Below are 112,105 nucleotides of genomic sequence, written 5' to 3' on the forward strand. Positions count from 1 at the left end.
GCGCACGATTTTAAGGATAAAGCGCACCAGCGGATCGAACAGACCGGCATCGATCATGATACCGAAGTAGAGAATAGAAAAGGTCAGCATCACGCCGGTCGGTGCCAGCGCTTTCACGCCGGTGAGCATCATGTCGCCCAGACCATGATAAAAACCGCCAATCAGCGCAAACACGGTCGGTACAATGATCAGAGCAATCAGCGCCGACATCCGCTTGGTCATGATCAGGTACATGAAACAGGTCACCATGGTAAAACCCAATATGGTCAGCACAGGGCACTCCTTACAGCGTTAGCAGGCTCACAACAGAGGCACACCTTCCATTCCAGTGGGTTATCAAAAGATCGCTTAACCGCACCAGAATCTATAGGCATTTTTGCCAAATGGTTGTTTTATGGTTTATTTGTTAATTAAGCTAACAATAAAATTTAACAATTATGCATCTTTTGAGCGAAAAAGTGATGGTCTTCAAGCTTTCGATTTTTGCACGGGAGATTTTGTGATGAATATCGTGTTACCGGTATCCGTTACAACCAGTCATTATCAGAGTGAGTTAAGGAAGAGGCAGGAATAAGGGAGAAAGCAGAACGGCGGCACGGGTGTACCGCCGGAAAACATTTACATAATGCCAGCAACCGACTTTGCCAGTTGCGCTTCCAGTACCGGTTTCGCCTCTTCAAACTTAAGGTTAACCTTGTTGGCATTGGAGACCACACGCGTCTGGTACTTGATGCGGTTGCCCTCTTCGCTGCTGGTTTGCAATTTCACGCTTGCGGTGCCCTGACGCAAGGCCGAAACGCTGTCCGTGGTGACGCTGGCTTTGCTGCGCTCGGAAATTTGCAGATCGGTGACCATGGTGAAATTAACATCTTCAACCAGCGCATCTGCCGCCAGCCCGGCCAAGCCTGCCGCTAAGCCAATGCCCAACACCGCACCGCCGGAATTACCGTTATAGGCGCTAATGCCTGCACCAAGCGCTGCACCGGTTGCCGCGCCTTCATAGCCTCCGCCCAGCATGCCCTGTGCAGTGCGCAGATCCATTTTCTCCGCTTTTAACACGTTGGCCTGGATCCAGTAATAGGCGCTGTCCGGCGAGGAGGTAATGGTAAAGCCTTTTGCCCGCAGATCGTTCGCCAACAGCGTCTGCAAATCGCTCATATCTTTATCGGAGGTGTTACGCACCTGCAAATAGACGGTTTTTTCGCTGGATGGCTCAAGCCAGATGGTTTGGCTCATTTGCGTTTTGACATCGAGGTTACGTTTTTTAATCGCGGTGCCCATGGCGCTACAGCCTGAAAGCACAAGGCACGCAGCAACCAGGGTTGCCAGAAGAGTATTACGGGTATTCATGTGGGGTTTCATTGTCAAATTCGTTCAGGGCCAACCTGCCCCCGGCGCGCTCAGTGACTGAATGCCTGCGAAAAGAGAAGCTTTCCGTAGCGGCGCCGCTTTCGTTATCGGATAGCACCTGCGAAACTTGAATGATTTTAATCAATGGCTTGGCGTCGTCAGGCGTGAGGTTGAGCGTCCGCCTCGCTTTTTCGTCAGCCATGACGCTTAGCGCTACACGTCAGCCATTAACTGGTTTACAGTGCTCGCCTGCGCGTTTGGGCGGAAGCCGGAGCGTCACCACACAACAATAGAAAACCGTAAGGATCCTCACATGACACCTGTAACAGCACTGCTGGGTTTAATGGCAGGCGCATGGTCAGTACGCAGCATCTGCATCAAAACGCAGAGCACGCCAAAAAAAGTGATCAAATCGATCGTTGCCGCCGGTTTCTTTTTAGGTCTGGGTGGTCTCGGGGCGGAAGAAGATAAGTTTGTACCGGTAATGATCTTATTAGCGGTGGGCGCCGTTATTCAGCTTATTGCCAATAAAAGAGATAAATCCGCCGCAGAAAAGAATAATAAAATCTAATCGCGGCGCAGCTGCACTATGACTCTGTTATCCCAGCCACCTGCGCGCCTGCTTAATACACACGCATTTATAAACCAGGCGATGGATAACGACGCCACAACGGCATTCGGCGTGAAGATAGATACTGGGATAGGCGCGCCCATCCGGCGCTGTTGCGGTAGTGTGTTGCCAGCTGATAATACGCCAGCGATGCCAGTGCGGGATCACGGCAGGCTCCGGTTATTTAGCGTGGCGCGATTCTGAAGTAATTTTTAGCGGCGTCCGTTGATGAATATCAATTAACGCGCCAAGCCTGGGCGGCGATGATTAAAAAGCGTAAAAATGCCCATCAGAATCATATTTAGTGATTACCCTGGCTTTGTGTGAAATAACTCATTTGATGGTGTGAGGAAGGGTTCTATTCAGTAATATGACCGGAACGGTATTCCGGTCATATTCAGCATTATTACTTGTCACACAACTGTTGTGCGCGATCAATAAACGGCTGCAGGCTCATTTTTTGCTGCGGATCTTTAGGATCGTTAAGGCGAATCACGTCAATTGACTGGCCGCGTGCTTCACCGCTGTTCACTTTCGCCTTAGCACGATCGTTCAGCGGATAAGGCATCAGCGTGCTGGGATTAATAGCAAACAAGGAGCCATCTTTCTCACAGGTCAGCATCACTTCTTCACGGTTAAATGCCCACTTTTCTTTGCCCACTTCAAAACGGCTGACGGTGATGATTTGTGCCGCCATGGCGTTGGCGCAAAAGCCCAGCGCCAGCAGCAGGGAAATGCTCTTTTTCATGCTTAACTCACTGTATCTGCGGCGCCCACGGCGCCATTTGTCGATATCAAACCGGCGACAGCGTGGCAAAAATGCTGACCAGCGCCACCACCAGTAAGGCTAAAATCAATTCTGCCTGCGTCAGACGAATAAACTGTTGCTGTGCCCTGTCGCCCGCCGTGCGAAAACGTGGCACCAATACATAGCGATTGATCAACGCAATCGCGATCATCAGCATCACCAGCACTACTTTGGCCACCAGCAGCTGATAATAAAGCACCCATGCGGGCAGTTGCCAGTCAGCAATAAACAGGCTGTTCATTACGCCGGTGAGCACGGCCAGCGCCACCGCCAGATGCCCATAGCGCGAGAAGCGCATCATGGTGCGGATCGCTTCCTGACGTAAGGCCGTCTGCCGGGCATGGCGCATCAACAGGCACATCGGCAGCAGCCCGCCAGCCCAAAAACTGGTGGCGATCAGATGAATCGCCTGGTTGAGCCGGTGTGCGCTGCCGATGACGCCGTCGTGCATCGCCGCATGCCCCACCAGCGACAACGTCGCCAGTTGCAGCAGGCCACTCACCAGCAAAGCGGGCTGGCACAGGCGATGACGCATCAGCAACAACATGCAACCGATCAGCCCTAACAGCAGCTGCCAGCACCAGGCGCGACCAAAGCCGGTGGTTAATACCGCCTGCCAGACCGACGGCACCGCGATGTTATGCCAGTCACCGCTCATCAGCCCGGTTTGCACCGCCAGCATCGCCACCGCGCTAAGCAGTGCGATGATCACGCCAGCGCTAACCGGCATGGAGAGCGCCAGTGCCAGCCGCGGTCGATAGCGGCGCGGTGCCAGCCAGACCGAAAAAAACAGGCTGCCGGTCATCAACATCAAACTGCTAAAATGCAGGCCGCGCAGCACAATATAAAAGGTTGCCAGCGTCATCTTACTTTACGCTAAAGCTATATTTTCCCTGCGTCTTATGGCCATCAACCGAGAGCACATGCCAGTCGACCTGATACTCTCCGCCAGGCAGCGGCTTCTCAAGCGGCACAATCATCTGGTTATGTTTGGCGGCGGTACGCCCGACTTTACCGGTTGGCATTGGCTGCTGTTTTTCGTTGGTCAGGGTGGCACCGCTGAACGCGGGTTCAATATCCTCAGAGAAGGTCAGCGTCAGCGCCTGAGGCGAGGCCTCAACCTTCGCGTTAGCCGCAGGATATTGATTTTTAAGATGAGCGTGAGCCAAAGCCGCCGGTGAGACGAACAGCGCGGTGGCTAACGCCGAGGCCGTTAATAGCGGCCAGCAAGTGATTTTCAGCATCGTATTATCCTGTTGTGTGCAGGCAATCTGCAATCTGGCGCAAGGATACTCCGCAGCAGGAAAGCTGTCGAGGCGCCGGGGTGCTATCCGCCACCTTGCTAATCAATGCTTTCTGCATTATTTTTGCCGCTGCTTCAGAGGAGAACAGCATGAGTCACAATCTCGCTCGCCTGGAAAAGGCAGAGAAAGATAAAATTAACGTCGAGTTGGCCGCGGCCGGTGTAGCGTTCAAAGAGCGTTACAATATGCCGGTGATCCCTGAGATGGTTGAGCGTGAACAGCCTGAAGCGCTGCGTGATTGGTTTCGCCAGCGCCTGATGCATTATCGTCAGGCATCGCTCGCCTTCTCACGCCTGCCCTATGAACCTAAGCAGAAATAAGCATGACATTGCTACGCGTTATTGATACCGAAACCTGTGGCCTGCAGGGCGGCATTGTCGAAGTCGCCTCAGTTGACGTGGTCGACGGACAGATCGTTAATCCGATGAGCGATTTGATCTCTCCCGACCGGCCAATCAGCCGTCAGGCCATGGCGATTCACCGCATCACGCCCGCCATGGTGCGCGGCAAACCGACCATTGAAGAGGCGATCGCCCGCTATCACGGCAGTAGCCATTACGTGGCGCACAACGCCAGCTTTGATCGCCGCATGCTGCCAGCGATGCCCGGCGAATGGATTTGCACCATGACGCTGGCGCGGCAGGTTTGGCCGGGTCGCAAATATGGCAACCAGGCGCTGCGTGAGAGTTTGCAGTTGCAGGTGGAGCCGCCTGAAGATCTGTATGCGCACCGGGCGCTGTACGATTGCTACGTCACCGCCGCGCTGCTGATTCGCATTATGGAAACCTCCGGCTGGGACGCGGCCGAAATGGTAACCCGCATGCAGCCCGCCAGCGGCAGCGAACACCTGCCGTTCGGCAAGTATCGCGGTCAGCGCATCGCCGACATCGCTGAGCGCGATCCTGGCTATCTGCGCTGGCTGCTCGATAACGTGGCGGATTTGCGCCGCGATCTGCGCAGCGCCCTGATCAAACACCTTGGCTGACGCCCCTATGCCGGGGCGCCGAGTGTGCCCTGCATCAGCGCGATCAGGAAGGTGTACTCCAGCGCCACGCCCTCATACGATTTGAATCGTCCCGATTTACCGCCGTGGCCGGAATCCATGTCCGTACACAGCAACAGCAGATGATCGTCAGTTTTTAGCTCCCGCAGTTTTGCTACCCATTTAGCCGGTTCCCAATATTGCACCTGCGAATCGTGCAGGCCGGTGGTCACCAGCAGATGCGGATAGGCCTGCGCGCTGACGTTGTCATAAGGGCTGTACTGTTTGATGTAATGATAGAACGCGGCATCCTGCGGATTGCCCCATTCATCATATTCGCCGGTAGTCAGCGGAATCGACTCATCCAACATGGTGGTAACCACATCCACAAACGGCACCTGCGCCACCACGCCGTGAAACAACTGCGGCGCCATGTTGATTACCGCGCCCATTAACAGGCCGCCAGCGCTGCCGCCCATGGCGTAGAGCCGCTGTGCATTTCCGTAACGCTTCTGCACCAGCGCTTCTGCAACATCGATAAAGTCGTGGAAGGTATTGAGCTTGTTCATCAGACGGCCATCGTCGTACCACTGCTGGCCCATTTCGCCGCCGCCGCGCACGTGAGCCAGCGCAAAGACAAAACCCCGATCGAGCAGGCTCAGGCGGCTGGCGCTGAAATCGGCGTCCATGCTTGAACCGTAAGAACCGTAGCCGTAAAGCAGCAGCGGATTAGCGCCAGGCTGAAAGTGTTCGCGGTGATAGACCAGCGAAACCGGCACCTCCACACCATCGCGCACGGTGATCCAGATATGCTCGCTTTTATACTTGCTGGCCTCAAAGCCTTTAACCTGTGACTGCTTCAACACCAGTCGATCGCCGGTCTCCATATCCAGTTCAAACAGCGTGGCGGGCGTGGTCATTGACGAGTAGCCGTAGCGCAGCTTGTTGGTCTCCGGCGTCGGGTTCCAGCCCAGCCAGGTGACATAGGCTGGATCGTCAAAGGCGATACCAAAGCTTTCGCCGGTTTTACGGCAAATTTGCCGCAGGCTGGTCAGGCCGCGCTGACGCTCTTCGACCACCAGCCAGTCACGGAACAGCTGAAAATCTTCCAGCACAACATGTTCGCGTGGCGCGATCAGCGGCTGCCATGCAGATTCCTGTAGCCGCTCGCTGCGGTAAAGACCAAAGTTTTTGCCTTCACGGTTTGAGCGAATATAGAAATGATGCTGATAGTGATCGAGGGTGTATTCGTGATCGGTACGACGGGGAATAAACAGCTGCGGCTGCGCATCAGCGTATTCGGCATCAACCAGATGAATTTCGCTGGTGGTGCTGCTTTGCAAGGCAATCAGAATGAAATGCTGGGAAGTGGTTTTATGCACGCTGACGTAAAACGTATCATCCTGTTCTTCATAAACCAGTTCGTCGTCCTGCTGCGGCGTACCCAGCCGATGGCGCCACACCTGCCAGGGTAGCAGCGTCTGTTTGTCCTTGCGCACGTAATAAATGGTTTTGGCATCGTTTGCCCAGGCAAAGCTGGAAGAGACGTTATCCAGTAATTCCGGATACCAGCCACCGGTCTCAAGATTGCGAAAACGAATGCCATATTGCCGACGGGAGAGAAAATCTTCGGCCAGGGCCATTACCTTGTTATCCGGACTGACTTCCAGCCCGCCCATGGTGTAAAAATCGCTGTGTGCGGCGCGCTGGTTAGCATCCAGCAGCAGCTCCCACTCTTCATCCGGACTGCGATCCTCCGGCTGACGGCGATAAATCGCGTATTCGTTGCCCGGCTCATAGAAGCTCTGATAGCGATAGCCGTTTCGCACGTAGGGCACGCTGTGATCCTGCTGGGGAATGCGACCAATCATCTCTTCCAGCAGCTGATCCTGCAGCGCCTGCTGGCTGGACATGATCTGCTGGCCGTAGCGGTTCTCCGCGCGTAAATAGTCCAGCACCTCCGGATCGGCACGCTGATCGTCACGCAGCCAGAAATAGTTGTCGATACGCGTGTCACCGTGCAGCGTAAGGGCATGCGGTTTTTTAGAAGCAACAGGTGGAGTCATGGCAATTGAACCTTAAGTGAAACATATCCTAAGGTTGGCAGGTGCCATGATGAATGCCAAGGATTAACCAGGAAAAATCTCATGAAAAGCAGGCCAGCGAACGCTGGCCAGATCGGTCAGGCGGAAAGTTGTTTTTTCTCCGCCCGGATATCATTTTCAATGCCGTCCCGCACGTCCTGCGGAATTTTCAGGGCGTCACCCAGCGCATTGAGGTAGCTACGCTCCATAAAGTGATCAACATCGATAGCCGCGCAGCTGAGGAAGTAAAGTTCCAGCGCCTCTTCCTCATTTTTAATGCCCTGCGCCAGCCATTGCGGATCAAGCGGGCGATCAATCGCCTGCTGAATCAGTTGTTCACCCGCGGCACCAATACCCGCTTCCTGCATACTGCGTTCAATCGCTTTACGCTCGTCACTATCGATGTGACCATCGCTTTTGGCGGCAAACACCAGCGCCGCAATCAGTCGCTCGGCACGCTGATCAACCGGCGTGGCGCTCTGCCCAAACTGCGGATCGTCACGATGGGTTTCGCTGACGCGCTGTTTGTATTTGTTCCACAACACCGCACCCGCTGCCGCACCGCCGCCAATGATCAGCGCGTTTTTGCCATACTTTGCCAGCAGCTTACGCGACGAACCGTTTGCCACCAGCAGGCCAGCCAGGCCACCCAGCGCACCGGGCGACAACATCTTGCCCAGCCCTTCGATTCCGCCTTTTCCACCGCTGCTGCTGTTACCCAACACCGACTGCAGTTGTTTTAACCAGTTATTCATATTTTTTATTCCTGAGTTGCATCGCGGAATAAGCGTAGAACATTCGGTGTCAAGAACCGTCAGCGCAGGAAAAGACCGGAAAACATCAGCTTATCGGCAGGTTGCCAACAAATTACGCGGCATCAACCGCACGGATTTTCGCCGTGCTTTTGCCTTTGGTCGCTTTCTCGGCGGACTCGCTCTCATCAGCCTGCGCAGCGGCATCCGGCTGCTTGCCGGTGCGCAGAATGTGCTGCAGCGCATCTTTATTTTCCGCCAACCACAATCCCAGCCCTTCGTGCTGCGCTTCATCAAGCGGCAGGCTGCTGCTTTCAAACCATCCGGTGAAGGCCTCAGCAAGGTCCAGCATTTTGTCGTAAGCATCAGCCTCTTTTTTGCTGGCAAAAGTCATTTTCTCGGCACCCTTTCTGACAACCACATATTGAATTTCTACGGCCATAACCTGCTCCAGGTAACTGTGTTTATATACAGTATATCAGCGATGGGGTTTAAAGCAAGCCTGACAACAGATGCCTGCGCAATCGTTTTCGTTTACACTGTGCGCGGTTTTTTTTATCCCTTTCAGGTGGTGCTTATGAAAAATTTTGGAACGGCTCTGCGTCCGGCGGCCACTCGCGTCATGCTGCTGGGTTCAGGCGAACTCGGTAAGGAAGTGGCAATTGAGTGTCAACGGCTCGGCATTGAGGTGATCGCGGTCGATCGCTACGCCGATGCCCCGGCGATGCACGTAGCGCATCGCAGCCATGTGATTAACATGCTGGACGGCGCGGCGCTGCAAAAGCTGGTTGCCGAAGAACGCCCTGATTTTATCGTGCCGGAAATTGAAGCGATCGCTACCGATATGCTGGTTGAGCTGGAAAAAAATGGACAGCATGTGGTGCCCACCGCCCGTGCCGCACGGCTCACCATGAATCGTGAAGGCATTCGCCGCCTGGCGGCTGAAGAGCTGGCGTTGCCGACGTCGAGCTATCGCTTTGCCGACAGTCAGGCTGATTTTGTTCAGGCGGCAGAGGCGATCGGCTTCCCTTGCATCGTCAAGCCGGTGATGAGCTCATCAGGTAAAGGGCAGAGTTTTGTGCGTGATGCCACGGCGCTTGATCACGCCTGGGAATACGCACAGCAAGGCGGACGTGCTGGTGCGGGCCGCGTTATCGTTGAAGGCGTGGTGAAATTTGACTTTGAAATCACTCTGCTAACCATCAGTGCGGTCGATGGCATCCATTTCTGCGCGCCGATTGGCCATCGTCAGGAAGAAGGCGACTATCGGGAATCCTGGCAGCCGCAGCAGATGAGCGAGCTGGCATTGCAGCGCGCGCAGCAGATTGCCGAACGCGTGGTAAAAGCGCTGGGTGGCTACGGTTTGTTTGGCGTTGAGCTGTTTGTCTGCGGTGATGAAGTGATTTTCAGTGAAGTTTCTCCGCGTCCACACGACACCGGTATGGTGACGCTGATTTCGCAGGATTTATCGGAGTTTGCGCTGCACGTGCGCGCTTTCCTCGGCCTGCCGATAGGCGGCATTCGCCAGTTTGGTCCCGCCGCTTCGGCGGTCATTTTACCCGAACTGCACAGCAGCAACGTACAGTTCAGCGGCCTTGCCGACGCTATCGGTGCCGGTTTACAGCTGCGGCTGTTTGGCAAACCTGACATCGCTGGCAGACGCCGCTTAGGCGTGGCGCTGGCCACCGGTGAGGATTGCGAACAGGCCGTAGCGCGGGCCATTGCCTGCGCCTCCGCGGTCAGGGTCAGCGGCTAAATCCAGTGGCATAAAAAAAGGCGCATTGATCTGCGCCTTTTTTGTGTCTGCATCGCGTAACTTAACGGGCGCCGGCTACCGCCTCACGCGCCAGTTCAGTGATGCGGTTCCAGTCGCCCTGCTCCAGCGCATCGGCTGGCACCAGCCAGGAGCCGCCAATGCAGAGCACGCTTTTCAGCGCCAGATAGTCACGGTAGTTAGCTGGCGTGATGCCGCCGGTTGGGCAGAAGCGCACCTGTGGGAAAGGTCCGGCAATCGCCTGCAGCGCTTTCACACCGCCGTTGGCCTCAGCCGGGAAAAATTTGAATTCACGCAGGCCATAATCCATACCGGTCATCAGTTCAGAAACGGTGCTGATGCCAGGAATCAGGGGGATCGGGCCGTCGGTTGCCGCTTTCAACAAGGATTCAGTGATACCAGGGCTGATCACAAACTGCGCGCCCGCTTCCGTCACTTCATGCAGCTGCTGGGTATTCAACACCGTGCCAGCGCCAACAATCGCTTCCGGCACCTCTTTAATGATGGCGCGCAAGGCCTCCATGGCAACCGGCGTCCGCAGCGTCACTTCCAGCACGCGCACGCCGCCAGCAACCAGCGCTTTCGCCATGGGAACGGCATGCTTCAGATCGTTGACCACAATTACCGGCACAACCGGGCCTGTTTTTAACACCGTTTCCGCGCTGACTTTCCAGTTTTTCATCGTGTGACTTCTCCTCGCTGGCCGGATCGATACCGGCTGATTGATGCGGTCAGTGGCCGCATGCTGTCGCAATTCCGGGAACTACCATACATGATAGCTTTGTCTGACGTCCAGATAGCACATGAGCAAATTGAAACTGTGGTTCATTTTTTTGCCCTAACCTACAGGCGTAAAAAAACCCGCCGTGGCGGGTTTTGTTTTAAGCGTTACTCAAACTCATTCCATGAGCGGCCATCGCGGGTGATCATCGCAACAGAGGCCACCGGCCCCCAGGTACCTGCCTGATAAGGCTTAGGCACGTCGTTGTCGTTTGACCATGCATCGATAATGGAATCAACCCATGTCCATGCCGCCTCAACTTCGTCACGGCGCACAAACAATGCCTGAATGCCGCGCATGGTTTCCAGCAGCAGACGCTCGTAGGCATCGGCAAGGTGCGATTGGTTGAAGGTCTCGGAGTAGCTCAGGTCAAGCTTGGTGGTTTGCAGATTGTGTTTGTGATCGAGGCCCGGCACTTTGTTGAGGATCTCGATATCCACACCTTCATCCGGCTGCAGGCGAATAGTCAGTTTGTTCGGCGGCAGCTCTTTCCATGACTCTTTAAACAGGTTCATTTCCGGATTTTTAAAGTAGACCACCACTTCTGAGCATTTGGTTGGCAGGCGTTTGCCGGTACGCAGGTAGAACGGCACGCCAGCCCAGCGCCAGTTATCGATATCAACCCGAATCGAGACAAAGGTTTCGGTGCTGCTCGATTTATCGGCGCCCTCTTCATCGAGATAGCCTGGTACTTTGTGGCCCTGCACAAAGCCGCCGGTGTACTGACCGCGAACGGTTTTTTCACGCACGTTGCTGTGATCGATGCGGCGCAGGGATTTCAGCACCTTCACTTTTTCGTCACGAATGCTGTCAGCGCTGAGATCGGATGGCGGCGACATGGCGATCATGGTCAGCACCTGCAGCAGGTGGTTCTGAATCATGTCGCGCATCTGGCCCGCTTTGTCGAAATAGCCCCAGCGGCCTTCGATACCCACTTCTTCGGCCACGGTAATCTGCACATGATCGATGGTACGATTATCCCAGTTGTTGGCGAACAGCGCATTGGCGAAACGCAGCGCCAGCAGGTTGAGCACCGTTTCTTTACCGAGATAATGGTCGATGCGGAACACCTGGCTTTCGTCAAAGTATTCGCCGACCTGGTCGTTGATTTCACGCGAGGTTTCCAGCGAGGTGCCCAGCGGTTTTTCCATCACTACGCGCGCCGGCTTTTCATTCAGCTTTGCTTTGCCTAAGCCTTTGCAAATCGCGCCAAAGGTACTTGGCGGCATGGCAAAATAGTTGATGGTGGCGCGGTTTTTCTGGTCCAGCATTTTACCCAGGCGGGGAAAGTGTGAGGTTTCATTGACATCAAGGTTGCAGAAATCGAGTCGGCTACTGAGTTTATCCCACAGCGCTTCGTCAATTTTCTCCTTCATGAAGGTTTCCAGCGCTTCACGCACCACCTTGGTGTAAGCGGCTTTGTCCCAGTCGGCGCGGCCAACGCCAATCACGCGCGTCTCTTCATGAATCTGCCCGGCTTTTTCCAGCTGGTATAGCGAAGGCAGCAGTTTCCGGCGAGCAAGATCGCCTTTGGCACCGAAAATCACCAGATCGCATGCCTGGGCTGTTTGAGTTACCGCCATTTTCCTCTCCTCGTTGCAGGATAGGCCGGACTGCAAAAATCCTTCGCAGGTCAGACCTTTATTGTAATTTCTAACGACACAATGTACTGCTTTTCGCGGTTCCGGGTAAACCAGCGTGGCACGTCAGGCCAAATAAGGGCATAACGTCCGCTGCCGCGTGCTGTCCTTTTTCCGTCAACTGCTGAAAAATGTGACAAACGGGTCGGCGCTGGCGTAACGTGAGCGCGGGCTATCTTCGCAAAAAAGCGGCATTGAAATCACCTGTAAATGAAATCGCCCAAACCAGCCGGTTTTTGTGCGGCGATTATGCTGGACGAAATCGGGCACCGTGCCGATAACCTTAGCAAATCAGTCAGGCTTGTCGCAGCAGTAATTGTTGTCTTATCGTAACCCGATTGCTGTCGCGTTGACGTTCGACGCGTCGCGGAGGGAGTTTTACGCTCTTCCAGCCGTGAAATAGCGGCGTAACCTGCCGTGCGTCAAAGACGCTCTGTGGGGATAGCGGGTAGAGTAAGGCGCCCTTTTGTTATGCGGGCTGAAATTTTTTTAACATCAGGTTTACAATGTGAGTCGAATCACGATGCCGCTATGCGTTAAGATAAGCGAAGCATCACCAGGTCATGCCTCGCATCGTCACGTTTACCATATAATATGGAGTCTTACATGTCTCGACGTCTCAGAAGAACCAAGATCGTAACAACGCTGGGTCCGGCAACCGATCGTGATAATAATCTCGAAAAAATCATCGCCGCCGGCGCTAACGTTGTTCGACTTAACTTCTCGCATGGCACCCCGGAAGATCATCAGATGCGCGCCGACAAAGTGCGTGAGATTGCCGCCAAGCTGGGCCGCCACGTTGCGATCCTCGGCGACCTGCAGGGGCCTAAAATTCGCGTCTCCACCTTTAAAGAGGGCAAAGTATTCCTCAGCATTGGCGACCGCTTCCTGCTGGATGCGTCGCTGGGCAAAGGTGAAGGCGATAAAGAAAAAGTCGGCATCGATTATAAAAATCTGCCGTCTGATGTGGTTCCGGGCGACATTCTGCTGCTCGACGACGGTCGCGTTCAGCTGAAAGTGCTGTCGGTTGACGGCAGCAAAGTCTTTACCGAAGTGACCGTGGGCGGCCCGCTGTCCAACAACAAAGGCATTAACAAGCTCGGCGGCGGCCTGTCAGCCGAAGCGCTGACCGAAAAAGATAAAGCGGACATCCTGACCGCAGCCAAAATCAACGTCGATTTCCTGGCGGTCTCCTTCCCGCGCAACGGCGAAGACCTGAACTATGCGCGCCGTCTGGCTCGTGAAGCGGGCTGCGAAGCGAAAATTGTCGCTAAAGTTGAGCGTGCAGAAGCAGTTGCCACGCAGGAAGCGATGGATGAAATTATCCTCGCCTGCGACGTGGTGATGGTGGCACGCGGCGATTTAGGCGTTGAAATTGGCGATCCGGAACTGGTCGGCATTCAGAAAGCGTTGATTCGTCGTGCCCGTCAGCTTAACCGCACCAGCATTACCGCCACGCAGATGATGGAATCGATGATTACTAATCCGATGCCAACCCGCGCAGAAGTGATGGACGTCGCCAACGCCGTGCTCGACGGCACCGATGCGGTGATGCTGTCAGCGGAAACCGCAGCGGGTCAATATCCGGCTGAAACCGTCAGTGCGATGGCGAAAGTCTGTCTTGGCGCGGAAAAAATTCCCAGCGTTAACGTCTCGAAACACCGTTTGGATGTGCAGTTCGACAATATCGAAGAAGCGATTGCCATGTCGGCGATGTATGCCGCCAACCATCTGCAGGGCGTAACGGCGATCATCACCATGACGGAATCGGGCCGCACGGCGCTGATGACCTCACGCATCACGTCCGGCCTGCCGATTTTCGCTATGTCGCGTCATGAGCGTACGCTGAATCTCACCGCGCTCTACCGCGGCGTGACGCCAGTTTACTTTGACAGCAACAACGACGGCGTGGTTGCCGCGCATGATGCGATCAACCTGCTGCGCGACAAAGGCTTCCTGGTTTCTGGCGATCTGGTGATCGTCACCCAGGGCGATGTGATGGGCGCCACCGGCACCACCAACACCAGCCGTGTGCTGCGTGTTGACTAAGCATCAGCCTTAAATAAAAAACGCGACCCTCAGGTCGCGTTTTTTTATCACTTCGGATAGATATCCTTGCGCTTGTAGGGTTCGATATCTCCGTCCTTGCGCGTCTTCAGCAATTTGAGGATCCAGGCGTACTGCTCCGGATGCGGCGCAACAAATTTCTCCACCTCTTCGTTCATGCGCCTTGCCAGCGTGATGTCGTCCGCTTCCACCAGATCGTTCATCGGCTGGCCAAAAATCATGGTGACGCCGTGGGTTTCGCTGTTGTAGACCGGAAACAGCGGAATCACGCGGGCGCGACTCACTTTCATCAAGCGTCCCAGCGCGGGCAGCGTCGCCTTATACGTTGCGAAGAAATCCACAAACTCGCTGTGCTCAGGACCGTGATCCTGATCGGGCAGATAGTAACCGCAGAAGCCTTTGCGAATTGAGCTGATGAACGGCTTGATGCCGTTGTCGCGCGCATGCAGGCGGCCGTTGTAGCGCAGGCGGACTGAATTCCAGACGTAATCAATCACCGGATCGCTTTGATGATTGAACATCGCCGCCACTTTTTCGCCTTCATGCGCTAACAGCATGGCGGGAATATCCACGCCCCAGCCGTGCGGCACCAGCAAAATCACGTTCTCTTTTTCAGCGCGCAGGCGGTCAAACACTTCGCGGCCCTGCCACTGGATACGCTGGCCCATCTTAGCCGGATTACGCAGCGCCAGCTCGGCCATAAACACGATGGTTTGCGGCGCGGTGGCAAACATGCGATCGACGATGGCCTCACGCTGGGCTTCAGACAGTTCGGGGAAACAGTACAACAGGTTGATTTGGGCTCGACGGCGGGCGCTCTTTGCCAGCTTACCGACTTTGCGGCCCAGCGTGCCCAGTAAAGGATCGCGTAATTTAGCCGGAATCAGCGCCATCGCGGCGCAGGCACCTATCGCCAGCCAGGTTCCCCAGTGTTTGGGTTTCAGAAATGACCGCTTAAAAACGGGGATAAACTCACTGTTACTGTTCTTGCTGGTTTCCATGCACTCGCCTCAATCAATGACCGGCTAATGATAGTGGCCGCGTAATATTTTGCAATGCCTGTGCTGGCACCATAAAAAAACCGACGGCCTTGACCGTCGGTTTTGCGCAGCCACTGGAAGATTAATTGATCTTCAGCTGCGGCAGGACTTCTTTCACCTGCGCCAGATAGCTGCTGCGATCTTTACCGGTCAATCCTTCGGTACGCGGCAACTTCGCGGTCAGCGGGTTCACTGCCTGGTTGTTGATCCAGATTTCAAAGTGCAGATGCGGTCCGGTTGAGCGACCGGTGTTCCCGGAGATGGCGATACGATCGCCGCGCTTCACGCGCTGTCCTGGTTTCACCAGCAGTCGGCTCAGGTGCATATAGCGCGTCATGTACTGGCGACCATGGCGAATCGCCACGTAGTTACCGGCGCCACCGCCATGTTTAGCCACCACCACTTCCCCGTCGCCCACCGCCAGCACCGGCGTACCGATTGGCATCGCAAAGTCAGCACCGTTGTGTGGTGCTACACGACCTGTCACCGGGTTCAGACGGCGCGGATTGAAGTTAGAGGATACGCGATACTGCTTAACGGTTGGAAAGCGCATAAAGCCACGAGCCAGACCGGACGCATTGCGATCGTAGTACTTGCCATCTTCGGCACGAATCGCGTAATAATCTTTGCCGCCGGTACGCAGGCGCACGCCCAGCAGTTGGCTCTGCTCACTTTTACCATTCAGCATTTCACGCGACATTAGCACGCTGAATTTGTCGCCGGCACGCAGCTTGCGAAAATCCATCTGCCACTGCAGCGCTTTAATGACGTTGCTGACTTCGCCACTGCTGAGGCCTGCTTTACGTGCGCTGGTGACGAAGCTGCCCTGCACGACGCCGGTCATGACATTATTCTGCCATTCGCCTTTTTGCAGCGCGCTGCTCGATTTAAAGCCATTGCCGCTGCGATCGTAAGTGCGGGTTTCGCGGCGCGAAATGTCCCAGCTTACGCGTTGCAGCTGCCCATCATCGTTAAGCGTCCAGGAGAGCTGTTGACCGACCTTAAGATTACGCAAATCGCCGTCGGCTTTTACCAGCGCGTTAATGTCAGACATATCGATGCCGAACTGATTAAGGGCGCTGCTCAGCGTATCGCCAGAGGAGATGGTGTAATCGTGAATGCCCGCTTCGACCGGCACATCCTCATCAATCTCATCTTTTGGGATATCTTCTTCCGGCGCAGGGGTCGGCTGGTCGATGGGCTCGCTGGCTTCAGGCAGCAGCGTGCGGAGTTCATTTTTCTCCAGCTCGATATGCCTGACAATTGGCATGCTTTCACTGGGATGGTAGATGTAAGGCCGCCAGATGGCGACGGCCAGAGTAATCACCGTCAGCGACCCCAACATTACGCGATGGGGGCGCGGCAAACTGTTAAATGTCATGGCGACAGAGCGGGCTATCTGCTGCACGTTGTACTTATCCTCTAGGCTCCATTCAGGCAGCTCGCATACTGGCTCGACAGTTGTGAGAGGAATTTCACATAGCTGTCTTTGGTTAAGCTGATGTTCATGCCCAGTGGATCGAGCGTGCCTTTACGTACGCTGGTTCCCCGGGCCACGGCATCGATGACGGCCGGCCTGAACTGTGGTTCAGCAAAGACGCAGACCGCCTTATGCTCAACCAACTCTGTTCTGATTTGATGTAACCGCTGCGCGCCAGGCTGAATTTCCGGGTTGACGGTAAAATGCCCCAATGGTGACAAACCGTAATGTTTTTCAAAGTAGCTGTACGCATCATGAAAAACGAAATAGCCCTTACTTTTCACCGGCGTCAGCGCGGCGTTGATATCGTGGTCTGTTTTGGTCAAACCCGCTTCAAACTGCTGCAGGTTTGCGTCAAGTTTGTCTCTGCTTTGCGGCATAAGTTCCAATAATTTCCCATGGATTGCAACCGCAGATTGTCTTGCTATATCAGGTGATAACCACAGGTGCATGTTATATTGACCATGCTCATGGTGGGCATGAGACCCGTCTTGATGTTCGGAATTTTCGTGTGTGGCATGACCCGCTTCTTCATCATCGTCTTCACCCCCGCTAATGAGTTGTGACTTCACACCCGGCAACTGGCTTATTTCGATATTTTTTTGTGCAGGAATGGTGGCGGCTGACTTAGTGAGAAACGCTTCCATTTCCGGTCCCACCCATACCAGTAAGTCTGCGTTTTTTAAGCGTTTTATATCCGAAGGACGCAATGCGTAATCGTGCTCTGAAGCGCCATCCGGCAGCAGTACTTCCACTGGCGTCACACCGTCAGCAATGGCTGAAGCGATAAAACCCAACGGCTTGATGGAGGTAACAACCGCAGCGCTGGCGCCAGAGGTGATAAAAGGGGTAAAAATCAGAGGAATGAGCAACGACAATAGTGACTTTTTATTATGTAACATAATGATACTTTCCATCGTGAGCGGCTGATGGATTGTGATATTATAACATTATAAATCTTCTGCAACCTGTAATCATTTATGCCTTCATTAGTCACTCTGAACAACATTTCGGTCAGGTTTGGCGAACGCCGCGTGCTCAGCGATATTTCGCTGACCCTGCAACCGGGTCGCATTCTGACGCTGCTCGGGCCAAACGGTGCGGGCAAGTCAACGCTGGTGCGCGTGGTGCTTGGGCTGCTGCCGGTGAGCGGCGGCACGGTTGAGCGCGATCGCGATCTGCGCATCGGCTACGTGCCGCAAAAACTGCATATCGATGCCACGCTGCCGCTCAGCGTTGAACGCTTTATGCGCCTGCGTCCCGGCGTGCGTAAGGCCGACGTGCTGCCCGCGCTGAAACGCGTTCAGGCGGGTCATCTGCTTAACTCACCGCTGCAGAAGCTCTCCGGCGGTGAAACCCAGCGCGTGCTGCTGGCCCGAGCGCTGCTGAATCAGCCGCAGCTGCTGGTGCTGGATGAGCCCACCCAAGGCGTTGACGTCAATGGACAGGTCGCGCTGTATGACCTGATTAACCAACTGCGTAACGAACTCAACTGCGCGGTGCTGATGGTTTCTCACGACCTGCATCTGGTTATGGCAAAGACCGACGACGTCCTGTGTCTTAATCACCATATCTGCTGTTCAGGCACGCCAGAAGTGGTGTCGCAACATCCGGAATTCATTGCGATGTTTGGCCCACGCGGCGCTGAGCAGCTGGCGATTTATCGTCATAATCACAACCACCGTCACGACCTACAGGGACGTATCGTTTTACGCAGAGGACAAGGTCCGTCATGATTGAATTACTGCTTCCCGGCTGGCTGGCCGGCATGCTGCTGGCGCTCGCCGCCGGGCCGCTGGGCTCGTTTGTGGTCTGGCGAAGAATGTCCTATTTCGGCGATACGCTGGCGCACGCATCGCTGCTCGGCGTGGCGTTTGGCCTGCTGCTGAACATCAATCCTTTCTATGCGGTAGTGGCGGTTACGCTGCTGCTGGCGCTGGCGCTGGTCTGGCTGGAGCGTCGGCCACAGCTCGCCATCGATACGCTGTTGGGGATTCTGGCGCACAGCGCGCTGTCACTGGGTTTGGTGGTGGTCAGCCTGATGGCCGACGTCCGCGTCGATTTAATGGCCTATCTGTTTGGTGATTTGCTGGCGGTGACGCCGCAGGATCTCTGGACGCTGGGCATTGGCGTCGCCTGCGTGCTGGCGGTGCTGGCGTGGCAGTGGCAGGCGTTGCTGTCCATTACCATTAGCCCAGAGCTGGCGCAGGTAGATGGCGTAAATATGCAGCGCTCACGCCTGCTGCTGATGCTGGTCACCGCGTTAACCATCGGCGTGGCAATGAAGTTTGTCGGCGCGTTGATCATCACTTCGCTGTTGATCATTCCGGCTGCCACCGCACGCCGTTTTGCCCCATCGCCGGAGCGCATGGCGGGCCTGGCAGTGGTGATGGGTATGTTGGCGGTCAGCGGCGGGCTCTGCCTGTCGGCATTCTACGATACACCCGCGGGCCCGTCGGTGGTGCTCTGCGCCGCGGCGTTGTTTATGGTCAGCATGATGAAACGTCCTGCGGTCTGAGCCGCGGGGCAGACAAAAAAAGAGCCGCACACGTGCGGCTCTTTTTTTAGGGTTGCGCAGCGGCTTACTCTTCGCGAGTGATACCAAAATGCTTGTACGCATGTTGAGTAGCAATTCGCCCGCGTGGCGTACGCTGAATGAACCCCTGCTGAATCAGATAAGGTTCCAGCACATCTTCAATGGTTTCTCGCTCTTCGCCGATGGCTGCCGCCAGGTTGTCCAGACCAACCGGACCGCCGGTGAATTTATCGATAATCGCCAGCAGCAGCTTGCGGTCCATATAGTCAAACCCTTCGGTATCGACGTTCAGCAGATTCAGCGCTTTGATCGCCACCTCGCCACTCAGCTCACCGGAATGGCGCACCTCTGAGAAGTCACGCACCCGGCGCAGCAGGCGGTTAGCGATACGCGGCGTACCGCGTGCGCGGCGGGCCACTTCCAGCGCGCCCTCTTCACTCAGCGGCAAACCCAGACGCGATGCGCTGCGGCTGACAATGTGCTGTAAATCCTCAACGCGATAGAACTCCAGCCGCTGCACAATGCCAAAACGATCGCGCAGCGGTGAGGTCAGCGAGCCAGCACGCGTGGTGGCGCCGATCAGGGTAAACGGCGGCAGATCGAGCTTGATCGAGCGCGCGGCTGGCCCTTCGCCAATCATGATATCGAGCTGGTAATCTTCCATGGCGGGATAGAGCACTTCTTCCACCACCGGCGACAGGCGATGGATCTCATCGATAAACAGCACGTCGTGCGGTTCAAGATTGGTCAGCATCGCCGCCAGATCGCCCGCCTTTTCCAGCACCGGACCCGACGTGGTGCGCAGATTAACGCCCATTTCGTTGGCAACGATGTTAGCCAGCGTGGTTTTACCCAGGCCCGGCGGGCCGAAAATCAGCAGATGATCCAGCGCATCGCCACGCATTTTCGCCGCCTGGATGAAGATTTCCATCTGCTCGCGCACCTGTGGCTGCCCGACATACTCTTCCAGCAGCTTCGGCCGAATAGCGCGGTCGATGCTCTCTTCTTCGTTCAGGGTGCCAGGCGAGACCAGGCGATCGGCTTCAATCATTATTTACCTCAGAGGGCTGCACGAAGGGCTTCGCGGATCAGCGTTTCGCAGTCGGCATCTTTACGGCCTACTTTGCTGATCATGCGGCTCGCTTCCTGCGGTTTATAACCCAGCGCCACCAGCGCCGCTACCGCTTCGCCTTCCGCATCGTTCGCCGCAGGCTGTTCGCCCGGCGCAGTAAGCGTAAAGGCGGAGTCGCTGCCGAACAGATCGCCATGCATGCCCTTAAAGCGATCTTTCATTTCCACCACCAGACGTTCAGCGGTTTTCTTGCCAACGCCCGGGAGTTTGATCAGCGTGGCGACTTCTTCACGCTCAACGGCGGTCACAAACTGCTGGCCGGACATGCCGGAGAGGATTGCCAGCGCCAGCTTAGGCCCGACGCCAATCACTTTAATCAGCTCGCGGAACAGCGCGCGCTCCTGTTTGGTGTTAAAGCCAAACAACAGCTGAGCATCTTCTCTGACCACAAAATGGGTAAAAATCACCGCTTCTTGATGCAGCTCAGGCAGCTCGTAGAAACAGGTCATCGGCATGTGAACTTCGTAGCCCACGCCGTTTGCTTCGATCAGCACCTGCGGCGGCTGCTTCTCCAGAATATTGCCTCGTAAACGACCTATCACAGCATTGCTTCCTGTAAAATTATGCGCATATGCGGCTGTTTATAACATAAAAAAAGCTGGATGAATATCCAGCTCAGGAGGAACGTAAGCGGCCGCGCGCCAGGCTAAGTCGGTTTTCACTCATTTTCGCGGCGTTCTGCGTAATGTGGCAGTGCGTAATGGCGATGGCCAGCGCATCCGCCGCATCCGCCTGGGGATTGGCGGCCAGTTTCAGCAACGTGCGCACCATGTGCGCCACCTGGCTTTTCTCTGCGCTACCGATGCCAACCACCGTTTGCTTCACCTGGCGTGCGGCGTATTCAAACACCGGCAAATCCTGGTTCACCGCGGCAACAATCGCCGCGCCGCGTGCCTGGCCAAGCTTAAGCGCCGAGTCGGCATTTTTCGCCATAAAGACCTGCTCAATGGCGAAAAAGTCAGGCTGGAACTGGGTGATGATTTCACTGACGCCCGCATAAATCAGCTTCAGTCGCGTGGGTAAATCATCCACCCCGGTGCGAATACAGCCGCTACCGAGATAGGTCAGCTGGCGGCCGGTTTGACGAATAACGCCGTAGCCGGTGATGCGTGAGCCGGGATCAATGCCAAGAATAATCGCCATCACGCCTCTCCGCTAAGTGCTGCAGGCAACGTCATCAAAGCGTCGCCGCCACCTCGTCAGAAATTTCACCGTTATGGTAAACCTCCTGCACGTCGTCGCAATCTTCCAGCATATCGATCAGGCGCATCAATTTTGGCGCAGTTTCCGCATCCATATCCGCTTTGGTGGATGGGATCATCGCCACTTCAGCGCTTTCTGGCTGCAGGCCAGCGGCAATCAGCTGATCTTTTACTTCGCCGAGGTTTTCCCAGGCGGTAAAGATATCGATGGTGCCATCGTCGTAGGTCACAACATCTTCCGCGCCCGCTTCCAGCGCCGCTTCCATCACCTGATCTTCATCCAGGCCCGGCTCAAACGAGATCACGCCTTTTTTGCTGAACAGGTAAGCCACGGAACCATCGGTGCCGAGGTTGCCGCCGGTTTTGGTAAATGCGTGGCGCACTTCAGAAACGGTACGGTTGCGGTTATCGCTCAGACACTCAATCATCACCGCTGAGCCGCCTGGGCCGTAACCTTCATAAATGATGGTTTCCATGTTGGCGTTATCATCGCCACCGACGCCGCGCGCAATAGCACGATCCATGGTGTCACGCGTCATGTTGTTGGATAACGCTTTATCCATCGCCGCACGCAGACGCGGGTTTGAAGCAGGATCGCCGCCGCCCAGTTTCGCTGCCGTCACCAGCTCACGAATGATTTTGGTAAAGATTTTACCGCGTTTGGCATCCTGCGCCGCTTTGCGGTGCTTGGTGTTTGCCCATTTACTGTGTCCAGCCATTACTTCATCTCTCTTTGTAATCACTTGCCAGGCTATCTGACTGGCGATCGTATTCCCCGGCGATGCACACTTTCCCTGGCGCGATGCGCTGTGGTTGCGGCGTGCTGGCGGTCAATACCTCGCTGCGACGATAACGCCTGTAGGTTGACAAGGTATCCCTGAACGCCCGGTCAGGCTTCAGAGGTTTGCTGTTAACTTAACGATATCGCTAACGGCGCGCTTGTAAGCCGATCGTTCACGCTGCCGTTAGCCAATAAACTCTTCAATTGCCTGGCGATTGCTCCAGGACTTAGTCAGCTGAGCGGCATCACGCGGCGCAAGCCACTGCGATGCCAGATGCTCACTGACGATAACGTTCCGCTCAGCGGGCAACGCCAGCAAAAACCAGTGCTCGCGGTTATGCGTCACGTCTGGCGCATAACGATGACGAAAATGGGCGAAGATTTCGAATTCTATCTCACGGTGGCAGTCAACAACCTTGAGCTGCTCCGCATCAATATCAATCTCCACCTCTTCCTGCACTTCCCTTCGCGCCGCCTGCACGGGCGATTCACCCGCTTCGAGGCTACCGGTCACCGACTGCCAGAAAGTGGGATCATCGCGCCGCTGCAGCATCAGCACCCGTCCCGTATCCACAGCATAGATAACCACCAGGACCGATACGGGATGCTTGAACGCCATTATTTGTTCTCTGCGCTCTCAGGCTTCTCTTTCTTCACTACCTGAATCGCCAGCTCGTTCAGCGCCGCCGGGCTGGCGAAGCTTGGCGCTTCGGTCATCAGGCAGGCTGCCGCGGTGGTTTTCGGGAACGCAATCACATCACGGATGTTATCGGTGCCGGTCAGCAGCATCACCAGACGATCCAGACCAAAGGCCAGGCCGGCGTGCGGCGGCGTACCGAATTTCAGCGCATCCAGCAGGAAGCCAAACTTCTCACGCTGTTCTTCAGCGGTGATACCCAGCAGGCTGAACACTGCCTGTTGCATCTCACCGTGGTGAATACGCACCGAACCGCCGCCCACTTCATAGCCGTTGATCACCATGTCATAAGCGTTGGCAATGGCGTTTTCCGGCGAGTGCGTCAGCTGCTCTGGCGTCATCGCTTTTGGTGCGGTGAACGGATGGTGCATCGCTGCCAGGCCGCCTTCGCCATCTTCCTCGAACATTGGGAAGTCGATAACCCACAGCGGTGCCCAGCTGTCGGTGCGGGTGATGTTCAGATCGCGGCCCACTTTCAGGCGCAGCGCACCCAGCGCATCGGCCACCACTTTCGCGCTGTCAGCGCCGAAGAAGATCAGATCGCCATCTTCTGCAGCGGTGCGCTGTAGCATGGTTTCAACGATTTCAGCGGTGAGGAACTTGGCGATCGGGCTCTGTACGCCTTCTGCACCCGCGGCACGGCTGTTGACCTTCATCCAGGCCAGGCCTTTCGCGCCATAAATTTCTACAAACTTGCCGTAGTCGTCAATCTGTTTGCGGCTCAGCTGTGCGCCGCCCGGCACGCGCAGTGCGGCAACACGGCCTTTGGCATCGTTCGCTGGGCCAGAGAACACCTTGAACTCCACCGCTTTCAGCAGATCGCCGACGTCCACCAGCTCCATCGGGTTACGCAGATCGGGCTTGTCAGAGCCGTAACGCGTCATCGCTTCAGCAAAGGTCATCTGCGGAAACTCGCCAAGGTCTTCGCCTTTGATTTCCAGCCATAAGTTGCGGATCAGACGCTCCATCAGCTCGCGCACCTGTGGCGCGGTCAGGAACGAGGTTTCCACATCGATCTGGGTAAATTCAGGCTGACGATCGGCACGCAAATCTTCATCACGGAAACATTTCACGATCTGATAATAGCGGTCAAAACCGGACATCATCAGCAGCTGTTTAAACAGCTGTGGCGACTGCGGCAGCGCATAAAACTTGCCTTTGTGCACGCGGCTTGGCACCAGATAGTCACGCGCGCCTTCCGGCGTGGCCTTGGTCAGCATCGGCGTTTCGATATCCAGAAAGCCGTTGTCATCCATAAAGCGACGCACAAAGCTGCTAATTTTAGCGCGCGCTTTCAGGCGCTGGGCCATTTCCGGGCGACGCAGATCGAGATAACGATATTTCAGACGCGCTTCTTCGCTGTTGGTCTGATTGGAATCGAGCGGCAGCGGATCGGCACGATTGATGATATTCAGCGCGGTCGCGAACACTTCCACTTCGCCGGTCGCCATGTCGCTGTTTTTGTTCTTCTCGTCGCGCGCTTTTACCGTACCGGTCAGCTGAATGCAGAATTCATTGCGCAGTTCAGACGCGAGCTGGAAAGCATCCTGATGATCCGGGTCGAAAAAGACCTGCACGATGCCTTCGCGGTCACGCATATCGATAAAGATCAGGCTGCCAAGATCACGGCGACGGTTAACCCAGCCGCAAAGTGTAACCTGCTGACCTACATGTGACAGGTTGAGCTGTCCGCAATATTCTGTACGCATAACGCATTCCTTTTAACTTCGCCGCTGCAGCATTGGTAACATCCCTGCGTGAGGTAAAGGGACGCTACCGCAAAAAAGGCGGCTATTATAATGGAAAATGGTGATAACGATAAGTGCTGCCGCGGCGATCTGGCGCTTTCGGCCGCAACTAAACCCTTAGCAGACATATTAATTCACAATAAGGGATAATTTTGCACACTCTTCCTTACCACAGCGACATAAATCCGTGGCAGGCTTAACCTTTTCCCTTTTTAACAGGATTCCAGCATGAAACTTAACACCGCAACCACCGCTCTGGTGTTGATCGATCTTCAGGAAGGCATTCTGCCTTTTGCAGGCGGACCGCACAGCGCGCAGGATGTGGTCAGTCGCGCCGCCACGTTAGCCGCGGCATTTCGCGCTCACAGTGCGCCGGTAGTGCTGGTGCGCGTTGGCTGGTCCGCCGATTTTGCCGATGCGCCGAAACAGGAAGTCGATGCACCCGCCCACGGCGCACTACCTGAAAACTGGTGGGATTATCCGGCGGCGCTGGGCAAACAGGAGAGCGACCTGCAGATCACGAAACATCAATGGGGCGCGTTTTATGGCACCGATCTGGAGCTGCAGCTGCGTCGTCGTGGCATCGATACCATTGTCCTTGGCGGCATCTCCACCAACATTGGCGTGGAATCCACCGCCCGCAATGCGTGGGAGCTGGGCTTTAACCTCGTGGTGGTCGAAGATATCTGTAGCGCCTTCAGTGCCGAACAGCACAACAGCAGCGTTGAGTGGATTTTCCCGCGCCTCGGCAAGGTTCGTCAGTCGGCGGATGTGATCGCGGCACTGTAATCATTTCGGGATGGCGAGCCATCCCCTTTTTTAAGTCAGGCTTATGCGCATCGGTTTACCACAGTGGCAGCACCCGCAATGGAAGAAAATGGGGCTGGAAACCCTGGCGGATTATGCCCGCTACTTTAATTGCGTCGAGGGCAACACCACGCTTTACGCGCTGCCAAAAGGTGAAACCGTGCTGCGCTGGCGTGATATGACCGATGACGCCTTTCGCTTTTGCTTTAAATTCCCGGCGACCATTACCCATCAGGCCGGATTGCGCCAGTGCGACGAACAGGTCGATACCTTTTTCCGTACGCTCGATCCGCTGGCGGCGCGCATTGGCCAATACTGGTTACAGATGCCAGCCAGCTTTGGCCCGGAGCATCTTTCCGCGCTGTGGCCGTTTCTCGATGCGCTGCCCGGCTGCTTCAGCTACGGCATCGAGGTGCGCCATGCGCAGTTTTTTGCCAAAGGCGAGGCGGAACAGGCGCTGAACCGCGGCCTGCATCAGCGCGGCGTTAACCGCGTGATCCTCGACAGCCGACCGGTTCATCTCTCTCCTTCTACCAGCCCGGCGTCGCTGGATGCCAAACAGAAAAAGCCGCAGGTGCCGGTGCATGCAGTGCGCACGGCAACCCAGCCGATGGTGCGTTTTATCGGGGGCGATGAGCTGGACGCCAACGAGCAGCTGTTCCAGCCGTGGCTGAAGAAACTGGCAGCGTGGCAGACGGAAGGCGAACCCTGGCTATTTCTGCATACGCCAGATATTGGCGAGGTGCTGCATCTGGTACAGCGGCTATGGCCTCAGCTGGCGCAGCATTTGTCGCTGACGCTGCCGCCGCCCGACTGGCCGCAACAGGATGCGCTGTTCTGAACGTCGCCACAGGTTAATGTGGCAGAAGAGGTGCAGCCCGCCTCACTTTCTGCCAAAATAGCGCCCTTTCCGTAGCTACCTGTCGGACTTACCGTTATGTCTAATCGCGATACGCTGTTCTCCGCCCCGATCGATAAGCTGGGCGACTGGACTTTTGACGAGCGCGTTGCTGAAGTTTTCCCGGATATGATCCAGCGCTCGGTGCCGGGTTATTCCAACATCATTTCCATGATCGGCATGCTGGCGGAGCGCTTTGTGCAACCCCACAGCCAGGTTTACGATCTCGGCTGTTCGCTCGGGGCCGCCACCTTGTCGGTACGCCGCAATATTCAGGTCGACGGCTGTAAAATTATCGCTATCGACAATTCACCGGCGATGGTCGAGCGCTGCCGTCGTCACATCGACGCCTTTCGCGCCGATACGCCGGTTGAGGTGATTGAAGCGGATATCCGTGCGGTGCCGATCGAAAACGCCTCGCTGGTGGTGCTTAATTTTACCCTGCAGTTTCTCGATCCCAACGAGCGCCTGGCGCTGCTGGAGCGCATCTGGCACGGCCTGAAACCCGGCGGTGCGCTGGTGGTTTCTGAGAAGTTCAGCTTTGACGATGCGGAAGTGGGCGAACTGCTGTTCAACATGCATCATGACTTTAAGCGCGCTAACGGTTACAGCGAGCTGGAAATCAGCCAGAAGCGCAGCATGCTGGAAAACGTGATGCTGACCGACAGCGTTAACACCCATAAAACGCGGCTGAAACAGGCGGGCTTTACCCATGCTGAACTCTGGTTTCAGTGTTTTAACTTCGGCTCGCTGGTGGCGTTGAAATGATCGACTTTGGAAATTTTTATCGTCACATCGCTACCGGTCCACTGGCCAGCTGGCTGGAAGTGCTGCCGGCGCAGATCGCCACCTGGCAGCGTGAAAATCTGCATGGCCACTTTCGCAACTGGGAAAAAGCGGTGGATTACCTGCCTGCGATGGTGCCGGAGCAGCTCGATCTGTTGCACAGCGTCAGCGCCGACAGCAGCCAGCTCACCGACCGCCAGCGTGCGGGCATTGAGAAACTGCTGCGCAACCTGATGCCGTGGCGTAAAGGCCCGTATCAGCTTTACGGCACCACCATCGATACCGAATGGCGCTCCGACTGGAAATGGCAGCGGGTGCTGCCGCATATCTCGTCGCTGGCCGGACGCACGGTGCTGGACGTGGGCTGCGGCAGCGGCTATCACATGTGGCGTATGCTGGGTGCCGGTGCTCACTTTGTGGTGGGTATCGACCCGATGCAGCTGTTTCTCTGCCAGTTTGAAGCGGTACGTAAACTGCTTGGCAACGATCAGCGTGCGCATCTGTTGCCGATTGGCATCGAGCAGTTACCAGAGCTGAAGGCGTTCGATACCGTGTTCTCTATGGGCGTGCTGTATCACCGCCGTTCCCCGCTGGATCATCTGTATCAGCTGAAAAATCAGCTGGTCAGCGGTGGCGAACTGGTGCTGGAAACGCTGGTCGTGGAAGGCGACGAGCACAGCTTGCTGGTGCCGGGCGAACGCTACGCGCAGATGCGCAATATTTACTTCCTGCCCTCGGCCGCCGCGCTGAAAAGCTGGCTGGAGAAGTGTGGATTTGAAGATGTGCGCATCGTCGATTATGCACTGACCTCAACCGACGAGCAGCGCCGCACCAGCTGGATGACCAGCGAATCCCTGGCGGAGTTCCTCGATCCCAACGACAGCAGCAAAACCGTTGAAGGTTATCCGGCGCCGCTGCGCGCGGTACTGGTCGCCCGTAAACCCTGACTTACACGGGCGGTACGCTGCCGCCCGTTTTCCCGCCTGTTTTCTTCTTGCTACGCATAATCAAAACCACATTGGCTCTCCTGTGCCAGGCTTAACCAGCTTATTTTCATCAACGTTAAGGAGTGCAGCACTATGAGCAGATTCATATTTTCCTCTCCACGTAAGTATGTTCAGGGCGCCGGCGTGATCGCTGAGCTGGGTACCTATGTTGCCGATCTGGGCAAACAGGCCTTTCTGGTCGCGGATGAAATCGTCTGGGGGCTGATTGGTCAGCAGGCGCAACAGGCGTTGCAGCAGGGAGGCGTCGAAAGCCACTATCAGCAGTTCAACGGCGAAGCCTCCAGCAATGAAATCTCGCGCCTCAGCCAGCTGGCACGGGAAAAAGGCAGCAATGTGATTGTCGGGCTTGGCGGCGGTAAAACGCTGGATACGGTCAAGGCGGTGGCCGATGAGCTGGCGCTGCCGGTGGTAATTGTACCGACCGTGGCCTCTACCGATGCGCCGTGCAGCGCCCTGTCGGTGATCTATTCCGATACCGGCGTATTTGAAACCTATCGTTTTTACAGCAAAAACCCCGATCTGGTGCTGGTGGATACCTTCGTCTGCGCGCAGGCACCGGTACGCCTGTTCGCCTCCGGCATTGCTGACGGACTCGCCACCTATGTTGAAGCGCAGGCGGTGCAGCGCTCTCACGCCAAATCGATGGTCAACGGCGATCCGACCATTGCCGGGATGGCAATCGCCCGCGCCTGTGAAGAGACGTTGTTAACCTGGGGCTTCAGCGCCTATCAGGCCGTTGCGCAAAAACTGGTGACACCGGCGGTGGAAGCGGTAGTGGAAGCCAATACGCTGCTGTCAGGACTGGGTTTCGAAAACGCCGGACTGGCGGGCGCGCACGCTATTCATAATGGCTTTACCGCCATTGACGGCGATATTCACCATCTGACGCACGGTGAAAAAGTGGCCTACGGCACGCTGACACAGATGGTGCTGGAACAGCGGCCTGATGAAGAGATCGCCCGCTATATTCGCTTTTATCGCTCCATCAATATGCCCACCACGCTGGCGGAATTGCATCTGGAAAACGAACGCTGGGAAAACCTGGTGAAAATCGGCGAGCTGGCTAACAGCGAAGGCGATACGTTGAAGAACCTCAACCCCAACCTGAGCGCGGAGACCATCGCCCATGCGATTCGTGCGGTTGATGCCTTCAGCAAAACGGTGAAGTAATGCAGCCTGCGGCGTCTGCGGACGCCGCTACTCCTTTTGCCCGTAATAGTCATAGCGATAAGCGGTGCCGAAGTTGCGCTGTAGCGTGCCGTTGGCATAGGTTTCCGTCTGACGGGAATAGCTGAGCGTACAGTTGCCAATCGCATCCCACAGCTGACACTCATCCAGCGTATCGAGCGTGCTGACTGCGGTCACGTGCGTGCCGTGAATCCGCAGTTCCCGCTGCAAATTATCGTAGCTGTAAAGATCCTTGCCCTTCTCCGAGCGCATTGCGGCGATCAATCCGCGCCGATCCCATTGGTAACGCATCACGCCGTTGGCCTCGTCATCGCTGCCGCGCGCCACGCTGTTTTGCAGGCGCAGCTGGCTATCGTGCTGATAGGTGGTTTCGGTAAAGCCTTTCTTGCCCATATTGGTAAAGCTATCGGTAGCGCTGAGAATGGTGCCCTGTTTGCCGACCTGCCAGCTGATGGTGCCCTGCCGGTTATCCACCACCGTTTGTTTACCCGCTTTTTCGACCTTTACCAGCCAGGCATATTCCGCCACCCAGCCGTGCGCCACGCGGGAAATATGCTGCTGCATGGTCAGCAGCACATTGTTTTCATTTTTGTCGTAGCTGATATCGGCCACGGTCAGGCTGCCGCAGGGATCGAACTGGCCAAGAATGCGCTTTTGCGAGTTAACGTCTTTGCCAAACTCTCCGCCGACAAACTGGCGAATCTGCCCCTTTGCCGTGCCGCCCAGCATAATGAGATTGTTGCTGTCAGCCACCTGCCTGCTGTGCGGGCTGCAGGTTTCATCTGCTAACAGCGAGGTCGAGAAAAAGCCTGCACAGATCAACACGTAACCACGATATTTCATCGCTGCGTCCGCCTGAAGAGAAGATAAGAAAAGGTAAACACCTTACGATGGGCTGGCAATATTTTTATTGGCAGAGAGGCAACGACAGAAGCGTGCAAAGCAGAAAAAGCAGAGGCATCCGGCACGGTGCGCCGGATGCCCGATCAACTAACTAACGGCTTATTTATAGATATCAGCGGTAGCGCTGAAGCGGCCATGTTCACGACCGGCAACCACCATGTAATAGGTTGCGCCTTTCTCATCGGCCATTTTTGACAGCTCGCGCTTGGCATCCATTGGCGAGGTAGTTTTAGCCGTGGTGTTCACGGTGCCAATTTTTTCCAGGTTCATTTTCTGCACTTCTTCTTTGGTCACTTCTTTTGCAGCAAACGCAGAGAAAGATACGGCACTAACAACCAGAGCAGTTACGACGGTTTTCATCATGTTCATCATCCATTCCTCATTTATTATTGATTTACCTGTGTTTACCGCCGCTCGCTCCACGAACCGGAAAACATCGTGAACGGTAGTAAAGGGGTACAAAGCGGTTGATCTACATGAAACAGTATTGTCGCGTAACTATATTTTGCCAGTGACCAGCAGAAGTTTTTGTAAACAACGCGTTGGCGGTGGGGTTTTGCATGAGAAATGGCTGAACACGGCAGATCGATTTGCCTGAATAACGGGCAAAAAAAACCCCAACAAGGCGCTGGGGTCTGGTACTTGCAAACATCACGTCGGTTAGGGCGTGCTGCGCGGCAAAATCGGTGATGATTCAGGCAACGCGCGCTCCGTTCATCTGGATTAACGCCTGCATCGCCTCAACCATATCGCCATCTACGCTGTAGCGGCTGAATTCTTCCGTTTCGGAGTCAGAACACATCGATACGCCCGCTTTACGGTAACGCATCGACGAGGATAATAACCGGCTGGCCGAGCTGTGCACCTCTCTGATGCCGCAATCGAGAAACTTCTGCAGATTGCTTAAACGGACCCCAGCACCAGCCATAACGATTGGACCTTCAGGCAGCTGATTAAGTTCCCGCAGCAGCGCAATTCCGTTTTCTGCACTTTGCTGCTGGCCTGAAGTCAGAATGCGCGCAATGCCGAGATCGGTCAACTCCTGATACGCGCGCTTCGGGCTGTGACACAGGTCAAAGGCACGGTGAAAGGTCACCGCCATATCGCCGGTCAGCGCCATCAGCTGCTGCATTCTCGCCCGGTCGATATGGCCATCCTGATCGAGCAGGCCAATCACTACGCCGGGAAAGCCCATTTCACGGATCAGGGTGACGTCAGACTTAATGGCGTCAAACTCCGCCTCGCCGTAGCAAAAATCGCCGCCGCGTGGCCGCACGATCGGGTGCACCGGAATCGAGACCCGTTCCCGCGCCTGTTGCAGCATGCCAAACGACGGCGTAATGCCGCCCTCTTTGGGCGCCGCACACAGCTCGATGCGGTCCGCACCGGCCCGCTGTGCAGTCACGGCGCAATCCACGCCATAGCAGCATATTTCCAGTATTGTCATTCTGCTCTCCTGTTTAATGACCGCTGGCTGGGCACCAGAATCTCAGTTAGTCTGCCATCAGCAGCTAAGTCTAACGGGAAACGCGCACATGACATTCAATTTTGACCAGGGTATAGACCGTCGTCACAGCGATAGCCTTAAATGGAATAAATATGGCGACGATGTGCTGCCTCTCTGGGTAGCAGATACCGACTTTCGTTCACCGGATTGCATCATTGATGCGTTAACCGCCCGCGTTCAGCACGGCGTATTTGGTTACGGCACCACACCGCACGATTTTATTGCCATTGCCTGCCAGCGCATGCAGCAGCGTTACGGCTGGCAAGTGCAACCGGAATGGCTGGTGGTGTTACCGGGGGTGGTCAGCGGCCTGAATCTGGCGGTGCGCGCCTTTACCGATGCGCAGCAGAGCACTATTGCGCCCACCCCCATTTATCCGCCATTCCGTCTTGCTGCGAAGCTGGCCGGTCGTCCGCAGCGCAATGCGCAGATGCGGCTGGAACAGGGCCGCTGGCTGATGGATCTTGATGCTTTGGCGCCGCAGCTTGACGGCAGTGAAAAGCTACTGATGCTCTGTCATCCGCACAATCCATGCGGCACCGTCTGGCGACGCGACGAGCTGGAGGCGCAGTTAGCGTTCGCCCGGCGTCACAATCTGATCGTCTGTTCCGATGAGATCCACAGCGATCTGATCCTCGAGCCCGATCTCAAACATATCCCTTTTGCCAGCCTGAGCGAAGACGCTGAGCAGCGCTCGATCACCCTGCTCTCGCCGTCGAAAACCTTTAACATCGCCGGTCTCGGCGCCTCACTGGCGATCATTCCCAACGCTGAACTGCGTGAGCGCTTTAATCAGACGCGCAAAGGCATCGTGCCCGAGGTGGATATTCTGGCGCTGGTAGCCGCCTGCGCCGCCTGGCGTGACGGACAGCCGTGGCTGGATGCGCAGCTCGATTACCTGCGCGGCAATCGTGACTGGCTGGTGAACGCGGTCAATCAACTGCCCGGCTTGCAGATGCAGTCGCCGGAAGCGACCTACCTCGGCTGGATCAACGCCCGGAAATTATCGGTAGCCAGCCCGGCGCTGTTCTTTGAAAAGCACGGGCTGGGTTTCTCTCCAGGCCGCGATTTTGGCGACGATGCGTTTATCCGCATTAACTTCGGCTGCACCCGCGCCACGCTGGAAGACGCACTGCAGCGCATGCAGCGCGCGCTGGCGACGCTGGCTTAACGCTGCTCGCTGGCCACAATCTCCTTCAGGCTCCACGGATGGAACTTGATGGTGGTTTGCCCGTCGCTCACCGCCAGCGTGGGATTGGGTAAACGCTCATTTTCGCCCTGTGGCGAACTGGTTTTGACGCTGATGCCCTGCTGGCTCAGCCCTTCATCACTCATCATCGACAGCGCGCGAGCCGCTACCGTCTCCGGATCGCCGCGCAGCACTATTTCAATGTGCTCCCAGCCTTCGTGCGGATAGCGTTTGTTGCCCGGCCACGGCAGTTCCACGACGTCAATCTGTAACGGGCCAATCTGCAGCGGCCGATCAAGCGCAAACAGACAAATCGGGCGGCCATTGATCATATTTTCTGAAAACATCTTACCGCAGCTTTTCAGCCCGGTTTTCCAGCGTTCCGCCGTGGTGTTCTGGTGACAACGCAGCGAAATGTGGTCCGCTTCCAGCCCCTCCAGAGCGAGCCCGAGTCGTTCGGCCAGCGCCAGCAGCGAAGCGGTAAAACGATCGATATCCTGTTCCAGATCGGCCAATAACGCAGAGTGAAAAGCTGATGCCACAACGTCTCCTTAAAGATGAAAAAATGATTACTCACGGGATTAAAACAGATGTTACTATCACAGCCGAAAATGAGATTTGTTGCGGCTTTTTACCAAAAACCACGTTTCTGTCTGCTTTTTCCTTTCAGACTCGGCTGAAAAATTGGACTTTAGTACCAGCAGTATGTTTATAAAAAACAGTTAACTCTTTGTTTTTTTAAGTCATTAATTATTCAATGGGATAACTCTCATTTGGTTGGTGATGAATTGCAGCGGTGACGGCTTTCTATTAAGTTTGTCACGACCATCATAAAAGGAATGGCTTATGTCTATGTTAATCGTTTCGGCAGTTCTCATCGCCCTGATGGGATTTGCAATTACTCGCCACTGGAAGATTCGTGCCGATAAAACTGTTAAGAACCCACGTCGTCATTTGCGTCGTCGTTAACACCCCGCTTTTACGGCGGAAACAGTGGCCGCCATGTTTCCGCCCATCTTAATGCAGGCTACTGACGCCTGAAAACAAATCACGTATACTTTTCCCCTTCTTTTTCCGCTTTGCGAACATTCTTTGTTCAGCTAAGGCGATGTTCCGGTGCGTTTTTTTCAAACGAACCGCTTAAGCGCATATAGGTAACTTGGTGAATATTCAGGCTCTTCTTTCCGAAAAAGTCAGTCAGGCAATGATCGCGGTCGGCGCACCAGCGGATTGCGAACCGCAGGTTCGTCAGTCGGCGAAGGCGCAGTTTGGCGATTATCAGGCTAACGGCATCATGGCAGTGGCGAAAAAACTGGGTCAGGCGCCGCGTCAGCTGGCCGAGCAGGTGCTGCAGCATCTTGATCTGCAAGGCATTGCCAGTAAGGTTGAGATTGCCGGTCCAGGTTTTATCAATATCTTTCTTGAGCGCGCCTGGCTGGGTCAGCAGGTGGCGGCCGCACTGACCGCGCCAAAACTGGGCGTTGCGTCGGTCACGCCGCAGACCATCGTGGTTGATTACTCCGCGCCCAACGTTGCCAAAGAGATGCACGTTGGCCATCTGCGTTCCACCATTATCGGCGACGCGGCCGTGCGCACGCTGGAATTTCTTGGCCACCATGTCATTCGCGCTAACCACGTCGGCGACTGGGGCACACAGTTCGGCATGCTGATCGCCTTTTTAGAAAAGCAGCAGAAAGAGCATCACGAAGAGATTGCGCTGGCCGATCTGGAAGCGTTCTACCGCGAAGCTAAGCGCACTTATGACGAAGATGCCGCCTTTGCCGAGCGCGCGCGCAGCTACGTGGTGAAGCTGCAGGGCGGCGATGAGTATTGCCGTAAAATGTGGCGTCGTCTGGTGGATGTCACCATGACGCAGAATCAGCACGGCTACGATCGCCTCAATGTCACCCTGACGCGTGACGATGTGATGGGCGAAAGCCTCTATAACGACATGTTGCCGGGCATCGTTGCCGACCTGAAAGCCAAAGGGCTGGCGGTGGAAAGCGAAGGCGCCACCGTGGTGTTCCTCGATGAATATAAAAACAAAGAGGGCGAACCGATGGGCGTCATCATCCAGAAAAAGGATGGCGGCTACCTCTACACCACCACGGATATCGCCTGCGCCAAATACCGCTACGAAACGCTGCATGCCGATCGCGTGCTCTATTACATCGATTCCCGTCAGCACCAGCATCTGATGCAGGCGTGGACCATCGTGCGTAAAGCGGGCTACGTGCCGGAATCGGTGCCGCTTGAGCACCATATGTTCGGCATGATGTTGGGTAAAGATGGCCGTCCGTTTAAGACGCGCAGCGGCGGCACCATCAAGCTGGCCGATCTGCTCGACGAAGCGCACGAGCGCGCGCTGACGTTGATCAAATCGAAAAACCCGGATATGGCTGACGATGAAGCGAATCGCATGGCGGAAGTGATTGGCATCGGCGCGGTGAAGTATGCCGATCTGTCGAAGAGCCGCACCACCGATTACGTATTTGACTGGGATAACATGCTGGCGTTTGATGGCAACACCGCGCCTTACATGCAGTATGCCTACACGCGTGTGCTGTCGGTGTTCCGCAAGGCGGGCATTGATCAAGCGAGCCTGTCAGGTGATGTGCTGGTCAGTGACGATCGCGAAGCGGCGCTGGCGGCGCGCCTGCTGCAGTTTGAAGAGACGATTACTCAGGTTGCGCGTGACGGAACGCCGCATGTGATGTGTGCTTATCTGTACGACCTGGCGGGTCTGTTCTCCAGCTTCTATGAGCACTGCCCGATTCTTAGCGCGGAAGATGACAACGTGCGCCAGAGTCGTCTGATGCTGGCCAGCCTCACCGCCAAAACACTGAAGCAAGGCCTGCAAACGCTGGGTATTGATACGGTAGACAGAATGTAAAACTGCCCTCCCCGTTTCTTCTGCGGAAACGGGGAAAGGTTATTGCGCGCCGCGATAGTTGACCATCACGTCGGCGTTGAGTACCCGTAACACCCTTTTCAACTGCCCCGATCCTTCCACACCAAAAATAAAACGTAACGGCTCATCGGCGCTGACGTTGGTTAATCCACGCGTCGCGCCGCTGGCGCCTTCCAGCGGGACACAGCGCTGGCTGGAACAGAGACGCGCCTGCAATCCGGCCGGTGCCGGACCATTCAGCTCATAACGCCAGTAAACCAGCGTCATGGTGCCGTTGATTTTCTCACTGGCGGTCAGCGGTTGTGATGAGGCCTGCACACCTGCGTTGCTTAACGCCGGGCCGCGCGCCGAGGCGCTCCACGCGCCATCATTGGCCTGTGCCATCAGCGGCAGCAGCGCTAATATCGCCATCACTCTGCGTTTCATCATTTGCCTCCAATGGTCGCGGTCATGCGAATCTGACGGGTATCGCTCAGTTCCATATTGGAGAGCACCACCAGCTGCGGCAGATTGCGGCGCAGGAAGCGCGACAGCAACGCACGCAGCGGATGATTGACCAGCAGCACCGGCGGAGCGCCCAACACTTCCTGACGCTGCAACGCGGCCTGCGCTTGATCCAGCAGACGATCGGCAAGGCCCGGTTCCAGCCCGCCGCCGCCTTGCAACGCCTGCAGCAGCAGACGTTCCAGCGTTGAGTCGAGACCAATCACCTGCACTTCGCCATTTCCCGGGAACCACTGTTGGGTGATCGCCCGGCCCAGCGCCACGCGGACTACCGTAGTCAGCTCCTGCGGATCGTTCTGTACCGGCGCATGTTCTGCCAGCGTTTCGATGATGGTGCGCATATCACGCATTGAGACGCGCTCCACCAGCAGGTTCTGCAACACTTTGTGCAGCGTGGTCAGCGTGATCACGCCAGGAATCAGATCTTCGGTCAGCTTCGGCATCTCCTGACTGACGCGATCCAACAGCTGCTGCGCTTCCTGACGACCAAACAGCTCGCTGGAATACTGGCCCAGCAGATGGTTGAGGTGCGTGGCAACCACGGTACTTGCTTCAACCACGGTGTAGCCCTGAATCTGTGCCTGCTCTTTCAGCGCGCTGTCGATCCAGATCGCCGCCAGCCCAAATGCCGGATCCACCGTGGCTTCGCCCGGCAAGGTGCCGGCGGCAGTGCCGGGGTTAATCGCCATCCAGCGGCCTGGGTAAGCGTCGCCGCTGCCAATCTCCACCCCTTTCATCAGGATGCGATAGCGTGCCGGAGGCAGATCCATGTTGTCGCGGATGTGCACCACCGGTGGCAGGAAGCCCACTTCCTGCGCAAATTTCTTACGAATACTGCGGATACGGCCCAGCAGCTCACCGTTTTGTTCATGATCGACCATCGGAATCAGGCGGTAGCCCACTTCCATGCCCAGTGAATCTTCCAGCTGCACGTCGGTCCACGACGCTTCCACCGACGCTGCCGTCTCCTGGGGTTTAATGCTGATGCTCTGCGCAGGTGTTTTCGTCTGCTGCATCTGGCGACCGCGTTGCCACCAGGCGAGGCCGAGTAGACCGGCGGTGAACAGCAGGAAAACAAAGTTTGGCATACCGGGCACCAGGCCGAGTAAACCGATCACGCCGCCGCTCAGCATCATGACGCGCGGGTTAGCAAACAGCTGGGTCACCATCTGCTCGCCGACATCCTGATCGGTGCCGACGCGGGTGACGATAACACCCGCAGCGGTGGAGATTACCAGCGCAGGAATCTGTGCCACCAGGCCGTCACCGATGGTCAGCAGCGTGTAGCTTTCTGCTGCATGGCCCATGTCCATGCCGTGCTGAATCACCCCCACCAGCAGGCCGCCGACCACGTTGATGATCATGATCATGATGCCGGCGATGGCGTCGCCACGAACGAACTTACTCGCACCGTCCATCGATCCGTAGAAGTCCGCTTCCTGGGTCACGTCGGAGCGGCGTTTTTTCGCCTCTTCTTCGCCAATCAAACCGGCGTTCAGGTCGGCGTCGATCGCCATCTGCTTACCGGGCATACCATCCAGCACAAAGCGCGCGCCCACTTCAGCGATACGGCCCGCACCTTTGGTGATAACCATAAAGTTGATGATCACGAGGATGATAAACACCACGATACCGATGGCGAAGTTACCGCCGACCAGAAAGTGGCCAAACGCTTCGACCACCTGACCCGCCGCGGCACCGCCGGTATGGCCCTCCATCAGGATGATACGCGTGGAGGCGACGTTCAGCGCCAGGCGCAGCAGCGTTGAGAACAGCAGAATGGTAGGAAACGCCGCGAACTCCAGCGTTTTCTGGGTAAACATCGCCACCAACAGCACCATAATCGACAGCGCAATGTTGAAGGTAAACAGCAGATCGAGGATGAACGGCGGTAACGGCAGCACCATCATCGACAGGATAATCAGGATCAGGATGGGCCCGGCCAGTACCTGCCACTGCGTATCTTTAAAGTTGCCCGGCAGACGGAGCATCGTGGACAGATTAGACATCGTTTTTCTTCTCTCCAGCAAAATCGAGTTCTGCCGGGACCGGCAGGTTATTTGGTTTCTTCGGAATCAGGCCGCCTTCACGCTTCCAGCGTCGCACCTGCCAGACCCAGGCCAGCACTTCCGCGACCGCGCCATACAACGTGCCGGGAATATGCTGTCCAATCTCACTGTGGCGATAAAGCGCACGCGCCAGCGGGGGTGCCTCCAGAATCGGAATGCGGTGCTCCATGCCCAGCTCGCGAATACGCAGCGCAATCTCTCCGGCGCCTTTTGCCAATACCTTTGGTGCGCTCATCTTCTTCTCGTTGTAGGCCAGCGCCACGGCGTAGTGCGTTGGGTTGGTCACAATCACGTCCGCCTTCGGCACATCAGCCATCATGCGGCGACGTGACGCGGCGCGCATCTGTTGGCGAATACGCCCTTTCACGTGCGGGTCGCCATCCTGTTCTTTGTGTTCGTCGCGAATCTCCTGGCGGGTCATGCGCAACCCTTTAAAGAAGCTGTAGAGCTGCCAGAAGACGTCAAAGCCCACCATCGGAATCAGCCCAAGCAGAATCAGCAGCCCGCAGACGGCGATCATATTCAGGCCGTGACCCAGCGCGTTGAACGGTGATTCGCTGATCAAACGCAGCATCTCCGGCCAGTGGCTGCGCAGGTAAAACCAGGTGACGCAGCCGACGATTATTGACTTCAGGATGCCCTTAAACAGTTCGGCCCACGCCTGGCCGGCCACAATACGCTTCAGGCCTTTCAGCGGGTTCATTTTACCCACGTCAAACTTGAGCGATTTCCCGCTGAGCACCACGCCACCGAGCAGCATCGGCGCGGCAATCGCCACCAGCACCAGCCCGGCAAATACCGGCACCAGCGCGCCAATCGCCTGACTAATCAGGTTGGCGATGTGGCGGATGATCAGCTTGTCGTCGTTGACCATACTGTGGTCAAAATTGAGTCCCGCCCGCAGCATTGCCGCCATCTGGCGCGCCATCGATTCGCCTCCAACCCAGAGGATCATCAGGCCCACCACCAGCATCAGCAGAGAAGTCAGCTCGCGCGAACGCGGTATCTGGCCTTCCTCTCGTGCTTTATCAAGTCGGTGAGCCGTGGGGGATTCTGTTTTTTCCTCTTCGCTATCTCCGGACACGGCGATAATTCTCAGGCGGGGAATGAGTGAGGATAGAGTGCCAGAGTCGCGCAAAAGCGATGGCAAGAGTAATGAGGCGAAATTGCGGTTATTTCAGGGATGGAATAGCAAAAAGGCCAGGCCGAAGAGCATCGGCCCGGTTACATCATGGGGCGACCAGCACGGCCGCCCAAAGGTCCAACATCAGAATCCGAGGCTGTCCAGCAGGTCATCAACCTGGTCCTGGTTCGCCACAACGCCTGGCGCTGCCGCATTGACCTGTGGGCCATTCAGCAGGCTGTCGTTGTCGCGCTTCTGCCGCGCGTTCGCTTCCGGCATGTTTTCCAACAGCACCATCAGCAGCTGACGCTCGATCTCCTGAATCACATCCATCATGCGCTTGATTACCTGACCGGTAAGGTCCTGGAAATCCTGCGCCATCATGATGTCGAGCAGCTGCGAGTTCGTAAATGACGTATGAGTGGGCACCTCGCCAAGATACGCACGCGTATCTGAAACCAGTGACCGGGCATCCGTCAGCTCAATAGGGTTCTCAAACCATTCATCCCAACGGCCTTGCAGCTGTTTCGCACCGTTTTCCAGCGCATCCTGATGAGGCTGTGCCGCTTCCACGCTGTTCAGTGCACGATCGGCAGCCTGCGCCGTCATCTGCACCACGTAGTCAAGACGGTCACGCGCATCAGGAATGGCTTCCGCCGCTTCAGCAATCGCCTGGTCCAGTCCCAACTCACGCAGGCTGTCGCGCAGCATGCGTGTTAATGAACCAATGCGGCCAATGATGTCTTGTGCAGACGCCGCATCGGTCGATGGTTTCTGAAGTTCACTCATCACGACTCCTTACATACCCAGTTTTTCGAAGATCTTGCCCAGCTTCTCTTCAAGGGTTGCAGCGGTAAAAGGTTTAACAACGTAGCCACTGGCGCCTGCCTGAGCGGCAGCAATGATATTTTCTTTCTTCGCTTCCGCGGTCACCATCAGCACCGGCAGCTTGTTCAGCGCGCTGTCTGCACGAATGGTTTGCAGCAGCTCAAGCCCATCCATGTTTGGCATGTTCCAGTCGGATACCACGAAATCAAAGCCGCCTGAGCGCAGTTTGTTCAACGCGTCAACGCCATCTTCAGCTTCTTCTACGTTGTTGAAGCCCAGCTCTTTCAGCAGGTTACGCACAATACGACGCATCGTATTGAAGTCGTCCACCACCAAAAAGCGCATATTCTTGTCAGCCATATCTACTCCTGAGTTATCTGCCTGACTCTGCTAAATACGCAGAGCCTGTCCGGCGCTAATTTTTGCCAGCATGTGCTGACTGATTTGGTGTAAGTCCACCACTTCACTGGCTCCCCCGAGAGCGATCGCTTCTCGCGGCATGCCGAATACCACACAACTCGCCTCATTCTGGGCGATGGTCCAGGCGCCAGCGCGATGCATTTCCAGCATGCCCGCCGCGCCGTCGTTACCCATGCCGGTGAGGATCACACCTACGGCGTTACGCCCCGCGTGGATCGCCACCGACTTAAACAGTACGTCGACTGACGGTTTGTGCCGGTTGACCGGCGGGCCATCGTTCAGCTTCACCTGATAGTTGGCGCCGCTGCGTGCCAGCTCCATGTGCATCGCACCCGGTGCGATGTAGGCGTGGCCGGGCAGAATACGTTCGCCATCCTCCGCCTCTTTCACCGTAATCTGGCACAGCTTGTTCAGCCGCTCGGCAAACGAGCGGGTAAAACCAGGCGGCATGTGCTGCGTAATCAGCAGCGCCGGGCTGGTAGCCGGCAGCGGCTGCAACACATGACGAATCGCCTCGGTGCCGCCGGTTGAGGAGCCGATAGCAATCAGCTTCTCGCTGCTGAGCATCGGTCCCGCTTTCAGCATCACCGTCGGCCCTTTCGGCGCGGGCATCTGCAAACGGGCACGGGCCGCGGCACGCACTTTATCGGCGATCATCTGGCTATAGGCGATCATGCCTTCGCGGATGCCCAGCGCCGGTTTGGTGACAAAATCCACCGCGCCCAGCTCCAGCGCCCGCAACGTAATTTCTGAACCTTTACCGGTCAGCGAGGAGACCATCACCACCGGCATCGGCCGCAAACGCATCAGTTTTTCAAGAAAATCGAGCCCATCCATGCGCGGCATTTCAACATCAAGCGTCAGCACCTGCGGGTTGAACTGCTTAATCAGATCCCGCGCCACCAGAGGATCTGGCGCGGTTGCCACCATTTCCATGTCCGGATGACTGTTAATGATCTCGGTCATCAGCTGACGCATCAGCGCAGAGTCATCAACACACATTACGGTGATTTTGCTCATTATCTTTCCTTAGTCAGCCCGTAAACCGTCTGGCCACGCAGCCAAAATTCTTTGCTGATCTGGCTGAAGTTTTCTGAGTGTCCGGCAAACAGCAAACCACCTGGTTTCAGCATGGGAACAAAACGCCGCAGGATCTTCTCTTGTGTCTCTTTGTCGAAATAGATCATCACGTTGCGGCAAAAAATTGCATCAAACGGGCCGGGCACCGCCCACTCATTGCCCAACAGGTTGAGCTGGCTAAAGTTAACCAGATTGGTCAGCTCCGGCCGGGCGCGCACCATGCCAGCGTGCGGGCCGGTGCCGCGCAGAAAAAAGCGCTGCATCTGCGGCTGCGACAGCGTACGCAGCTCTTCCTGACGGTAAACGCCTGATATCGCCTTCTCAAGCACCTGGGTGTCGATATCACTGGCGTGCACCTGAAACTTGCCAGGTCCACCGCCCAGCGTTTCGGCCAGCGTCATGGCGATAGAATAGGGCTCCTCACCGGTTGAGGCCGCCGTGCTCCAGACGCTATAGCTGCCGCCGCGTTTTTTCGCATGCTCAGCCAGAATCGGAAAATGGTGCGCCTCACGAAAAAATGCCGTCAGGTTGGTGGTCAGCGCATTGATAAACGCCTGCCACTCGGCGCTGTTCGGATCGGACTCCAGTAGCGCCAGGTAACGACCAAAGTCGTCGATGTTCAGCGTGCGCAGGCGACGCACCAGGCGGTTGTAAACCATCTCCCGCTTGTGGTCGGCCAGTACAATGCCGGCACGCTGGTAAATCAGCTGGCTGATACGACGAAAGTGCGTATCAGACAACGGTAGCCGCTGCACCATCTGTGAGAGCAGAGTGGTGTTCTCATTCTGATCCAGTAACGTTGATTTTTTCATGTATAGCCACCCGGCAAAGTACGGATTAAAGAGATAAAAAGGGTTCAGTTTCCCCGAATGCCAGCGTAGCGTCAGACTGAAGCGCCTTTTTGCGCCGCAACCCTGACAGGCCTTAGTCATTCGCCTGTCCAACGCCGTGGTGACCGGTACCGCTTTCAGGTATCAGCGCGGCCTTCTGTCGTAATCACTACGCTGATGGCTCTGCCTGAGCGCACCATCTTAAGTGACATTGTCACGTTTTATCAGTCTGTTCTTCTGTCAGTGCCGCCCTTGCGGGCGGCCTGCGATTCAGAAGGTTTCCCAGTTGTCGTTTGCATTCGCGGCGGACTTACCGCCAGCGGCTAAAACCGGCACAGTTAAGGGATTCTTACTTTCTCTAACTTGGTTAACGGCCTGGCCGCCGAATTCTTTACGGATATTGAACGCGGAGACCGCTTGTTTTAGTCGGCTTGCCTGATCTTCGAGCGATGCGGCCGCCGCAGCGGACTCCTGTACCAGCGAGGCGTTCTGCTGCGTCACCTGATCCATCTCGGTTACCGCAATGCCAATCTGGTCGATACCGCGGCTCTGCTCGTCCGACGCCGAGGCGATTTCGCCCATGATGTCGGTGACGCGCGTTACGGCATTAACGATATCGTTCATGGTTGCACCGGCGACGCTGACCTGGTTGGAGCCGCTGTCCACCCGGCTGACCGAATCCTGAATCAGCGATTTGATCTCTTTTGCTGCCTGAGCACTGCGCTGCGCCAGGTTACGGACTTCGCCTGCCACCACCGCAAAGCCACGACCCTGCTCACCGGCGCGCGCCGCTTCCACCGCGGCGTTGAGCGCGAGGATGTTGGTCTGGAAGGCGATGCCGTCGATCACGCTGATGATGTCAGCAATCTTTTTCGAGCTGCCGGCGATTTCGTTCATGGTTTTCACCACGCCCGCCACCACGCTGCCGCCCTTCTCGGCGGTTTCTGAGGCGCTGAGCGCCAGCTGAGAGGCCTGACGAGCGTTCTCGGCGTTCTGCTTCACCGTGGCGGTGAGCTGCTCCATGCTGGCTGCAGTCTCCTCCAGCGAGGCCGCCTGCTGCTCGGTACGGGCGGAAAGATCGTTGTTACCGGCGGCAATTTCACTGGCACCGGTGTAGATCGCATCGGATCCGTCACGTACCCGGCTCACGGTAGAGATCAGCTCCTGCTGCATGTGTTGCAGCGAGGCCAGCAATTCACCGATTTCGTTACGGCTTTCAACCTCAATCTTCTGCGTCAAATCACCGGCGGCAATATGGCGAATGTGGGCAATGCTGCTTTTCAGCGGCGCGACCAGTAGCTTCTGCATACCGCTCCACACCAGCAACATTACGCTCAGCGAGACGATCAGCACCAGGGTCAGCATCCAGATGGTACGCTGCCAGGCGCTTTCATTGGTCGCCACGCCGTCTGCCATCAGCTGATTGATCACCTTCTGCCAGTTGGCATAAGAGGCACCCATGCGATCCTGAAATCCCTGGGTAGGCTGATCGATAAACGCCTGAAACTGGTTGGTGGTAAAAAACACCGTCAGCTCATCCAGCGCCTGACGATAGGCTTTGTAATCGTTCAGCAACGCCTGTACATCCGGTGCTGTGCGGCCTTCGTCGCTCAGCGTGGCGTTGAACACCGCCATCGAACGATCGGCGGTTTCCAGCTCGCTTTTCGCCAGCGTGACCAATTTAGCCACCGCGGCGACGGATTCGGCTGAGGTTGCATCCTGCAAATGTTGAATACCGGCGCGGTTCAGCGTGTTACGCGCCTGTACCAGCGAGACCCATGAGGTGCCCATTGCGCGTTGCAGGTTGCTCATCTGTTGGCTAAAAGCAAAATTATCCTTATCCGCTTTTACGGTGTGAAAAAACATGCCGCCCATGGCAAGTTGAATAACAGCGAATAACACCAGCACGCCCAGCAGGCCGGTGACGATACGAATACGCTTTAGCATAGAAACCTCTTTTATTGTTGGTTCCTGAGTTATCGACCGATTCTGTTTGGGCTTTATCGCCTGCGCAGCGATCTCAGCTGTTTATCTGTACAGCCCGCATTTTTGACATAAAAAAGGCGGAGTTTCCTCCGCCTGTAGCAGATTATCCTGCTAATCAGAAAGTTTCCCAGTTATCCGTCGGCGGTGTGCCCGCCGCGGCACGCAGCACCGGCTGTGGCACTACCCGGCTCAGCGGCTGGCTGGTGCGTCCGCTACCGCTGTTGCTGATGCGGAACACCGATACTGCCTGACTCAGGCGGCTCGCCTGCGCTTCCAGCGACGAAGCCGCCGCAGCCGATTCCTGCACCAGCGAGGCGTTCTGCTGCGTCACCCGATCCATCTCGGTCACCGCCTGGCCGACCTGATCGATGCCGCGGCTCTGCTCATCCGACGCTGAGGCAATTTCGCCCATGATGTCGGTGACGCGCGTTACCGCGCTAACGATGTCGTTCATGGTGTCACCGGCGACGCTGACCTGCGCCGATCCGCTGTCCACCCGGCTGACCGAATCCTGGATCAGCGATTTGATCTCTTTTGCCGCCTGGGCACTGCGCTGGGCCAGGCTACGCACTTCGCCTGCCACCACCGCAAAGCCACGCCCCTGCTCCCCGGCACGCGCTGCTTCCACCGCGGCGTTCAGCGCCAGAATATTGGTCTGGAAGGCGATGCCGTCGATTACGCTGATGATGTCGGCAATCTTCTTCGAGCTGCCGGCGATATCGTTCATGGTTTTCACCACGCCCGCCACCACGTTGCCGCCCTTCTCGGCGGTGGCTGAGGCGCTGAGCGCCAGCTGTGATGCCTGACGGGCATTCTCAGCGTTCTGCTTCACCGTGGCGGTGAGCTGCTCCATGCTGGCCGCGGTCTCTTCCAGCGAGGCCGCCTGCTGCTCGGTACGGGCTGAGAGATCGTTGTTACCGGCGGAGATTTCGCTGGCGCCGGTAAAGATGGCATCTGAACCGGTGCGCACGTCGCTGACCGTGCGGACCAGCTCCTGCTGCATGTGTTGCAGGCTCGACGCCAGCTGGCTCATTTCGTTACGTCCTTCCACCGCGATCGACTGGGTTAAATCGCCCGCCGCAATGGCGCGGATGTTGCCGATGATCGCATTGAGCGGCAGAATCAGCACGCTACGCAGGCCAAACCAGCTGGCCAGGATTACCGCAAACACCACAGCCAGCACCAGGCCAATCACCCACATCATCTGCACAAAGGCCGCGTGATTCTTCGCTTCGCCTTTGGCCGCCATTGATGCCTGCGCCTCACGCCATTCGGTATAGGCTTTCTGCATCTCGCCCTGCTTCTGCTCAATGTTGAGTTTCAGCATGCCCTGCAGATCGTTGGCCTGCATCAATTGCAGCATCATCTTCAGTGCTTCGTTATAGCTGCCGTAACGGCTTTCCAGCTCATCGGTAATGCGGGTATCGAAATTCGGCAGCTCCGGCAGGTTGTAATAGATCTTGTAGTGCGCCTCGGCATCCGCCAGCAGCTGCTGCGTTTTGGCAATAACGCTGTCAAGATTACCGCCGTTCATGTTTTCCACCGCGCTGCTCTGCATACGTAGCATGCCGCGGTTAAGCTGAATGCGCGTCTGGTTCAGCGCAATCCACGCATCGGTCATTGAGGTGACGTTTTCCGTCGCCAGCTGTGAAACGGCAAAGCTCGCTTTGTCATTTTCCAGCGCCCGGAAACTGAGCCAGCTGGAGGAGAGCTGGATAATACCGAACAGGCAGAGCACCGCGACCAGGCTGGTCACGACTTTGATTCTTTTAAACATGGTTATCCCTGAATTTGGAAAAAAACTAACGAGGGCGTTATCGGCGCGAACGCCATAGCGATTAGGTATTTTGTGCGCTGCCTGGATCCGTATTACCGGCGCGTGGGTCAGTCCGACCCGGCGTGTTTTACGCGGCGCCCCTTGAGAAGGCACGCGTCAGGGCGACGTCAGACGCCGCCCTGGGTGTTTTAGAAGGTTTCCCAGTTGCTGTCACCAGCTGGCGCGCTGGCCGCTGCACGCAGCACCGGCTGCGGTGCCACACGGCTGGTCGGCTGGCTGGCGCGCACGCTGCCGCTGATGCGGAACACCGATACCGCCTGGCTGAGACGACTCGCCTGCTCTTCCAGCGAGGCCGCCGCCGCCGCTGACTCTTCCACCAGCGAGGCGTTCTGCTGCGTCACGCGATCCATCTCGGTTACCGCCTGGCCAACCTGATCGATACCGCGACTCTGCTCGTCCGACGCCGAGGCAATTTCACCCATGATGTCGGTAACGCGGGTTACCGCATTGACGATGTCGTTCATGGTGGCACCGGCGACGCTGACCTGGTTGGAACCGCTGTCGACGCGGCTGACCGAATCCTGAATCAATGATTTGATCTCTTTCGCCGCCTGGGCGCTGCGCTGCGCCAGGTTACGGACTTCACCCGCCACCACCGCAAAGCCTCGGCCCTGCTCACCGGCACGCGCCGCTTCCACCGCGGCGTTGAGCGCGAGGATGTTGGTCTGGAAGGCGATGCCGTCGATCACGCTGATGATGTCAGCAATTTTCTTCGAGCTGCCGGCGATTTCGTTCATGGTTTTCACCACGCCCGCGACCACCGTCCCGCCCTTCTCGGCGGTTTCCGAGGCGCTGAGCGCCAGCTGTGATGCCTGACGAGCGTTCTCGGCGTTCTGCTTCACCGTGGCGGTAAGCTGCTCCATGCTGGCTGCAGTTTCCTCCAGCGAGGCCGCCTGCTGCTCGGTACGCGCGGAAAGATCGTTGTTACCGGCGGAAATTTCGCTGGCGCCGGTAAAGATGGCGTCTGAGCCGGTACGCACGTCACTGACCGTACGGACCAGCTCCTGCTGCATGTGCTGCAGGCTGGATGCCAGCTGGCTCATTTCGTTCCGCCCTTCCACCGCGATCGGCTGGGTCAGGTCGCCCGCGGCGATGGCACGGATATTGCCGATGATTGCGTTCAGCGGCTGGATCAGCACGCTGCGCAGGCCAAACCAGCTGGCCAGAATCACCGCCAGCACCACCGCCATCACCAGACCAATTACCCACATCATCTGGGTAAAGGCTGCATGGTTTTTCGCTTCGCCTTCGGCTGAAATCACCGCCTGCGCTTCACGCCATTCGGTATAGGCAGCCTGCATCTCGCCCTGCTTCTGCTCAATGTTGAGCTTGAACATACCCTGCAGATCGTTGGCCTGCATCTGCTTCAGCATCGCTTTCAGCGCATCATCGTAGGTGGCATAGCTGGCTTCCAGCTTGTCGCGGACGCGGACATCAAAACCCGGCGTGGCGGGCAGGTTGTAGTAAACCGTGTAGTGCTTCTGCGCTTCGTCCAGCAGCTGCTGAGTCTGCGCAATAATACCGTCCAGCTGGCCGCCGTTAATCTTCGACGCCATATCGCTCTGCATGCGCAGCATGCCGCGGTTGAGCTGGATGCGCGTCTGGTTCAGCGCAATCCACGCGTCGGTCATTGAGGTCACGTTATCGGTGGCTATCTGTGAGACGGCGAAGCTGTTTTTATCGTTTTGCAGCGCCTGAACGCTCAGCCAGCCAGAGAACAGCTGAATAATGCCAAACAGGCACAGTACCGCGACCAGGCTGGTCACGACTTTAATTCGCTTAAACATGTTTACCCTTGGTGATTAATAGAAAACGGGAAATAGTAAAAAGACAACAACAGGCAGGTTATCGGCGAACGGCGGCGGGAGTTTAGAGAGCAACAGTCAGAAATGGCGAAAAAACGGGCAATTAACGCAATAAAACAGCAGCACGCGGCGGTGTAGCTGAATCGTGACAGGCGTCAGCGAGGCAGCGCGGATTGACGAAAAAAAAACAGCCCGGGCGATCGGTATCGCCGCGGGCTGTCAGGCAGGATTATGCGCTACGCAGTGTATCCACTAGCGCCATCTCGTCGCTGTTGAGCAGCTTCTCGATGTCGACCAGAATCAGCATACGCTCGCCGAGCGCACCGAGGCCGGTCATGTATTCGGTTGACATGGTCACCGCGAATTCCGGCGCCGGGCGGATCTGATCCTGGGTCAGCGACAGCACGTCAGAGACGCCATCAACCACGATACCCACCACGCGCTGTACCAGATTCAGGACGATCACCACGGTGTTGTCGTTGTACTCGACATCGGGCTGGTCGAACTTCAGACGCAGGTCGATGATCGGCACGATAACGCCGCGCAGGTTGGTCACGCCTTTGATAAACGACGGGGTGTTGGCGATACGCGTTACCTGATCGTAACCGCGAATCTCCTGCACTTTCAGGATGTCGATGCCGTACTCTTCATCACCTAAGGTGAATACCAGAAACTCCTGGCCTACGGTTTCGCCAGCCAGTTTCGTAACGGTTGCCATTCCACTCATTTTTTTACCCTTTTTGGTTTCGGTTACGCTGCGGCGCCGGCCACACGCTTCTCACGGTTCAAAGTTTGCAGTGCGGAGACATCAACAATCAGCGCAACACTGCCATCGCCAAGGATGGTGCCAGCGGAAATGCCCGGCACCTTGCGGTAGTTACTTTCGAGGTTTTTCACCACCACCTGATGCTGACCAATTAACTGGTCTACCAACAACGCATAGCGCTTGCCGGCGCTTTGCAGGATCACCACGATGCCCTGCGTCGCTTCGGTTTTCGCATTCTTCACGTCGAAGACGTTCCACAGCTCAACCAGCGGCAGATATTCGCCACGCACTTCCAGCACGCGCTCGCCACCGGCCAGCGGTTTCAGGTCGTCCGCCAGCGGCTGCAACGATTCCATTACGGCGTTCAGCGGCAGAATAAACACCTCATTCGCCACGCGCACCGACATGCCATCAAGGATAGCGAGCGTCAGCGGCAGCAGAATGCGAATGGTGGTGCCTTTGCCCTGCTTCGAGGAGATTTCGACGTGGCCGCCCATCTCCTGAATATTACGTTTCACCACGTCCATGCCGACGCCGCGTCCGGAGACGTCGGTGACCTGCTCAGCGGTGGAGAAGCCTGGGGCGAAGATCAGCATGCCAACGTCTTCGTCGCTCATGTTCTCGCTGACCGGCAGACCGGAAGAGAGCGCCTTGGCGAGAATACGTTCACGGTTCAGACCGGCACCGTCGTCAATCACTTCGATACAGATGTTGCCGCCCTGATGTTCCGCTGAAAGCGTCAGGTTGCCTACGGCATCTTTGCCGTTTTCCAGGCGTTTTTCCGGCGATTCAATCCCGTGGTCGAGGCTGTTACGCACCAGGTGCGTTAACGGATCGATAATGCGTTCAATCAGGCTCTTATCGAGTTCGGTTGAACTGCCCATCAGGGTCAGTTCCACTTCTTTGCCCAGTTTGCTGGCCAGATCGCGCACCAGACGCGGGAAGCGACTGAAGACATATTCCATCGGCATCATACGAATCGACATCACCGATTCCTGCAGATCGCGGGCGTTACGCTCAAGCTGACCCATGCTGTTCAGCAGGTCGCCGTGCGCCACCGGATCCAACTCGCCGGAACGCTGTGCCAGCATCGACTGGGTAATCACCAGCTCGCCGACCAGGTTGATCAGCTGATCCACTTTCTCTACCGCCACGCGAATACTGCTTGATTCGCTGGTTTTCGCCGGTGCAGCAGCGCGTTTCGCTTCGCGTTTGGCCGGAGGTGCAATCTCGGTGACGCTGGCCAGCGCAGGCGCGGGCTCGGCCTCTGGCGCGGCAGCAGCCGGTGCAGCTTCAGCGGCCGGCGCTGAGGCATCCGGGAAATGAATCTGCGACTCTTCGATCACGAAGCAGAGCACCGCCACGATGTCATCTTTACCGACGGAATCGATGTTAGCTTCCAGGGTGTTTTCCCCTTCCACCACGTTGCTCAGCGTGCCGAGGTTACCCAGCTCTTCGCGCATCAGCTTCACTTCGCCGCTTTTCAGCTCGGTGAGTTTCACGCGCAGGCCGCTGTTGGCAACCGCTGCGGCGGCCGTTGTCGGCGCGGCAGCAGCAGGTGCTACCGCTTCGCCTTTGGCTTCCAGCGCCAGCTGACGTAAAGCTTCACAGATGTACTTGAAGCTTTCCTCGTTCGGTTCCTGCCCGGTTTTATAGGCATCGAGCTGTTCCTGCATAATATCTTTGGTTTCCAAAAACAGGTTGATGATGTCGGTGCTGAGCTGCATTTCGCCGCGACGAGCACCATCCAGAATGTTTTCCAGAATGTGGGTAGTTTCCTGTAGTACACGGAAACCAAATGTTCCTGCACCGCCTTTAATGGAGTGGGCGGCACGGAAAATGGCATTGAGCTGCTCGGAGTCCGGCTCCTGCGGGTCGAGACCCAACAGGTGCTGCTCCATATCGGCCAGCAGCTCGTCTGCCTCGTCAAAAAACGTCTGGTAAAAATCGCTGATGTCCATACTCACGGGATCACCTCTGCTGTGAGGAGCGGTCTTGTTATTGCGTCGCGTTGGCAGGTGCCGCTACGGGAGCAGGCGCTGCTGGCGCAGTAATTTGTTCAATGCTGGCGACGTCATTGACCGCCATCGCATCACTTTCGGTATTCTCTTTTTCAATCGCGGCCTCAGTGTCATGGTTCAACACCAGCAGGCTCATACGCCGGTTCACGGCATCATCCCCGCCGCGATTTTTCAGTTTCATGGTGTCGGACATGCCCACCACGCGCAGCATCTTGTCAGAAGCCAGGCCACCGATAACCAGTTCCCGCCGCGAGGCGTTGGCACGATCGGTAGAAAGCTCCCAGTTGCTGTAACCACGCTGTCCGTTGGCATACTGAATGTCATCGGTATGGCCAGCGATACTGATTTTGTTCGGTATATCATTCAAAATCGGTGCAATGGCCCGCAGGATATCGCGCATATAAGGTTCCACATCCGCGCTGCCGGTTTTAAACATCGGCCGATTCTGGCTATCAATAATCTGAATACGCAGCCCCTGCTCCACCATGTTGATGATCAGGTGCGGACGGAGCGCCTTCAGTCGCGGATCCGCTTCGATCAGCTGATCGAGTTTTTCCCGTAACCGGTTAAGGCGAATATCGTCCAGCTTGCGTTTTTGCGCCTCCATATCAATCTTCGGCTGCTTGTTCACTTCACCCTGCTTTTGCGTGGGATCGTCACCGCCGCCTGGAATGGGGCTGGAGCTGTCACTGCTGCGCTGGCCACCGGTTACCGCCACTTTCAGCGGCGTCTTAAAGTAATCGGCAATTTGCACCAATTGCTGAGGGTTAGAGATCGAAATTAGCCACATCACCAAAAAGAAAGCCATCATGGCGGTCATAAAGTCGGCGTAAGCGATTTTCCATGAGCCGTGACTGCCCTCATGCTTTTTATGTTTGCGCCGTTTGACCAGCACGATCGGGTGATTATCGTGTTTCATCAGCAGTTATTCCGTTTTAGCCGGTGACTTGGCATTACGTACGTGTTCTTCCAGTTCAGTGAACGACGGGCGTTCGGTGGAATAGAGCGTTTTACGGCCAAATTCCACGGCGATCTGCGGCGCATAGCCGTTCAGGCTCGACAGCAGCGTCACCTTGATGCATTGCATCATCTTGGTGGTTTCCGCACATTTCTGCCGCAGCACGTTAGCCAGTGGCGAAATAAAGCCGTACGCCAGCAGGATGCCGAGGAAAGTTCCCACCATGGCGTGTGCAATCAGCGCGCCCAGCTCAGCGGCCGGACGGTCTGCTGACGCCAGCGCGTGCACCACGCCCATTACCGCCGCTACGATACCGAACGCCGGCAGGCCGTCGCCGATTTGCGCAATACTCTGCGCCGGGACGTCACACTCGTGTTCGTAGGTTTCGATCTCTTCGTCCATCAACGCTTCGATTTCAAAGGCGTTCATGTTGCCGCTGACCATCAGGCGCAAATAGTCGTTGATGAAATCCACCAGCCGGTTATCGGCCAAAATGCGCGGGTAATTAGCGAAAATTTCGCTCTCTTTTGGATTGTCGATATCGCTTTCTAGTGACAGCATGCCCTGCTGACGCGATTTAGCCATCAGCCGGTAAAGCAACGCCATCAGGTCCATATACACGGCTTTGTTGTATTTCGAACCGCGGAACAGCAGCGGTAACGCTTTGCCCGTGGCTTTGATCGCCTTGCCGTTGTTGCCAACCAGGAAAGCACCCAATCCGGCGCCGCCGATAATGATCAGCTCCGAAGGTTGATAGAGCGCGCCAAGATGGCCACCGACCATCATGTATCCGCCCAGTACTGAGCCCAGTACCACGATGTAGCCCAAGATAACCAGCACAATAAATCCTTACGTCTGTAACGTGTTGGTGGAAGTTAAGCCAGAGAGCCGAAGGTGTCGTTTCTGAACGCGGAGCAAAAAAAAAGCAGCGGTCAAAAACCGCTGCTGGATGCATCTCACGTAGCGAACAAACTTAAACGGCGTGTTTAACCTGTTCATCCAGCAGTTGTGAAATGTTATCGGCAGATTCTACCGAAAGTTTACGCCTTTTTACCGCACGAGATGGCGGCTGGCACAGGCTGCAGCAGAAGCTACCGACCGGCTGATGCGCATGATTAATAAAGCTTCCATGGCATGATTTACAGTCAGATAACTCCAGCATGCCGCTTTCAACGAATCGCACCAGGGTCCATGCACGCGTCAGCGCCAACAGGGGGCCCTCGTCCGATTGCGGACACTGTTCAAGGTAAAGACGGTAGGCTTTAATCACCGCATCCACGCCGCTGCACAGGCCGCTTTTCAGCAGGAACTGCCAGGCGTTACTGAAGATTGACGCGTGAATATTCTGTTCCCAGGTCATAAACCAGTCGGTAGAGAAAGGCAGCATGCCTTTTGGCGGTGGGCTGCCACGCAGTTCTTTATACAGCTTGATCAAACGACCACGGCTGAGCTGCGTTTCGCTCTCTAACATCTGGAGGCGTGCGCCTAAGGTAATAAGCTCCATCGCCAGCTGAATATCACGGGCTTCCTGAACGATACTTTTGTCGCTCATAATGCTGCCCTTTTCTTTGGTAACTCAGTGACTTTTGCTGATGCTTCACGCAGCAAACGGCTGGAGAGCAGGATGCCGGTATGGATCTGCTGTAAGTCATCCACGCGCGATTCTTGCGTCAGGCGGTTGATCAGGTTGTGATCGTTAAAGCGGAACTGACACACCAGCTGATTGGTTTCAGCTAATTTCACCATATCTGGAAGGGTCAGTTTTGCCAACGTGTCAGCCATGGCTTCATCAATACCCAGGCGAAACATTGCGGACGCTTTTTCCTGATTAATTAAACGTTGCGCTAACAGTAAATAAGACAAGTTGATGTCGTAAATATGCTTGAGTAATTCAGATGTACCCATTTTGTTTTCCATCCTGACTGACACGACTTTTAACGTTCGCGGCACTATCCCGCGCTTGAGTTTGTTGGTTGGTAAATCTAAAGATGGCAAAACGTTATTAGGTATAGAACCAAACATGCACTGTTATCTGTTCGCATCCCAGAGGGGTGCTGATGCAGTAATTAGTCATAACTCCAGGCCAATCTTTCTTTGAATCCTCGTCCTCTTCCGTGACGTTCGCTTACATCTTTTTAAGACTATTCCTAAAAACAACGCAACTCTAGCTGCTCTAATTTCTACATACAACGAATATTTTGCGAAATTTTAGATAAAGTGTGATCTCCATCACACTTTTAAGGCAAATTCTTTACCTGAACCATCAGCATAGCTTTTGAATAGGTCGATTTTTGACCTATTTTGGGTTTTTCTTTACAAAACTGGACACAACTACGCATTTCTGAATAGAAATGATTAGCTTTTAGACTCTCAGGATCGATACGTTGTCAAATCGCGGCTAGCGCCCTATTAAACGCTGGTTTTTTAATTTTATGCAGCGTTATTCACTGTTATGCCTGGGAATTTACCCCCTATAAATTAGTGACTTAGCGTTACAGTTCCCCTTATGGATAGCTGTACAAGGCAATAAAAGCGGCTTTTTGCGATCGGCAGAGATAAGCGGGTGTTAACAGAGTGAGGGTTATGTCAGCGGGGAAGAACCAGATGTAACAATGAGTTACATTAACAGCATAAATGTATTTCAGAAAAGCGCAGTCTGAGTGCAGTAAACATCGGCCGCAAAATGGCAAACTTTAGTGCTTTCCTTAAATTTGTCATCCGGCGCTCATCTTTTTTTATCGACCTTCAGGCCTGACGGTAAAAAGCATTACCGCTGTTGATGCACGGCGAAAAATTCAAGACCAATCAAAGGTAAAGTCCTGATAACCTGACTGCCAGCCCGCGAAATCAGCACGCATAATTACTGACTAAGATAATTCTTAGAGTCCGTCAGCATAAAATGCTCTTTGCTTACCCGGGCGACAGACATAAAAAAAGGACGCCGAAGCGTCCTTGTTTATTTCAGGGTGAGTCAGGCCAGCCTGGGCAAGCTGGTGACCTTGTTATCATCCTGCGTCGCATCATGACGCGCGTCGATCGCACGCAGATCTTTCAGGAAGCTTTCACGCCATGCGCTGATGTCATTTTTGCGCAGCACCGCCATCATGTCGTTGTAACGCGAAATGCGTTCGGTGCGCGGCATGGTCAACGCTGTGTTCAGCGCGGCGGCCACTTCATCGCGATCGTAAGGGTTAACGATCAGCGCCGAGGTCAGCTCGTTCGCCGCACCGGCAAAGCGCGACAGTACCAGCACACCCGGATCGTCCGGGTCCTGCGCCGCCACATACTCTTTCGCCACCAGGTTCATGCCGTCACGTAACGGCGTCACCAGACCCACATCGGTCAGGCGGAAGATTTTCATCAGCAGACGACGATCGAAGTGCTGGTTGAGATAATAGAGCGGGGTCCAGCCCAGCGTGCCGTACTTACCGTTAATACGCCCCGCTTCCGTCTCCAGCTGATGACGAATGTCCTGATAGGCCTGCACATCGCCACGCGACGTAGGAGCAATCTGCGAATAGCGGATTTTGCCACGGTGTTCCGGGAAGTTTTCCAGCAGCGCTTCATACGCCAGGAAACGTTCCGGCAAGCCTTTGGAATAATCGAGACGCTCACAGGCAATAATGTTTTTCGCATCGCCCAGCTCGCGCTTCATCGCGGCCATTTTTGGCGGCAGCGGGCCTTCAGCCATCTCTTTGATGCTGTCCGGCTCAATGCCAATCGGATAAACCTCGGTCGCGAAGGTGTGGCCAAACGCGTGATGCAGCTTATCGCCCGTGCTTTCCAGCTCAGTCAGCTGGGTCAGGCAATCAATGAACGCCACGCGATCGTTTTCGGTCTGGAAGCCCAGCAGATCATAGTCACACAGCATTTCCAGCAGCTCTTCGTGCGGCGGCAGCGCGTTGAAAATCTCTGGCGTCGGGAAAGGAATGTGCAGGAAGAAGCCGATGCGGTTAGTAATGCCCAGCTTGCGCAGCGCGGCAGCAAACGGCAGCAGATGGTAATCGTGGATCCACAGAATATCGTCCGGCTGAATCAGCGGCTGCAGGCGGCGAGCCAGCTTTTCATTGACGTCACAGTAACCTTCCCAGGCTTCGCGCTGGAACTGCACCAGATCGAGACGGTAATGGAAGGCGGGCCAGACTACCGTGTTGGAGAACTGGCAGTAGTAAAGATCGTATTCGTTCTGATCAAGAGGGAAAGAGGCATAGGTGATGCCATCGTGCTCGACGATGCCCAGCTCTTCATCTTCCTCTTCTGTGACGGCGCTGATTTCGCCATCCCAGCCAAACCACAATCCACCGGTAGTTTTTAACGCATCAAGTATGCCGACTGCGAGGCCACCGGCGCTCGCTTTTGAACCATCCGGGATAGCGATGCGGTTAGATACGACCACTAAACGACTCATAACCTTAACTCCTTACCGACGTTGTCTTGTCTTGCTCTAATTGTAATGTGATCTGCTCCAGCCAGGCGTAAACCTCGCTAACGCCTTTAAGGCGATAACCGGCCTGGCTGGCGCCTTCGCCGACCTTCACTGAAATTCCGTTCAACGCGTTGACGGCGAGGAATCCTTTCTCATCAGTTAAGTCGTCACCAATAAATATCGGGATGCGTCCGATAAAAGGCGCTTCCTGCATAAATGCGCCGATCGCCGCGCCCTTGTCGATGCCCAGCGGTTTAATTTCCACCACGCATTTGCCTGGCTGCAACGCCAGCGCCGGATACTGCTCCACCACCGACTGAGCCAGCGCGAGGATCGGCTGCTCATATTGCATCGCCTGGCGATAATGCAGTGCAAAAGCCATGCCTTTGCTCTCCAGCTGCGTGCCCGGCCAGCCGTTGATTTTCTCGGTCAGCATGGCGCGCAGAGTTTGCTCAACCTCAGCCGGCAATGTGGTGCGATGCATCTCGCCGCTGGCATCGCGGCGCTCTGCGCCGTGCACACCCGCCATCGGCGGCAGTAACGGTGCAGCCAGCTGCTCCAGCTCATGCACCGGACGGCCGGAAACCAGCGCCATGGCACCCTGCGTTAAGGTGGCGATCTGCTGCAAAGAGGCGATAACGGAATCGGGAATGAAAACATCTTCGGGACGAGGCTGAATAGCGGCTAACGTACCATCAACATCAAAAAAGAAGGCGTAACGTCCGCCGCTTAATGCGGGTAATGGTGCGTGTTCAATCAGTACGCTGGTCACTCCTTTCCTCCTGGTCGCGTGTGATGACAGGCATCATTCACGTCATTAAATTACTTGCTGCCAGCAGAAAGGGTAAAACCGTTGAAGTCAGACGTTTCTGACATAGAGTCGGTGAGGTGAAACGCGATGGTGTTAAGACGTTCTGTTTTCTCCTGAAAACCGGTTCAACACGTGTACTCGCAACTGCCTTTCTGCGGACATGAACAGCATTCAGTATAGCCACTCTTCGGGGGGTTGCCAGACGAAGCGGCAGCGCCACGCTGGTACTGACGCGGCCAGGCAGCTTTTTTCTCAAAAAATTGTTCTGCATCCCTGAACACTGGAAATCCTTACAGCACGGCCTCTTCCGACCGGTTTTTCTGTTTCTTCCTGTTAATAAACAAGCAGAAACCGCGCAAAATAGCGGCAACGCGTCAGCCGCCAGCAGCATGATATTCAGAAACATCCGAGCAGACACAGCGCATCATCAGGGGGATTTGCTTAATAACCAGACGATAACCGCCGGTCAATGCCGACACGCTGCTGATTATGCTAGCCAGCTTAGGGAACGATGGCTACTCCGCTGAGGTATGTGATTCAGGCGAAAGAGAGTGCAGGTAAAATAAAGCGGCTTGTTAGCCAGTCTCCTGGTGCACTCTGATAAGACCTCTTAACCGGTCTTATCAGAGGCAGAAATGGCTAATCTTATCCTTAGTGATACCAGCGCGAGTGTCAGCGAGCTGAAAAAAAACCCCATGGCTACCGTTGAAGCCGGTGCCGGCATGCCAGTGACGATTCTTAACCGAAACCAACCCGTATTCTATTGTGTGCCTGCGCATCTGTACGAAAAAATGCTTGAAATCATTGACGATCAGGAGCTGGCAACGCTAGTAAAAGCACGCGAAAATCAGCCTTTGCTTGATCTGGATTTGGATTTGGACTGAAGGATATGGGCTATACAATTAAAATCAGGGAAGAGGCGCTGAAAGAATGGAATGGGCTCGACAGCATCATTCGTGAGCAGTTTAAAAAGAAGCTCAAAAAGCCGCCTGAAAATCCGCACATCCCTGCAGCACGGTTAGCCGGTATGCCAGACTGCTATAAAATCAAGCTCAGGGCATCCGGCTTCAGGTTGGTTTATCAGGTGATGGATGATGTGCTGATTGTCGCCGTGGTCGCGGTAGGTAAACGAGAGCGTAGCCAGCCCTATAAGCTGGCGAGCGAAAGATTACGTTGATGGCCTGAAAGCGCATTGTTTACCCGACTTATTTAACCACGAGAAGTTCATCAAGACAGGTTGTATAGCGCGGGCTCAACATCTCCCGCTTCATCAGCCACGGGTTATCGGTGCCCTGACCGGCAAACCATACTTTACCCATGCCAGAGCGATTGATCTTATCCAGAGCAAACATCAACGCCTCTGCCCCCGGCTTAGGCTGGTTTTCACTGAACATATCCAGCTGAGCAATGCCCGTCTGATAGAAGTCACCCAACATGATGCCCGCCTTGGCATAGCGATATCCCTGACGCCAGATGGCCGCAAGGCCGCGATGAGCCAACCGGATAATGTCGCGGGTGTCACTGGTCGGATATTCACAGATCATCGATACCGAATTGGCATATTGCGGCTCATCGCCGTGACGCGCCGTGGCGATAAACACGCCAACGTGTCGACAGTTTGACCTCTGCTCACGCAGTTTCTCAGCCGCGCGTGTCGCATAGGTGACCACCGCATGCTGCATATCCTCCAGTTCAAGGATGCGTTTTCCAAAGCTTCTTGAGCAGATTATCTGTTGTTTGGGCGGCGGGGCCTCTTCAAGCGCAATGCACGATTCGCCATTGAGCTCCCGAACGGTTCGTTCGAGCACCACGTTAAAGTTTTTTCGAATCATCGCGGTGTTGCAGTTAGCCAGGTCGATAACTTTATTGACGCCGATTGACTGTAAACGCTTTTGTAGACGTCCGCCGACGCCCCACACTTCGCCAATATCGATCAGTGCCATCAGCTTTCGCTGACGCTGCGGGCAGGATAGATCAATAACACCCTGGGCTTTGGTCCACTTTTTGGCGGCGTAGTTAGCCAGCTTAGCCAGCGTTTTAGTGGGCGCGATGCCGACGCCCACCGTCAGTCCGGTATGGCGCAACACGGTGCTGCGCAGATGATGCCCAAACGTCTCCAGCACCAGGCAGCTGCTGACGCCGGTGAGATCCATAAAGGCCTCATCGATGGAATAGACCTCCAGCGCGGGGCCTTCGGCGCTTAACACGGTCATCATGCGATGGCTCATATCGGCATACAGCGTATAGTTTGAACTGAACACCACCACCCCCTGCCGCTGCAGTTGCTGCTTAATTTTAAAATAGGGTTCACCCATTTTTAAGCCCAGCGCTTTGGCTTCCGCGGAGCGCGAAATAATACAGCCATCGTTATTCGAGACCACCACAATGGGCCTTCCCGTTAAGTCAGGCCTGAATACCGTTTCGCAGGTGGTATAAAAATTATTCGCATCGATTAGCGCAAACATTTATTCCACGCCCGCGATATGTTGGCCGTCGCAATAATGACCACCAGGATGAAAGCGGTGGTGTAACACTGGCGCAGGCGGGCAGCGCGGCGTGAAACAGGGGGTGATGGCCATCGGCCATGTCAGGTGATAAGCAGGCTGCATGATTGCACCCTCAACAAATACTGTATTTACATACAGTATAGAGTGAGTTCTGCTAAATCAAGCCGCTTTCTGTAAAGGTTATCTTGCTGACGTGCCCAGCACCGCTTTTTATTAATGCGATTAAGGGGCAGACGTTATTATTTTCTGCGCGATGGCAGTCGGGAAATAGTGATGTTTATGATTGAATGACGCTGCGGATAAATAAGCACGATTAATGCCAGCGTCATTATTTCGTGCAGATCAGCAGAATGTGGAACGGGAATAGTGGCATGACATGGCGCGCGACGCAGAAGGTTGAAACCGCCCGGCGTCGCGCTCACCGCGCACTGATTAGCGCTTCAACAGACGCGGCAGCTGGTTTTCCAGCTCCAGCACACAGCTGTCCATCATCTTGCGGGTTTCTTCACTGACCTTCTGGTATTGATTAGCCCGCCAGTCACTTAACGCGGCGGTTTTTACCGCAGGCGCGCATTCAGAAATGATGTAGGCGCTGAATATATTGCCGCCTTCTGGACGCTTATAGAACAGCACGCGATAGGTTAAATCGTAGTTACTGTTGTCGGCGGACATATCGCTGTAGACCAGCGACCACTGCGCGGCACCGATATACAACGGCTGCGTGTAAGCGTAGCTGCTGCCCTGTTTGTCGAGCCACTGGCGAATCACCGTGCCCGCTTTCGGCGTCAGATAACTGGCGGTCGGTTCCGGCATTGCGTCAATGGCGTTGCCTTTGTAGTTGCTCTTATCAAAAGCGTTGCTGCTGATACCGCCGCCCAGCACCGCGGTCATCACCGACAGCCCCATGCCGACGCCGGACACTGCAGGCGTCACTTCGCGCAGTTTCGGATCGGCGTAGCGGTTATTGTTCATATCCGGTGGCGTAAAGAGGGTAGCAACCTCAAGGCTGCTGCCATTAGTCGATTTAACGACGGTGGGCTGCTGATGCGCGCATCCGCTTAACAGAGCCACGACGATGGCACCGGGAATAAACTTCTTGAATTTCACCTGTTATCCTTTTCTGGCTACAGCGGCAGCAGGCCGATCCACGGACCACAACATCGCTGATGAAGAGTGTGTGCAAGTAATAACGGACGCGGTGACGGAAACTTTATTTTTTGTTTGGCATGGCGCGCGAGTAAAAAGCCCGCAGGATGCGGGCCGGAGAAATTTTGTTGAACGGGCATCGCATCGCCGTAAGTCGCAGCGATAGCCGAGCGCGCGGTCAGTGCCTGCCGATCGCTTTGACCACCCAGGTCACTCGCCCAAACACCTGCAGCGTCTGTTCATCAGCGATAGCGATCGGCAGATACTTTTTATTGTGGGCCACCAGCTGCGTCACCGGCGTGGTGCACAGCTCCCTGATGGTGAAGGCACCGGCCACCGGCGCAATCACAATATCGCCGTGCGCAACCGGAACGGCGCGATCGACCACCACCATATCGCCATCGCTGAATCCGCGATCCTGCATGGCATCACCACGCAGCCGCATAAAATAGGTGGCGGTAGGATGGCCGACCATCAGCGCGTTGAGATCGATATCCGTTGCCAGACAGCCCGGCATCGCGTCCGCGCCTTCCCACGGTAGATGCGCAGCCTCGGACTGCCCTTTCGGCAGATGAACAGATGACATAATAACCCCCTTAATTACTGTATAAAAATACAGTATTATCCAGCGCCGGCGATTTACAAGCGCGCCGTGCGTAAAGTCAGGCATTGAGCGCGCAAGCGGCGCTTTTTAGCGCAGTCCGTTGAAAAAAAACGCGGTGCGCTTCTTAAGGTTGCCTTAATCTGTTTGCGCGACACTCGTGGCAATCAACGAGGAGAGCCCATGAAACGATTTATTTCCGCCCCGGTCAGCGAATATCTCAGCGTGATGTTTTGCATCGCCGTGATCCTCTGCTTTCTGCGCATCTGGTTTACCAGCTAACGCGCTACGCCGTATCGCCAAAAACAATGCGTGCCTGACAGCCCGCCTGCTGTGGACGGTTCTCCAGAAAGAACTGCGCCTGATGCAGCTGGACGATCCGCGTCACGATGCTCAACCCCAGCCCAATACCGCCGTAACGGCTGTCCATGCGGGTAAAGGCTTTGCTAAGCTCGCCGCGTTTGCTTTCATCTATTCCCGGCCCCTCATCCTGCACCATTAGCATCGGCAAGGCGCCGTGGCTGATGGTCAGCGAAATCACCGAATGCTCAGGGCTGTAGCGATGGGCGTTTTCCACCAGATTACGCAACAGCATTCTTAGCAGCGTGGCATCTCCGCGCACAATAACCTCATCGTGCATCGCCAGGCGCAGCGTCTGCTGGCGCGACAGCAGCATGGTGTGCAGCTCTGGCTCCATCGGCAGGATCACATCCTGTTTTAACGCCACGCTTTGATAGTTGCCCGAGGTAAACGACTGCCCGACGCGCGCCAGCTGCAGCAGTTGGGTAACGCTGAGCGTCATCTGATCCAGCCGCTGAATCAGCGGTTGCAGATCCAGAGCGTGTTTTCTTTCCAGCAGTTCAAGGTGCAGCCGCAATCCGGCCAGCGGCGTACGCAGCTCGTGCGCGACGTCGGCGGTGAACAGCCGCTCGCGTTCAATGCTGCCGGTCAGACGAGAGACCAGGCTGTTGATCGCCTGGGTCACCGCCTCAATTTCCAGCACCGATCCGGCGCAGTCTACCGGCGCCAGATCCTCTTCACTGCGATTTTCCAGCTGCTGTTGCAGCCTCGACAACGGTCGGGTAATCCACTTCACCGCCTGCAGGCAGAGCGCCAGCGCCAGCACAATCATCACCAGGCTCGGTACCGCCAGGCTGGCCACCGCCTCATGAATTTCACGTTCAACGTGCCGGTGCTGATCGTGCTTATAGAGCGCGGCATCCACCAGCAGCTGAATCTGCTCTTTGCTCTCATGCCACAGCCAGGCCACGCTGATCACCTGGCAGAACAGCAGAATCAGGCTGATGGCGATCAGCAGCCGAAAGCGCAGCGTGTTGCTGTAGCGCTGCAGCGCGCGTTTAGTCATGCGGGCTTCCTTCATCCTCAGGTTTGATCAGGGCGTAGCCGAAACCGCGCACCGTACGAATCGCCGCTTTGCCGATCTTGTCGCGCAGATTATGGATATGCACCTCCAGCGTATTGGTGGAGGGTTCGGTTTCCCAGTTATAGATGTCGTTATAGAGGATTTCGCGGTGCACCGGCTGCCCCGCCTTGAGCATCAGCCGTGACAAAATAGCGTACTCTTTGGGCGTTAACTCAAGCCGCTTGCCAGCGAGTTCGATTTGCCGGTGCGCCATATCCAGCGCCAGTGGCCCCACCCGCAGCTGGCTGTCGCCCTGATTCACATGACGGCGAATCAACGCCCGCACGCGCGCCAGCAGCTCATCCAGCGCAAAGGGCTTGATCAGGTAGTCGTCGGCACCGGCATCCAGCCCGGCGATGCGATCTTCAACGGTATCGCGCGCGGTAAGGATCAGCACTGGCTGCATCTTTTTCTGTCGACGCAGCCGCAGCAACAGCCGCAGGCCATCTTCATCAGGCAGGCCGAGATCGAGCACCAGCATGCTGTACAGCCCCGCGGCCAGATGCGCCTCGGCAGCCTGGCTGGTTGAGACGCCATCGCACACGTAGCCCTCGCCTTCCAGCGCCATGACCAGCCCCTGCAACAGCAACGCATCATCTTCCACAATCAGTATTTTCATCTACTTGCTGCTCCGACAGGCGCTGAGAATATCATCGCCGGACACATATTCGTGGGTTTGGGTGCCGGTTAATCCCAGCATGGTGGAGAACAGATTATCCTGCGAATAATCCAGCGTCGCCGCCTGTTTATTCAGGCAGTGCATATCAATGCCGTAACGCTGCCGGTAATCGGGCGAGAGCCAGATTACCATCGGCACATGCTTCTGCGCATCGGGCGCAATCGCATAGGGCATGCCATGCAGATACTCGCCGTTTTCACCCAGCGACTCGCCGTGATCGGAGAGATACACCAGGCTGGTGGTAAAACGGTCCTGATGTGACTTCAGCACGCCTATCGCCTTATCGACAATATAATCGACATACAGCAGCGTATTATCGTAGGTATTGACCAGCTGTGTTTGTGAACACTCCTGAATCTCGTTGGTGTCGCAGGTCGGCGTAAATTTGCGGAACTGCGGCGGATAACGATGATAATAGGTTGGCCCGTGGCTGCCGATAGTATGCAGCACAATCACGCCGTCTCCTTTCAGCTGCTGAATATAGGCTTCAAGTCCGTGAAACAGCACCTCGTCGTAGCATTCACCGTTGATGCACATACCCGGCAGGTCCAGACTGGTGATGTCCTGATGCGGTACCCGATCGCAGGCGCCTTTACAGCCGCCGTCGTTTTCATTCCACAGCACATTGATTCCGGCACGCTGTATGATATCCAGCACGCCTTCCTGATGGCTGGCCAGCGCTTCATCGTAATGTGCGCGTGGCATGTTAGAGAACATGCAGGGCACCGACACTGCCGTTGCGGTGCCGCAGGAGGTGGTATTGGGAAAGTAGGTCACGTCATCGTTGGCAAGCCGCGGATTGGTCAGCCGCGGGTATCCGGAGAGTGAGAAATTGCGGCCGCGCGAAGTTTCCCCCACGATCAGAATGGTCAGGTTCTTTTTGGCGCCGTTGAGCATCAGCGGATTGCGGTGCGCATCCTCACCGATTCTCACCAGCGGCTGATTCGTCAGGCGATGATGTTTGTACCACGACAGCGACGCCGCAATGCTGTTGGAAGGGCTTAAGCCTTTGATCAGCTCTTTGTTGTTGCGGAACAGCGAGGCGTAATCTTTATAGAAGCAGAGCGCCACCAGCAGGATCAACGCCACCGAAAGCAGCAGGCTGCCAGCACGCCAGGCCAGTGCTTTCCACCACGACGGCGCTTTTTTGATGCGGATCCAGAAAGCCACCGCCACCATCGCCACACCCGATACCAACAGGCTAAACAGCAGCTGCGGCGTCAGCAGCGCAAAGCTTTCTGATGCGGTGGTATCCAGCATATTCACAATCATTGAGCGATCGACCACGATGCCATAATTGTGAATGAAGTATTGTGCGCTCGCTGAAAGCATAATAAACAGCGCAATCAGCAGTTTATCGAGCCACACTAACGAAGCGAGCACCAGAACGATGTTAATCACGCTGATTACGACCAGCGGCATCGACAGAAACACCAGCACATTATGCGCCGTATGCAACGGCATGACGGCAAGCACCTGACGATACCAGGCGACATTTAAAAACAGCGCAATATAAGCAGAGAACAGCAAAATAAAAGCCACGCGGTTGAGCGTCGGCCTTTTTAACAGCGTCAGGCGCATAACAACAATCCGATCGATCACAGGGATAATCAGATTGTCAGAGCAAGTTTAGGAAAACCTTAAGAAGCTTAAGATTCGCGCTTCAGGTCGCCTTGATGACAAAAGTCACCACGCCAAATATCTCCAGCTCCGCTTCGCCATGCAGCGTCACCGGTGCATAGTGGCGGTTGTGCGGCACCAGTTGCACCTGTGGCCGCAGCCGCAGCTCCTTCACCGTGAATTCGCCGTCCAGCGCCGCCACGATGATTGCGCCATGTTCAGCAGTCATCGAACGATCAACCACCAGCAGATCGCCTTCGTTAATGCCCGCGTCGATCATTGAATCGCCACTGACCTTAACGAAGTAGGTCGCACCCGGATGTTTGATAATGAGCTTGTTCAGATCGAGGCGCTCTTCAATATAATCCTGCGCCGGGCTGGGAAAGCCGCAGGGCACGCGATCCATAAACAGCGGCAGGTGAATGAGCGCATCCAGCCCGGACGGCCGATAGATATCCATAATGTGTCGGTCTCAGATGTAACTGTATATAAATACAGTAATCGCGAAAGGCCCTGTTGATCAAGCGAGACGCCAACTATTTTTGTCAACGCGTGCTCGCGCCCCCGCTGTTAGCGGCCTGACGCGGCGTTATTGTCTACACTTAGCGCCAGGCTGCTCGCGAAATATGAGTTCGATGGCTTGAAAAGCAACGTATCGATCTCCACTGATTACAGACAGACCAAGCAGGAGTAAGTAAATGGCTATTGAATATGCAGTAATCGCTGGCGGCTGTTTCTGGTGTACCGAAGCGGTATTTAAAGACGTTATCGGCGTGGAAAGCGTGGAGAGCGGCTATACCGGCGGCGCGCGCCCTAATCCAACCTACGAGCAGGTATGCAGCGGTGCCACCGGCCATGCCGAAGCGATCCGTATCGGTTTTGATCCCGCTCAGGTCAGCTATGGCGATCTGCTCGATATCAGCTTTGTGACCCACGATCCCACCCAGCTGAACCGTCAGGGCAACGATATTGGTACCCAGTATCGCTCCGCCATCTTCCCGGCCAATGCCGAACAGGAAGCGGAAGCCAAAGCGGCTATCGCCCGCGCCCAGCAGGATCATGATGTGCCAGTGGTCACCACCATTGAGCCGCTGAAAGAGTGGTATCCCGCTGAGGCTTATCATCAGGATTACTGGGAAGGCGCAGGCCAGCGCAACGGCTACTGCATGGCGGTAATCCCACCGAAATTGCAGAAGCTGCGTAAGAGCTTTGCGAATCGGGTGAAAGCGTAATCCCTCGGGCGGAACCGGTTTCCGCCCTTTCTTCTTTCTGTTGTCTCACTGTGGTTTTCTCCCCTCTTCCATCGCATTTTTTGACCGCAAAAACAGGCGCTGTATGAGAGTTAACCGAACGAAACAGCAGGAAAAAATAGTGCTTGACCCAATTCCCGCGACTCCCTATAGTAGCGCCCCGTTGCCCCCCTGCGGGATGACGAGAAAAATTTGGTGAGGTGTCCGAGTGGCTGAAGGAGCACGCCTGGAAAGTGTGTATACGGCAACGTATCGGGGGTTCGAATCCCCCTCTCACCGCCAAATTTAGTAGGCCGTTGAGCGGATAAAACTGCCTGTAGACTGAATCCAAAAGACTACAGAAAGACAACGAACCTACACAAGAAGTACAAAAAAGTGTACGCCCCTTTTTGATGTACAGAAAAAGCCTCTGGTTAACGCCAGAGGCTTTTTTGTTTATTTCTGCTGAAAACCCACTATTTCAGAAGCTTAGCTATTAATTCAGGCTCGCCTCGGCAACCCGCAGTGCAAAATTATGGCAAGCAACAGAGCGCTTTCAGAATTCGTATTTCATCACCACGCTACTGCCCATCATTGCCTCTGATGATGGTTTTTTTCTGCTTATTAAAAGTTAGCTTAATGTCTGGCAAACAGATTTCGTACAGGTGATATCATCGGACAGAGTAACTGTTCGCTTTGGTAGTGATGTCGTCTTACGCTTGTTAGCGAGTCAGCTCAGAAGTTAACAGCCCGCTGATGCGCCCCCAAGTGAGATCGCTTATTCATCAGTGATAACTGCTCATATTTCTTATAAATCCTGCTGTTTATGCACCATGTTATGTAGTGCCAGCATGATGACACTTATGCCTATGCAGATTAGAAAGCCATATCCAAGCAAATGAAAAAGCCATATACCTGCCACGCCACCCGTCAGAAATGACATTAACGTAGAGAAATGTAGCCTTAATCTTTCAAGATAAACTGGGGCATCTTTTGGGGATTCCTTCCGTCTCACCACATCAAACAACATGGCCAACTCTATACCGATATCCGTCGACGTCCCTGATATGTGCGTCGTTCTGACGCGTGCATTGGATATCCGGGTTACCACGGCATTCTGAAGACCCATCAGGAAACTCAGACTCAGGATCAGCATGACGCCGTGAGAAAGCGGGTTCAGCCAAATTTCAACCGCGCCCAGTAAAACCAGGCCGATTCCTTCGATGATGATATTGAAGGCGTAAACCGCCCGCATGTTCTTCCTGCGGCCAGCATTTATCAGCAGGGTGGAGAACGCCGAACCGGCGATGAAAATACAGACAATCTCAAGAAAAAAGAGGCCTGGCACCAGATTAGCTTTAGCAAGATGATCAGAGAGTGAAGAGACGTTACCGGTCATGTTGGCAGAGAAAAAACCCACGACTTCAAATGCTGCTGTGTTCAGAGCGCCAGCAACAGCAGCAAGCGTACAAGCAAGTTTTGTATCCGCAGCATTGCTACGTAGATTCTCAGTGCTGATTAACATGGGGATTGCCGCGTTCAACTCAGGTAATCATATGATCTGCTGATCCCACAGCAGTAACAAGATGAATAAATTAAAAATGATACGCCTGCTTACCAGAGGTAAAAGTTACGCCATTATGCGGCGAGTATTTACCTCAGATACCTGCTGTTGAGATGAGTTTCATCCGCTGTTATGCGCGCATAGGGTGTTAAAACAAACAATGACACCCTGGGTAGCGCAGATTAACGCTTCGATAAGTTAAGGGATAATGACCTCATCTAATCCCATCCCCGCCCTTCCCACAGACTCAGTAATAAGAATCGCGGGGTTAGCCGAGCACGCTGAGACAAGATTAAAGACCTTGGCGAGCAGTTCATACCGGGTTGAAAAACTGATACAAACATACTCATCACGAGGAAGCTGATAAGTAGCGCCAGCATCACATCTGGCGCTATGCCTGAAACCATTTGCCGCCATACTGATTCTCAGTTTTCTCTGGGTAGTTTGCGTAGCATTCCGAAGCTCTACAGAAACAGTAAAACTTGCCATGGCAGCATCTCAGCTTGAGAGGGGTGTACTTAAGCATAATTTGGGCGCTGATAAGGGGTTAATTTTTAATTAAAAGAATTTGATCGTTTTGTTTCATCATAAAAATAAACAGTTTTTATCAAAAAAAATCATGACAGATCGATTTCTTTCAGGCCTCGCCACACTCTGCCCGCGGATTCGGTAACCATTATTCCTGGTACCGGAATGAAATTTGAAACGAGCAGATAAACATTATCCAGCACTCCATTACGTGAGAGATATCCTGAAAAAGTAAATTCGTCTCGAGGCAGCCTGAATTTAGCGCCAGATTTAGCGCTGATACTGTGCCTGAATCCGTTTTCATTCATTGCCTCTCTAAGGCGTCTGTAGTCGCCAGCGACATCAATTTCGCCACGCAATTCGATTGAAATGTTGAAACTTGCCATGTGAGTCACCGGATAGTCAACGCAGTTTAAGTTTACTTAACTACGGACTACTGCTCAAATAATGCGCGATAAATTTACTCAGACTCACTATGCTGCCTAATCGCAGCTTTTTGGCATCCGACAAAAAGCAGCAGGCAAAGCTGCAAGCGCGTTTTATCACAGAAGAAACGGGTGGTTGATTAAAGGTACGGGTGGCAGAAATTGAACGCGCATCAGCAGCCAGCTGGATGAAGTCATGCCGTTATACCATGCCCGTAAGGATGAAATTTAATCCACTTTTTTGGTTATCAGAATGAGGCAGGGATAAAGTGACTTACTCGTCAAAGGACTTCCACAACGCGCGCAAACCGCGCCATGCGTAGTTCTCTTGTTTTTATTTTTTGTTGTGAAGATAAATTTCCTTCCTCCGCATTCCCGGCAGATGAATTTTATGCGGCACATATCGCCTCCTGCTTAAGTTTGACTTAAGCATCACTAAAAAATCAGCCTGACAGGTTGAGGGGGTATTACATAGCTTTATATCCAATTTATGCCGAATAAAAGCCAACAATCACGTAATAAGCAAAAAACCATCAATTTTTACACATTATTTTGCGTAAATTTCCACCTTGTTTCGCCCGCTATTGTGCGGTCTGTTTTTCGTCCACTTTAAGGCGATTGCCATGACTGCAACCCGCGAGCTAGTGGTGCCGGTGGAAAAATCTGAGCAGGTGCCAGCGCGCCGTATCACAGCAGCGAATCGCTTCTTAAAAGCAGGCAGCGATCAAAGCCCAGCGCCCGGCTCAGTAACATGCGAAATCAGCTATTAATGGCGCATGAAGTGATGATGAAGCCATCCGCTGAGCAGAATGTATATTGTCAGTACAGGCTAAAATTCTATAAGCGAGTGTCAGCAAATAACCACGGAGTAACGACGCGCTTTTTGTATGCCCAGCGTTAATAAAGCGCATCGATATTGTACGCCTTATCACGTTATCCATTCATGCTATATCCCAAACGGATGGTATATGAGACAGTAAAGTCGACAATATTTCATCGCCGTCGCGTCACCCCGTTTCAATGCACCGAAGTCGACCTTCAGGTAAAGGCTTTTCTCTTCGGCTATCGATTGAGGTGAAGTCGGTTATGCAACCTGGTTTATCAGAAGAGAAAAGAGAGATGAGCAAAATAGTTTTGCAGGTGCATTATAAGGATACCGGACTCACTCACGATGAAGAATTCGCTAAAATCCCTCGGCTTGGGGAGATTATTAAACGCAACGATGACAACGGTGTCGCCGTAAAATATCGGGTCGAAGGGCGTACCGGAATGGGATACAGAGTAGACAGTTCAGAACCCTACCAGATTAGAATTGCCAGAGTTGATGAGTGAAAGCCATGCTTCAATAAGTCATCCATCGAGGGCGACTCTTCTGACATGCCACAATGGTTCAGGAAATCTGATAGCTTTTATTTTTATCATTTTAATAAGTTAGCATGGCTTATCCAGAGAGCGACGCATATAACTAAAGTAAGCCGCCGTTAACTAAACGACGGCGACCAACAGCAATGCTGCGTGTGGCGAACTAAGCAGCGAGTAATATACTCTATCTACGGGAGAAGCCCGCGTTATCAGAAGGAGGATAAAACGTGAAGAAAACAATATATCTGCCTCAATATGATAAAAAAGCTGAGGCACAGGTTGTTGGAAATAAAATAACCGTCCGCTATGAAGAAAATGAAGATTTTCCCAGGCGACTCAAAGTAAAAGATCAGTTTTATGTCGTGATTGAGGGCGAAGAAAAAATCATGGTGCTCACCAGAAGCCCGATTGGCTCATGGCATTTTACATTGCAGTAGCGCTTTAGATAAATACCAACCTCGCACTGGCGGGGTTTTTTATTGCCTGTTGCCTTCCCTGCCCCACAAAAAAACCCGGCCTGAGCCGGGTTTTATCGTTGCGGTAATGCGGGTTAGCCGTAGGCGAGCAGCGTTCGTTGGCAAAGTGCGGAGCGCACACAGTCATCTTTGCCAAAGCGCACAATGCTCACCATTTCATCTTCCTCAAAGCGCGCCAGCGCATCGGCGAGGCCGGAAGGAACATGAGCCGGTAAGTCGCACTGGGTGATATCGCCGTTGACGATAACCGTCACGTTTTCACCCAGGCGCGTCAGAAACATCTTCATCTGTGAGGCGGTGACGTTTTGCGCCTCGTCCAGAATCACAACGGCATTCTCAAAGGTGCGTCCGCGCATATAGGCAAAGGGGGCGATCTCCACCTTGCCAATTTCAGGACGCAGGCAATATTGCATAAAGGAAGCACCAAGACGTTTAACCAGAACGTCGTAAACCGGCCGAAAATAGGGAGCAAACTTTTCTGAGATATCACCGGGCAAAAAGCCCAGATCCTCATCCGCCTGCAGCACCGGACGTGTAACGATAATCCTCTCTACATCCTTGTGGATCAGCGCTTCTGCCGCTTTCGCGGCGCTGATCCAGGTCTTGCCGCAGCCGGCTTCACCGGTAGCAAAGATCAGCTTTTTCGTTTCTATGGCGTTGAGATAGTGCGCCTGAGCGTCATTGCGAGCTTCAATTGGCGAGTGGTCGCGGTTATCGCGCGCCATGCCGATGGAGTCCAGTCCGCCCATATGCACCAGCGTGGTGACCGATTCTTCTTCACGCTGACGATGGCTGCGTGAATCACTGCGAAGAACACGTCTTGCTTCACGACGCGCTTTGATCACTGCTTTCTGTCTTCCCATAGTGGCACCTTTCATGTGGTTTCATTTCCCGCATCAACGCATGATGCGATTACGTGAACGCTTTTGAAGTTTGGCTTCCTTTTAAGCCCTGTACAGCCGCTGAAAAAAAGTATGCGTCAACGCGCCTACCAGAAGAGAAGGTTGAATGTGAGTGAAGGTGGAATGAAAAAAGCGAAGCGAGAAATCGGAGAGGAAACGTTGTCCTCCGGATGGAGCATCTTTTTAGGGTAGTGACAGCTTGTCCTGAAAAGGACTTATCCATTCGCGATCTCCATAGTGATACAGAAACACAACCGACAACCGCTACAAACGTAAATTGCACTATTTCCCCGAGGGATTGCAATATCAATTCTAGAATAAATTTTAAAACAGCGTGCGGTATGGCGCAGGGAAAACAGCACTTAAGATAAATTAGCCTGCTAATTCAACAGCTTTAGGTGGGAAGAAAAAAGAGTGGAAAACAGAAAAATCTCACTGCGGATTTAGTGAATAAAAAACAGCCGATTAGACAAAAAAACCCGCCGCTTTCCGGGCGAAAACGGCGGGTAAAGGATGATGTTCAGGCTTCCAGCAGCCCTTGTGCCAGATAATGCCGCGCGTCGGCTACGCCAGGCAAGGCAAAAAAGTAGCCGCCGCCAATGGGCCGAATATACTCTTCCAGCGCTTCGCCATTTAACCGTCGCTGCACGGTGAGAAATCCCTTCTCCAGATCATGCTGATAGCAGACAAACAGCAGCCCCATCTCCAGCTGTCCGGCCGCCGACACGCCCTGCGAATAGCTGTAACCACGGCGCAGCATCAGGTTCGGCTGCGTCTCTGGCGTGCGCGGGTTGGCCAGGCGAATGTGCGCATCCAGCGCGATCACGTCGCCATCCGGATCCTTGCCATAATCGGGCACATCGTGCTCATTCTGCATACCCAGTGGCGCGCCTGAGCGCTTGTCACGGCCAAAAATCGTTTGCTGCTCGCCCAGCGGCGTACGATCCCAGAACTCAACATGAAACTGGATAATGCGTATCGCCTGATAGCTGCCACCGCGCGCCCAGACGGGCTCATCCTGCTCCTGCGTCACCCACAGAATATGATCCATCAGCGCCTGATTATGGGTATCGGGATTGGCGGTACCATCCTTGAAGCCCAGCAGATTGATTGGCGTTTCGCTGCCGTTGCTGCGCGCGGCGTGATCGGAGATAAAGCCTTCACGTCGCCAGCGCACGCTCAGCAGATCCGGCGTGTGCTTGATGATATCGCGCAGCGCATGGATCACCGTATCGTTGGTGTTGGCGCAGATTTGCAGCAGCATATCGCCATGACACTGGCTGGCATCCAGCGCATCGTTGGGAAAACGCGTCATGGTTTGCAGCCTGCGCGGCATCTGCGCCTGCAGGCCAAAACGCTCATCAAACAGCGCATGGCCCAGCGACACGGTGATGGTGAGATTGTCAGGATAAATCTGCGCGCCGAGAATACCGGAATCCATCGGTGGTAGCTGTGGATTGGCCACTTCAGGCGCGCTGCCGCCGGTAGTCAAAAAGGCGATGCGCGCCGTCAACAGCTGGAACAGCCGCTGTAAGTCGGCGCGATCGCTGGCCAGCACGTCAAACGCCACCAGCATCATCGCCGCCTGTTGCGGTGTGGTGATCCCGGCCTGATGCTCACCGTAGAAAGATTGCACCTGCATGCGTGCGTTGGGTGAAACCGTGCCCGGCGAAAACGCCTGCTGCGGTTCCGCTGCCCTGCCGCTAAACGGACAGCCACCCGCCAGCGCCGTGGCGCCACCGAGCAGGCCGAGTTGTTTCAACAGTTGCCGACGCGCAGGTTGCACGGCGGCGGGTTTCTTACTCATGATTTAATCCAGGCCCAGCGTGCCACGCAGCAGTGCCAAATCTTCCGCCAGCGCGGTAATCGGCCCTTTCATGGCGTTGCGATCGGCAGTCGTCAGCTTTTCATAGGATTCAAAACCCTCGGCGGTGCGGTACTTCGCCAGAATGGTATCGACTTTTTTGAAGTTGCCGTCGATTTTCGCCAGCAGCTGGGGATTGGCCTGTTGCAGCATCGGACGCAGCAGGCTAACAATCTTCTGCGCACCATCGACATTAGCCTGGAAATCCCACAGGTCGGTACGGCTGTAGCGATCTTCTTCACCGGAAATCTTACTGGAGGCCACTTCTTCGATCAGCCCGGCGGCCCCGCCCACGACTTTCGCCGGTGGGAACGCCAGCTGGCTGATGCGCTGCTGCAGATCCTGCGTATCTTTATAGAGGCGGTCAGCATAGCTGCTCATGCCCGCGTTGTTGCCGTCGGCAAACAGCGCTTTTTCCAGCCGGTGGAAGCCGGTGAATTTCGGGTCAGCGGCTTTTTTCTCGTAATCGTCTTCACGGGCATCAATGCTGCCGTCGAGATCGGAGAACAGTTCGGCAATCGGCTCAATCCGCTCATAGTGCTGACGTGCAGGTGCATAGAGCGCTTTGGCTTTGTTGATGTCGCCCGCTTTCACCGCGTCGGTGAAGGCTTTAGTGGTGCTGACCAGCTGTGCCACTTCCTGCATCACGTAGGCTTTATAGTCGGTAATCGGCTGGGCGAGCTGCATCACATCTGGTTTGCCGCTGGCGGCTTTCGTCGCGCCGCCGGCGGTCACCGTCAGCTTACCTTTTGGGTTGCTTAACAGGCCGCAGGTCATCTCATAGTCGCCCGCTTCCAGGTTGGCGGTAAGCTTCTGCGTAAAGCCCGGCGCGATATTTTCGCGCTCTTCCACCACCATTACGCCTTTGAGGATTTCCCACTCCAGCGCCTTCTGGCTGTTATTTTTAATGATGAACTGGGTTTTCCCGGCGTTGACCGTGACCGCCATCGGTTCGCATTGCGTGTCGGTGACGCTGATCTTAACCTGTGGAATATCAGCCGCGCCCGCCGTGGCGGAGAGCGCCAGCAGCGAGGCCAGCAGCGTTTTACGTGTGCGGTAAGTCATGGTATTTCCCTGTAAAAAAATAAAAAAACACTAACGGGCAACGCGCGTGGTCGCCGGAGCGAGCCGCGCAGGCATAAAGAACAGCAACAGCGCCGGAATCAGGTAAATCAGCCACACCGCCACTTCACTGACCGTTGGCGCTTCCTGATAGCCGAGCAATCCTTCCAGCAGCGTGCCAAACAGGCTGTGGGTGGAGAGCGTCTGGCTGAAGTCAAAAGCGACGTTTTGCCAGTGGTTCCACAGGCCCGCTTCATGGAAGGCACGAATAGCACCCGCGGCCAGCCCGGCGGCAACAAACAGAATGAATAAGCTGGTCCAGAAGAAGAACCGTTGCAGGTTAAGGCGCACGCCGCCCCAGTAGAGCAAGCCACCCAGCAGCGCGGCACACAGCAGACCCAGCACCGCGCCCAGCGGCGGCGCATAGCCAACATCCTGGGTGAACGCTGCCAGCAGGAAAAACACCGATTCCAGGCCTTCCCGCGCCACGGCGAGAAACACCATCAGCACCAGTGCGAAGCCGCCGCCGCCTTTGTTCAAGGCCTGGTCAACCGCCTGCTCCAGCTCGGTTTTGATGCTGCGCGCGACGCGGCGCATCCAGAACACCATCGACGTCAGGATAACCACCGCAATCGCCGCAACGATGCCTTCAAACAGCTCCTGCTGTTTTTGAGGAAACTCACCGCTGGTTTCATTGATGAAGATGCCCAGTGCCAGACAAAGCAGCATGGCAATCAAGACGCCGGCCCACATCGCCGGAAACCAGCGTGTGCGACCGGTACGTTTGAGGTAACTGGCGATCAGACTCACGATCAGCGCGGCTTCGAGCCCTTCGCGCAGCATGATCAGAAATGGAACGAACATGGGCAGACACCTTAAACGTTATGCACGGTCAAATACCGTAAAGAACCGTAAAATCTTAATCGAAACGATACCGATTATCATTACCAAAAAAGAAAATACAAGCGTGCACAGCGTGATTATTTCACTTTTGCGTCGGCGGAGAGGAAATGGAAAGGAAAACGGCCCGCAGAACGCGGGCCGAAAAGCGATTACTTGGTGTTGAACTCCGCTTCAGCGGCGGCAAAACGCTGCTGTGCGGCGGCCGATGGCGCGCGATCCAGCAGGCTGAACAGCACGATGGCGACGCTGGCGAAGATAAAGCCAGGAATGATTTCGTAGAGATCAAACAGGCTGAAGTGCTTCCACACCACCACGGTTACCGCACCGACAATCATGCCTGCCAGCGCACCGTTGCGCGTCATGCGCTGCCAGCAGACGCCAAACAGTACGACAGGTCCGAATGCCGCACCGAAACCTGCCCAGGCGTAGCTCACCAGACCCAGCACGCGGTTATTGGGATCGGAAGCCAGCGCGATAGCGATCAGCGCCACCAGCAGCACCATGAAACGGCCCACCCACACCAGCTCTTTCTGGCTGGCATTTTTACGCAGGAAACCTTTGTAGAGATCTTCGGTCAGCGCGCTGGAACAGACCAGCAGCTGGCAGCTCAGCGTCGACATCACCGCCGCAAGAATAGCGGAGAGCAGGATACCGGCGATCCACGGGTTGAACAGGATACGTGCCAGCTCGATAAAGATACGTTCGCCGTTCTCGCTCACGCCCGCGGCGTGCTCAGGATGGTTCTGGAAGTACGCGATGCCGAAGAAGCCCACCGCCACCGCACCAGCCAGACACAGCACCATCCACGCCATACCGATGCGACGGGCAGTACGAATTGAACGGTGCGAATCGGCAGCCATAAAGCGTGCCAGAATATGCGGCTGGCCAAAATAACCCAGGCCCCAGCCGAGCAGCGAGACCACGGCCACAAAGTTCATGCCTTTGAACATGTCGAGGTTTTCAACGCTCTTCGCTTCAATGACCGCCAGCGAATCGCTCAGCCCACCGACCGCCATGATGACGATAACCGGCGTCAGGATCAGCGCAAAAATCATCAGGCTGGCCTGCACGGTATCGGTCCAGCTTACCGCGAGGAAGCCGCCAAGGAAGGTATAGGCGATAGTTGCCAACGCACCGGCCCACAGCGCCGTTTCGTAGCTCATGCTGAAGGTGCTTTCAAACAGGCGCGCGCCGGCAACGATGCCGGAAGCACAATAGATAGTGAAGAACACCAGAATCACGATGGCGGAGATCACGCGCAGGATTTTGCTTTTGTCCTCAAACCGGCTGGAGAAGAAGTCCGGCAGGGTCAGCGCATTATCGTGATATTCCGTCTGCACGCGCAGGCGACCCGCCACGATTTTCCAGTTCAGCCAGGCACCGATGGTCAGACCGATGGCGATCCAGCTTTCCGAAATACCGGAGAGAAAGATGGCGCCGGGTAAACCCATCAGCAACCAGCCGCTCATATCGGAGGCGCCCGCCGAGAGCGCGGTCACCACGCTGCCGAGGCTACGGCCGCCAAGAATATAGTCGTCAAAGTTTTTGGTTGATCGCCACGCCATAAAACCGATCAGCAGCATACCGCCGATGTAAACGAAAAAGGTCACCAACATGGGTGTACTTACATTCATCAGGTTCTCCACTTATTTTTTTAAATTTCTGATCAGGGATGCTTTCCTGTATCGCCGCCGGAACGGAGCGGCGTAAACCTCTGTTTCCCAGGGCGCGGTATCCTGCCGTAAAGCAGTCAGGCGCACAATGGATTTAACACACCTGTTACAACGGTTACACGCTCTTTTGGCAAAAAATGCTCAGAGGTTGCACTGGTTCACACTTCTTCGGTTGCACCAGCGCAAACCAGACAAAGCCTTGTTTCACGCCACCTGCAAAGCTGGCGAGAATCTTGCAGCAATATCCATGCCGCTTTATTCCGGGCCAAAAAAACCGGCTCTTGTCACAGTGTTAAGCGGCTCACAGTTACGAGGTTGCACAAAGTTGCAACATGGGTGATATTGCAGACCAACCGGGTCGTTCTACATTTTTTTAGGAGTATGTCAGGCATGGCGACAACCACCATGGGTGTGAAACTGGATGAGGCAACGCGCGACCGCATTAAACTCGCCGCACAGAGAATTGACCGTACGCCGCACTGGCTGATCAAACAGGCAATTTTCAACTACTTAACGCAGGTTGAAGCGGGAGAAAGCCTGACTGAGTTTCCCCTGGCGGCCAGCCAGCCAGAAGGTGAAGAGGCGTTGCCTGACGAGCCTTATCAGCCGTTCCTAAACTTTGCCGAGCATATTCTGCCGCAGACCGTAACGCGCGCGGCGATCACCTCAGCGTGGCGTCGCCCGGAGACGGAAGCAGTGCCCATGATGCTGGAGCAGGCACGCCTGCCGCAGCCGCTGGCGGAGAAAACCCATCAGCTGGCGTATCAGCTCGCAGAGAAGCTGCGGCACCAGAAAGGTGCAACCGGACGCGCTGGCATGGTGCAAAGCCTGCTGCAGGAATTCTCCCTCTCCTCGCAGGAAGGCGTGGCGTTGATGTGCCTGGCCGAAGCGCTGCTGCGTATTCCCGATAAGCCCACGCGCGACGCGCTGATTCGCGACAAAATCAGCAACGGCAACTGGCAGTCGCACCTTGGCCGCAGCCCGTCAATGTTTGTTAACGCCGCGACCTGGGGCCTGCTGTTTACCGGTCGTCTGGTCTCCACGCACAACGAAGCCAACCTCTCCCATTCGCTGAACCGCATTATTGGCCGCAGCGGCGAACCGCTGATCCGCAAAGGCGTGGATATGGCGATGCGTCTGATGGGCGAGCAGTTCGTCACCGGTGAAACCATCGCTGAAGCGCTGGCCAACGCGCGCAAGCTGGAAGAGAAAGGCTTCCGTTACTCCTACGACATGCTGGGCGAAGCGGCACTGACCGCCAGCGATGCTAAGGCTTACCTGGTCTCTTACCAGCAAGCGATTCACGCCATCGGCAAAGCGTCTAACGGCCGTGGCATCTATGAAGGTCCGGGCATTTCGATCAAGCTGTCGGCGCTGCATCCGCGCTACAGCCGTGCGCAGTACGATCGCGTGATGGACGAGCTTTACCCGACGCTGAAGTCGCTGACCCTGCTGGCGCGCTCCTATGATGTCGGCATCAATATTGACGCCGAAGAGGCGGATCGCCTTGAGCTGTCGCTCGACCTGCTGGAAAAACTCTGCTTTGAGCCGGAGCTGGAAGGCTGGAACGGCATCGGCTTTGTGATTCAGGCCTACCAAAAACGCTGCCCGATGGTGATCGACTATCTGGCCGATCTGGCACAGCGCAGCCGTCGCCGCCTGATGATTCGTCTGGTGAAAGGCGCCTACTGGGACAGCGAGATCAAACGTGCGCAGATGGAAGGCCTTGAAGGCTATCCGGTTTATACGCGCAAGGTGTACACCGATATTTCGTTCCTCGCCTGCGCGCGCAAGCTGCTGGCGGTGCCAAACCTGATCTATCCGCAGTTTGCCACCCACAATGCGCACACGCTGGCGGCCATTTATCAGATGGCGGGCAACAACTATTATCCCGGCCAGTATGAGTTCCAGTGCCTGCACGGCATGGGCGAGCCGCTGTACGAACAGGTGGTGGGCAAAATTGCCGACGGCAAGCTGAATCGCCCGTGTCGCATCTATGCCCCGGTGGGTACGCACGAAACGCTGCTGGCTTATCTGGTACGTCGCCTGCTGGAAAACGGCGCCAATACCTCATTTGTTAACCGCATCGCTGATACTTCGCTGCCGCTGGATGAACTGGTAGCCGACCCGGTTGTTGCGGTGGAAAAAATGGCCGCCAGCGAAGGCGCGGTTGGTCTGCCGCATCCAAAAATTCCGCTGCCGCGCGATCTCTATGGCAGCACGCGGGTTAACTCTGCCGGTATCGATTTAGCCAACGAACATCGCCTCGCCTCGCTCTCCAGCGCGCTGCTCAACAGCGCCTCGCAGCAGTGGCTGGCACAGCCGATGATTGATGGTGAACTGGCCGTGGGCGACACCCAGCCGGTACGCAATCCGGCCGAACTCAACGATATCGTTGGTCAGGTGCGCGAAGCGACGCCGGAAGAGGTCTCGCAGGCGCTGGATGCCGCTGCCAACGCCGGTGCGATCTGGTTCGCCACGCCGCCAGCCGAACGTGCGGCGATCCTCAGCCGTGCCGCGGTGATGATGGAAGGCCAAATCCAGCAGCTGATCGGCATTCTGGTGCGTGAAGCGGGCAAAACCTTTAACAACGCCATCGCAGAAGTGCGCGAAGCGGTGGACTTCCTGCACTATTACGCCGGTCAGGTACGCGACGATTTCGATAATGAAACCCATCGCCCGCTTGGCCCGGTGGTCTGCATCAGCCCTTGGAACTTCCCGCTGGCGATTTTCACCGGCCAGATTGCCGCCGCGCTTGCCGCCGGTAACAGCGTGCTGGCGAAACCGGCTGAACAGACGCCACTGATCGCCGCACAGGCGGTACAGATCCTGCTGGATGCTGGCGTGCCGTTAGGCGCGATTCAGCTGCTGCCAGGACGCGGTGAAACCGTCGGCGCACAGCTCACCGGCGACGATCGCGTTCGCGGCGTGATGTTTACTGGCTCAACCGCCGTCGCCACGCTGCTGCAACGCAACATTGCTGGCCGCCTCGATCCGCAGGGTCGCCCGACGCCACTGGTGGCTGAGACCGGCGGCATGAACGCCATGATCGTCGACTCCTCGGCGCTGACCGAGCAGGTGGTAGTGGACATCGTGGCCTCCGCTTTTGACAGCGCCGGACAGCGCTGCTCCGCACTGCGTCTGCTGTGCGTGCAGGAAGATGTTGCTGACCACACGCTAAAAATGCTGCGCGGTGCCATGGCTGAATGCCGTATGGGCAACCCGGAATGTCTGGCGACCGACGTCGGCCCGGTGATCGATCAGGAAGCGAAGGAAAATATCGAGCGTCATATTCAGGCGATGCGCGCCAAAGGGCTAACCGTCTATCAGGCGGTGAATGAAAATGCCCAGGACAGCGCGGTATGGCCACACGGCACCTACATCAAGCCAACCCTGATTGAGCTGAACAGCGTTGACGATCTCGATAAAGAGATTTTCGGGCCAGTGCTGCACGTAGTGCGTTTTACCCGCACCGCGCTGCCGAAGCTGGTTGAGCAGATCAACAACTCCGGCTATGGCCTGACGCTGGGCGTGCACACCCGTATCGATGAAACGATCGGCCAGGTGACGCAGCGGGCGCGCGTCGGCAACCTCTACGTGAACCGTAATATGGTTGGCGCGGTGGTCGGCGTGCAGCCGTTTGGCGGCGAAGGCCTGTCGGGCACCGGCCCGAAAGCGGGCGGTCCACTCTATCTCTATCGCCTGCTGTCTCATCGTCCGGATGGCGCGTTGCGCAGCACGCTGGATCGCCACGACTATGAGCGTCCGGTGGATGCCACGCTGCGGCCAATGTTGCAGCAGGCACATCAGGCGCTGCTGGCATGGGCTAAAGACAAGCCTGACTTTGCGGCACTCTGCCAGCGCTACGGCGATCTGGCGCAGGGCGGCACGGTGCGCATTCTGCCTGGCCCAACCGGTGAGCGAAATACTTTTGCCCTGCTGCCACGCGATCGCGTGTTGTGCATCAGCGACAATCAGGATGATGCGCTGGTGCAGCTGGCGGCGGTGACCAGCGTAGGCAGCCGTGTGCTGTGGCAGGATGATGAACTGCACCGCACGCTGGCCCGCTCGCTGCCGCAGCCGGTTCAGGCGCGCATCGACTTCAGCAAGGATCCGTCAGGCGCCGAGTACGACGCGGTGATCTATCACGGCGATGCCGATCAGCTGCGTGCGTTGTGCGAGCAGATCGCTACCCGCGAAGGCCCGATTGTGTCGGTGCAGGGCTTCGCCCGCGGCGAAACCAATCTGCTGTTGGAGCGACTGCTGATCGAGCGTTCACTGAGCGTGAATACTGCGGCCGCAGGTGGCAATGCCAGCCTGATGACCATCGGGTGAGGTGATGGCGGCGGGGACGCCCGGAGGCGGGCGGGCTTTGCCTTGCAGGCGGCTTTAAGGTCAACGGCCATTTCGGTCTGCCTTGCAGGCGGGCTTCCAGGGTCAACGTCTTTAAGGTCAACGTCTTTAAGGTCAACGTCTTTAAGGTCAACGTCCATTTCGTTCTGCCCTTCGGGCCGCCCGAGCAGGGGCGGCATGCGCCCCGCCCCTGCACCCCGGCTATCCGGCAAACACAACCGCCCGCCGCAGGCGGGTACCTTCGTCGGCTCACATTTCTTCACGGACCGCTCGCGATTCGCTCCAAGCTCAACGCTCCCTTGTACCGCCATCCATGGCGGGACATCCTGAAATGTTCACCTCCTCAGCGGTGGTGATGCCTCCTCAAGGTCAACACCCAAGTCAAAACCCACGTCAAAACCCAAACATCTAAGCCAAAACCAACAAAGGCAAAGGCAAAGGCAAAGGCAAAGGCAAAGGCAAAGGCACTTCAATTTTTAGTTTCAGATATCAGATTAAGGAGCATGGATTCTGGGTTCTGGGTTCTGGGTTCTGGGTTCTGGATTCTGGGTTCTGAATTTCGAGCTTTGAGCTTTGAGCTTTGAGCTTTGAGCTTTGAGCTTTGAGCTTTGAGCTTTGAATTGTAGGGTTGGAGTTTTAGGTTTTATTTAGAATTTCATCTTTTATCTTTTCGATTTTGACCTGGGTTTTGACCTTGAGGAGGCATCACAAACGCCGAGGGAAAAGTGTTTTCCAGGACGAGCCGCAGGGATGCGGCGAGAAGGCGCGTTGAGCCGGGAGCGAATCGCGCCGGGTCCGTCAGGAAAACGCTTTTGCCGAGGGCACCCGCGCAGCGGGCGGTTGTGTTTGCCGGATAGCGCGGGTGCAGGGCCGGGGCGACTGCCGGCCCTGCTCGGGCTGCCTTCAGGCAGAACGAAATGGCCTTTGACCTGGCCCTTAAAAGGCGGCCTGCCTTCAGGCAGAACGAAATGGCCGTTGACCTTAAAGACGTTGACCTTAAAGCCGCCTGCAAGGCAAAGCCCGCCCGCTTCCGGGCATTCCCCCCTCCCCTTAGGCTTTCTTCTTTATGCCAATCAGCGTCGGGAATATAAACAACGATTTCCCCAGTCCGCGGTTAGTCAGCGTCCAGACGCCCACCGAACAGACTACGCAGAGCACCACCATCAGCAACGGATAGAGACTGGCCCACAGGAAGGCGAACAGCGGTATCTCGAACAACCCGTGGCGCTGAGCGAACAGGATCGCCGACATGCCAAAAAACTCGATAAAGATGCGGTGGATAACGTAGATCTGCAGCGTATTTTTGCCGACCCAGTTGAGGGCCGACATGTTAAAGCGGGCGTTAAGATAGCGGCACAGCGCCACGCTAGCCAGAATGGTCAACACGCACATAAACAAACTCTTATCCAGGCCGAACAGCATGTGAACACCGGCTAACACCGCCAGCGCGGCCCAGGGCACGATATTCTCACGTCGCCATTCGCTGAGTTTCAGCATGGTGTTGCTCCAGTAGGCGCCCAGCAGGAAGTAGACAAAATATTGTCCGACGCTCTGCGGCCCCCAGAAAGGAATAACCCGCTCTACCGACAGGTAATTAAGTGCCACCGCAAGCAAGAGTAATATTAACGGTTGGCGACGGAAAATCTTGGCCACGAGGAAATAAAGCGCTAAACCATATAAATACCAGGAGGTAGTCATGGCTAAAAAGGTGAGTTTAATAAACTCAAGCAGCGAACCGGCATAAGAAGCATTAAGGTTCTGAGAAATACGCTGGCCGGTTATTTCTGTAGAAATGCCGTATATCGACATCCACTGAATAAAGCTCCATAAAATATAGAGATAGAACAGATTGGTAATACGGCTGGTAAAGACATTTTTCCAAGGACGGTTGACGATGCCGTTTGCCGCCAGCAGGCCGGAAACAAAGAAGAAGGCAGGCATGCGCAGCGGCGACAGCACAGTGTTGAACGTGACCCACAGCTCGGCTGGCAGGCTACCCGCGCTAAGCGATTTCAGCGTACCGGCAAAGCCGGGCAAGACCACATGATAAAGCACCACTAATAATATACAGGCGCCTTTAAGCGTATTAATCCACAGAATCTCTTCTGTTTTACCGTTATTCATTGCACAGACTCCGGCTATTCAGGTCACAAACAGGGAATAGTCCGCTTTCATGACGAAGACCCTATTAATAGCAATCCCGGCAGGCAATGAATGTAGCTATTATCCTAAAAGAAATTATTGGCCGTGGAATATGCAAAAGTCGAAATAAACTGAATCTTATTTACAAACTCGACAACCTATTTTTAGCGGATGTTATTTCAACTTATTTTGCTGAATCCGCCTGCACGGATTCAGCATAAGTTGCGCTACACTTTCAGACTTAACTGCAATTTTTTATTCCAGTTAATTATTGAGGAATTTCTCGAGGAATTGTTTGGTACGGGTTTCCTGCGGCTGTGAGAACAGCATTTTTGCTGCGCCCTGCTCCACAATCTTGCCCTGATCCATAAAGATTGCCCGATCGGCCACGTCGCGAGCAAAGCTCATTTCATGGGTCACGATCACCAGAGTGCGCTTCTCTTCCGCCAGTGAACGAATGGTGTTTAACACCTCGCCCACCAGCTCCGGATCCAGCGCCGAGGTTGGCTCATCAAACAGAATCACCTCCGGCCGCATCGCCAGCGCACGGGCAATCGCCACGCGCTGCTGTTGACCGCCAGAAAGCCGCCGCGGATAGCTCTCCTCTTTGCCCTGCAGGCCAACCTTCAGCAGCAGCTCGCGCGCCCGGGCGATCGCCTCCGCTTTGGGTTCACCTTTCACAATCACCGGGCCTTCAATGATGTTTTCAAGCACCGAGCGGTGCGGGAACAGATTGAAGTTCTGGAACACAAAGCCCACCTGCTGACGCAAACGTCGCACCTGCTCTTTCTGCTTGTTCAGCGATTGCTCCGCGTTAACGGTGATATCACCGACGCGAATGGTGCCGCCGTCGGGCTGCTCCAGCAGATTAATGCTGCGCAATAGCGTGGTTTTGCCGGAGCCGCTCGGCCCGATAATCGCCACCACTTCACCACGCGCCACCTGCAGATCGATGCCGTGCAGCACCGTCTGGCCATTGAATTTCTTGACCAGCTTACTGACTTCAATGGCACTCATTTTGACTCCCGATCCTGACGATTAACGTGGTTTTCCAGCCGGTTTTGCAGGGCAGAAAGCAGCGTCGCCATCACCCAGTAAATCAGCGAGGCGGCCAGATACATGGTGAATACCTCCAGCGTGCGCGAGGTGATCAGCTGCGCCTGACGAAACAGCTCCGGCACCTGAATGGTGGCCGCCAGCGAGGTATCTTTCACCAGGCTGATAAAGCTGTTGCCCAGCGGCGGTAACGCGGTGCGTGCCGCCTGCGGCAGGATGACCCGACGCAGTGTCTGCCATGAGGTCATGCCGATGCTGGACGCCGCTTCCCACTGTCCACGCTCAATAGACGCGATAGCGCCGCGCAGCGATTCCGAGGCGTAGGCCGCGGTATTCAGCGACAGGCCAATCATCGCCGACGGGATGGGATCCAGTTCGATGCCAAACTGCGGCAGGCCGTAATAGATCATAAACAGCTGAGCGATCAGCGGCGTACCACGAAAGATGGAAACATAAATGCGTGCCAGCCAGTTAACGGGCCAGAAGCGTGACAGGCGCATCAGCGCCAGCACAAAGCCGAGCACCAGGCCGAAAAACATGCCGCCGATGCTCAGCTGCAGGGTAAACAGCGCCCCTTTTAATAAAAAAGGTGCTGAATCCAGCACCAGTTGAATACTTTCTTGCATTATTTAGTCACGTCCGCGCCAAACCATTTCTGTGACAGTTTGCTCAGCGAACCATCTTTCTGCATCTCGGCGATGGCCTGATCGATCGCCTTCAGCAGATCGTCATTGCCCTTACGCAGCGCCACGCCTGACTCCTGACGGGAGAAGGCCGGGCCCGCTACCGCCATGGTGTTGCCGGTTTTCTTCACCAGATCCAGCGCGGCCAGACGATCGACCAGGATCGCATCAAGACGACCAGAACGCAGATCCTGATACTTGGTTGGGTCATCATCGTAGGTACGGATGTCGACGCCCTTCACGTTCTCGCGCAGCCACTGCTCATAGTTCGAGCCGAGACCTACGCCCACTTTTTTGCTGGCCAGATCTTCCGGCTTGTTCACGCTGCCCGCTTTGTCTTTACGCGTCAGTGCCTGAATACCGGAAACGGTGTATGGCGTGGAGAAGTCATATTTTTTCTTACGATCGGCGGAGATGGTCACCTGATTGATCACCACGTCGATGCGTTTGGAATCCAGCGACGCCAGCATGCCATCCCATTTGGTTGGCTTCAGGCTCGCCTTCAGGCCAAGGTGCTGCGCCAGCTGCTCGGCAAATTCCACCTCAAAACCGGTGAGCTTACCGTTTTCATCCTGGAAGCTGAACGGCGGATAAGTGCCTTCCAGACCGACCAGCAGCGTGCCGCGCTCTTTGACCTTGTTAAGCAGGTTTTCAGCCGCGTGCGTTTTCACATTCACACCGGCAACCAGCGCCAGCGCAACTGCTCCCATCACCAGGTGGCGACGAGCCAGAGAAAAGTTCATATCAGTACCCCGTTGTTATGATTTTAGGCCCGCAGGCCGGTCCCCACATCAGCGGCAAACTGCCGCCGTTATTTTTACTGTGCGATTCTAGCGTAGTTTATCTGGCGAAATTAGACCGAAGGGTGATAAGCAAATAACGCAGGCGCACCGCCGGTATGAATAAACAGCAGCGGGCCTTCGCGGCGAAAGCGCTGTTGACGAATACCGTCGATCAGCCCGGCCATCGCCTTGCCGGTGTAAACCGGATCGAGGAAGATGCCTTCGAGCCGCGCCAGCAGTTTGATCGCCTCCATGCCCTCTTCATTTGGCTCGCCGTAGCGCGGGGCAAAATAGTCATCCCATAAGACGATTGGCGCCTGGCTGGTGAGGTTCATCGACTGCGCCAGCTGCTGTTGAATCAGCGCCACTTTCGGCCGCTGTTCATCAGCTTTGCGCGAAACCGTCACGCCAATTAGCTCGCTTTCCGGCAGCAGTTGTTCCAGGCCCACCGCCAGCCCGGCGTGAGTACCTGCGCTGCCCGAGGCGACCACCACGGCGGCAAAATCGACCACGCCTTCGCTCTGATGGGCGATCTCCTGCGCGCACTCGATGTAGCCCAGCGCGCCCAGCGCATTAGAGCCGCCAACCGGTACAACATAAGGGCGAAAACCCTGTGCTTCAAGGCGCGTGGCTTCTTCCTCCAGCTGCGCCTGCGGATCGTGCAGGGCATTCACCATCACGATTTCAGCATCCAGCAGATCGAGCAGCAGGCGGTTACCGTTGTGCAGGTAGTTATCGGCGGAAGTTGCCAGCGGGTTTTCCAGCAGCGCGACGCACTTCAGCCCCAGCTTTGCGGCTACGGCGGCGGTCTGGCGAACATGATTTGACTGAATAGCACCGGCGGTGAGCAGCACATCGGCACCCTGACGCAGCGCGTCGGCGGCCAGATATTCCAGCTTGCGCAGCTTGTTGCCGCCCAGCGCCATCGGCGTCAGGTCGTCACGTTTGATGAAAATATCACGGCCAAGGAAATCGGAAAATCGCGGCAGATGCTCTAAGGGCGTTGGGGCGCCGAGCAGTTCCAGCTTGGGGAAAGGAATAAAGGATTGTAAGGACAACGTAGCCTCCACGCTCGTTTGACTCAGTTATCCTTACAGTGTTGCAGAAGATGACCTCGCGGTCATCCTGCTAAGCGCGCTGCCAGCCTAAAAACTGGTCATACTTACGCAGCGCGATACGGTAGTTATTGTTCCCCGCATCGGGCAAATCCTGCTCAAGACACTCATGCCAGCTGTTGCCGCTGAGTCGTTCTGGCGGAAAGTTTTTCGCTTTCAACATGTCGTCAAGACGACGCAGGCGAACCACATACTCACGAATGGTGCTGTGGCTCATCTCGGTCTCTTCAAACAGATACTGTTTGAACGCCATGATGTCGAAATAGTTAGGGTGCGTGTTGCAGAAAATATCGCTGCAAAAACGGCACAGCGCGGTCAGCTCATTCTGCAATTTCATCCACACCAGATCGTCGATCGGCTGATCCATCCGGGCAATGGCTTCTTTGTTAATGATCTGGCCACGAAACACCAGCGCCATACGATCCAGCACTTTGTCACAATGTGAACAGTTGGTCTGGCTGTGTTTGTAGTCTTTCAAGTAACGGCTTAACGGTCTTGTTTTTGTTCTGGTTCCCATTCAAAAGTCCCCGGTTATCTTCTGGTAAGCGAGAACTGATGCTGTCAGCGCGCTCCCGTTAACCGGGCACGCAGACGTTTTATCGCCTGACTGTGCAGTTGGCTGACCCGTGATTCCCCCACGTCCAGCACTGCGCCAATCTCTTTCAGATTCAGTTCTTCCTGGTAATACAGTGTCAGCACCATCTTTTCGCGATCGGGCAGGGCTTCGATCGCTTCGATGACACGTTCACGCAGACTCCCTTCCATCAACTGATGAAGCGGATTTGCCTCTTCATGCCCTTCCGTCACCAGCTCCGCACTATCGCCGTGTTCTTCACGATATTCGTCGTAGGAGAAAAGCTGGCTATTGTTCGTGTCGAGCAACATTTGCCGGTACTCTTCCAGCGAAACATCCAGCTGTTGAGCCACCTCCTGCTCGGTTGCCGCCCGCCCTAAGGACTGCTCAACGCGATGCATGGCACCGGAGACCTCACGCGCGTTACGACGCACGCTGCGGGGTGCCCAGTCGCGGCTGCGCAATTCATCCAGCATCGCGCCACGAATACGCTGCACGGCATAGGTGGTAAAGGCTGTGCCCTGTAGCGCGTCGTAGCGCTCAACGGCATTCAATAAGCCAATCCCACCAGCCTGCAATAAATCATCCAGCTCTACGCTGGCGGGCAAACGCACCTGCAGGCGTAGCGCTTCGTGGCGCACCAGCGGGATGTAGCGCTGCCACAGCGAGTGCTTGTCCATTACTCCATCGGCGGTATAGAAATCGTTCACATTGACTACCCTGCGTTAAAGATGTTATCGGCATGATTATCCGATCCTGTAGGGTATTTGATTGGTGGAATAGACGGGGTAAAGCGAGGCTATTCAGAATATTCTTAACAATGGCAGCGACGTTTATCACTGCCAATTGGGGTTAACGCAGGCGGCGCAGGCGCTCGCGGGTGGTGGCCGGAACAAGATGCCAGAGCTGGCAAGGCTTGCCGCTAATCTGTTGATAAAACTCACTGAGTTTATTTTCTGTCGCGTCAGCCGAAGCGATGGAAACTTCGCCAGAATCAGCATGAATGCTTAACAATTTATTGTTAAATAGTCGCTGTAGGTCACTACGTAAGAACAGGCCGTTATCAACATTATTATCTGCCAGAAACCCCTCTTCATTTTCCCGCGTATCGATATGGCACGCTTCGACCCACGGCGTTAGCGGATTGGCGGTCAATGGCGTGCCGGTGATGACGCAGGCGCCATAGCGCGCCCTTACCGCCTCAGCGAATGCCGTCTGGCTGGCACGCTGCCACAGCCGTGCCTTGACGCGACGTCCTACCTGCGTACCGGGCATCACCGCTGCCGGCACCTTCAGCAGCGGGCTTTGCAGCACCACGATGAACTGAATGCGCCGCGACTGCGGGAAACAGGCGTGCGCCTGCGCATCATAAAGCTGCCAGTACGCCTCTTCGCCTTCGTAACGCATGATCGACAGCGTGTAACCGCGGCTGGTAAACAAGTTCTGTGCCGCCGCCGACGCGGGATCGAGCATGGCGTAGACCCGACTTTCACCCATGATCCGCCACAGGTTGTCACGTCGCTCCGCCTCACCGCGGCGTAAATAGAGGAATGGCAGCTGCTGCTGCAGATAGTGCTCCAGCCGTCGCAGGTAGTTTTTGCGTTCGTTGTCGTTGGCCACGAACAGCAGCTCATCCAGCGGGCTGTTGCTCTCTTCGTTGGCGAAAATAGCGCGGATGACCATGCTGCGGTTGCTGGTTGACGGGCTCAGCAGGCCGCGCGCCGTCAGCTCTTTCTCATCCGGGTATTTTTCGGCATAGCGCTGCGCAATCTCCTCAAAGCTGAGCAACGCGCCGGGTAATAAGTCGTTATTAAAGCGCATAGACACTCCGGAAAAAGGAAGCGAAAAAGTTAATATGCTGTAAGAATATCTGGATAAAAAGAGAGCCTGCGGTGCGCCCGTTGATCACAGGCACACCATTTTTACGTCAGCTGACTATTTCAGCAGGTGCAACAGGGAGATGTTGTCATTCATTTTAAATGCATCAATATGCATGTAGAAATTATCGCTGGCCTGCTTGTTATGCTTGGTCAGAGAGTGAAAGCTATAAATAATATTGACCACATCATCCTGGCTCAGCTCGCCAGTGCTTTTAACCTGTGCCACCAGCAAATTCTTAATCATCAACCATTCAGAGGTTAACAAATAGAGTGCCGAGAGCGGTTCACGACTCGTCAGGGAAGGAAAGCGATCGTGATAAATACGATACTGGAAATAGTTGCCGATCAGCCAGGGTGAGTCCTGCAGAAGCGGTAAAACCTTCTGCTGCCATAACAGACTGTTTTCGGCCATCAGCTGGCTCTTGCTGGCATCATCCTGATCCTGCAAAGCATCAAGATTCAACAGTTGAAGATAACGGCTGAAGGTGGCAAAACCGCGCGAGCCCGGCCGAAGTTGAATAAAATGCTGCATATTATTCAGTAGCGCATAATGCAGCAGGTAGTGTGGCTCAATAGCGTGCATATGCGCCACCACCTCACCCTTCTCCAGTGAGTCGCTCAGCGCCAGGAACGTGTTTTCCAGCTGCGCAACATCATCAGCATTATCCAGCGAAACCTTATCCAGCTTCAGGCAGAGTAGCGCGATGGCATAAAGTCCCTGCTCGACCTGCACACCACATTTCGCCATCAACAACGAGCACATCAGATTAAGTAATTTTTCCGCATCCTGATATTCAGGTGCGCTGTTAAACAACTGCCGCAGCAGCTGCTTCTCCTGAACCTGCATGCCATCAGGATGAGTGAGTAGCAGGCGCGCCGCTTCCGGACAGGATAAGGTCAGGGTATTAAACTCATCACGACGCTTTTGTATAGAGACGCGCGGATAAGTGGAACAGGTATGGCTCAGGGCGGAAGCGCCTAAACCCGCATGAATTTTGCAAAGCTTTTTCTCATCCAGAAAGCCACACTGGCCAGAGGCATCCAGTTTAATCTGCGCCCAGTTAGCCACGCTTTTTTTGGTGACGCTGATATGTTCAGTCGCCAGCGCGCGGATATCGATACGCTTCGCCTGCAAATAACGATTAGCCGATTTTTTATCCAGCTGAATATTCCAGCCGCCACAACAATGCTCAGGACAAGCCGAACCCACACAGGCAAATTTCTCAACGAATTGCGGTTCAAATAACGTTAAGGTTTTCACGGATTCTCCTGAGCAATTTATGCAGATGAAAAAGGCGACATCGCGTCGCCTTTTGATTTAAATATTGTTGAGCTATTAGCCCTGCAGCAGAGACAGCACGCCCTGTGGAACCTGGTTCGCTTTAGACAGTACGTTAGTACCAGCCTGTTGCAGAATCTGAGCACGTGACATGTTTGAAACTTCAGTGGCGTAGTCAGCATCCTGAATACGAGACTGTGCAGCAGACAGGTTAGTCGACGTGTTGTTCAGGTTGTTGATAGTTGACTCAAAACGGTTCTGTACCGCACCCAGGCCGCTACGAGCGGTATCGACTTTAGCGATTGCATCATCGATAGTTTTCAGTACGGTGTCGCTTGGCGTTTTCAGGTCAACAGCGTTCACACCCAGAGTTGTGGTGTCAGCTTTAGCGCCTGACAGGTCCAGAGTGATGGTTTCTTTGTCGTTTGCGCCAACCTGAATAGAGACTTTACCACCAGTACCAGCAGAACCGTCCAGCAGTTTGGTGCCGTTGAAAGTAGTCTGACCAGCAACACGGTCAATCTCGTCCAGACGCGCTTTAACTTCATCCTGCAGTGAAGAGAGGTCGGTAGTGGTGTTGGTACCGTTGTTAGCCTGAACAGCCAGCTCACGAACGCGCTGTAAGTTGGTGTTGATCTCGTTCAGTGCGCCTTCAGCAGTCTGCGCCATTGAGATACCGTCGTTGGCATTACGTGAAGCCTGGTTCATGCCGCGGATGTTAGAACTCATACGGTTGGCAATCGCCTGACCAGCAGCATCGTCTTTCGCGCTGTTGATACGCAGACCAGAAGAAAGACGCTCAATCGCAGTGCCCAGAGCGGACTGAGATTTGTTCAGGTTGTTCTGAGTAGACAGAGACAGAATGTTAGTATTGATAACGGCCATGATAACAGTCCTTTAAATTAGTTTAGGGTTTGAGCGAGATATCTGTTTGGCACCTCTCTCAGTCATAACATGTATCGGCACCACTTTGGGTTGCTTTAGAAAAAAGTTTATAAAATTTTAAAACTCTTTGTTTTTCAGATGATTAATTATTAAAATTTTTACTTATTCTATTATCAGATAAGCGTAAGGCGATTCAACTTGCTCTAAAACCGCCCTACTAAAGATAAAAGAAAGCGTTTTTTATTTAATTTTTAAACCGTCCTGAAAAAAATTGAGCTTATTTGCCCACTTTTTTCTTCTCTATATTACTGACAACACCTATATCGGCCATAACAGCATGCTGTTTACTAAAAACGACTTTTTATTTTCTATAGCACGCAACGGTATGCTCGTTTCGCTAAAGCAAGGAAAGGTTTGCTTCTCTACAGAGATAAACAGACCTTCCCTAAGAGAGAATGGGTTTGCTTCTTTGCAGAGAGAAACAGTGTGCTTCTATATAGAGAGAAAAGAGGCCCCTCTCTGTAAGGACGGTATCGCTATCTGGCGTGATAAAGGAGGTTGGGCTGTGGTTGCCAGCAAAGCATCCCGGCGATCTGCAAGGGGGGCTGCCACGGCCCGCCTTCTATAAAGGTGAGAGCGCTATCGGTGTAAATGCTCTGCTGCTGTACCTCAACTCTCCTCTGTTTCTGTCGGCAACGGCTAATCGTAAGAAATAGCGTACCGATGGCGTTCAACTCGGCGCTTCACTGCAGAAAAAAACCGGTAAACTTTCGCGCATACCCGCCGATAACTCGTAGACAATTGCAAAGCTGAAAAAGGAAATATCATGGCCGCCATTAGTAACCTGGGCGTAGGTTCCAACCTTGATCTGAGTTCTTTGTATGACAAGTTAGAGGCTGCTGAAAAGTCCAAGCTAACGACAATTACCACTCAACAGACAAATTCCCAAAGCAAATTAACCGCTTTGGGTAAATTGCAAAGCTCATTACAGAGCCTGCAAACGGCAACAACGGCATTGGCTAAAGTCGATACCTTTAATGCGACTGCGGTAACCAGTACCAATACGGCATTCAGCGCGACTACCGCCAGCTCTGCCGTTGTCGGGAGCTATTCAGTTTCGGTAAGCCAGATTGCCTCCGCACAGACGCTGGTGTCGGGCTCACTGGCCAGTAATACGGCACCGCTGGGCGCCACCACCGGCGGCACCCGCACGCTGTCCATTCAACAGGGCAGCGGTACACCGATTACGCTGACGTTAACCGATGATCAGACGTCATTAGCTAACGTAGTTAAAGCCATTAATACCAGCGGTGCCAACGTTGCCGCCACCACTATCAAAGGCAGCGACGGCAACTATCATCTGTTGCTATCGTCCAAAGCAACCGGTACTTCAAATGATATGACAATCAGCGTATCAGGCGACGATACCTTGCAGGCGGCCATCGGCTACAGCGCTGGCGGCAGCAGCAATGGCATGAGCGTACAGACGGCATCAAAAAATGCCAAACTGGAAGTAAACGGCATTGCCATTGAGAGTGCCAGCAACACGGTAAACGGCGCGCCGGAAGGCGTAACGCTAACCCTGAAATCGGCCACCACCGCACCGGAAAATCTTGAGGTAAGTCGCTCGGTTGACTCAGTAAAAACCGCGATCAAGAACTTTGTCACTGCCTATAACAACGTTAACGCCGTCATTGCCAGCGCAACCAAATATACCCCGGTTGCCAAAGGAGATGATCAGGCGTCAAACAATGGCGCCCTGCTGGGTGATAACACGGTTCGCACCGTGCAGGCACGTTTACGCAGTCTGATTTCCAGCCCGCAGAGTGGCGGTTCAGTGGCAATCCTGGCACAGCTGGGCATTACCCAGGATCCTACGGTTAACCCAGACGGTTCTACGGGCAATCTGGTGATTGATGACACCAAGCTGACCAAGGCGCTGAATGAGACACCGCAGGCCGTTACGCAGTTCTTTGTTGGTGATGGTAAAACCTCCGGTCTGAGTACCCAGTTAGGCACGTCCTTAACTGACATGCTCAGCACCAGCGTTGGTAAAGAAGGCTTGATGAAAAATGCCACCGACGGCATTAACAGCAAGCTGGATCTACTGGGCGATCGCTATGAAGCGATGCAGGACCGTATTGATGCCACGATGGCGCGTTATAAAGCGCAATTTACACAACTTGATGCGTTTATGTCCAAGATGAATGCAACATCAAGTTATTTGACCCAGCAGTTTAGCTCAAGTTCTGACTCAAAATAGCTTGAGTAGGGAGTCACCAAATGTATAACCAGTCAGGGGCCGCCGCCTATGCTCGCGTCGGCCTGGAAAGTGCCGTGATGAGCGCCGATCACGATCAGCTCGTTACTATGCTTTTCGATGGCGCACTGAGTGCGCTGGTCCGTGCGCGCCTGTTTATGCTGGAAAATGATATCCAGCAGAAAGGTGCTGCCCTTACCAAGGCCATCAATATTATCGAAAATGGTCTTAAACATGGTTTAGAAGAAAACAGCGGCGACGAACTGACGGACAACATGATGGCGTTATATGCCTATATGGTGCGCCGTCTGTTACAGGCTAATCTGCATAACGATACGGCGGCAGTGGAAGAAGTTGAAGGCCTGTTGCGTAATATCGCCGATGCATGGAAACAATCGTTGGATCCCGCCACCTTCCAGGACGCTGTCTAATGGCTATCGAACCGCATCTGCTTATGACCTACCAGAAACTTTTATCACTCAGCCAGACGATGTTACATCTGGCCTCCGCAGGAAGCTGGGATGCGCTAATCGAAACGGAAGTTGATTACATTGGTGCGGTTGAACGCCTGTCGCAATCTACACAGGCGTCGCCAATTTCTTCCCAGGCACTGACTCAGTTGCGTCCTGTATTACGCAACATTCTTGATAATGAGGCGCAGGTCCGCGTTTTGCTGCAGGAAAGGATGAATGAACTGGCCGGCTTGGTGACTCAGTCTAACAAGCAGAAATCACTTAACAGCACGTATACATCGATGCGCGGCAACATCCTTTACCCGCAGGATTAACCTTAATCCCCCGCTACGTTAGATTGTGCGGTTTAACAAGAAGAAATATATTTCTGCTAAACCGCGCGTTTCGCTTAACCTCCTCCATACTTCAATTCTCAGGCAGACACATTGGAGCACGGAGATGCAAAACCCCACGTTGTTGCAGTTTTTCCACTGGTATTATCCGGATGGCGGCAAACTCTGGCCTGAAGCTGCGGAACGCGCGGCCTGGCTAGGAGAAATTGGTATCAGCGCGGTTTGGCTGCCACCGGCCTATAAAGGGGAATCAGGCGGCTATTCAGTCGGTTATGATACCTACGATCTGTTTGACCTTGGCGAGTTTGATCAAAAAGGCAGCCAGGCCACCAAATATGGCGACAAAGCGCAATTACTCAACGCGGTGGATAAACTGCGCCAGCATAATGTTGGCGTGATCATGGACGTGGTGCTCAACCATAAAATGGGCGCTGACGAAAAAGAGACCATGGCGGTCAACCGCGTCAATCCTGACAACCGCGAAGAAATTAGCAGCGAAGAGATCGTGGCGGAAGCCTGGACGAAGTTCTCTTTCCCGGTGCGTGATGGCCAGTATTCAAAATTTGTCTGGGACTACAAATGCTTCAACGGCGTTGACCATATCGAAAACCCGGATGAAAACGGCCTGTTTAAGATCGTCAATGATTATACCGGCGACGGCTGGAACGATCAGGTCGACGGCGAGCTGGGCAACTTCGACTATTTGATGGGTGCCAACATCGATTTCCGCAACACCGCGGTGACCGAAGAGCTGAAATACTGGGCGCGCTGGATGATGGAACAGCTGCCGTGCACCGGTTTTCGTCTGGATGCGGTGAAGCACATTCCGGCCTGGTTCTATAAAGAGTGGATCGATCACATTCAGGACGTCGCCCAGGACCCGATGTTTATCGTGGCCGAATATTGGTCGCACGACACCGACACGCTGATGAACTATATCCATCAGGTTGAAGGCAAAACCATGCTCTTTGATGCGCCGCTGCAGATGAATTTTCATCAGGCATCAAAGTCAGGCTCCTCTTACGACATGAGCACCATCTTTGATAATACGCTGGTAGAGCGCGATCCGTTCCATGCGGTGACCATTGTCGCCAACCACGATACGCAGCCGTTGCAGTCGCTGGAAGCGCCGGTGGAACCCTGGTTTAAGCCGCTGGCCTATGCGCTGATTCTGCTGCGTGAACAAGGTGTGCCTACCGTGTTTTATCCCGACCTGTTTGGCGCCAGCTATGGCGACGAAGGCAGCGACGGTGAAACACATCAGGTGGAGATGCCGGTGATACCGGAACTGGAAGCGTTGATTCGCGCGCGCCAGCAGTATGCGCACGGCGTGCAGACCAACTATTTCGATCATCCAAACTGCGTGGCGTTCAGCCGCAGCGGCACCGCTGAACAGCCGGGCTGCGTGGTGGTGCTCTCCAACGGCGACGAAGGCGAAAAAACCGTGGCGCTGGGTGACGGCTTTGCCAATACGCAGTGGCGCGATTATCTCGGCCATCGCGATGATCTGGTGCAGTGTGATGAGGCGGGCAATGGACAGTTCCGCTGTAACGGCGGCAGCGTAAGCGTCTGGGTAAAAGCGGACTAAAATGGGCTGAAGCAACAAACAAAAAAGGGCGCAACCCATGCGCCCTTTTTTACGGTTATTTTTCGACTTGTGCAGCCGCTGGCTTCGCTTCGGTGGCCTGGGTAATCCGCGTTTTCAGGCTTTCCGGCTCAATATTCTGAATCACCTGCACTTTGGCATCCTGCTCTGCCATCTGCAGCGCCTGCTGGCACTCCACCGTTGGCCGCTCGACTTTACGCAACGTCAGGCCGTCGTAATGGAGCTCGCTGCCTTCCTGCTCCAGTGGCATCACGCGCAGCTGGCGGGTCACGTTAACATAATCACCGTTCAGCTGGGTTAACTTACCTGGTTTTGCGATCACGCGCTGCCACTGACGGCAATCCAGCGTATCGCCGGACGCGTTGACAATCAGGCTGCCGATCGCTTTATCACTGCGCAGGCCGCTTTGCGGGCCAAACGTCTGCCAGTTGCCCTGCAAATTAGCCGGTGCCGGCGTCTTTACCGCCTGCTGATAATCAGTGATTTGCGCACAGCCGCCCAGCGCCAGCGCGCTCAGTAACATCCACTTTTTCATCTTCAATCCCTAACCATCAATGCGATGGCCGCTACGTTATAATTTTTCTCACCGGTTATGCAAGCCGCACACGGCTTCCGGGCGCCTGACAGCATCAACGATAGCAGTTACACTGGGCGCACGCCCATTTTCAGGAGCAGGTAATGAAAACCCCCGAAGAGTATTACGTCCTTGCGCGCAGTATGTTTTTATCCGCGCAGCCCGATTTTCAGCAGGCGCTCGAGCAGCTGACCGAATCCGATGCCCGCACCGCTGGCATGTCGCTGCGTCAGCTGCGTGATTTGCAGGCCGATCGGATTTACGCCGCCTTTTTACGGCAGAAGAAGCAGGATGCAATGCTGTTTTCTATTCAGCTGGCCGAGCCGGACAAAGCGGTGGCCGCCGAAGCGATTGAAGCCTATCTGAAATCGCATGCTGAAGCGCTGGGCATGACGTGGGAAGAGTTCTGCCGTAAGAACGAGCTGTAAAGTGAAGCGGCCTCTGGAGGTGCGGCAGTTTTCACTACCAGAGGTAGCCCGACGTCAGGCGGTTTTGCTTTCGACGTAGCTGGTGACGGCGAGCAGGCGGTTGACGTGGGTCAGAAGCAGATCGACATCGGTTTGCAGAAAATCAGTGGAGGAGCGCGACGCGGTGACAATCGCATCCTGAACGGTGTCGGAAATACTCTGATCGTTGGTGTTTCTGGCGTTGATCAGCAGCGCCGCAATTAGCAGTGATTGCGCTTCGACCTGCGCGGTGAGCTCTTTTGTATCAACATCCATTTTTGCCAGCTTCAATAAGATGTCGACGACCAGTTGTTTCATGGGTTTTCCCTGTAGCAATTGCGCTATGAAATAATTTCCACAATCTGCCAAATAGTCGCCCGATATACAACCTTCACGTGATAAACCCCGAGCCACGGCGTTTTTTACTTGATACTGTATACGCAACCAGTATTATGATATGCAATGAAAGCGTGTCTCAATAAGGGCAATAAAAATGTTTGTGGAACTGGTTTACGATAAGCGCAACGTGGCAGGGTTGCCCGGCGCAAATGAGATGATTTTAGAAGAGCTGACCAGGCGCATTCAGCGCGTCTTTCCGGCGATGGAAGTGAAAGTAAAGCCGATGCAGCGTAACGCGATTGATACCGACGCCAGCAAAGGTGACAAGGCCATTATGGCGCGCATCATTGAAGAGATGTTTGAAGAAGCCGATATGTGGCTGGTGGCAGAATAAGCAAAAAAACGGCCCGCACTGTTCTGCGGGCCGTTTTATTTTTCTGTATCAAACTGTATCAGTCAGCGGCTTAGCCTTCCTGCTCGCTGCGATTGACGGAAATCTCCAGGTCCTCAATCAGGACATGAATATCTTCCATCAGTTTGCCCTGCTCATTCAGCAGTGTATTGATGCGTCCCGCGAATTCATCATCTTTGTATTCGCCGGCTTCGAAAGCCAGATACTGAGAAGAGAGCGCCTTGGTGTTGTTCTCTGCGTAGTGGCGCATCTCTTTCAACTGTGAAGCGACGTCACGCAGATAATCGGTTTTCGTTTTCGGTGTTACTTCGATTTCATCACTCATGCTCGTTTCCCTCTGGTTGAATATTGGATAAAAATCCTGACTACCTTTTAAAGCGTAGCGGATAATCCCGTTTCGTCCTTAAGAATAATCGGAAGCCGTTACGCTTGTTTATTTATACAGTAGAAATCAAAACGTCTGCCGGAGCCTGGCTACACTAATAGACTCCCCTTTGTGCTACAGGAGCGTATTCGTGAAAGCATTGACCTATCATGGTCCGCACAATGTCAGCGTTGATAATGTTGCCGATCCAATTATTGAAGCGCAGGACGACATTATTCTTCGCGTTACCGCCACGGCGATTTGTGGATCCGATCTGCACCTTTATCGCGGCAAAATTCCACAGACCAAACACGGTGATATTTTTGGCCATGAGTTCATGGGCGAAGTAGTGGAAACCGGCCGCGATGTCACCGCGGTACAGAAAGGCGATCGCGTCATCATTCCTTTTGTTATCGCCTGCGGCGAATGTTTCTTCTGCCATCTCGATCAGTTTGCTGCCTGTGAAAACACCAACAGCGGCCGTGGCGCTATCATCAATAAAAAGCAGATTCCACCTCCGGCGGCGCTGTTTGGCTTCAGTCACCTTTACGGCGGCGTGCCGGGCGGCCAGGCGGAATACGTGCGCGTACCGAAAGCCAACACCGGCCCGTTCAAAGTGCCGCAGACGTTGTCAGACGATAAGGTGTTGTTCCTGACCGATATCCTGCCCACTGCCTGGCAGGCGGTAAAAAATGCCCAGGTGAGCAAAGGCTCCAGCCTGGCCATTTTTGGTGCCGGACCGGTTGGCCTGCTGGCTGCCGCCTGCGCCCGCTATGCCGGTGCGGAACAGATCTTTATGGTCGATCATCACCCGTATCGCCTGCAGTTTGCTCAGCAGCGTTACGGTGTTATCCCGATCAACTTTGATGAAATTGACGATCCGGCAGAAGCGATCATCGAACACACCGCGGGCAATCGCGGCGTTGATGCGGTGATTGATGCAGTGGGCTTTGAGGCCAAAGGCAGCACCACCGAAACCATTTTGACCAACCTGAAACTGGAAGGCAGCAGCGGCAAAGCGCTACGCCAGTGTATTGCCGCAGTACGTCGCGGCGGCATCGTCAGCGTGCCGGGCGTTTATGCCGGATTTATTCACGGCTTCCTGTTTGGCGACGCCTTCGATAAAGGTCTGACCTTTAAAATGGGTCAGACGCACGTGCACGCCTATCTGCCGGAATTGCTGGCGCTGATTGAAAAAGGGCTGCTAACGCCCGAAGAGATCGTGACGCATCATCTGCCGCTTAACGATGCGGCAGAGGCGTATAAAATTTTTGAGAAGCGTAAAGAGGATTGTCGCAAGGTGATTCTGGTACCTGGTCTGGCGGCGACCTCGCCGACTGATATCACCAGTGCCAGCGTGGGTAACGTATAACCGAGCTGTTCACCGGCCCGCCATCGCGGGCCGGTTCATGACTTACAGATACTTCTTCGCCAGCAGCTTCAGTTCATCTTTAGCCGCCTGCCCCAGCCGGGCAATGCCTTGCTCAACAAAATCAAACGCCTGTTCAAAATCATTCACGCCTGCGGTTACCGCGTCGTGCACGCTCTGCTGCTCATCCGCTTCAGACGGATAAGCTACCGCGTTATCCGCCGTCGGCGTGCTGCTGAGCGCCGGAGGGATCTCAATCGGTGCGGCCGGTGCGGCTTCAGCGGGTGCGGCGCTGGTGGTTGCGGCGACATCGGCCGGTTCAGCGGGCGCAGCATCAGCATTAGGCGCGGCTGGCTCAGCGGCAACATCGGCTGGCGCAGCGGTTACCGCTTCTGGCGCGGCGCTGGCAGTTTCGACGACATTAGCCGGTTCAGCGGGCGCAGCATCAGCATTGGACGCGGCTGGCTCAGCGGCAACATCGACCGGCGCAGCGGTTACCGCTTCCGGCGCGGCGCTGGCAGTTGCCACGACATCGGCCGGTTCAGCGGGCGCAGCATCAGCATTAGGTGCGGCTGGCTCAGCGGCAACATCTACTGGCGCAGCGGTTACCGCTTTCGGCGCGGCTGGTGTGGCTTCCAGCGGTGCGGCGCTGACGGCATCGGCGGCATCGGTAGCTTTTTCGGCTGGCGCGGTGGCCGCCGGTGCGGCGGTTGACGCCTCTTCGACAGCGTCAATCGTACGCGCGGGCGGAGCATCAAACATCGGGTCGCGTGGGCTGGCCTCAGTGGGCGTTTCTGCCGCTGTCGCGGCGGGTTGCGCACTTTGTACCGCTGCCGAATCGACCAGATTTTGCTCAGGGTTTGCGGCGGTATTTGGGGTAACTGCATTGATATCGGACATAGTAGACTCCTGCGTCTTTTTAAAGAAAAGCAGCGCGTTAAAAGCGCTCCAGATTAAAGGGGTAACATTCATGGCTAATTCCTTGGGGGGGTAAAACAGGCAGTGACAACATAAACGCCACTGCCAAGGTGCTTAACGGGCGTTTTCTTCCTTAACCACCGACTTGACTTTATCTGCCGTCATGTCCGCCGTCCGGTTCGGCAGCACATCCAGTTTGTGCTGTAATTGCTTTACCTGTTCTGATACCGCATCGACCTTGGCTTCGCGGCGCATCGCCGCTTCACGATAATCCTTACGAATGCTGTCCAGCTGTTGGTTTGCCTGATTACTGACGTAGGCAAAAATTACCGTCATTACCACGCAGAACACCGCGGCAATCAGCAGAATGCAGCCGAGTATGATGTTGCGCCTGAAGTTTTTGGGCCGTAGTAAATCGTTAGCAGTTGTCATCGCTGATAGTCTCCAGAGTGGTGATTAAACGATTGATCTCCTTACTGAACTTGTCGCTTTGCTCAACCTCGGTCATCGTGCGCAGGATGCCAAGCGAGTTCTTCATCAGGCGCATATCGGTTTCGAGTGAGGAGATGCAACGCATGTTCTGTTCATGGCGCGTGCGCAGATCGTCGTTCTCTTTTCTGAGCGCGATGTTGGCTTCCTTAAGCCACACGACCTGCTCTTTGTAGCTGGTAATAATTTCACCTCCTGCCCGATTGCTGGTGATGATGGTGGCTAAGCCCGCCATCAGGGGTTTCCAGAACAGTGCCGCGGCACTACCGCCAAGAAGGAGTGCGCCGATGCTGGTAATCAAACTACTTTCCATGCCACACCTCTTCGACTTGGCTAAAAAACGTTAACAAGGATAAAAAGGGATATTTGCTCATCGTTATTTCCGCTAAAACCTGCCACAAATGAGGTTGTCGTAAGAAACGCGATACCCGCTTGGGTAGCCGGTCGCGTTGACAACAACCCGCCCTCATTTCAGAAGCTCATGCATTTGCTTGTGCTTCTGCGTGTTAACAATCAGCCAAAGTCTGGTGGTGCGGGTAAGTCGTGGTGGTTTAGCGTGCGAGGGAAATCCTGATGCCCATGGTATTGCCCCAAAACGGGTGCGGTTATAAGGCAGGTAAAGCGCCTGCGGAGTACAAAGCGGGCAACGGCGAGCGCTGCTGGCGATGCAATAAAATGTGGTCATGATGCCTCCTGACGTCACTAATGAACTGCCATAGCGCACCAGGCAGCGCCAAAAGCAAGGCGCCAGCACGGGTGCATAATTGTGAGAAAAAAACGTATCAGGGAGAGTGCAGGCACCTCGCGACGGACGTAGCGGGGCCTGACGTTATAAATGCAGGAAATCACTGCAAAGAATTGCCACCTGTTCGGCGGCTGTAGGACATCATGTCCGTTGTGAAAGAGCGGGTAATTCAGCTTCGTTAACCAGTTGACTGATTAGCACCAGCCAAAGATAAAGAATACTTAAATTATTTATCTAAAGAAAACTTAAGTCAAGCTCATTTAAGGTTACTTAACTATGAACAGACAAACTATCGGCGATCGCATTCGGGCGAGACGCAAAGAATGCCGGCTCACGCAGAAAGCGTTAGCGGCAAAAGTCGGTGTTTCACACGTCGCGATTTCTCAGTGGGAGAAGGATGAAACCGTGCCACGCGGGGAAAACCTGCTGCGGGTTGCGGCAGCACTCGGCTGCACGCCCGCCTGGGTTTTTGATGGTGAAGGCGATCTGTTTATGCTGCCCACCAGTCCGACGGAGCGCGCGCATGCGGTGCCGATTATCAGCTATCAACAGGCCGCTAACTGGCGCGGCACCGCCTTTCTTGAGTCGCCTGAAGGGGTTAGCTGGCTACAGAGTAATGTGGATCTCTCCAGCGCTGCCTTCGCCCTGATCATTACCGGTAACGCAATGGAGCCGGAATTTCGAGCCGGTGATGCCATCATCATCGACCCGGCGGTCACGCCGATACCCGGTGATTTTGTGGTGGCCGCCACCGGCAGCGAAGCGCTGTTTGCGAAATACCGGCCGCGCGGCATGGTGGAAGGTGAAGAGGTGTTCGAACTGGTGCAGCTGAATGACGATTACCCTTCCCTGCGATCTAATCAAACGCCGGTGAGCCTGGCAGGCACGCTGATAGAGCATCGTCGTTATCGGCAAAAAACCACGACTCAGGCGTAGCGACAGATTACCGTCACTGACTTTTTTTCATTGAGCGCGCAATAAGCTTGCAATTTTATTTAAGTTATCTTTAATATGGTTGCTAGCAGGACGATGCCGGGACCGCAGCGCTGGCGCTGCTCAGTGAGTGGCGCCAGCGATGACGTACTGTCATCAATGCGTTTATGCGGAAACATGTGCCGCAGCGCGAATGGGAGAGTTTTTTTGGCCACTGCCGCAAGGTGTGTGGCCCTTTTTTTGTTGTGGAAGGGGGGAGGCAAGCGCTGTTGCCGGGCGGCAATACCCGTTATAATTCCGGTCCGTTGCGCCAGTTGCGCGCAGTTCAACCTCAAGGAAACAGAGATGCGTATCGGTGTGCTTTTTCCCATCGCGATCATTATCGCCGGCGTGGGCTTACTGGTGTGGTTTATTGCCAGCGGCGCTTATCTGCCTGGTGCCAGTTAGTTCGTGCGCCTCCGCGGCAAGACCACCCGATCACGTTAGCCAGCGGCGTCGCGTAATCGGGTGGGGTTAATGTGTGCCTGTTTTACAGGCAGTCCAGTGCCTCAAGTCCCCGCCAGGTGCGGCCGGTCGATTCCGTGACCAGCACTGCCGGATTGACGTTGACCTCAGTGGCCAGTTGAAAAGCGCGATCGAGAATCTCCTGTCGTGTATCAAAACTGACGCAGACATACTCCTCATGCGGCAACCAGTAAACGTTGCCCTGCTTGCAAATCAGGCTGCGCCGGAAGCCATGATGTTTCATCCGTTCATGCAAGTTTTCATAATCCTCTGCCGTGGCATCGCGTAATTCAACGCGGATGGTATAACTAGCCATATGGTACCCCTTACCCTGTCGAGAAATGAGATTTAAGTTTACTTTAATTTAGTTGAGTTGGGGGACTTTTGCGCAGGAAACAGATTAATCTGGTATGAGCGTCTCTTTTGCCACGCCGCCATTTTGGTCTGACAGTGCGTAAAAATCGCGCGCCCGGTCAACTTTTTTACTTTTTATTCATCAGGAACGGGAATTATTACCCCTTGCGGCTATAGTCAATATTCAGAATTTCAGGCGACGCTTTTTGGAGGCGTGCGCTATTGCCCAGCAAGGTCCCTATGATAACCATCACCGGCGCGATAAAAGTTCCCGAGTTTCTTAGCTTTCTGTCCTCATTAATGGGCACGCTAACGCAGCAAAAAGTTGAGGTGCTCAGCGGCTATCCGGCTAATTGCAGCCGCTGGCTGACGATTTATCATTATCGCCACACCAACCGCTGGTCGCTGGAATGGTATGACAAACCGGGCTACGGTCGGCCGCCGATGCTAAACAATGACGACTGCCTGATGCGCGAAGCCAATAAAGGTGCGTCGAGCGAAGAGCTTGACTATGCGCGCCGCCTGCTGGAAAAAACCGGCTTCTGCGATGCCTGATAATCGATCGTTAGCAGGCTGTTTACCGTAGCAGGCTCACATTAGCGGTTAACCCTCGCCGCCATTCTTGTTATGGTGCGCACTAACCGTTAATCGATTTGTGGATATCCCATGCAGGAATTTGAACGCCCTCTTCTTACCTTGCCCGCCGGTGAAAAAAAACTGCTGCTGCACTCCTGCTGTGCGCCCTGCTCAGGCGAAGTGATGGAAGCCATTCAGGCTTCCGGCATCGAGTACACCATCTTCTTCTATAACCCCAATATCCATCCGCAAAAGGAATATCTTCTCCGCAAAGAAGAAAATATTCGTTTTGCCGAAAAGCACAATGTGCCCTTCGTTGACGCCGATTACGATACCGATAACTGGTTTGAACGTGCCAAAGGCATGGAGTGGGAACCGGAACGCGGTCCGCGTTGCACCATGTGTTTTGATATGCGCTTCGAGCGCACCGCGCTGTACGGCGCGGAACACGGCTTCAACGTGATCAGCAGCTCGCTGGGCATTTCGCGCTGGAAAGATATGAAGCAGATCAACGACTGCGGACATCGCGCCGCCGCGGGCTATGGCCTGACTTACTGGGACTATAACTGGCGGAAACAGGGCGGCTCGTCGCGCATGATTGAGATCAGCAAGCGCGAGCAGTTCTATCAGCAGGAATATTGTGGCTGTGTCTATTCGTTGCGCGACACTAACCTGCATCGTAAATCGCAGGGCAGGCCCTTAATCAAACTCGGCCAGCTCTATTACGGTGCCGACGACGCGGATAAAGAGCGTAACTGAAGTTGCAGCGCCGGGTGCCTCCCGGTAAACAAACCAGGTCATGTTTGTTTGCGCTCTCAGGCAGATATCGACTCTGCGCCCCGCCGCTCAGGGGGATTCGCTGCCGGTTAAAGATAGCAGCCGAAGCGGCAGCGTGCCCGGCGAGCCGTCCCTTTTTTGGCGAGGATACGCCAGAAAAAACGATCGGCTGACGCCGGCGATGACAGCAGGCTGCCAGGCGGCAGCCGTGATAACCGTCACGAGAGATCGATTTCTTTCAGCCCGCGCCACGCCCGTCCGGCCGCTTCGGTGACCATCACGCCGGGATCGGGAATAAACTCCACCAGAATCAGATAGACTTTATCCAGTACCTCGTGGCGCGTGGCATACCCTGACCAGGTATATTCATCACGCGGCAGACGAAAATGCGTGCCGGTTTTATCCGAGACGCTGTGCCTGAAACCGTGCTCGCTCATTTTGCTGCGCAGCCGTCGATAGTCAGCTGCCGCATCGTCTTCCCCACGCAGTTCAATCGAAATGTTAAAACTCGCCATATTACACTCCTGAAAAATCACTCTGAAATTTAAGTTTACTTAAATTTTAAGCGAAGCGCGCCCTTTTTTTGTGACGCCTGTTTCACAGAAAGACGATCGCATGCGGCTGGCCAGCCAGTGCAGAGGTGTGACGAAGGTTAGCTGAGGGGAGATCGAGCAAGAATAATGCGGCGGGTCCGGCAAGGCCCGCCGAGGTAAAAGCGACATTTAATGAAGGGAAAACGGACTATCGGCCACTATTTTTTATTTTCCAGCTCGGCCTCCGCAGCGATGGTCAGCGCCGAAAGCTCCTGATGGTCGACTTCAGGATCCTCACTTTCGATCAGCTTTGAAATCGCCAGCAGTTCCTGAAACTCGCCGAGCAAAATCGCCGCATCTGATTTTAAACCGGCATCGTCTTCCGCTGAGTTCAGCACCGAGTTGATCGCCTTGTTGACGCTCTCAATCATATTAATGACGCCGCCATTTTTCCCTACAGCCAGCACCAGCGCGCCGATCAGCAGCGACTGCGCTTCTACTCTGGCGCTCAGCTGCTTGGTGGTGACATCCATTTTAGAAATTTTCGCCAGTATGCTCAGAACAACATTTTTCATTTTACGTCCCCTGGAAAATAAACGGCCTGCTCGCCGCCATAACGACCCCAGGCCCGGTCTGATTAGCGCACCCTGATGCCGCTCAGCAGGTCTTTCTGCCCGCCAACAGCCTAACTCAAAATGCGGGCCAGAAGAAATCGGCGCAAGCTGAGTTCAGCGTAACGCGGCACACTGGCCGCTGCGGGCGCGGAAATTTTACAGAAAGCAGTAAAGTTTCGATGTGATGTGGTCGATTAATAAGGTAAGGCGAAATAAGCGATGACATGAAGCGGAGTGAATAAAATGAATGCACAACCTATGAGCTGGTCAGTAAGTTACATCGTGAAGAAAAGCGGTCAGGCTATTGAAGATACGCTGCTGATTCAGGGTGAAAGCGTGGTACGCGCGCTGAACGATTTCTTTGAAGAGCAGGCATCAAAGCACGGCATCTTCCGTTCAGACATCGATGTGAAAGCGCTGAAAGCAGCGTAATCCAGCACAGTTGGCAAAAAAGGTCGCGCAAGCGGCCTTTTTTTATGCGCTTTTGCGCCGGTGATAACAACAACCGCCGCTGCCGGGCATTTTAGCGTGCAGCAAGGCAAGCTGGACCAGCCTGAACTTTCACCCCGGATAACGAAGAAGAGACCGTTTCGCAGATAACTGAAGAGAATAAGCGCATTGTTTTAATGCAGAGAGGGGTCAGCGTAGCTAACCGTTAACGGGAGGCGTGTTATGGCAGCAAATATCATCAGGCGCACTCCAGGAATGCGCCTTGTGATACCGTCTTAGCAATGAGGGTTGGCGTCACTTTTTACTAAATTCAACATTATCGGTTGTACAGTCCAGCATGCCGAAGTACGCCTCGGTCACCGACTGGCCTGTGCGCTGAGTGAAAGGAACCAGCCAAATATCATTACCAAATGATATCTGATCGGGGTCGATAAGCATTCCACTTTTCTCAGCGACATCCTGAGCATCAGAGAAGCTTTTCCACGGAGACCTGTCACCCGATTTAGCCCTGATAACCTTTGACATGATTGCCTGATTATCATAGTGGCGACATGCTTCAAGGTCGGAAGCTTTGACCTTTGAAGGTCTGCTCCAGATAATCAGAACGATCATCGCAGCTAAAGCAAGCACGCCTGACGCTATGGCGGTCATAACTAAAAATTTTACTACTCCTTTCATATGACTCCTCCTTCAGGCAACAGGATGAAAATCTTACTCGTTTACCTTTTAGAACTTAACAGCGGTTTCACCATTAATTTCTATCTTATAAGGCACACCGTTGAAGCGCTCGCCCATCCATCGACCGATGGTGGTCAAGTCTTCGTTAGTTTTACTTCGGTGCGTACTGGCGTTGAAATCATATAAATCTGGCGCCTGAGCTCTGACCACGCCATCAAAAGACCAGGTTCCGGTAGCATTACGGGTAAAAGTACCGTCAAGTTGCAGCGTAATATTGCCCAGAATATAAGGCATAAACACATTAGAGCTGGCTGTGTTATAAGGGAACGAAAATGTCAGATCATGACGTCCCGGGTTGCCGATGGCATTCATTCGTTCATTGAAACCAGGGATGTTACCTGCCTGAATAAATTGCAATGAAAGTGCACCGATATCCACACTCATTGTTCTGCCATTACCCCATAAAAAATTGCTTAGCGCAGCTGCAATTGCATAAGGAGAGTTGCTTAACTGAGGCGGACCATTATCAGGGGAGAAATTAATTCGCTCGGGCGTGTCAAACCGCTTAGCTAACTCTGCAACAGGGCTTGCTGCGAGCTCGCACATATTAATGAATACACAGTTCTTAAACCACCACATCGCATTCTCTAATTTCTTTTCCTCAGATAAATTACCTTTTAAATCTTTCGCTATAACGGGTGTGGTGTTGCGGTAATAACTCCCACCATGCAATTCTGTCGCATATCTTACATTGGGTGGCGGGCCGCCTGCTGCTGCGCCGCCGCCATTACCACCGGGATACATCACACTACTGTCGCCCGTAGTAACCACAGGAGGAGAAATAACAATCATATCAGACATAAATTTTCCTTTTTTATAACTCAGCCAAAAAACGCATTAACATCACGCGGTTTATTTTTCATACACGCAAAAAACAAACGTATAGCCAGGGAGTGACTGTCAGTCATTCACCCTGGCTTTACTATTTTCAAAAAATCACAGAACGGATAATTGCCGAAGACGTTTATATTTAAACGCACTCCGAAGAGTGCGCCTTGGGATAAACGCTGTTTGAAGTGATTAGAAATACGCGAGCTTGCGGTTAACGCCATTGATCTTAACGGTGATATACCCCGCTGGTGTCGCGGAGGCAGCAGGTGCCGAAGTCACTTCCGAAGCCAGCGTAACGACCTTGCCGTCAAAACCAACGCCAGCTGCGCCATTGTGATAATTCATCACCGTTGACAGCGCCACACGACTTTTGTTCTCGAGATTTAACGTCGTATCTTCGGTAAAATCAGGATAGAACAGCGAGCTCTGACCTTCATCAAAGTGGGTTGGGCCGGTGGTAATGAGATTAACCACGACATCCCCGCTCTGCGCCTTCAATTTAACCCATGCTTCACAGGTTGCACCGTCGTTAGTAGAAAGCAAATAGCAGTCGCTTACGCCTGAATCCCCTTCAAAATGCATATTACCGCCTACCGAGCTTGATCCACGATAGAAGTTAATCAGGGTCTTACCGCAAACATTACTCAACAACGGATTAACGGTTGGTGAGGTGGCGGTATCACGCAGGGTTTTGCCGTTAAATTCCAGATGCCAGTGCTGGTTAGCATGACGGAAATTAAACGAACCCACGCGGAACCACTTATCGGTATCACTGTTATTGGTCACGCGATGACCCGAGTACCAGCCCGCCTTCATTGAGCCGGTCATCTCAGTGCCATAGTTCTCATCACGCCGCCAGCCATGTTCATAGCTTGAAAGCAGCGCAGAACCGGTGCGCTCGGTATCAATGCTGGCACCAGACTGCAAGCTCAGCTGGCGCATCAATACGCGTGAATAATTGAGCTTTAACGGGTTAACGGAAGATTCAATGCTCAGCGCATCAATGATCCACTGACCATTACTTAGATCGCCAGGGAATCGCGTGTGCTCAATCCACACATTACGAATCAGCCCCTGGCCCACGCGCGGCATAAATAGCGTGGCTTCACCATAACCATACTGGAAGTTGGAGTTGGTTAACTCCACGGCCGTGGAATGGTCCCAGTTACCCTGAGTTGAATCAGACCAGGTGATGTCAAATACCCGACTATAGGTATTTTTGGAGTAGATCTGATCAAGTCGTGTATCAAGCGTATCAATAAACTTGAACACGGAGTTACCGGTGTTTTCTGCGCGAAAACAGGTGACATTAATATACTGCCCTTCGATCGTGATGTTTTGAAAAAATGGCTGCTGATTACTTACCATGGCAGAGGTAATTGCGCCGGTATTTGCAGTGGTATCGGCGGTCGCCTGACCATCCCAGAAAATACCGCGAATAGCCGTACGTCGCGCTTTAACCTTGAATACTGTATTAGCAGATTTATCAGAGGTAATAATTGTTCTGGGCGCAACGCCATATTCGCAGTCGTCGCCATACATATTGAAAAATGGCAGTTCACCCTCACCGGTTAAATCAACAGGGTTAATGATGAACTTACCGGCTGGAAAACGAATACCGATATCACGGATAGGGCTTTTGGACGCATCATCGATCGGTGATACAAAGCTTTTGGCCCAGCGATACATGTTAATGCAGGCGTCGTGGTTAACCGTGCCGTTGTCTGCATCAAATGAAGCCGAACCACGTAAGCGCTTACCGCCAAAATGGAAAATGTTGATAGTAGAAACATCATCAATAATACGTTGCCAGTAATAATCTCCGGCAGAAGATACCGCAATGGTGCCATTGTCATCCGCAGGCGCTTTCCCCTTGGTGTCAATAAAACCTGCGAAGCGGCCGCCGCCATTAAAAGTTGAATCCTTGTCGTAATAACGTTTAAGAAATGCGATTTCGCCTGATGCAGAAGGCTTGGTGGTACGGAGTTCAGCAAATGAATTCACTTCGATCATGGTATTTCCTTTCATGGTTTGTTGAGCATTTTGCTCATGGGGGGATGTTTATTTATTCTTTAAAATAAATAATCTTTAAAATGCAGTTAGCTATTAATTTATAAATTACCTGAGGGATTCAATTTCTTTTATGGCTCGTTTATCCCGGTTACAGTTTTCAATCGATGTCATAAGCTTTTCATTCATTTCGAGAACGTCGCCATAGGTCACCGACTCTGGTACGGGAGGTATTTCACAGTCAGCCAGCAGTTCTGCCGGAATGGGCACTGCCGGAAGCTGAACGTATTCTTTCGTTGTGTTTGCGCAGGCTGTCAGCAACATCAGCGGGAACAGGATGAGCAGCGCACGCATCGCGTTGAATTGACTGCCTGATGTAAACAATACGCCTCTCACTTTCTGTCTCATTTTGATACCGAGCATCGTGGGCCGCCTTTCCGATATCGTTAAAGAGCGTCACGGCAGTGATAAGGTTGCTGGCGATCGACTCTGCCTTTTTCCGGGCCTGTAGTGCCGCCGATACCTTTTCCTGTGCCTGCAACATCCTGGCGTGATAGTGGCTGGCAGCGGTGCCAAACGTCACCACAGCCGCCACCAGCAAGAACCACAATACCGAACGCCAGTTATTTGCCAGCCAGATCATCAGCATTCTCCGCCAGGCACATTGACCGCTCCATATCGCGGCGATTCATCAATCCACGCCACTTCTGGCCGCCTGCATAAACCCAGTGACGAAGCGCCTGACAGGCACCCTTCACATCACCGGCATTCAGCTGTTTTAGCAGCGTTGATGTAGAAAATGCGCGGGTGCCGACGTTATAGGTGAAGCTGTAGAGCGCGGCGCGCTGATATTCGCCCAGCGGGATTTTTACCATGCTGTCGACCGTCTTTTTGACCGGCTGCAGGTCAACCGATAACAGTTGATTGCATTCACGATCGGTGTACTGCTTACTTTGAACGATATCGCTGCCGGTGTGCCCGTCACAGACCGTCCAGACACCAGCCACATCCTGATAGGGCGTATACTGTCGCCCTTCCACCCCCTCCTTTCCGCCAAGGAACGCCATAGCGATAAACATGGCGCCGCTGCCCGCAGCAGTCATTAGCTTATTGCGCAGGCTGTTTGACATAGCCATGGGTTAGTCCTCTGTAATATGTGATGCGATGGGCCAGCATTGAAGCGCCTTGATCTGCGCCAGCGTGGCCTTGCGTTTGTAATACCAGTTGATCCCGAGCGTAATAAGCGCCACCACAATACCGGCCAGCACGCCTACAGCACTCCATTCATCGGGACTTAAGCAGGTCAAAAGCCCGTTG

At 54.7% G+C, this 112,105-nt stretch carries 116 protein-coding genes, 1 tRNA gene and 3 pseudogenes (2 of these 120 cut by a window edge); 34 read left to right on the top strand and 86 right to left on the bottom strand.

Features of this window, described 5'->3' with window-relative positions:
• The 3 genes from EM595_RS10410 to EM595_RS10420 form a co-directional block, all read right to left on the bottom strand.
• On the bottom strand, positions 1–273 hold the start of the coding sequence (locus tag EM595_RS10410; RefSeq protein WP_067431385.1) for a CitMHS family transporter. It extends 1,041 nt beyond the left edge of the window; only the first 273 of its 1,314 coding nucleotides appear in the window; it begins with the start codon at positions 271–273; its stop codon lies beyond the left edge, outside the window.
• 345 nt (positions 274–618) lie between these two features.
• On the bottom strand, positions 619–1,350 hold the full coding sequence (gene traT, locus EM595_RS10415; protein ID WP_067431387.1) for a complement resistance protein TraT: 732 nt from the start codon (positions 1,348–1,350) through the stop codon (positions 619–621).
• On the bottom strand, positions 1,337–1,552 hold the full coding sequence (locus EM595_RS10420; RefSeq protein WP_067431390.1) for a hypothetical protein: 216 nt from the start codon (positions 1,550–1,552) through the stop codon (positions 1,337–1,339). The genes traT and EM595_RS10420 overlap by 14 nt, the downstream gene beginning before the upstream one ends.
• 111 nt (positions 1,553–1,663) lie before the next feature.
• Here EM595_RS10420 and EM595_RS10425 point away from each other — a divergent pair, with 111 nt between their 5' ends.
• Positions 1,664–1,921, top strand: coding sequence for a hypothetical protein (locus tag EM595_RS10425; RefSeq protein ID WP_067431392.1), 258 nt, complete (start codon positions 1,664–1,666; stop codon positions 1,919–1,921).
• A gap of 445 nt (positions 1,922–2,366) precedes the next feature.
• On the opposite strand, the gene EM595_RS10435 is transcribed toward EM595_RS10425, so the two are convergent.
• From EM595_RS10435 to yobA, 3 genes are read right to left on the bottom strand one after another with little or no spacing between them, the layout of a single operon-like run.
• On the bottom strand, positions 2,367–2,708 hold the full coding sequence (locus EM595_RS10435; RefSeq protein WP_067431396.1) for a YebY family protein: 342 nt from the start codon (positions 2,706–2,708) through the stop codon (positions 2,367–2,369).
• 46 nt (positions 2,709–2,754) lie between these two features.
• The gene (gene copD, locus EM595_RS10440) at positions 2,755–3,633 is read right to left on the bottom strand and encodes a copper homeostasis membrane protein CopD (protein WP_067431398.1); all 879 of its coding nucleotides are present in this window, start codon (positions 3,631–3,633) and stop codon (positions 2,755–2,757) included.
• A gap of 1 nt (position 3,634) precedes the next feature.
• Positions 3,635–4,012, bottom strand: a complete 378-nt coding sequence (gene yobA, locus EM595_RS10445) for a CopC domain-containing protein YobA (protein WP_067431402.1) — start codon at positions 4,010–4,012, stop codon at positions 3,635–3,637.
• A 149-nt stretch (positions 4,013–4,161) separates the two neighbouring features.
• On the opposite strand from yobA, the gene EM595_RS10450 reads away from it, so the two are divergent.
• Together EM595_RS10450 and exoX are read left to right on the top strand one after the other, a co-directional pair.
• A complete protein-coding gene (locus tag EM595_RS10450) occupies positions 4,162–4,392 on the top strand; it encodes a DNA polymerase III subunit theta (RefSeq protein WP_067431405.1) in 231 nt (76 codons plus the stop codon).
• A gap of 2 nt (positions 4,393–4,394) precedes the next feature.
• Positions 4,395–5,057, top strand: a complete 663-nt coding sequence (gene exoX / locus EM595_RS10455; RefSeq protein WP_173645371.1) for an exodeoxyribonuclease X — start codon at positions 4,395–4,397, stop codon at positions 5,055–5,057.
• Between the two features lie 5 nt (positions 5,058–5,062).
• Here the strand turns inward: exoX and EM595_RS10460 are convergent, their stop codons facing one another.
• From EM595_RS10460 to EM595_RS10470, 3 genes are all read right to left on the bottom strand, one after another.
• Positions 5,063–7,120 carry a prolyl oligopeptidase family serine peptidase gene (locus EM595_RS10460; protein WP_067431407.1) on the bottom strand — a complete coding sequence of 686 codons (2,058 nt, stop codon included), beginning with the start codon at positions 7,118–7,120 and terminating at the stop codon, positions 5,063–5,065.
• Positions 7,121–7,236: 116 nt separating this feature from the next.
• Positions 7,237–7,893 carry a tellurite resistance TerB family protein gene (locus tag EM595_RS10465; RefSeq protein ID WP_067431410.1) on the bottom strand — a complete coding sequence of 219 codons (657 nt, stop codon included), beginning with the start codon at positions 7,891–7,893 and terminating at the stop codon, positions 7,237–7,239.
• 112 nt (positions 7,894–8,005) lie between these two features.
• Positions 8,006–8,332 (bottom strand): YebG family protein, encoded by a 327-nt coding sequence (locus EM595_RS10470; protein WP_067431414.1) that lies wholly within the window; start codon positions 8,330–8,332, stop codon positions 8,006–8,008.
• A 135-nt stretch (positions 8,333–8,467) separates the two neighbouring features.
• On the opposite strand from EM595_RS10470, the gene purT reads away from it, so the two are divergent.
• Positions 8,468–9,646 (top strand): formate-dependent phosphoribosylglycinamide formyltransferase, encoded by a 1,179-nt coding sequence (gene purT, locus EM595_RS10475; RefSeq protein WP_067435387.1) that lies wholly within the window; start codon positions 8,468–8,470, stop codon positions 9,644–9,646.
• 61 nt (positions 9,647–9,707) lie between these two features.
• On the opposite strand, the gene EM595_RS10480 is transcribed toward purT, so the two are convergent.
• Both EM595_RS10480 and zwf read right to left on the bottom strand, forming a co-directional pair.
• Positions 9,708–10,346 carry a bifunctional 4-hydroxy-2-oxoglutarate aldolase/2-dehydro-3-deoxy-phosphogluconate aldolase gene (locus EM595_RS10480; RefSeq protein WP_067431417.1) on the bottom strand — a complete coding sequence of 213 codons (639 nt, stop codon included), beginning with the start codon at positions 10,344–10,346 and terminating at the stop codon, positions 9,708–9,710.
• A gap of 206 nt (positions 10,347–10,552) precedes the next feature.
• Positions 10,553–12,028 carry a glucose-6-phosphate dehydrogenase gene (zwf, locus tag EM595_RS10485; protein ID WP_067431420.1) on the bottom strand — a complete coding sequence of 492 codons (1,476 nt, stop codon included), beginning with the start codon at positions 12,026–12,028 and terminating at the stop codon, positions 10,553–10,555.
• A gap of 663 nt (positions 12,029–12,691) precedes the next feature.
• On the opposite strand from zwf, the gene pyk reads away from it, so the two are divergent.
• Complete coding sequence (pyk, locus tag EM595_RS10490; RefSeq protein WP_067431423.1) at positions 12,692–14,134, top strand: pyruvate kinase; 1,443 nt, start codon at positions 12,692–12,694, stop codon at positions 14,132–14,134.
• A gap of 47 nt (positions 14,135–14,181) precedes the next feature.
• Here the strand turns inward: pyk and lpxM are convergent, their stop codons facing one another.
• The 3 genes from lpxM to znuA all read right to left on the bottom strand — a co-directional run bounded on the left by lpxM (position 14,182) and on the right by znuA (position 17,574).
• On the bottom strand, positions 14,182–15,153 hold the full coding sequence (gene lpxM, locus EM595_RS10495) for a lauroyl-Kdo(2)-lipid IV(A) myristoyltransferase (protein ID WP_067431425.1): 972 nt from the start codon (positions 15,151–15,153) through the stop codon (positions 14,182–14,184).
• Between the two features lie 121 nt (positions 15,154–15,274).
• A complete protein-coding gene (mepM, locus tag EM595_RS10500; RefSeq protein ID WP_067431428.1) occupies positions 15,275–16,600 on the bottom strand; it encodes a murein DD-endopeptidase MepM in 1,326 nt (441 codons plus the stop codon).
• Between the two features lie 14 nt (positions 16,601–16,614).
• Complete coding sequence (gene znuA, locus EM595_RS10505; protein ID WP_067435390.1) at positions 16,615–17,574, bottom strand: zinc ABC transporter substrate-binding protein ZnuA; 960 nt, start codon at positions 17,572–17,574, stop codon at positions 16,615–16,617.
• Between the two features lie 78 nt (positions 17,575–17,652).
• On the opposite strand from znuA, the gene znuC reads away from it, so the two are divergent.
• Both znuC and znuB read left to right on the top strand, forming a co-directional pair.
• On the top strand, positions 17,653–18,408 hold the full coding sequence (gene znuC, locus EM595_RS10510; protein ID WP_067431431.1) for a zinc ABC transporter ATP-binding protein ZnuC: 756 nt from the start codon (positions 17,653–17,655) through the stop codon (positions 18,406–18,408).
• Complete coding sequence (gene znuB, locus EM595_RS10515; protein WP_067431434.1) at positions 18,405–19,190, top strand: zinc ABC transporter permease subunit ZnuB; 786 nt, start codon at positions 18,405–18,407, stop codon at positions 19,188–19,190. Before znuC ends, znuB begins: the two co-directional genes overlap by 4 nt.
• A 64-nt stretch (positions 19,191–19,254) precedes the next feature.
• Here the strand turns inward: znuB and ruvB are convergent, their stop codons facing one another.
• From ruvB to aspS, 7 genes are all read right to left on the bottom strand, one after another.
• Positions 19,255–20,259 carry a Holliday junction branch migration DNA helicase RuvB gene (gene ruvB, locus EM595_RS10520; RefSeq protein WP_067431437.1) on the bottom strand — a complete coding sequence of 335 codons (1,005 nt, stop codon included), beginning with the start codon at positions 20,257–20,259 and terminating at the stop codon, positions 19,255–19,257.
• A gap of 8 nt (positions 20,260–20,267) precedes the next feature.
• Positions 20,268–20,882: a Holliday junction branch migration protein RuvA gene (gene ruvA / locus EM595_RS10525; protein ID WP_067431440.1), complete on the bottom strand. Its 615-nt coding sequence runs from the start codon at positions 20,880–20,882 to the stop codon at positions 20,268–20,270.
• A gap of 73 nt (positions 20,883–20,955) precedes the next feature.
• On the bottom strand, positions 20,956–21,483 hold the full coding sequence (gene ruvC / locus EM595_RS10530; RefSeq protein ID WP_067431443.1) for a crossover junction endodeoxyribonuclease RuvC: 528 nt from the start codon (positions 21,481–21,483) through the stop codon (positions 20,956–20,958).
• A gap of 34 nt (positions 21,484–21,517) precedes the next feature.
• Entirely contained in the window at positions 21,518–22,261 is a 744-nt protein-coding gene (locus tag EM595_RS10535; protein ID WP_067431446.1) for a YebC/PmpR family DNA-binding transcriptional regulator, read from the bottom strand.
• Between the two features lie 4 nt (positions 22,262–22,265).
• On the bottom strand, positions 22,266–22,412 hold the full coding sequence (locus tag EM595_RS21085; protein WP_157883869.1) for a hypothetical protein: 147 nt from the start codon (positions 22,410–22,412) through the stop codon (positions 22,266–22,268).
• 95 nt (positions 22,413–22,507) lie between these two features.
• Positions 22,508–22,942, bottom strand: a complete 435-nt coding sequence (nudB, locus tag EM595_RS10540; protein WP_067431449.1) for a dihydroneopterin triphosphate diphosphatase — start codon at positions 22,940–22,942, stop codon at positions 22,508–22,510.
• Positions 22,942–24,729 carry an aspartate--tRNA ligase gene (gene aspS / locus EM595_RS10545; RefSeq protein WP_067431452.1) on the bottom strand — a complete coding sequence of 596 codons (1,788 nt, stop codon included), beginning with the start codon at positions 24,727–24,729 and terminating at the stop codon, positions 22,942–22,944. The genes nudB and aspS overlap by 1 nt, the downstream gene beginning before the upstream one ends.
• Positions 24,730–24,996: 267 nt before the next feature.
• On the opposite strand from aspS, the gene EM595_RS10550 reads away from it, so the two are divergent.
• From EM595_RS10550 to EM595_RS10570, 5 genes are all read left to right on the top strand, one after another.
• A complete protein-coding gene (locus EM595_RS10550) occupies positions 24,997–25,557 on the top strand; it encodes a hydrolase (RefSeq protein ID WP_067431455.1) in 561 nt (186 codons plus the stop codon).
• Between the two features lie 43 nt (positions 25,558–25,600).
• Positions 25,601–26,416 carry a DUF72 domain-containing protein gene (locus EM595_RS10555; protein ID WP_067431457.1) on the top strand — a complete coding sequence of 272 codons (816 nt, stop codon included), beginning with the start codon at positions 25,601–25,603 and terminating at the stop codon, positions 26,414–26,416.
• A 96-nt stretch (positions 26,417–26,512) separates the two neighbouring features.
• Entirely contained in the window at positions 26,513–27,241 is a 729-nt protein-coding gene (gene cmoA, locus EM595_RS10560; protein ID WP_067431460.1) for a carboxy-S-adenosyl-L-methionine synthase CmoA, read from the top strand.
• Entirely contained in the window at positions 27,238–28,206 is a 969-nt protein-coding gene (cmoB, locus tag EM595_RS10565) for a tRNA 5-methoxyuridine(34)/uridine 5-oxyacetic acid(34) synthase CmoB (protein WP_067431463.1), read from the top strand. Before cmoA ends, cmoB begins: the two co-directional genes overlap by 4 nt.
• Positions 28,207–28,338: 132 nt before the next feature.
• The gene (locus EM595_RS10570) at positions 28,339–29,436 is read left to right on the top strand and encodes a glycerol dehydrogenase (protein WP_067431466.1); all 1,098 of its coding nucleotides are present in this window, start codon (positions 28,339–28,341) and stop codon (positions 29,434–29,436) included.
• Between the two features lie 27 nt (positions 29,437–29,463).
• On the opposite strand, the gene EM595_RS10575 is transcribed toward EM595_RS10570, so the two are convergent.
• The 3 genes from EM595_RS10575 to cutC form a co-directional block, all read right to left on the bottom strand.
• The gene (locus EM595_RS10575) at positions 29,464–30,297 is read right to left on the bottom strand and encodes a hypothetical protein (protein WP_067431469.1); all 834 of its coding nucleotides are present in this window, start codon (positions 30,295–30,297) and stop codon (positions 29,464–29,466) included.
• 159 nt (positions 30,298–30,456) lie between these two features.
• Positions 30,457–30,726 carry a YdgH/BhsA/McbA-like domain containing protein gene (locus EM595_RS10580; protein WP_067431472.1) on the bottom strand — a complete coding sequence of 90 codons (270 nt, stop codon included), beginning with the start codon at positions 30,724–30,726 and terminating at the stop codon, positions 30,457–30,459.
• 325 nt (positions 30,727–31,051) lie between these two features.
• Positions 31,052–31,804, bottom strand: a complete 753-nt coding sequence (cutC, locus tag EM595_RS10585) for a copper homeostasis protein CutC (RefSeq protein WP_067431476.1) — start codon at positions 31,802–31,804, stop codon at positions 31,052–31,054.
• A gap of 88 nt (positions 31,805–31,892) precedes the next feature.
• Here cutC and EM595_RS10590 point away from each other — a divergent pair, with 88 nt between their 5' ends.
• Positions 31,893–33,035, top strand: coding sequence for a MalY/PatB family protein (locus EM595_RS10590; protein WP_067431479.1), 1,143 nt, complete (start codon positions 31,893–31,895; stop codon positions 33,033–33,035).
• Here EM595_RS10590 and EM595_RS10595 read toward each other — a convergent pair.
• Positions 33,032–33,595 carry a VOC family protein gene (locus EM595_RS10595; RefSeq protein ID WP_067431482.1) on the bottom strand — a complete coding sequence of 188 codons (564 nt, stop codon included), beginning with the start codon at positions 33,593–33,595 and terminating at the stop codon, positions 33,032–33,034. The two genes, EM595_RS10590 and EM595_RS10595, sit on opposite strands and share 4 nt — an antisense overlap.
• Before the next feature lie 304 nt (positions 33,596–33,899).
• Here EM595_RS10595 and EM595_RS21470 point away from each other — a divergent pair, with 304 nt between their 5' ends.
• Entirely contained in the window at positions 33,900–34,022 is a 123-nt protein-coding gene (locus EM595_RS21470; RefSeq protein ID WP_262385463.1) for a hypothetical protein, read from the top strand.
• 193 nt (positions 34,023–34,215) lie between these two features.
• Entirely contained in the window at positions 34,216–35,946 is a 1,731-nt protein-coding gene (gene argS / locus EM595_RS10600; protein ID WP_067431485.1) for an arginine--tRNA ligase, read from the top strand.
• A gap of 39 nt (positions 35,947–35,985) precedes the next feature.
• Here the strand turns inward: argS and flhE are convergent, their stop codons facing one another.
• From flhE to otsB, 19 genes and pseudogenes are all read right to left on the bottom strand, one after another.
• The gene (flhE, locus tag EM595_RS10605; protein ID WP_067431488.1) at positions 35,986–36,390 is read right to left on the bottom strand and encodes a flagellar protein FlhE; all 405 of its coding nucleotides are present in this window, start codon (positions 36,388–36,390) and stop codon (positions 35,986–35,988) included.
• Positions 36,390–38,477 carry a flagellar biosynthesis protein FlhA gene (gene flhA / locus EM595_RS10610; RefSeq protein ID WP_067431491.1) on the bottom strand — a complete coding sequence of 696 codons (2,088 nt, stop codon included), beginning with the start codon at positions 38,475–38,477 and terminating at the stop codon, positions 36,390–36,392. The genes flhE and flhA overlap by 1 nt, the downstream gene beginning before the upstream one ends.
• Entirely contained in the window at positions 38,470–39,621 is a 1,152-nt protein-coding gene (gene flhB / locus EM595_RS10615; RefSeq protein WP_067431494.1) for a flagellar biosynthesis protein FlhB, read from the bottom strand. The genes flhA and flhB overlap by 8 nt, the downstream gene beginning before the upstream one ends.
• A gap of 183 nt (positions 39,622–39,804) precedes the next feature.
• On the bottom strand, positions 39,805–40,449 hold the full coding sequence (gene cheZ / locus EM595_RS10620; protein ID WP_067431497.1) for a protein phosphatase CheZ: 645 nt from the start codon (positions 40,447–40,449) through the stop codon (positions 39,805–39,807).
• A 9-nt stretch (positions 40,450–40,458) separates the two neighbouring features.
• A complete protein-coding gene (gene cheY / locus EM595_RS10625) occupies positions 40,459–40,848 on the bottom strand; it encodes a chemotaxis response regulator CheY (RefSeq protein ID WP_067431500.1) in 390 nt (129 codons plus the stop codon).
• A 30-nt stretch (positions 40,849–40,878) separates the two neighbouring features.
• Positions 40,879–41,928: a protein-glutamate methylesterase/protein-glutamine glutaminase gene (locus tag EM595_RS10630; RefSeq protein WP_067431503.1), complete on the bottom strand. Its 1,050-nt coding sequence runs from the start codon at positions 41,926–41,928 to the stop codon at positions 40,879–40,881.
• Positions 41,928–42,800 carry a protein-glutamate O-methyltransferase CheR gene (gene cheR / locus EM595_RS10635; protein ID WP_067431505.1) on the bottom strand — a complete coding sequence of 291 codons (873 nt, stop codon included), beginning with the start codon at positions 42,798–42,800 and terminating at the stop codon, positions 41,928–41,930. Before cheR ends, EM595_RS10630 begins: the two co-directional genes overlap by 1 nt.
• A 288-nt stretch (positions 42,801–43,088) precedes the next feature.
• Positions 43,089–44,765 carry a methyl-accepting chemotaxis protein gene (locus tag EM595_RS10640; RefSeq protein ID WP_067431508.1) on the bottom strand — a complete coding sequence of 559 codons (1,677 nt, stop codon included), beginning with the start codon at positions 44,763–44,765 and terminating at the stop codon, positions 43,089–43,091.
• A 291-nt stretch (positions 44,766–45,056) separates the two neighbouring features.
• Positions 45,057–45,098: pseudogene (locus tag EM595_RS21510) on the bottom strand (hypothetical protein).
• Between the two features lie 43 nt (positions 45,099–45,141).
• Positions 45,142–46,581 (bottom strand): annotated as a pseudogene (locus EM595_RS10645) (methyl-accepting chemotaxis protein); the annotation flags it as partial.
• 188 nt (positions 46,582–46,769) lie between these two features.
• On the bottom strand, positions 46,770–48,428 hold the full coding sequence (locus EM595_RS10650; RefSeq protein WP_067431514.1) for a methyl-accepting chemotaxis protein: 1,659 nt from the start codon (positions 48,426–48,428) through the stop codon (positions 46,770–46,772).
• Between the two features lie 247 nt (positions 48,429–48,675).
• Complete coding sequence (cheW, locus tag EM595_RS10655) at positions 48,676–49,173, bottom strand: chemotaxis protein CheW (protein ID WP_067431516.1); 498 nt, start codon at positions 49,171–49,173, stop codon at positions 48,676–48,678.
• Between the two features lie 23 nt (positions 49,174–49,196).
• Positions 49,197–51,173: a chemotaxis protein CheA gene (cheA, locus tag EM595_RS10660; protein WP_173645393.1), complete on the bottom strand. Its 1,977-nt coding sequence runs from the start codon at positions 51,171–51,173 to the stop codon at positions 49,197–49,199.
• A gap of 37 nt (positions 51,174–51,210) precedes the next feature.
• On the bottom strand, positions 51,211–52,152 hold the full coding sequence (motB, locus tag EM595_RS10665; protein WP_067431522.1) for a flagellar motor protein MotB: 942 nt from the start codon (positions 52,150–52,152) through the stop codon (positions 51,211–51,213).
• Positions 52,153–52,158: 6 nt separating this feature from the next.
• A complete protein-coding gene (motA, locus tag EM595_RS10670) occupies positions 52,159–53,031 on the bottom strand; it encodes a flagellar motor stator protein MotA (RefSeq protein ID WP_067431525.1) in 873 nt (290 codons plus the stop codon).
• A gap of 133 nt (positions 53,032–53,164) precedes the next feature.
• The gene (gene flhC / locus EM595_RS10675; RefSeq protein WP_067431528.1) at positions 53,165–53,743 is read right to left on the bottom strand and encodes a flagellar transcriptional regulator FlhC; all 579 of its coding nucleotides are present in this window, start codon (positions 53,741–53,743) and stop codon (positions 53,165–53,167) included.
• Positions 53,740–54,096 carry a flagellar transcriptional regulator FlhD gene (gene flhD, locus EM595_RS10680; RefSeq protein ID WP_067431531.1) on the bottom strand — a complete coding sequence of 119 codons (357 nt, stop codon included), beginning with the start codon at positions 54,094–54,096 and terminating at the stop codon, positions 53,740–53,742. The genes flhC and flhD overlap by 4 nt, the downstream gene beginning before the upstream one ends.
• A gap of 1,066 nt (positions 54,097–55,162) precedes the next feature.
• Positions 55,163–56,599: an alpha,alpha-trehalose-phosphate synthase gene (otsA, locus tag EM595_RS10685; protein ID WP_067431533.1), complete on the bottom strand. Its 1,437-nt coding sequence runs from the start codon at positions 56,597–56,599 to the stop codon at positions 55,163–55,165.
• A pseudogene (gene otsB, locus EM595_RS10690) lies at positions 56,596–57,389 on the bottom strand (trehalose-phosphatase). The gene otsA and the pseudogene otsB overlap by 4 nt, the downstream one beginning before the upstream one ends.
• Positions 57,390–58,063: 674 nt before the next feature.
• Between otsB and EM595_RS10695 the strand changes: the two are divergent.
• Positions 58,064–58,312: a type II toxin-antitoxin system Phd/YefM family antitoxin gene (locus tag EM595_RS10695; protein ID WP_067431534.1), complete on the top strand. Its 249-nt coding sequence runs from the start codon at positions 58,064–58,066 to the stop codon at positions 58,310–58,312.
• A gap of 5 nt (positions 58,313–58,317) precedes the next feature.
• Entirely contained in the window at positions 58,318–58,605 is a 288-nt protein-coding gene (locus tag EM595_RS10700) for a type II toxin-antitoxin system RelE family toxin (RefSeq protein ID WP_067431537.1), read from the top strand.
• Positions 58,606–58,633: 28 nt separating this feature from the next.
• Here the strand turns inward: EM595_RS10700 and umuC are convergent, their stop codons facing one another.
• The 7 genes from umuC to umuD form a co-directional block, all read right to left on the bottom strand.
• Positions 58,634–59,893: a translesion error-prone DNA polymerase V subunit UmuC gene (gene umuC / locus EM595_RS10705; protein WP_067431540.1), complete on the bottom strand. Its 1,260-nt coding sequence runs from the start codon at positions 59,891–59,893 to the stop codon at positions 58,634–58,636.
• Between the two features lie 474 nt (positions 59,894–60,367).
• Positions 60,368–61,042: a hypothetical protein gene (locus EM595_RS10710; protein WP_067431543.1), complete on the bottom strand. Its 675-nt coding sequence runs from the start codon at positions 61,040–61,042 to the stop codon at positions 60,368–60,370.
• A gap of 217 nt (positions 61,043–61,259) precedes the next feature.
• Positions 61,260–61,667 carry a S24 family peptidase gene (locus EM595_RS10715; RefSeq protein ID WP_173645372.1) on the bottom strand — a complete coding sequence of 136 codons (408 nt, stop codon included), beginning with the start codon at positions 61,665–61,667 and terminating at the stop codon, positions 61,260–61,262.
• Between the two features lie 301 nt (positions 61,668–61,968).
• Entirely contained in the window at positions 61,969–63,048 is a 1,080-nt protein-coding gene (pmrB, locus tag EM595_RS10720; RefSeq protein ID WP_067431546.1) for a two-component system sensor histidine kinase PmrB, read from the bottom strand.
• Positions 63,041–63,724 carry a two-component system response regulator PmrA gene (pmrA, locus tag EM595_RS10725; RefSeq protein WP_067431549.1) on the bottom strand — a complete coding sequence of 228 codons (684 nt, stop codon included), beginning with the start codon at positions 63,722–63,724 and terminating at the stop codon, positions 63,041–63,043. The genes pmrB and pmrA overlap by 8 nt, the downstream gene beginning before the upstream one ends.
• Positions 63,725–65,365 carry a phosphoethanolamine transferase EptA gene (gene eptA / locus EM595_RS10730; RefSeq protein WP_067435395.1) on the bottom strand — a complete coding sequence of 547 codons (1,641 nt, stop codon included), beginning with the start codon at positions 65,363–65,365 and terminating at the stop codon, positions 63,725–63,727. It lies immediately after the preceding gene.
• A gap of 82 nt (positions 65,366–65,447) precedes the next feature.
• Positions 65,448–65,864, bottom strand: a complete 417-nt coding sequence (gene umuD / locus EM595_RS10735) for a translesion error-prone DNA polymerase V autoproteolytic subunit (RefSeq protein WP_067431552.1) — start codon at positions 65,862–65,864, stop codon at positions 65,448–65,450.
• Between the two features lie 238 nt (positions 65,865–66,102).
• On the opposite strand from umuD, the gene msrA reads away from it, so the two are divergent.
• On the top strand, positions 66,103–66,636 hold the full coding sequence (gene msrA, locus EM595_RS10740; protein WP_067431555.1) for a peptide-methionine (S)-S-oxide reductase MsrA: 534 nt from the start codon (positions 66,103–66,105) through the stop codon (positions 66,634–66,636).
• Positions 66,637–66,848: 212 nt separating this feature from the next.
• Positions 66,849–66,936 (top strand) — tRNA-Ser (locus tag EM595_RS10745).
• Positions 66,937–67,441: 505 nt separating this feature from the next.
• Here the strand turns inward: EM595_RS10745 and EM595_RS10750 are convergent.
• From EM595_RS10750 to EM595_RS21515, 3 genes are all read right to left on the bottom strand, one after another.
• Positions 67,442–68,158: a YoaK family protein gene (locus EM595_RS10750; protein ID WP_067431558.1), complete on the bottom strand. Its 717-nt coding sequence runs from the start codon at positions 68,156–68,158 to the stop codon at positions 67,442–67,444.
• A 656-nt stretch (positions 68,159–68,814) separates the two neighbouring features.
• The gene (locus tag EM595_RS10755; protein ID WP_067431561.1) at positions 68,815–69,111 is read right to left on the bottom strand and encodes a hypothetical protein; all 297 of its coding nucleotides are present in this window, start codon (positions 69,109–69,111) and stop codon (positions 68,815–68,817) included.
• A 267-nt stretch (positions 69,112–69,378) separates the two neighbouring features.
• On the bottom strand, positions 69,379–69,552 hold the full coding sequence (locus EM595_RS21515) for an ECs_2282 family putative zinc-binding protein (protein ID WP_419190137.1): 174 nt from the start codon (positions 69,550–69,552) through the stop codon (positions 69,379–69,381).
• Positions 69,553–70,236: 684 nt separating this feature from the next.
• Here EM595_RS21515 and EM595_RS10760 point away from each other — a divergent pair.
• The gene (locus EM595_RS10760; RefSeq protein WP_067431564.1) at positions 70,237–70,482 is read left to right on the top strand and encodes a hypothetical protein; all 246 of its coding nucleotides are present in this window, start codon (positions 70,237–70,239) and stop codon (positions 70,480–70,482) included.
• A gap of 257 nt (positions 70,483–70,739) precedes the next feature.
• Positions 70,740–70,949: a hypothetical protein gene (locus tag EM595_RS10765; RefSeq protein WP_067431567.1), complete on the top strand. Its 210-nt coding sequence runs from the start codon at positions 70,740–70,742 to the stop codon at positions 70,947–70,949.
• Between the two features lie 113 nt (positions 70,950–71,062).
• Here the strand turns inward: EM595_RS10765 and phoH are convergent, their stop codons facing one another.
• The 5 genes from phoH to putP all read right to left on the bottom strand — a co-directional run bounded on the left by phoH (position 71,063) and on the right by putP (position 77,353).
• Positions 71,063–71,851: a phosphate starvation-inducible protein PhoH gene (gene phoH / locus EM595_RS10770; RefSeq protein WP_067435398.1), complete on the bottom strand. Its 789-nt coding sequence runs from the start codon at positions 71,849–71,851 to the stop codon at positions 71,063–71,065.
• Positions 71,852–72,410: 559 nt separating this feature from the next.
• Positions 72,411–73,697, bottom strand: coding sequence for an iron uptake transporter deferrochelatase/peroxidase subunit (efeB, locus tag EM595_RS10775; protein ID WP_067431570.1), 1,287 nt, complete (start codon positions 73,695–73,697; stop codon positions 72,411–72,413).
• A gap of 3 nt (positions 73,698–73,700) precedes the next feature.
• Positions 73,701–74,819, bottom strand: a complete 1,119-nt coding sequence (gene efeO / locus EM595_RS10780; protein WP_067431573.1) for an iron uptake system protein EfeO — start codon at positions 74,817–74,819, stop codon at positions 73,701–73,703.
• A 30-nt stretch (positions 74,820–74,849) separates the two neighbouring features.
• Positions 74,850–75,680, bottom strand: coding sequence for an iron uptake transporter permease EfeU (efeU, locus tag EM595_RS10785; protein WP_067431576.1), 831 nt, complete (start codon positions 75,678–75,680; stop codon positions 74,850–74,852).
• A gap of 188 nt (positions 75,681–75,868) precedes the next feature.
• Positions 75,869–77,353, bottom strand: a complete 1,485-nt coding sequence (putP, locus tag EM595_RS10790) for a sodium/proline symporter PutP (RefSeq protein ID WP_067435400.1) — start codon at positions 77,351–77,353, stop codon at positions 75,869–75,871.
• A 429-nt stretch (positions 77,354–77,782) separates the two neighbouring features.
• Between putP and putA the strand changes: the two genes are divergently transcribed.
• Complete coding sequence (gene putA, locus EM595_RS10795) at positions 77,783–81,727, top strand: trifunctional transcriptional regulator/proline dehydrogenase/L-glutamate gamma-semialdehyde dehydrogenase (RefSeq protein WP_067431579.1); 3,945 nt, start codon at positions 77,783–77,785, stop codon at positions 81,725–81,727.
• 1,068 nt (positions 81,728–82,795) lie between these two features.
• Here the strand turns inward: putA and EM595_RS10800 are convergent.
• The 10 genes from EM595_RS10800 to EM595_RS10845 form a co-directional block, all read right to left on the bottom strand.
• Positions 82,796–83,869, bottom strand: coding sequence for an acyltransferase family protein (locus EM595_RS10800; protein WP_067431582.1), 1,074 nt, complete (start codon positions 83,867–83,869; stop codon positions 82,796–82,798).
• 282 nt (positions 83,870–84,151) lie between these two features.
• Positions 84,152–84,904: an L-cystine ABC transporter ATP-binding protein TcyN gene (tcyN, locus tag EM595_RS10805; protein WP_067431584.1), complete on the bottom strand. Its 753-nt coding sequence runs from the start codon at positions 84,902–84,904 to the stop codon at positions 84,152–84,154.
• Entirely contained in the window at positions 84,901–85,569 is a 669-nt protein-coding gene (gene tcyL / locus EM595_RS10810; protein WP_067431589.1) for a cystine ABC transporter permease, read from the bottom strand. Before tcyL ends, tcyN begins: the two co-directional genes overlap by 4 nt.
• Positions 85,569–86,369 (bottom strand): cystine ABC transporter substrate-binding protein, encoded by an 801-nt coding sequence (gene tcyJ / locus EM595_RS10815; protein ID WP_067431592.1) that lies wholly within the window; start codon positions 86,367–86,369, stop codon positions 85,569–85,571. The genes tcyL and tcyJ overlap by 1 nt, the downstream gene beginning before the upstream one ends.
• Before the next feature lie 110 nt (positions 86,370–86,479).
• Entirely contained in the window at positions 86,480–87,466 is a 987-nt protein-coding gene (locus EM595_RS10820) for a D-cysteine desulfhydrase (RefSeq protein WP_067431594.1), read from the bottom strand.
• A 70-nt stretch (positions 87,467–87,536) separates the two neighbouring features.
• Entirely contained in the window at positions 87,537–88,040 is a 504-nt protein-coding gene (gene fliZ / locus EM595_RS10825) for a flagella biosynthesis regulatory protein FliZ (RefSeq protein ID WP_067431597.1), read from the bottom strand.
• Between the two features lie 44 nt (positions 88,041–88,084).
• Entirely contained in the window at positions 88,085–88,807 is a 723-nt protein-coding gene (locus EM595_RS10830) for an RNA polymerase sigma factor FliA (RefSeq protein ID WP_067431600.1), read from the bottom strand.
• 142 nt (positions 88,808–88,949) lie between these two features.
• On the bottom strand, positions 88,950–89,918 hold the full coding sequence (locus EM595_RS10835) for an HNH endonuclease signature motif containing protein (RefSeq protein ID WP_067431603.1): 969 nt from the start codon (positions 89,916–89,918) through the stop codon (positions 88,950–88,952).
• 114 nt (positions 89,919–90,032) lie between these two features.
• Positions 90,033–91,238: a flagellin lysine-N-methylase gene (fliB, locus tag EM595_RS10840; RefSeq protein ID WP_067431606.1), complete on the bottom strand. Its 1,206-nt coding sequence runs from the start codon at positions 91,236–91,238 to the stop codon at positions 90,033–90,035.
• Between the two features lie 75 nt (positions 91,239–91,313).
• The gene (locus EM595_RS10845) at positions 91,314–92,141 is read right to left on the bottom strand and encodes a flagellin N-terminal helical domain-containing protein (RefSeq protein ID WP_067431609.1); all 828 of its coding nucleotides are present in this window, start codon (positions 92,139–92,141) and stop codon (positions 91,314–91,316) included.
• A gap of 826 nt (positions 92,142–92,967) precedes the next feature.
• Here EM595_RS10845 and fliD point away from each other — a divergent pair.
• The 4 genes from fliD to amyA all read left to right on the top strand — a co-directional run bounded on the left by fliD (position 92,968) and on the right by amyA (position 96,794).
• Complete coding sequence (fliD, locus tag EM595_RS10850; RefSeq protein ID WP_067431612.1) at positions 92,968–94,404, top strand: flagellar filament capping protein FliD; 1,437 nt, start codon at positions 92,968–92,970, stop codon at positions 94,402–94,404.
• A gap of 20 nt (positions 94,405–94,424) precedes the next feature.
• Positions 94,425–94,832: a flagellar export chaperone FliS gene (gene fliS, locus EM595_RS10855; RefSeq protein WP_067431615.1), complete on the top strand. Its 408-nt coding sequence runs from the start codon at positions 94,425–94,427 to the stop codon at positions 94,830–94,832.
• On the top strand, positions 94,832–95,188 hold the full coding sequence (fliT, locus tag EM595_RS10860; protein ID WP_067431618.1) for a flagella biosynthesis regulatory protein FliT: 357 nt from the start codon (positions 94,832–94,834) through the stop codon (positions 95,186–95,188). The genes fliS and fliT overlap by 1 nt, the downstream gene beginning before the upstream one ends.
• Positions 95,189–95,312: 124 nt before the next feature.
• Positions 95,313–96,794: an alpha-amylase gene (amyA, locus tag EM595_RS10865; protein WP_067431621.1), complete on the top strand. Its 1,482-nt coding sequence runs from the start codon at positions 95,313–95,315 to the stop codon at positions 96,792–96,794.
• Between the two features lie 55 nt (positions 96,795–96,849).
• Here the strand turns inward: amyA and yedD are convergent, their stop codons facing one another.
• Positions 96,850–97,347, bottom strand: coding sequence for a lipoprotein YedD (gene yedD, locus EM595_RS10870; protein ID WP_067431624.1), 498 nt, complete (start codon positions 97,345–97,347; stop codon positions 96,850–96,852).
• A 143-nt stretch (positions 97,348–97,490) separates the two neighbouring features.
• Here yedD and EM595_RS10875 point away from each other — a divergent pair, with 143 nt between their 5' ends.
• Positions 97,491–97,814, top strand: coding sequence for a DUF6388 family protein (locus tag EM595_RS10875; RefSeq protein WP_067431627.1), 324 nt, complete (start codon positions 97,491–97,493; stop codon positions 97,812–97,814).
• Between the two features lie 54 nt (positions 97,815–97,868).
• Here EM595_RS10875 and iraP (EM595_RS10880) read toward each other — a convergent pair whose 3' ends face one another.
• A complete protein-coding gene (gene iraP, locus EM595_RS10880; protein ID WP_067431629.1) occupies positions 97,869–98,150 on the bottom strand; it encodes an anti-adapter protein IraP in 282 nt (93 codons plus the stop codon).
• Between the two features lie 175 nt (positions 98,151–98,325).
• On the opposite strand from iraP (EM595_RS10880), the gene EM595_RS10885 reads away from it, so the two are divergent.
• Positions 98,326–98,565, top strand: coding sequence for a DinI-like family protein (locus tag EM595_RS10885; protein WP_067431632.1), 240 nt, complete (start codon positions 98,326–98,328; stop codon positions 98,563–98,565).
• A 70-nt stretch (positions 98,566–98,635) separates the two neighbouring features.
• Here the strand turns inward: EM595_RS10885 and EM595_RS10890 are convergent, their stop codons facing one another.
• Positions 98,636–98,908 (bottom strand): hypothetical protein, encoded by a 273-nt coding sequence (locus EM595_RS10890; protein WP_067431635.1) that lies wholly within the window; start codon positions 98,906–98,908, stop codon positions 98,636–98,638.
• Positions 98,909–99,098: 190 nt separating this feature from the next.
• On the opposite strand from EM595_RS10890, the gene EM595_RS10895 reads away from it, so the two are divergent.
• Positions 99,099–100,319, top strand: coding sequence for a zinc-dependent alcohol dehydrogenase (locus EM595_RS10895; protein WP_067431637.1), 1,221 nt, complete (start codon positions 99,099–99,101; stop codon positions 100,317–100,319).
• Between the two features lie 42 nt (positions 100,320–100,361).
• Here EM595_RS10895 and EM595_RS10900 read toward each other — a convergent pair whose 3' ends face one another.
• From EM595_RS10900 to EM595_RS21090, 4 genes are all read right to left on the bottom strand, one after another.
• A complete protein-coding gene (locus EM595_RS10900; protein ID WP_157883870.1) occupies positions 100,362–101,216 on the bottom strand; it encodes a hypothetical protein in 855 nt (284 codons plus the stop codon).
• Between the two features lie 132 nt (positions 101,217–101,348).
• Positions 101,349–101,666: a hypothetical protein gene (locus EM595_RS10905; RefSeq protein ID WP_067431643.1), complete on the bottom strand. Its 318-nt coding sequence runs from the start codon at positions 101,664–101,666 to the stop codon at positions 101,349–101,351.
• Entirely contained in the window at positions 101,653–102,036 is a 384-nt protein-coding gene (locus EM595_RS10910; protein ID WP_067431647.1) for a hypothetical protein, read from the bottom strand. Before EM595_RS10910 ends, EM595_RS10905 begins: the two co-directional genes overlap by 14 nt.
• Positions 102,037–102,189: 153 nt before the next feature.
• Positions 102,190–102,408 carry a hypothetical protein gene (locus EM595_RS21090; RefSeq protein WP_157883871.1) on the bottom strand — a complete coding sequence of 73 codons (219 nt, stop codon included), beginning with the start codon at positions 102,406–102,408 and terminating at the stop codon, positions 102,190–102,192.
• Between the two features lie 336 nt (positions 102,409–102,744).
• On the opposite strand from EM595_RS21090, the gene EM595_RS10915 reads away from it, so the two are divergent.
• Entirely contained in the window at positions 102,745–103,404 is a 660-nt protein-coding gene (locus EM595_RS10915) for a type II toxin-antitoxin system RelB family anti-toxin (protein ID WP_067431649.1), read from the top strand.
• Positions 103,405–103,746: 342 nt separating this feature from the next.
• A complete protein-coding gene (locus EM595_RS21095; protein ID WP_157883872.1) occupies positions 103,747–103,848 on the top strand; it encodes a YoaK family small membrane protein in 102 nt (33 codons plus the stop codon).
• A gap of 82 nt (positions 103,849–103,930) precedes the next feature.
• Here EM595_RS21095 and EM595_RS10920 read toward each other — a convergent pair whose 3' ends face one another.
• A complete protein-coding gene (locus EM595_RS10920) occupies positions 103,931–104,221 on the bottom strand; it encodes a type V toxin-antitoxin system endoribonuclease antitoxin GhoS (protein ID WP_067431651.1) in 291 nt (96 codons plus the stop codon).
• A gap of 278 nt (positions 104,222–104,499) precedes the next feature.
• Between EM595_RS10920 and EM595_RS10925 the strand changes: the two genes are divergently transcribed.
• Together EM595_RS10925 and EM595_RS10930 are read left to right on the top strand one after the other, a co-directional pair.
• Entirely contained in the window at positions 104,500–104,814 is a 315-nt protein-coding gene (locus tag EM595_RS10925; RefSeq protein WP_067431654.1) for a hypothetical protein, read from the top strand.
• 111 nt (positions 104,815–104,925) lie between these two features.
• Positions 104,926–105,594, top strand: a complete 669-nt coding sequence (locus tag EM595_RS10930; protein ID WP_067431657.1) for an epoxyqueuosine reductase QueH — start codon at positions 104,926–104,928, stop codon at positions 105,592–105,594.
• A gap of 236 nt (positions 105,595–105,830) precedes the next feature.
• On the opposite strand, the gene EM595_RS10935 is transcribed toward EM595_RS10930, so the two are convergent.
• A complete protein-coding gene (locus EM595_RS10935; RefSeq protein WP_067431661.1) occupies positions 105,831–106,127 on the bottom strand; it encodes a hypothetical protein in 297 nt (98 codons plus the stop codon).
• A gap of 236 nt (positions 106,128–106,363) precedes the next feature.
• Positions 106,364–106,720, bottom strand: a complete 357-nt coding sequence (gene iraP / locus EM595_RS10940; protein ID WP_067431664.1) for an anti-adapter protein IraP — start codon at positions 106,718–106,720, stop codon at positions 106,364–106,366.
• Positions 106,721–107,002: 282 nt separating this feature from the next.
• Between iraP (EM595_RS10940) and EM595_RS21100 the strand changes: the two genes are divergently transcribed.
• Positions 107,003–107,191, top strand: a complete 189-nt coding sequence (locus tag EM595_RS21100; RefSeq protein ID WP_157883873.1) for a hypothetical protein — start codon at positions 107,003–107,005, stop codon at positions 107,189–107,191.
• 312 nt (positions 107,192–107,503) lie between these two features.
• Here the strand turns inward: EM595_RS21100 and EM595_RS10945 are convergent, their stop codons facing one another.
• From EM595_RS10945 to EM595_RS10970, 7 genes are all read right to left on the bottom strand, one after another.
• Positions 107,504–107,887: a hypothetical protein gene (locus tag EM595_RS10945; RefSeq protein WP_067431667.1), complete on the bottom strand. Its 384-nt coding sequence runs from the start codon at positions 107,885–107,887 to the stop codon at positions 107,504–107,506.
• A 48-nt stretch (positions 107,888–107,935) separates the two neighbouring features.
• Complete coding sequence (locus EM595_RS10950; RefSeq protein WP_067431670.1) at positions 107,936–108,748, bottom strand: lipid II-degrading bacteriocin; 813 nt, start codon at positions 108,746–108,748, stop codon at positions 107,936–107,938.
• Positions 108,749–108,967: 219 nt separating this feature from the next.
• Positions 108,968–110,791: a putative phage tail protein gene (locus EM595_RS10955; RefSeq protein WP_067431673.1), complete on the bottom strand. Its 1,824-nt coding sequence runs from the start codon at positions 110,789–110,791 to the stop codon at positions 108,968–108,970.
• A gap of 105 nt (positions 110,792–110,896) precedes the next feature.
• Positions 110,897–111,142 (bottom strand): Rz1-like lysis system protein LysC, encoded by a 246-nt coding sequence (lysC, locus tag EM595_RS21520; RefSeq protein ID WP_419190152.1) that lies wholly within the window; start codon positions 111,140–111,142, stop codon positions 110,897–110,899.
• Positions 111,030–111,431 (bottom strand): DUF2570 family protein, encoded by a 402-nt coding sequence (locus tag EM595_RS21105; protein WP_157883874.1) that lies wholly within the window; start codon positions 111,429–111,431, stop codon positions 111,030–111,032. Before EM595_RS21105 ends, lysC begins: the two co-directional genes overlap by 113 nt.
• A complete protein-coding gene (locus tag EM595_RS10965; RefSeq protein ID WP_067435406.1) occupies positions 111,412–111,918 on the bottom strand; it encodes a lysozyme in 507 nt (168 codons plus the stop codon). The genes EM595_RS21105 and EM595_RS10965 overlap by 20 nt, the downstream gene beginning before the upstream one ends.
• Positions 111,919–111,927: 9 nt before the next feature.
• Positions 111,928–112,105 carry the 3' portion of a phage holin gene (locus tag EM595_RS10970; protein ID WP_067431676.1) on the bottom strand. 65 nt of this gene lie beyond the right edge of the window, so only the last 178 of its 243 coding nucleotides appear in the window; the start codon falls outside the window, past its right edge — the gene reads right to left on this strand; its stop codon occupies positions 111,928–111,930.

The sequence above is a fragment of the Duffyella gerundensis genome (assembly GCF_001517405.1).
Lineage (GTDB): Bacteria > Pseudomonadota > Gammaproteobacteria > Enterobacterales > Enterobacteriaceae > Duffyella > Duffyella gerundensis.

Excerpts from the sequence above, each read along its gene's own strand:
- EM595_RS10650 (WP_067431514.1), bottom strand. The coding sequence starts at position 48,428 with ATGTTTAAGCGAATTAAAGTCGTGACCAGCCTGGTCGCGGTACTGTGC.
- cutC (WP_067431476.1), bottom strand. The coding sequence starts at position 31,804 with ATGACAATACTGGAAATATGCTGCTATGGCGTGGATTGCGCCGTGACT.
- pmrB (WP_067431546.1), bottom strand. The coding sequence starts at position 63,048 with ATGACTAAACGCGCGCTGCAGCGCTACAGCAACACGCTGCGCTTTCGG.
- EM595_RS10435 (WP_067431396.1), bottom strand. The coding sequence starts at position 2,708 with ATGAAAAAGAGCATTTCCCTGCTGCTGGCGCTGGGCTTTTGCGCCAAC.
- pyk (WP_067431423.1), top strand. The coding sequence starts at position 12,692 with ATGTCTCGACGTCTCAGAAGAACCAAGATCGTAACAACGCTGGGTCCG.
- EM595_RS10760 (WP_067431564.1), top strand. The coding sequence starts at position 70,237 with ATGCAACCTGGTTTATCAGAAGAGAAAAGAGAGATGAGCAAAATAGTT.
- umuD (WP_067431552.1), bottom strand. The coding sequence starts at position 65,864 with ATGGATATCTATCGGCCGTCCGGGCTGGATGCGCTCATTCACCTGCCG.
- EM595_RS10460 (WP_067431407.1), bottom strand. The coding sequence starts at position 7,120 with ATGACTCCACCTGTTGCTTCTAAAAAACCGCATGCCCTTACGCTGCAC.
- efeO (WP_067431573.1), bottom strand. The coding sequence starts at position 74,819 with ATGACTTACCGCACACGTAAAACGCTGCTGGCCTCGCTGCTGGCGCTC.
- EM595_RS10470 (WP_067431414.1), bottom strand. The coding sequence starts at position 8,332 with ATGGCCGTAGAAATTCAATATGTGGTTGTCAGAAAGGGTGCCGAGAAA.
- EM595_RS10800 (WP_067431582.1), bottom strand. The coding sequence starts at position 83,869 with ATGAATAACGGTAAAACAGAAGAGATTCTGTGGATTAATACGCTTAAA.
- exoX (WP_173645371.1), top strand. The coding sequence starts at position 4,395 with ATGACATTGCTACGCGTTATTGATACCGAAACCTGTGGCCTGCAGGGC.
- putA (WP_067431579.1), top strand. The coding sequence starts at position 77,783 with ATGGCGACAACCACCATGGGTGTGAAACTGGATGAGGCAACGCGCGAC.
- EM595_RS10900 (WP_157883870.1), bottom strand. The coding sequence starts at position 101,216 with ATGTCCGATATCAATGCAGTTACCCCAAATACCGCCGCAAACCCTGAG.
- nudB (WP_067431449.1), bottom strand. The coding sequence starts at position 22,942 with ATGGCGTTCAAGCATCCCGTATCGGTCCTGGTGGTTATCTATGCTGTG.
- EM595_RS21105 (WP_157883874.1), bottom strand. The coding sequence starts at position 111,431 with ATGATCTGGCTGGCAAATAACTGGCGTTCGGTATTGTGGTTCTTGCTG.
- fliZ (WP_067431597.1), bottom strand. The coding sequence starts at position 88,040 with ATGGGAACCAGAACAAAAACAAGACCGTTAAGCCGTTACTTGAAAGAC.
- amyA (WP_067431621.1), top strand. The coding sequence starts at position 95,313 with ATGCAAAACCCCACGTTGTTGCAGTTTTTCCACTGGTATTATCCGGAT.
- fliS (WP_067431615.1), top strand. The coding sequence starts at position 94,425 with ATGTATAACCAGTCAGGGGCCGCCGCCTATGCTCGCGTCGGCCTGGAA.
- iraP (WP_067431629.1), bottom strand. The coding sequence starts at position 98,150 with ATGAAACAACTGGTCGTCGACATCTTATTGAAGCTGGCAAAAATGGAT.
- fliD (WP_067431612.1), top strand. The coding sequence starts at position 92,968 with ATGGCCGCCATTAGTAACCTGGGCGTAGGTTCCAACCTTGATCTGAGT.
- EM595_RS10575 (WP_067431469.1), bottom strand. The coding sequence starts at position 30,297 with ATGAAATATCGTGGTTACGTGTTGATCTGTGCAGGCTTTTTCTCGACC.
- EM595_RS10890 (WP_067431635.1), bottom strand. The coding sequence starts at position 98,908 with ATGAGTGATGAAATCGAAGTAACACCGAAAACGAAAACCGATTATCTG.
- znuA (WP_067435390.1), bottom strand. The coding sequence starts at position 17,574 with ATGTTACATAATAAAAAGTCACTATTGTCGTTGCTCATTCCTCTGATT.
- umuC (WP_067431540.1), bottom strand. The coding sequence starts at position 59,893 with ATGTTTGCGCTAATCGATGCGAATAATTTTTATACCACCTGCGAAACG.
- lpxM (WP_067431425.1), bottom strand. The coding sequence starts at position 15,153 with ATGGAAACCAGCAAGAACAGTAACAGTGAGTTTATCCCCGTTTTTAAG.
- cmoA (WP_067431460.1), top strand. The coding sequence starts at position 26,513 with ATGTCTAATCGCGATACGCTGTTCTCCGCCCCGATCGATAAGCTGGGC.
- EM595_RS10695 (WP_067431534.1), top strand. The coding sequence starts at position 58,064 with ATGGCTAATCTTATCCTTAGTGATACCAGCGCGAGTGTCAGCGAGCTG.
- eptA (WP_067435395.1), bottom strand. The coding sequence starts at position 65,365 with ATGCGCCTGACGCTGTTAAAAAGGCCGACGCTCAACCGCGTGGCTTTT.
- yobA (WP_067431402.1), bottom strand. The coding sequence starts at position 4,012 with ATGCTGAAAATCACTTGCTGGCCGCTATTAACGGCCTCGGCGTTAGCC.
- EM595_RS10570 (WP_067431466.1), top strand. The coding sequence starts at position 28,339 with ATGAGCAGATTCATATTTTCCTCTCCACGTAAGTATGTTCAGGGCGCC.
- cheR (WP_067431505.1), bottom strand. The coding sequence starts at position 42,800 with ATGAAAAAATCAACGTTACTGGATCAGAATGAGAACACCACTCTGCTC.
- traT (WP_067431387.1), bottom strand. The coding sequence starts at position 1,350 with ATGAATACCCGTAATACTCTTCTGGCAACCCTGGTTGCTGCGTGCCTT.
- cheZ (WP_067431497.1), bottom strand. The coding sequence starts at position 40,449 with ATGAGTGAACTTCAGAAACCATCGACCGATGCGGCGTCTGCACAAGAC.
- EM595_RS10950 (WP_067431670.1), bottom strand. The coding sequence starts at position 108,748 with ATGTCTGATATGATTGTTATTTCTCCTCCTGTGGTTACTACGGGCGAC.
- EM595_RS10935 (WP_067431661.1), bottom strand. The coding sequence starts at position 106,127 with ATGGCGAGTTTTAACATTTCGATTGAACTGCGTGGGGAAGACGATGCG.
- EM595_RS10915 (WP_067431649.1), top strand. The coding sequence starts at position 102,745 with ATGAACAGACAAACTATCGGCGATCGCATTCGGGCGAGACGCAAAGAA.
- EM595_RS10420 (WP_067431390.1), bottom strand. The coding sequence starts at position 1,552 with ATGGCTGACGAAAAAGCGAGGCGGACGCTCAACCTCACGCCTGACGAC.
- EM595_RS10700 (WP_067431537.1), top strand. The coding sequence starts at position 58,318 with ATGGGCTATACAATTAAAATCAGGGAAGAGGCGCTGAAAGAATGGAAT.
- EM595_RS10755 (WP_067431561.1), bottom strand. The coding sequence starts at position 69,111 with ATGGCAAGTTTCAACATTTCAATCGAATTGCGTGGCGAAATTGATGTC.
- EM595_RS10555 (WP_067431457.1), top strand. The coding sequence starts at position 25,601 with ATGCGCATCGGTTTACCACAGTGGCAGCACCCGCAATGGAAGAAAATG.
- tcyJ (WP_067431592.1), bottom strand. The coding sequence starts at position 86,369 with ATGAACTTTTCTCTGGCTCGTCGCCACCTGGTGATGGGAGCAGTTGCG.
- flhE (WP_067431488.1), bottom strand. The coding sequence starts at position 36,390 with ATGAAACGCAGAGTGATGGCGATATTAGCGCTGCTGCCGCTGATGGCA.
- EM595_RS21090 (WP_157883871.1), bottom strand. The coding sequence starts at position 102,408 with ATGACCACATTTTATTGCATCGCCAGCAGCGCTCGCCGTTGCCCGCTT.
- msrA (WP_067431555.1), top strand. The coding sequence starts at position 66,103 with ATGGCTATTGAATATGCAGTAATCGCTGGCGGCTGTTTCTGGTGTACC.
- EM595_RS10925 (WP_067431654.1), top strand. The coding sequence starts at position 104,500 with ATGATAACCATCACCGGCGCGATAAAAGTTCCCGAGTTTCTTAGCTTT.
- EM595_RS10750 (WP_067431558.1), bottom strand. The coding sequence starts at position 68,158 with ATGTTAATCAGCACTGAGAATCTACGTAGCAATGCTGCGGATACAAAA.
- zwf (WP_067431420.1), bottom strand. The coding sequence starts at position 12,028 with ATGGCGGTAACTCAAACAGCCCAGGCATGCGATCTGGTGATTTTCGGT.
- efeU (WP_067431576.1), bottom strand. The coding sequence starts at position 75,680 with ATGTTCGTTCCATTTCTGATCATGCTGCGCGAAGGGCTCGAAGCCGCG.
- znuC (WP_067431431.1), top strand. The coding sequence starts at position 17,653 with ATGCCTTCATTAGTCACTCTGAACAACATTTCGGTCAGGTTTGGCGAA.
- EM595_RS21095 (WP_157883872.1), top strand. The coding sequence starts at position 103,747 with ATGCGTATCGGTGTGCTTTTTCCCATCGCGATCATTATCGCCGGCGTG.
- znuB (WP_067431434.1), top strand. The coding sequence starts at position 18,405 with ATGATTGAATTACTGCTTCCCGGCTGGCTGGCCGGCATGCTGCTGGCG.
- EM595_RS10465 (WP_067431410.1), bottom strand. The coding sequence starts at position 7,893 with ATGAATAACTGGTTAAAACAACTGCAGTCGGTGTTGGGTAACAGCAGC.
- ruvC (WP_067431443.1), bottom strand. The coding sequence starts at position 21,483 with ATGGCGATTATTCTTGGCATTGATCCCGGCTCACGCATCACCGGCTAC.
- EM595_RS10425 (WP_067431392.1), top strand. The coding sequence starts at position 1,664 with ATGACACCTGTAACAGCACTGCTGGGTTTAATGGCAGGCGCATGGTCA.
- EM595_RS10580 (WP_067431472.1), bottom strand. The coding sequence starts at position 30,726 with ATGAACATGATGAAAACCGTCGTAACTGCTCTGGTTGTTAGTGCCGTA.
- EM595_RS10480 (WP_067431417.1), bottom strand. The coding sequence starts at position 10,346 with ATGAAAAACTGGAAAGTCAGCGCGGAAACGGTGTTAAAAACAGGCCCG.
- EM595_RS10945 (WP_067431667.1), bottom strand. The coding sequence starts at position 107,887 with ATGAAAGGAGTAGTAAAATTTTTAGTTATGACCGCCATAGCGTCAGGC.
- tcyN (WP_067431584.1), bottom strand. The coding sequence starts at position 84,904 with ATGAGTGCCATTGAAGTCAGTAAGCTGGTCAAGAAATTCAATGGCCAG.
- EM595_RS21515 (WP_419190137.1), bottom strand. The coding sequence starts at position 69,552 with ATGTGCCGCATAAAATTCATCTGCCGGGAATGCGGAGGAAGGAAATTT.
- ruvB (WP_067431437.1), bottom strand. The coding sequence starts at position 20,259 with ATGATTGAAGCCGATCGCCTGGTCTCGCCTGGCACCCTGAACGAAGAA.
- EM595_RS10910 (WP_067431647.1), bottom strand. The coding sequence starts at position 102,036 with ATGGAAAGTAGTTTGATTACCAGCATCGGCGCACTCCTTCTTGGCGGT.
- EM595_RS10550 (WP_067431455.1), top strand. The coding sequence starts at position 24,997 with ATGAAACTTAACACCGCAACCACCGCTCTGGTGTTGATCGATCTTCAG.
- purT (WP_067435387.1), top strand. The coding sequence starts at position 8,468 with ATGAAAAATTTTGGAACGGCTCTGCGTCCGGCGGCCACTCGCGTCATG.
- EM595_RS10450 (WP_067431405.1), top strand. The coding sequence starts at position 4,162 with ATGAGTCACAATCTCGCTCGCCTGGAAAAGGCAGAGAAAGATAAAATT.
- pmrA (WP_067431549.1), bottom strand. The coding sequence starts at position 63,724 with ATGAAAATACTGATTGTGGAAGATGATGCGTTGCTGTTGCAGGGGCTG.
- yedD (WP_067431624.1), bottom strand. The coding sequence starts at position 97,347 with ATGAAAAAGTGGATGTTACTGAGCGCGCTGGCGCTGGGCGGCTGTGCG.
- phoH (WP_067435398.1), bottom strand. The coding sequence starts at position 71,851 with ATGGGAAGACAGAAAGCAGTGATCAAAGCGCGTCGTGAAGCAAGACGT.
- EM595_RS10715 (WP_173645372.1), bottom strand. The coding sequence starts at position 61,667 with ATGTCATCTGTTCATCTGCCGAAAGGGCAGTCCGAGGCTGCGCATCTA.
- flhD (WP_067431531.1), bottom strand. The coding sequence starts at position 54,096 with ATGGGTACATCTGAATTACTCAAGCATATTTACGACATCAACTTGTCT.
- EM595_RS21100 (WP_157883873.1), top strand. The coding sequence starts at position 107,003 with ATGAATGCACAACCTATGAGCTGGTCAGTAAGTTACATCGTGAAGAAA.
- cheA (WP_173645393.1), bottom strand. The coding sequence starts at position 51,173 with ATGGACATCAGCGATTTTTACCAGACGTTTTTTGACGAGGCAGACGAG.
- EM595_RS10885 (WP_067431632.1), top strand. The coding sequence starts at position 98,326 with ATGTTTGTGGAACTGGTTTACGATAAGCGCAACGTGGCAGGGTTGCCC.
- EM595_RS10630 (WP_067431503.1), bottom strand. The coding sequence starts at position 41,928 with ATGAGCAAAATCACCGTAATGTGTGTTGATGACTCTGCGCTGATGCGT.
- EM595_RS10590 (WP_067431479.1), top strand. The coding sequence starts at position 31,893 with ATGACATTCAATTTTGACCAGGGTATAGACCGTCGTCACAGCGATAGC.
- EM595_RS10640 (WP_067431508.1), bottom strand. The coding sequence starts at position 44,765 with ATGCTAAAGCGTATTCGTATCGTCACCGGCCTGCTGGGCGTGCTGGTG.
- EM595_RS10875 (WP_067431627.1), top strand. The coding sequence starts at position 97,491 with ATGAAAACCCCCGAAGAGTATTACGTCCTTGCGCGCAGTATGTTTTTA.
- EM595_RS10965 (WP_067435406.1), bottom strand. The coding sequence starts at position 111,918 with ATGTCAAACAGCCTGCGCAATAAGCTAATGACTGCTGCGGGCAGCGGC.
- cheW (WP_067431516.1), bottom strand. The coding sequence starts at position 49,173 with ATGAGTGGAATGGCAACCGTTACGAAACTGGCTGGCGAAACCGTAGGC.
- otsA (WP_067431533.1), bottom strand. The coding sequence starts at position 56,599 with ATGAGTCGTTTAGTGGTCGTATCTAACCGCATCGCTATCCCGGATGGT.
- fliT (WP_067431618.1), top strand. The coding sequence starts at position 94,832 with ATGGCTATCGAACCGCATCTGCTTATGACCTACCAGAAACTTTTATCA.
- putP (WP_067435400.1), bottom strand. The coding sequence starts at position 77,353 with ATGAATGTAAGTACACCCATGTTGGTGACCTTTTTCGTTTACATCGGC.
- flhC (WP_067431528.1), bottom strand. The coding sequence starts at position 53,743 with ATGAGCGACAAAAGTATCGTTCAGGAAGCCCGTGATATTCAGCTGGCG.
- lysC (WP_419190152.1), bottom strand. The coding sequence starts at position 111,142 with ATGCGTGCGCTGCTCATCCTGTTCCCGCTGATGTTGCTGACAGCCTGC.
- cmoB (WP_067431463.1), top strand. The coding sequence starts at position 27,238 with ATGATCGACTTTGGAAATTTTTATCGTCACATCGCTACCGGTCCACTG.
- EM595_RS10930 (WP_067431657.1), top strand. The coding sequence starts at position 104,926 with ATGCAGGAATTTGAACGCCCTCTTCTTACCTTGCCCGCCGGTGAAAAA.
- efeB (WP_067431570.1), bottom strand. The coding sequence starts at position 73,697 with ATGAGTAAGAAACCCGCCGCCGTGCAACCTGCGCGTCGGCAACTGTTG.
- EM595_RS10955 (WP_067431673.1), bottom strand. The coding sequence starts at position 110,791 with ATGATCGAAGTGAATTCATTTGCTGAACTCCGTACCACCAAGCCTTCT.
- EM595_RS10905 (WP_067431643.1), bottom strand. The coding sequence starts at position 101,666 with ATGACAACTGCTAACGATTTACTACGGCCCAAAAACTTCAGGCGCAAC.
- cheY (WP_067431500.1), bottom strand. The coding sequence starts at position 40,848 with ATGGCTGACAAGAATATGCGCTTTTTGGTGGTGGACGACTTCAATACG.
- EM595_RS10535 (WP_067431446.1), bottom strand. The coding sequence starts at position 22,261 with ATGGCTGGACACAGTAAATGGGCAAACACCAAGCACCGCAAAGCGGCG.
- iraP (WP_067431664.1), bottom strand. The coding sequence starts at position 106,720 with ATGAAAAATGTTGTTCTGAGCATACTGGCGAAAATTTCTAAAATGGAT.
- EM595_RS10845 (WP_067431609.1), bottom strand. The coding sequence starts at position 92,141 with ATGGCCGTTATCAATACTAACATTCTGTCTCTGTCTACTCAGAACAAC.
- motB (WP_067431522.1), bottom strand. The coding sequence starts at position 52,152 with ATGAAACACGATAATCACCCGATCGTGCTGGTCAAACGGCGCAAACAT.
- EM595_RS10835 (WP_067431603.1), bottom strand. The coding sequence starts at position 89,918 with ATGCGCTTTAATAACGACTTATTACCCGGCGCGTTGCTCAGCTTTGAG.
- EM595_RS10920 (WP_067431651.1), bottom strand. The coding sequence starts at position 104,221 with ATGGCTAGTTATACCATCCGCGTTGAATTACGCGATGCCACGGCAGAG.
- EM595_RS21470 (WP_262385463.1), top strand. The coding sequence starts at position 33,900 with ATGTCTATGTTAATCGTTTCGGCAGTTCTCATCGCCCTGATGGGATTT.
- copD (WP_067431398.1), bottom strand. The coding sequence starts at position 3,633 with ATGACGCTGGCAACCTTTTATATTGTGCTGCGCGGCCTGCATTTTAGC.
- aspS (WP_067431452.1), bottom strand. The coding sequence starts at position 24,729 with ATGCGTACAGAATATTGCGGACAGCTCAACCTGTCACATGTAGGTCAG.
- flhA (WP_067431491.1), bottom strand. The coding sequence starts at position 38,477 with ATGTCTAATCTGTCCACGATGCTCCGTCTGCCGGGCAACTTTAAAGAT.
- tcyL (WP_067431589.1), bottom strand. The coding sequence starts at position 85,569 with ATGCAAGAAAGTATTCAACTGGTGCTGGATTCAGCACCTTTTTTATTA.